At 66.1% G+C, this 92,872-nt stretch carries 85 protein-coding genes, 1 tRNA gene and 1 riboswitch (1 of these 87 running past the window's edge); of the genes, 52 read left to right on the forward strand and 34 right to left on the reverse strand.

The annotated features are described in order from the left end of the window. Positions 1-279, forward strand: partial view of a (deoxy)nucleoside triphosphate pyrophosphohydrolase gene (locus IE243_RS13125; protein ID WP_191319922.1) — the 3' portion only. It extends 123 nt beyond the left edge of the window; the window shows 279 of its 402 coding nt (coding positions 124-402); its start codon lies beyond the left edge, outside the window; its stop codon occupies positions 277-279. A 93-nt stretch (positions 280-372) separates the two neighbouring features. On the opposite strand, the gene IE243_RS13130 is transcribed toward IE243_RS13125, so the two are convergent. Next, a complete protein-coding gene (locus IE243_RS13130) occupies positions 373-840 on the reverse strand; it encodes an acyl-CoA thioesterase (RefSeq protein ID WP_191319848.1) in 468 nt (155 codons plus the stop codon). Between the two features lie 245 nt (positions 841-1,085). Here IE243_RS13130 and IE243_RS13135 point away from each other — a divergent pair. From IE243_RS13135 to IE243_RS13190, 12 genes are all read left to right on the forward strand, one after another. Next, positions 1,086-1,172: transfer RNA gene (locus IE243_RS13135), tRNA-Leu, on the forward strand. Positions 1,173-1,807: 635 nt separating this feature from the next. After that, a complete protein-coding gene (locus IE243_RS13140; protein WP_191319849.1) occupies positions 1,808-3,565 on the forward strand; it encodes an ABC transporter ATP-binding protein in 1,758 nt (585 codons plus the stop codon). A gap of 286 nt (positions 3,566-3,851) precedes the next feature. Next, entirely contained in the window at positions 3,852-4,817 is a 966-nt protein-coding gene (locus IE243_RS13145; protein ID WP_191319850.1) for a DUF808 domain-containing protein, read from the forward strand. A gap of 260 nt (positions 4,818-5,077) precedes the next feature. After that, positions 5,078-5,947, forward strand: a complete 870-nt coding sequence (locus IE243_RS13150; RefSeq protein WP_191319851.1) for a hypothetical protein — start codon at positions 5,078-5,080, stop codon at positions 5,945-5,947. Between the two features lie 181 nt (positions 5,948-6,128). After that, positions 6,129-6,956 (forward strand): polyphosphate kinase 2 family protein, encoded by an 828-nt coding sequence (locus IE243_RS13155; RefSeq protein ID WP_191319852.1) that lies wholly within the window; start codon positions 6,129-6,131, stop codon positions 6,954-6,956. An 834-nt stretch (positions 6,957-7,790) separates the two neighbouring features. After that, positions 7,791-8,882 carry an ABC transporter ATP-binding protein gene (locus IE243_RS13160; RefSeq protein WP_191319923.1) on the forward strand — a complete coding sequence of 364 codons (1,092 nt, stop codon included), beginning with the start codon at positions 7,791-7,793 and terminating at the stop codon, positions 8,880-8,882. A 29-nt stretch (positions 8,883-8,911) separates the two neighbouring features. After that, positions 8,912-9,937: an ABC transporter ATP-binding protein gene (locus IE243_RS13165; protein WP_191319924.1), complete on the forward strand. Its 1,026-nt coding sequence runs from the start codon at positions 8,912-8,914 to the stop codon at positions 9,935-9,937. An 86-nt stretch (positions 9,938-10,023) separates the two neighbouring features. Continuing rightward, positions 10,024-11,580, forward strand: coding sequence for an ABC transporter substrate-binding protein (locus IE243_RS13170; protein ID WP_244643147.1), 1,557 nt, complete (start codon positions 10,024-10,026; stop codon positions 11,578-11,580). 105 nt (positions 11,581-11,685) lie between these two features. Further along, entirely contained in the window at positions 11,686-12,615 is a 930-nt protein-coding gene (locus tag IE243_RS13175) for an ABC transporter permease (protein ID WP_373301679.1), read from the forward strand. Continuing rightward, entirely contained in the window at positions 12,615-13,493 is an 879-nt protein-coding gene (locus tag IE243_RS13180) for an ABC transporter permease (protein ID WP_191319854.1), read from the forward strand. Before IE243_RS13175 ends, IE243_RS13180 begins: the two co-directional genes overlap by 1 nt. Positions 13,494-13,592: 99 nt before the next feature. Beyond that, complete coding sequence (locus IE243_RS13185; protein ID WP_191319855.1) at positions 13,593-15,317, forward strand: class I adenylate-forming enzyme family protein; 1,725 nt, start codon at positions 13,593-13,595, stop codon at positions 15,315-15,317. 95 nt (positions 15,318-15,412) lie between these two features. Next, positions 15,413-17,146, forward strand: a complete 1,734-nt coding sequence (locus tag IE243_RS13190; RefSeq protein ID WP_191319856.1) for an AMP-binding protein — start codon at positions 15,413-15,415, stop codon at positions 17,144-17,146. Positions 17,147-17,166: 20 nt separating this feature from the next. Here IE243_RS13190 and IE243_RS13195 read toward each other — a convergent pair whose 3' ends face one another. Then, positions 17,167-17,934: an enoyl-CoA hydratase/isomerase family protein gene (locus IE243_RS13195; protein WP_191319857.1), complete on the reverse strand. Its 768-nt coding sequence runs from the start codon at positions 17,932-17,934 to the stop codon at positions 17,167-17,169. A gap of 281 nt (positions 17,935-18,215) precedes the next feature. Here IE243_RS13195 and IE243_RS13200 point away from each other — a divergent pair, with 281 nt between their 5' ends. The 12 genes from IE243_RS13200 (at position 18,216) to IE243_RS13255 (ending at position 30,681) form a co-directional block, all read left to right on the forward strand. Beyond that, positions 18,216-18,830, forward strand: a complete 615-nt coding sequence (locus IE243_RS13200) for a ribonuclease D (protein WP_191319858.1) — start codon at positions 18,216-18,218, stop codon at positions 18,828-18,830. Positions 18,831-19,288: 458 nt separating this feature from the next. Further along, complete coding sequence (lptC, locus tag IE243_RS13205; protein ID WP_191319859.1) at positions 19,289-20,041, forward strand: LPS export ABC transporter periplasmic protein LptC; 753 nt, start codon at positions 19,289-19,291, stop codon at positions 20,039-20,041. Next, the gene (lptA, locus tag IE243_RS13210) at positions 20,038-20,766 is read left to right on the forward strand and encodes a lipopolysaccharide transport periplasmic protein LptA (RefSeq protein WP_191319860.1); all 729 of its coding nucleotides are present in this window, start codon (positions 20,038-20,040) and stop codon (positions 20,764-20,766) included. The genes lptC and lptA overlap by 4 nt, the downstream gene beginning before the upstream one ends. A 64-nt stretch (positions 20,767-20,830) precedes the next feature. After that, on the forward strand, positions 20,831-21,643 hold the full coding sequence (gene lptB, locus IE243_RS13215; RefSeq protein ID WP_191319861.1) for an LPS export ABC transporter ATP-binding protein: 813 nt from the start codon (positions 20,831-20,833) through the stop codon (positions 21,641-21,643). A gap of 308 nt (positions 21,644-21,951) precedes the next feature. Next, positions 21,952-23,487, forward strand: a complete 1,536-nt coding sequence (gene rpoN / locus IE243_RS13220) for an RNA polymerase factor sigma-54 (RefSeq protein ID WP_191319862.1) — start codon at positions 21,952-21,954, stop codon at positions 23,485-23,487. 159 nt (positions 23,488-23,646) lie between these two features. After that, positions 23,647-24,255: a ribosome hibernation-promoting factor, HPF/YfiA family gene (hpf, locus tag IE243_RS13225; protein WP_191319863.1), complete on the forward strand. Its 609-nt coding sequence runs from the start codon at positions 23,647-23,649 to the stop codon at positions 24,253-24,255. Between the two features lie 157 nt (positions 24,256-24,412). Then, positions 24,413-24,895, forward strand: a complete 483-nt coding sequence (gene ptsN, locus IE243_RS13230; protein WP_191319864.1) for a PTS IIA-like nitrogen regulatory protein PtsN — start codon at positions 24,413-24,415, stop codon at positions 24,893-24,895. A gap of 378 nt (positions 24,896-25,273) precedes the next feature. Further along, positions 25,274-26,905 carry a fumarate hydratase gene (locus tag IE243_RS13235; protein ID WP_191319865.1) on the forward strand — a complete coding sequence of 544 codons (1,632 nt, stop codon included), beginning with the start codon at positions 25,274-25,276 and terminating at the stop codon, positions 26,903-26,905. Between the two features lie 3 nt (positions 26,906-26,908). Further along, a complete protein-coding gene (locus tag IE243_RS13240; RefSeq protein ID WP_191319866.1) occupies positions 26,909-27,244 on the forward strand; it encodes a hypothetical protein in 336 nt (111 codons plus the stop codon). Between the two features lie 254 nt (positions 27,245-27,498). Then, positions 27,499-28,851 (forward strand): 3-phosphoshikimate 1-carboxyvinyltransferase, encoded by a 1,353-nt coding sequence (aroA, locus tag IE243_RS13245; protein WP_191319867.1) that lies wholly within the window; start codon positions 27,499-27,501, stop codon positions 28,849-28,851. 1 nt (position 28,852) lies between these two features. Then, positions 28,853-29,527 (forward strand): (d)CMP kinase, encoded by a 675-nt coding sequence (cmk, locus tag IE243_RS13250; RefSeq protein ID WP_191319868.1) that lies wholly within the window; start codon positions 28,853-28,855, stop codon positions 29,525-29,527. A gap of 518 nt (positions 29,528-30,045) precedes the next feature. Beyond that, the gene (locus IE243_RS13255; protein WP_191319869.1) at positions 30,046-30,681 is read left to right on the forward strand and encodes a DUF2939 domain-containing protein; all 636 of its coding nucleotides are present in this window, start codon (positions 30,046-30,048) and stop codon (positions 30,679-30,681) included. 67 nt (positions 30,682-30,748) lie between these two features. On the opposite strand, the gene hrpB is transcribed toward IE243_RS13255, so the two are convergent. Continuing rightward, a complete protein-coding gene (hrpB, locus tag IE243_RS13260; protein WP_191319926.1) occupies positions 30,749-33,295 on the reverse strand; it encodes an ATP-dependent helicase HrpB in 2,547 nt (848 codons plus the stop codon). A 288-nt stretch (positions 33,296-33,583) separates the two neighbouring features. Here hrpB and IE243_RS13265 point away from each other — a divergent pair, with 288 nt between their 5' ends. Further along, the gene (locus tag IE243_RS13265; RefSeq protein ID WP_191319870.1) at positions 33,584-33,922 is read left to right on the forward strand and encodes a con-10 family general stress protein; all 339 of its coding nucleotides are present in this window, start codon (positions 33,584-33,586) and stop codon (positions 33,920-33,922) included. A gap of 146 nt (positions 33,923-34,068) precedes the next feature. Here the strand turns inward: IE243_RS13265 and IE243_RS13270 are convergent, their stop codons facing one another. The 4 genes from IE243_RS13270 to IE243_RS13285 form a co-directional block, all read right to left on the reverse strand. After that, positions 34,069-34,941 (reverse strand): phosphodiester glycosidase family protein, encoded by an 873-nt coding sequence (locus IE243_RS13270; RefSeq protein WP_244643150.1) that lies wholly within the window; start codon positions 34,939-34,941, stop codon positions 34,069-34,071. A 131-nt stretch (positions 34,942-35,072) separates the two neighbouring features. After that, complete coding sequence (locus IE243_RS13275; protein ID WP_191319871.1) at positions 35,073-35,888, reverse strand: hypothetical protein; 816 nt, start codon at positions 35,886-35,888, stop codon at positions 35,073-35,075. Between the two features lie 241 nt (positions 35,889-36,129). Beyond that, positions 36,130-39,189, reverse strand: a complete 3,060-nt coding sequence (gene polA / locus IE243_RS13280) for a DNA polymerase I (protein WP_191319872.1) — start codon at positions 39,187-39,189, stop codon at positions 36,130-36,132. 161 nt (positions 39,190-39,350) lie between these two features. Beyond that, complete coding sequence (locus tag IE243_RS13285; RefSeq protein ID WP_191319873.1) at positions 39,351-39,947, reverse strand: TetR/AcrR family transcriptional regulator; 597 nt, start codon at positions 39,945-39,947, stop codon at positions 39,351-39,353. Positions 39,948-40,098: 151 nt separating this feature from the next. Here IE243_RS13285 and IE243_RS13290 point away from each other — a divergent pair, with 151 nt between their 5' ends. Together IE243_RS13290 and IE243_RS13295 are read left to right on the forward strand one after the other, a co-directional pair. Continuing rightward, positions 40,099-40,506, forward strand: coding sequence for a PaaI family thioesterase (locus tag IE243_RS13290; RefSeq protein WP_191319874.1), 408 nt, complete (start codon positions 40,099-40,101; stop codon positions 40,504-40,506). A 25-nt stretch (positions 40,507-40,531) separates the two neighbouring features. Continuing rightward, complete coding sequence (locus tag IE243_RS13295) at positions 40,532-40,966, forward strand: PaaI family thioesterase (protein WP_210319856.1); 435 nt, start codon at positions 40,532-40,534, stop codon at positions 40,964-40,966. Between the two features lie 31 nt (positions 40,967-40,997). Here the strand turns inward: IE243_RS13295 and IE243_RS13300 are convergent, their stop codons facing one another. Then, positions 40,998-41,294, reverse strand: a complete 297-nt coding sequence (locus IE243_RS13300) for a hypothetical protein (RefSeq protein ID WP_191319875.1) — start codon at positions 41,292-41,294, stop codon at positions 40,998-41,000. Positions 41,295-41,479: 185 nt separating this feature from the next. Here IE243_RS13300 and IE243_RS13305 point away from each other — a divergent pair, with 185 nt between their 5' ends. Next, positions 41,480-41,854, forward strand: coding sequence for a hypothetical protein (locus IE243_RS13305; protein WP_191319876.1), 375 nt, complete (start codon positions 41,480-41,482; stop codon positions 41,852-41,854). A gap of 317 nt (positions 41,855-42,171) precedes the next feature. Then, positions 42,172-43,185, forward strand: a complete 1,014-nt coding sequence (gene curA / locus IE243_RS13310; protein ID WP_191319877.1) for an NADPH-dependent curcumin/dihydrocurcumin reductase — start codon at positions 42,172-42,174, stop codon at positions 43,183-43,185. 108 nt (positions 43,186-43,293) lie between these two features. On the opposite strand, the gene IE243_RS13315 is transcribed toward curA, so the two are convergent. Together IE243_RS13315 and IE243_RS13320 are read right to left on the reverse strand one after the other, a co-directional pair. Beyond that, positions 43,294-43,950, reverse strand: a complete 657-nt coding sequence (locus tag IE243_RS13315; protein ID WP_191319878.1) for a MarC family NAAT transporter — start codon at positions 43,948-43,950, stop codon at positions 43,294-43,296. Between the two features lie 178 nt (positions 43,951-44,128). Next, positions 44,129-45,493, reverse strand: coding sequence for an AmpG family muropeptide MFS transporter (locus tag IE243_RS13320; protein WP_244643151.1), 1,365 nt, complete (start codon positions 45,491-45,493; stop codon positions 44,129-44,131). Between the two features lie 296 nt (positions 45,494-45,789). On the opposite strand from IE243_RS13320, the gene IE243_RS13325 reads away from it, so the two are divergent. Together IE243_RS13325 and IE243_RS13330 are read left to right on the forward strand one after the other, a co-directional pair. Then, positions 45,790-46,932, forward strand: a complete 1,143-nt coding sequence (locus IE243_RS13325) for a TIGR03862 family flavoprotein (RefSeq protein WP_308432046.1) — start codon at positions 45,790-45,792, stop codon at positions 46,930-46,932. A 261-nt stretch (positions 46,933-47,193) separates the two neighbouring features. After that, positions 47,194-47,396: riboswitch (FMN riboswitch) on the forward strand. Between the two features lie 106 nt (positions 47,397-47,502). Further along, positions 47,503-48,021 carry a 6,7-dimethyl-8-ribityllumazine synthase gene (locus tag IE243_RS13330; RefSeq protein WP_191319879.1) on the forward strand — a complete coding sequence of 173 codons (519 nt, stop codon included), beginning with the start codon at positions 47,503-47,505 and terminating at the stop codon, positions 48,019-48,021. Positions 48,022-48,292: 271 nt separating this feature from the next. On the opposite strand, the gene IE243_RS13335 is transcribed toward IE243_RS13330, so the two are convergent. The 4 genes from IE243_RS13335 to IE243_RS13350 form a co-directional block, all read right to left on the reverse strand. Further along, positions 48,293-50,641, reverse strand: a complete 2,349-nt coding sequence (locus IE243_RS13335; RefSeq protein ID WP_191319880.1) for an acyl-CoA dehydrogenase family protein — start codon at positions 50,639-50,641, stop codon at positions 48,293-48,295. A gap of 162 nt (positions 50,642-50,803) precedes the next feature. After that, entirely contained in the window at positions 50,804-52,243 is a 1,440-nt protein-coding gene (locus tag IE243_RS13340) for a 4-hydroxyphenylacetate 3-hydroxylase N-terminal domain-containing protein (protein ID WP_191319881.1), read from the reverse strand. Between the two features lie 69 nt (positions 52,244-52,312). Next, positions 52,313-53,971 carry an acyl-CoA synthetase gene (locus IE243_RS13345; protein WP_191319882.1) on the reverse strand — a complete coding sequence of 553 codons (1,659 nt, stop codon included), beginning with the start codon at positions 53,969-53,971 and terminating at the stop codon, positions 52,313-52,315. Positions 53,972-54,076: 105 nt separating this feature from the next. After that, entirely contained in the window at positions 54,077-54,697 is a 621-nt protein-coding gene (locus tag IE243_RS13350; RefSeq protein WP_191319883.1) for an NADPH-dependent FMN reductase, read from the reverse strand. Between the two features lie 274 nt (positions 54,698-54,971). On the opposite strand from IE243_RS13350, the gene IE243_RS13355 reads away from it, so the two are divergent. Next, entirely contained in the window at positions 54,972-55,619 is a 648-nt protein-coding gene (locus IE243_RS13355; RefSeq protein WP_191319884.1) for a TetR/AcrR family transcriptional regulator, read from the forward strand. Between the two features lie 233 nt (positions 55,620-55,852). Here the strand turns inward: IE243_RS13355 and IE243_RS13360 are convergent, their stop codons facing one another. The 6 genes from IE243_RS13360 to IE243_RS13385 form a co-directional block, all read right to left on the reverse strand. Further along, entirely contained in the window at positions 55,853-57,076 is a 1,224-nt protein-coding gene (locus tag IE243_RS13360; protein ID WP_191319885.1) for an ABC transporter substrate-binding protein, read from the reverse strand. Between the two features lie 122 nt (positions 57,077-57,198). Continuing rightward, positions 57,199-58,428, reverse strand: coding sequence for an ABC transporter substrate-binding protein (locus IE243_RS13365; RefSeq protein ID WP_191319886.1), 1,230 nt, complete (start codon positions 58,426-58,428; stop codon positions 57,199-57,201). A 244-nt stretch (positions 58,429-58,672) separates the two neighbouring features. After that, the gene (locus IE243_RS13370; protein ID WP_191319930.1) at positions 58,673-59,173 is read right to left on the reverse strand and encodes a MarR family winged helix-turn-helix transcriptional regulator; all 501 of its coding nucleotides are present in this window, start codon (positions 59,171-59,173) and stop codon (positions 58,673-58,675) included. A gap of 2 nt (positions 59,174-59,175) precedes the next feature. Next, entirely contained in the window at positions 59,176-59,733 is a 558-nt protein-coding gene (locus IE243_RS13375) for a hypothetical protein (RefSeq protein WP_191319887.1), read from the reverse strand. Between the two features lie 134 nt (positions 59,734-59,867). Further along, complete coding sequence (locus tag IE243_RS13380; RefSeq protein WP_191319888.1) at positions 59,868-61,220, reverse strand: ATP-binding protein; 1,353 nt, start codon at positions 61,218-61,220, stop codon at positions 59,868-59,870. After that, complete coding sequence (locus IE243_RS13385) at positions 61,217-61,942, reverse strand: response regulator (protein WP_191319889.1); 726 nt, start codon at positions 61,940-61,942, stop codon at positions 61,217-61,219. Before IE243_RS13385 ends, IE243_RS13380 begins: the two co-directional genes overlap by 4 nt. 155 nt (positions 61,943-62,097) lie before the next feature. On the opposite strand from IE243_RS13385, the gene IE243_RS13390 reads away from it, so the two are divergent. Then, complete coding sequence (locus IE243_RS13390; protein WP_191319890.1) at positions 62,098-62,538, forward strand: acyl-CoA thioesterase; 441 nt, start codon at positions 62,098-62,100, stop codon at positions 62,536-62,538. 180 nt (positions 62,539-62,718) lie between these two features. Here IE243_RS13390 and IE243_RS13395 read toward each other — a convergent pair whose 3' ends face one another. Next, positions 62,719-63,504 (reverse strand): crotonase/enoyl-CoA hydratase family protein, encoded by a 786-nt coding sequence (locus IE243_RS13395; RefSeq protein ID WP_191319891.1) that lies wholly within the window; start codon positions 63,502-63,504, stop codon positions 62,719-62,721. A 105-nt stretch (positions 63,505-63,609) separates the two neighbouring features. On the opposite strand from IE243_RS13395, the gene IE243_RS13400 reads away from it, so the two are divergent. From IE243_RS13400 to IE243_RS13415, 4 genes are all read left to right on the forward strand, one after another. Further along, on the forward strand, positions 63,610-64,761 hold the full coding sequence (locus tag IE243_RS13400; RefSeq protein WP_191319892.1) for an AraC family transcriptional regulator: 1,152 nt from the start codon (positions 63,610-63,612) through the stop codon (positions 64,759-64,761). Between the two features lie 365 nt (positions 64,762-65,126). Further along, positions 65,127-66,962 carry a dihydroxy-acid dehydratase gene (gene ilvD, locus IE243_RS13405; RefSeq protein ID WP_191319893.1) on the forward strand — a complete coding sequence of 612 codons (1,836 nt, stop codon included), beginning with the start codon at positions 65,127-65,129 and terminating at the stop codon, positions 66,960-66,962. 283 nt (positions 66,963-67,245) lie between these two features. After that, a complete protein-coding gene (locus IE243_RS13410) occupies positions 67,246-67,641 on the forward strand; it encodes a DoxX family protein (RefSeq protein ID WP_191319894.1) in 396 nt (131 codons plus the stop codon). Positions 67,642-68,146: 505 nt separating this feature from the next. After that, positions 68,147-68,584: a hypothetical protein gene (locus IE243_RS13415; RefSeq protein WP_191319895.1), complete on the forward strand. Its 438-nt coding sequence runs from the start codon at positions 68,147-68,149 to the stop codon at positions 68,582-68,584. A 547-nt stretch (positions 68,585-69,131) separates the two neighbouring features. Here IE243_RS13415 and IE243_RS13420 read toward each other — a convergent pair. Next, a complete protein-coding gene (locus IE243_RS13420; RefSeq protein ID WP_191319896.1) occupies positions 69,132-69,296 on the reverse strand; it encodes a DUF3309 domain-containing protein in 165 nt (54 codons plus the stop codon). Between the two features lie 112 nt (positions 69,297-69,408). Between IE243_RS13420 and IE243_RS13425 the strand changes: the two genes are divergently transcribed. The 3 genes from IE243_RS13425 (at position 69,409) to IE243_RS13435 (ending at position 71,175) form a co-directional block, all read left to right on the forward strand. After that, complete coding sequence (locus tag IE243_RS13425) at positions 69,409-69,924, forward strand: DUF6790 family protein (RefSeq protein ID WP_191319897.1); 516 nt, start codon at positions 69,409-69,411, stop codon at positions 69,922-69,924. Positions 69,925-70,675: 751 nt separating this feature from the next. Next, complete coding sequence (locus IE243_RS13430; protein ID WP_191319898.1) at positions 70,676-70,885, forward strand: cold-shock protein; 210 nt, start codon at positions 70,676-70,678, stop codon at positions 70,883-70,885. Positions 70,886-70,947: 62 nt separating this feature from the next. Continuing rightward, positions 70,948-71,175 (forward strand): cold-shock protein, encoded by a 228-nt coding sequence (locus tag IE243_RS13435; protein ID WP_191319899.1) that lies wholly within the window; start codon positions 70,948-70,950, stop codon positions 71,173-71,175. 555 nt (positions 71,176-71,730) lie between these two features. On the opposite strand, the gene IE243_RS23940 is transcribed toward IE243_RS13435, so the two are convergent. The 6 genes from IE243_RS23940 to IE243_RS13465 form a co-directional block, all read right to left on the reverse strand. Continuing rightward, positions 71,731-71,994 (reverse strand): con-10 family general stress protein, encoded by a 264-nt coding sequence (locus IE243_RS23940; RefSeq protein ID WP_191319900.1) that lies wholly within the window; start codon positions 71,992-71,994, stop codon positions 71,731-71,733. Positions 71,995-72,444: 450 nt separating this feature from the next. Further along, positions 72,445-73,242 carry an SDR family NAD(P)-dependent oxidoreductase gene (locus IE243_RS13445; protein WP_191319901.1) on the reverse strand — a complete coding sequence of 266 codons (798 nt, stop codon included), beginning with the start codon at positions 73,240-73,242 and terminating at the stop codon, positions 72,445-72,447. A 253-nt stretch (positions 73,243-73,495) separates the two neighbouring features. Beyond that, the gene (locus IE243_RS13450) at positions 73,496-73,804 is read right to left on the reverse strand and encodes a hypothetical protein (protein ID WP_191319902.1); all 309 of its coding nucleotides are present in this window, start codon (positions 73,802-73,804) and stop codon (positions 73,496-73,498) included. A 300-nt stretch (positions 73,805-74,104) separates the two neighbouring features. Next, the gene (locus IE243_RS13455; RefSeq protein ID WP_191319903.1) at positions 74,105-75,394 is read right to left on the reverse strand and encodes a flavin-dependent oxidoreductase; all 1,290 of its coding nucleotides are present in this window, start codon (positions 75,392-75,394) and stop codon (positions 74,105-74,107) included. A gap of 136 nt (positions 75,395-75,530) precedes the next feature. Further along, positions 75,531-75,959: a GNAT family acetyltransferase gene (locus IE243_RS13460; protein ID WP_191319904.1), complete on the reverse strand. Its 429-nt coding sequence runs from the start codon at positions 75,957-75,959 to the stop codon at positions 75,531-75,533. Positions 75,960-76,010: 51 nt separating this feature from the next. Continuing rightward, positions 76,011-77,387, reverse strand: coding sequence for a metal-dependent hydrolase family protein (locus IE243_RS13465; RefSeq protein ID WP_191319905.1), 1,377 nt, complete (start codon positions 77,385-77,387; stop codon positions 76,011-76,013). A 315-nt stretch (positions 77,388-77,702) separates the two neighbouring features. Between IE243_RS13465 and IE243_RS13470 the strand changes: the two genes are divergently transcribed. The 3 genes from IE243_RS13470 (at position 77,703) to IE243_RS13480 (ending at position 80,748) form a co-directional block, all read left to right on the forward strand. Next, positions 77,703-78,722 (forward strand): TerC family protein, encoded by a 1,020-nt coding sequence (locus tag IE243_RS13470; protein WP_191319906.1) that lies wholly within the window; start codon positions 77,703-77,705, stop codon positions 78,720-78,722. A 532-nt stretch (positions 78,723-79,254) separates the two neighbouring features. Further along, entirely contained in the window at positions 79,255-80,190 is a 936-nt protein-coding gene (locus tag IE243_RS13475) for a mechanosensitive ion channel family protein (RefSeq protein WP_244643152.1), read from the forward strand. Between the two features lie 243 nt (positions 80,191-80,433). Further along, the gene (locus tag IE243_RS13480; RefSeq protein WP_191319908.1) at positions 80,434-80,748 is read left to right on the forward strand and encodes an XRE family transcriptional regulator; all 315 of its coding nucleotides are present in this window, start codon (positions 80,434-80,436) and stop codon (positions 80,746-80,748) included. 88 nt (positions 80,749-80,836) lie between these two features. On the opposite strand, the gene IE243_RS13485 is transcribed toward IE243_RS13480, so the two are convergent. Further along, entirely contained in the window at positions 80,837-81,382 is a 546-nt protein-coding gene (locus tag IE243_RS13485) for a DUF488 domain-containing protein (RefSeq protein WP_191319909.1), read from the reverse strand. 271 nt (positions 81,383-81,653) lie between these two features. Continuing rightward, the gene (gene pdxR, locus IE243_RS13490; protein WP_191319910.1) at positions 81,654-83,153 is read right to left on the reverse strand and encodes a MocR-like pyridoxine biosynthesis transcription factor PdxR; all 1,500 of its coding nucleotides are present in this window, start codon (positions 83,151-83,153) and stop codon (positions 81,654-81,656) included. A 111-nt stretch (positions 83,154-83,264) separates the two neighbouring features. Here pdxR and IE243_RS13495 point away from each other — a divergent pair, with 111 nt between their 5' ends. Together IE243_RS13495 and IE243_RS13500 are read left to right on the forward strand one after the other, a co-directional pair. Next, entirely contained in the window at positions 83,265-84,497 is a 1,233-nt protein-coding gene (locus tag IE243_RS13495; RefSeq protein ID WP_191319911.1) for a benzoate/H(+) symporter BenE family transporter, read from the forward strand. 264 nt (positions 84,498-84,761) lie between these two features. After that, complete coding sequence (locus IE243_RS13500; protein WP_191319912.1) at positions 84,762-84,932, forward strand: hypothetical protein; 171 nt, start codon at positions 84,762-84,764, stop codon at positions 84,930-84,932. A 263-nt stretch (positions 84,933-85,195) separates the two neighbouring features. Here the strand turns inward: IE243_RS13500 and IE243_RS13505 are convergent, their stop codons facing one another. Continuing rightward, entirely contained in the window at positions 85,196-86,170 is a 975-nt protein-coding gene (locus tag IE243_RS13505; protein ID WP_191319913.1) for a hypothetical protein, read from the reverse strand. Positions 86,171-86,352: 182 nt separating this feature from the next. Between IE243_RS13505 and IE243_RS13510 the strand changes: the two genes are divergently transcribed. After that, positions 86,353-86,628, forward strand: a complete 276-nt coding sequence (locus IE243_RS13510) for a hypothetical protein (RefSeq protein ID WP_191319914.1) — start codon at positions 86,353-86,355, stop codon at positions 86,626-86,628. A gap of 160 nt (positions 86,629-86,788) precedes the next feature. Next, complete coding sequence (locus IE243_RS13515) at positions 86,789-87,577, forward strand: ion transporter (protein WP_210319858.1); 789 nt, start codon at positions 86,789-86,791, stop codon at positions 87,575-87,577. Between the two features lie 768 nt (positions 87,578-88,345). Here IE243_RS13515 and IE243_RS23855 read toward each other — a convergent pair. After that, a complete protein-coding gene (locus IE243_RS23855) occupies positions 88,346-88,792 on the reverse strand; it encodes a hypothetical protein (RefSeq protein ID WP_308432047.1) in 447 nt (148 codons plus the stop codon). 86 nt (positions 88,793-88,878) lie between these two features. On the opposite strand from IE243_RS23855, the gene IE243_RS23860 reads away from it, so the two are divergent. The 3 genes from IE243_RS23860 (at position 88,879) to IE243_RS13530 (ending at position 91,355) form a co-directional block, all read left to right on the forward strand. Beyond that, complete coding sequence (locus IE243_RS23860; RefSeq protein ID WP_308432048.1) at positions 88,879-90,000, forward strand: OmpA family protein; 1,122 nt, start codon at positions 88,879-88,881, stop codon at positions 89,998-90,000. A gap of 226 nt (positions 90,001-90,226) precedes the next feature. Further along, positions 90,227-91,015 (forward strand): C40 family peptidase, encoded by a 789-nt coding sequence (locus IE243_RS13525; RefSeq protein WP_191319916.1) that lies wholly within the window; start codon positions 90,227-90,229, stop codon positions 91,013-91,015. Between the two features lie 88 nt (positions 91,016-91,103). Continuing rightward, positions 91,104-91,355, forward strand: a complete 252-nt coding sequence (locus IE243_RS13530; protein WP_191319917.1) for a hypothetical protein — start codon at positions 91,104-91,106, stop codon at positions 91,353-91,355. A gap of 297 nt (positions 91,356-91,652) precedes the next feature. Here IE243_RS13530 and IE243_RS23785 read toward each other — a convergent pair whose 3' ends face one another. Both IE243_RS23785 and IE243_RS13535 read right to left on the reverse strand, forming a co-directional pair. Then, positions 91,653-91,778 (reverse strand): hypothetical protein, encoded by a 126-nt coding sequence (locus IE243_RS23785; protein ID WP_280514597.1) that lies wholly within the window; start codon positions 91,776-91,778, stop codon positions 91,653-91,655. 217 nt (positions 91,779-91,995) lie between these two features. Continuing rightward, positions 91,996-92,403, reverse strand: a complete 408-nt coding sequence (locus IE243_RS13535; protein WP_244643153.1) for a DUF2000 family protein — start codon at positions 92,401-92,403, stop codon at positions 91,996-91,998. 197 nt (positions 92,404-92,600) lie between these two features. On the opposite strand from IE243_RS13535, the gene IE243_RS13540 reads away from it, so the two are divergent. Continuing rightward, a complete protein-coding gene (locus tag IE243_RS13540; RefSeq protein ID WP_191319933.1) occupies positions 92,601-92,846 on the forward strand; it encodes a hypothetical protein in 246 nt (81 codons plus the stop codon). Positions 92,847-92,872: the final 26 nt, after the last annotated feature.

A 92,872-nucleotide genomic window follows, 5' to 3' on the forward strand; every position in this document is an offset into this window, starting at 1 on the left:
CCGGGCGAGCGTCCGGAAGCGGCGCTGATCCGGGAGTTGCATGAGGAATTGGGCATTGAGGTGAAGGAAGCCTGCCTTGCGCCGCTGACCTTCGCCAGCCACGCCTATGACGACTTCCACCTGCTGATGCCCCTGTACGTCTGCCGCCGCTGGGACGGCTTCGCGTCCTCACGCGAGGGACAGGAGCTGAAATGGGTCGCCCCGAACCGGTTGCGGGACTATCCGATGCCGCCAGCCGATGAACCGCTGATTCCACATCTCATTGCGCTTCAGGTCTGAGGCGACGGCCGGGTTTGCGATAATTGAAAGCAGCCATGTCCGAAGCGCGCCGGTCCGGGACCGGCGCGCTTTTTTTGCTCCGTCCGCCTGGCGTCAGCCGGCCGGCGCCGCCAGCAGCGTCGCGAACCTGGCGCGCTCGGCCTCTAGCAATGGCGTCGGCCGCCGCGTCGCCCGATCGACATAAACATGCACGCAGACGCCAAGCGCCGAAGCCTGAACCTCGCCCTGGCGAAAGATCCCGACCTCGAAGGTCACCGATGACTTGCCCAGGGCGGCGATGCGCAGCCCCGCTTCCAGCCGGTCAGGAAACGCCACGCTGTCGAAGAACACACAGCGCGTTTCCACCACCAGCCCGATCAGCCCATCGGCGCCATGCAGATCGACAATGCCATTGCCGATCAACCAGTCATTGATGGCCGTGTCGACGTAGTGACCGTAAACCGAATTGTTGACGTGGCCATAGACGTCGTTGTCGAGCCAGCGGGTCTGGATCGGCGTGAAATGCGGGAAGGCGGCGCGCTGGGGCGGCGCCGGCCGCCTGGCGGCAGGCTGTTCGGCCATGGAAGCCCTTTCCGGAGCAAAGTCGGACGACGCGGGCAGGCAGCCATCGACAACAGCCGCCCGCCCCGCGTCGCCATCGTCGCACAACCGGGAGAAATGCACAGGACAGACCGAAAAATGCCCGCCGCCTGTGGATAGCCCCGCCATTCAGCGGGAAGCGATATTTGCCCATTGACACCCGCCCGGGCCGGGCCTAAACGAACGCTCACCGGACGACGAGAGCGCCAGACGCTCTCGGAAGTCGGGCCCAGGTGGCGGAATTGGTAGACGCGCTGGCTTCAGGTGCCAGTGGACGCAAGTTCGTGAAGGTTCGAGTCCTTTCCTGGGCACCAACTGGCTGCAACAATCAGTCAGAAGAATTCGAAACGGTGGTTTCCGAATTCATTAAACACCCCCGAAAATACGAAGCAATATTACGGTAGCCCCGAAGGGCTGCGGTAATCTTTGCTTTGTCGTTTGCAGCCAATGTCGCCCCGGCGCGCGCATCAAGGGCGGCGGACCCCGGCTTTGACTCCGGCTCTTCCAGAACGGCCTGTGGCCCCCCTGCCCCCGTACCTGCGGACATTCGCGCTCCTGAAGCCAGGCCGGCCCTGGCTGGGCGCAGCCGCAGCTTTCGCGCGAGGCGCGCCAATCCCGTCACATCCGCAATTTCGCCAGCGCCGCTGTCGCCACGCCCATCGCCCATCGCCCATCGCCCGGCGAGTTGCCTGGAGGACTTCGGGCGCCAGAACGTCACCCGCCTGCACCACCAGCAGCAATCAATAGGGCGCGTAAAATAACAGGCATTATTTGTATTGTTATAATTTAAAACTGCACAAATTCATCTAACCGCCGCCTTCGCCATGGCGGTTGCAGCCGCGCGCTGGAATTGCATCCATCGACTATTATGCGCCATGACGCTATGACCAGTCCGCGCAGCGCTGCAAGTTCTCCGGTGGGCGCGTCGCTTACGCCAGGTTTGCCGTTCATGACTGATTTGCTGAAGCGGTTCGCTTCCTACTATCGCCCTCACAGGGGCCTGTTCGCCCTCGATTTCGGCAGCGCCATCCTTGCCGGCCTGCTTGAGCTTGGCTTCCCCATCGCCGTGATGCTGTTTGTCGACCGGCTGCTGCCCACCAACCAGCTTGGCCTCATCACCTTTGCGGCGCTCGGCCTGCTGGCGATTTACGCCGTCAGCGCGGGCCTGCAGGTGGTGGTGACCTATTGGGGCCACATGCTGGGCGTCAGGATCGAAACGGAAATGCGCCGGCGGGCGTTCGATCACCTGCAAAAGCTGTCGTTCGGCTATTTCGACAACGTCAAGACAGGCCATCTGGTGGCGCGGCTGACCAAGGACCTGGAAGAGATCGGCGAGGTCGCCCACCACGGCCCCGAGGACCTGTTCCTCGCGGTGATGACGCTGATCGGCGCCTTCGTGCTGATGCTCGGCGTGCACGCGCCGCTGGCGATCATTACGGCGGTGATCGTGCCGCTGACAGCGTTCATCACCATGCGCTATGGCGCGCGCATGACCTCCACCTGGCGCGCCATCTACGGGCGCGTCGCCGATTTCAACGCCCGCATCGAGGAGAATGTCGGCGGCATCCGCGTGGTGCAGGCCTTCGCCAACGAGGATCACGAACGGGCCCTGTTCGCCCGCAACAATAGCGCCTATCTCGCCACCAAGCTCGACGCCTATCGGGTGATGGCGGTGTCCCAGTCCCTGTCCTACCTTTCCATGCGTTTCGTCCAGGTGGTGGTGATGCTGGCCGGCGCCTGGTTCGTGGTGCGCGGCGAACTCACCGCTGGCGGCTTCGTCGGCTTCCTGCTGCTGGTCAACGTGTTCTTTCGGCCGCTCGACAAGATCAGCATGGTCATCGAGATGTACCCCAAGGGCATCGCCGGCTTTCAGCGCTATCTGAAGCTGCTCGACACCCGCCCGGAAATCACCGACAGGCCTGGCGCCGCAGTGGCCGGCCGCCTGCGCGGCGGCATCGCCTATCACAACGTGCGCTTTGGCTACGCTGGCGGAGCGCCAATTCTGCGGGACGTCGATTTTGCCTGCCGCGCCGGCGAAACCGTCGCCTTTGTCGGCCCTTCCGGCGCGGGCAAGACGACCATCTGCTCGCTGTTGCCGCGGTTTTATGAAACGGACGCCGGCGTCATTACCATCGACGGCGTCGATATCCGCGACATGACCCTGCGTTCGCTGCGCGAGAACATCGGCATCGTCAGCCAGGACGTGTTCCTGTTCGCTGGAACCTTGCGTGAGAACATCGCCTATGGCCGGCTGGAGGCGAGCGAGGACGAAATTCTGGCGGCGGCCGGACATGCCCGTCTCGAGAGCCTGATCGCCGATTTGCCGGCAGGTCTCGACACGGTCGTCGGCGAGCGCGGCGTCAAGCTCTCTGGCGGCCAGAAACAGCGCGTCGCCATCGCCCGGGTGTTCCTGAAGAACCCGCCGATCCTGATTCTCGACGAGGCCACCAGCGCCCTCGACACCGAGACGGAACGGGCAATCCAGCAATCGCTGGCGGACCTGTCGCGAGGGCGCACGACGCTGGTCATCGCCCACCGCCTCGCCACCATCGCCGACGCCAGTCGCGTGCTGGTGGTGGAGGACGGCCAGATCGTCGAACAGGGCGATCACGCCGCCCTGCTCAACCGCGCTGGCGGCCGCTATCGCCGTCTGCACGCCGCCCAGACAGGCGGCGGGGCGCTGTCCGGCGGCCTGAACGCGATGTAGGGTTGTCAGCCTGGGACGAGGGGCGGACGACAGGAAACCGCGCGGGCCCGCCAGCAAGGCTGGCTGTAGCGGCCGGCGGTTTCGCGTTGAAACGGCTCGCGCGGACCTCCGGCCAGACAGGCTCGCTTCGCCCGCCGCGCGCGCCTCGCGGCCGAACCTGGTCCGGCGCCTTGTCGCGCCGCGACCTGGTCACCAGATCGCGTCCGGCGCACGGCTATCTGGCGGGCCGCCCAGCGCCTACACTGGCGCATCGCCCTGCCCCGAAGCATCCCATGAGTATTCCTGAATGAGCGGCCTGCTCGCCCTGCTTGACGACGTCGCCGCCCTGACGCGGCTGACGGCGGCCTCCCTCGACGACATCGCCGCCAATGCGGCGAAAGCCGGCTCCAAAACCCTGGGCGTCGTGATCGACGACGCCGCGGTGACGCCGGCCTATGTCAACGGCGTCCACGCCAGTCGCGAGTTGCCGATGATCGGTCGCATCGCCCTCGGCAGCCTGCGCAACAAGGTAGCGCTGGCGCCGGCGCTGCTGTTTCTCAACTGGTTTTATCCGCCGGCCATCACGGCCCTGCTGCTGGTGGGCGGCGCCTATCTGTGCTTCGAGGGGGCGGAGAAGATCTGGCATGTCCTGGCGCCTGGCGCGGATCACGCGGTGAGCGACGACATGTCCCCCGGTAATCCCGCCTCGCTGGAGCAGGCGCGCGTCCAGGGCGCGATCAAAACTGATTTCATCCTGTCGGCGGAAATCATGACCGTGGCCCTGTCGGTCATCACCACGCCTTCGCCCTGGCTTCAGGCCGCCGCCCTTCTCGCCGTCGGCGTCATGGTGACAGCCGGCGTCTATGGCGCCGTGGCGATCATCGTCAAACTGGACGACGCCGGGCTGTTCATGGCCCGCGCCGGGCGCTTCGCCCCAACCCGCGCCCTTGGCCGCCTGATGGTCAGGAGCTTGCCCGCCGTGCTGGGAACGCTTTCAGTCATCGGCACGGCGGCGATGCTGTGGGTGGGCGGCAGCATCGTGCTGCATAGCCTGCACGCTTTCGGCCTGCACGCCCCGGCTGACATTATCGCCCGCATGTCCGCTGCGGCGGGGGGCATGGCGCCGGGCGCAGCCGGCGCCGCCACAACATGGATCACGGGCGCGGCGCTCGACGGCGTCGCGGGCCTGGCGCTCGGTCTGGCGATAATTCCACTGACCAACCACCTGGTCAGCCCCATGCTGCGGCTGGTGACGGGCAAAAGGTCCAACTGACGCAGCCATACGCCATGAACATGGGCCTGACGACGCCGTGCCGACGCTCCAAATCGACAACCGCGGATATGGGAGGCGTATTCCCGCGCCGCCCGGATCGCCCCGCGTCGCATTTTCGCGCCTGAGCGGATATTGTCCGGGCCAGCACAACGCCCCGACAGGATCACCACTTGCAAACTGCCCGATTTCTTTGGCTGGTCCTCTTTGCAGCGGCGTTTGCTGGCGCTGCGCCTGCCATCAGCGCAGCGGAAACGTCGCGGATGGATGCCGCTGACCGGCAACCCACTGGCCACGCCCCGGCGGAGCCGGCAGCCGGGGCGAAGGCGGACAAAGACAGCGACCCGTCGGACGATGACGATGATGATGACGACAGGGCGCCCGGTGCAGCTCCGGATTCCTGGCCAACAACCTATCTGGATCTGGAAACCGGCTGGTCGTCGACGCCTGGCAATACGGTTGGCCTCGGCCGGAACAACCTGCGTTTCCTCACCGGCGAGAAATCGCGCGGCTTTTACATGTCCGCGCCGCTCACCATCGAACTCAGCGACCGTCTGACCGTTTACGCCGGGCTGGATGGCTCCGGTTCGCAATCGCTGGGCGAAAAATGGAGCAAGTTCACCCCGGCGTCGTGGAGCGTCGGCGGCTCGGCCGAGATCATCGAACAGTCGGGCTTCATGCCTGGCGTCACCCTGTCCGCCTCGGTGTCGCGCCCGTTTGAACCCATTGCGCTGAGTGTGTTCAACACCACCTGGACTGGCGGCGTCGACCTCGACTATGCCTTCGACGCCGACCAGACGCGCGGGATCACGGCGGGCGTCAGCTACAGCCGCACGCAGGTTTCCTCCAGCTTCGTCCGGGTGGGGCCGCAACTTGGCGGCTATATCGGCGCCTATTGGAGTCCGTCGAACCTGTTCAATGTTTCAGCACAGGTTGGCGTGCAATATTTCGGCGGCGCGGAGGCTGCGTCGCTGCTGCATCTGAAACCGGTGACAACGCCCTACGCCCTGGTGGAGCTGGAGCACGTCGACGATGACGACAACCGGGTTTTCGCCATGAGCGTCGGCTTCGGCTGGTCGCCAAAACCGGTCGTACAGTTCACGATCTCGACGCCGCTTTACCTCGTTCGCTGATCCGGCGCCGGATGGCCGACGCGGGCCATGGCCAACAGGATCGCGGGGGCCGCCAGGATCGCTGCCCCCCAAGAACGGGAATGTGCAGCATCGGGTCCGGATTGAGCCCTGCATGGTTGAGTCTTGCAAGCCGCCGCGTATCGTTTGACGGCCGGAAACAGCGCGATGAGAAGGAGACCCCATGAGCGTCAGGAACCCCCACGGGCGGCGTCACGATTCCGGGGCGGGCGCGCAGACGCTGGCCGATCTCGACATGACCGTGACGCTCGGCGACAAACAATACGCCGCGCAGCTCAAGGAACTGCAGTTGCGGTTCGAGCGGATCCAGCAGGCCTATCTGTACCACGGACACAAGGGCCTGGTGGCTTTTGAGGGCTGGGACGCGGCTGGCAAGGGCGGCGCGATCCGGCGCATTTCCGCTGTGATGGACCCGCGCGGGTTCAAGGTCTGGCCCATAGCGGCCCCCGAGCCGCAGGACCAGAAACGCCACTACATGGCGCGTTTCTGGGACCGGGCCCCGGCCCGGGGCGAAATCTGCATTTTCGACCGGTCCTGGTATGGCCGCGTGCTGGTGGAGCGGGTCGAAGGTTTCGCCAGCGCCGCTGAATGGCGGCGCGCCTATGCTGAAATCAATGCCTTTGAGCAATTGATGGTCGATGACGGCGCCCGCATCGCCAAGGTCTTTCTGTATATCACGCCCGACGAGCAGTTGCAGCGCTTCCGCGACCGGCTTGAAAACCCGTTAAAACGCTGGAAGCTGAGTTATGAGGACTTCCGCAATCGCGAGAAGTGGGGCGAATACGAAAGCGCGGTGAATGACATGCTGGCGCACACCGATACCGGCGCTGCGCCATGGAAGGTTATTCCAGCCAATTGCAAGCGCTATGCCCGCATCGCCGCCATGACCGAGATCGCGGACCGTCTCGAGGCTGGCGTTGACCTCGCCCCGCGACCGCTCGATCCCGAAATCCGCCGCCGGTTCCGCAGCATGGAAAAGAGCCAGGACTGAGCTGAAACCGTATCCGCGCGGCGGCATGCCGACGTCCGCCGCGACAAAAGCCGGAAAACCGCCGCGCCGCCGCCCCGGCCGCGCCAGGTTTCCACAGCCGATGCGTCAGGTCGCCCCTACGGCATGGCCGTCCCGCCCAACAGACTGAAACAGAATATATTTCTCCATGCCGCGCCGCCGCCGCGCCGGCCTTGGCGCGCTGGCGGAGCCGGGCGCGACCTTTTCCGTCCTGGAACCGGAAACGCCGCGCTTGCGCAAGCGTTTACTCAGACTGCGCCTGTCTGGAAGCGGCTGCGCAGCCCACAACGGGAGAAGGCGCGCGACCCCGGCGAGCATTGACAGGCTTACATATGTGATCTCAGATAAAATATAAACAGGACGTCCGGCCTCCGGCTGCGTCCAGAATAACCCCTGACTGGCGGGCGGCTACACGGCCGCCACTGGTTCGGGACGGCGCTCCGGGGGGGGAACGCCACTGCAGCCCGCATGCTGCGTCAGAGCATTTCCGCGCAAGGCGAAGCCGCCTTGTCGGGGAAGTGCGCCAGGGGTCCGGGCGACGCGCAGACGTTGTCCTGATCTTTTCTGAAGCGCGCGGCGTGGCGGCTGGCGAGCAGGTCGAACGGCCTGCGCGTCTGGAGCGGTTTCCTATGGGCGAGCAGACGCTGTGACCTCAAAAGAAATCACTCAAAACCAATAAGCCAGATCAGGATTCCGCTTCGAGGCGAGCGGCGGTTCGTTCTGACAAAAACCGACGGGAGGGCCGTCATGACCGATATTCCGGCGAAGCTGTCGTTCGCTCCAGGCAACGCGGACCATCTGACGGGCCGTGGCTCCATGGCGACCGGCCACGCGTCCGCAAGCCGGCCAGTCACCGGCGCAACGCCCCTGCTGGAGGTGCGCGATCTGTCGACCGCGTTCCTCACCAGCAACGGCGAACTGCCGATTACCCGTCAGATCAGCTTCAGCATCAATGCCGGCGAGCGCGTCGGCCTCGTTGGCGAAAGTGGTTGCGGCAAATCGGTCACCGGCCTGTCGCTGATGCGGCTGTTGCCGCCACATACGGCGCGGATTACTGGCCAGGCGCACCTCGCCGGCCAGGACCTGATGGCCCTGTCCGCCCGCCAGATGCGGGCGGTGCGCGGCCGCGACGTCGCCATGATCTTCCAGGAGCCGATGAGCGCGCTCGATCCGGTGTTCACCGTGGGCGAACAGATCGCCGAGGCGTATCGCGTGCATTTTCCGGTCAGCAGGGCTGAGGCGCGCCAGCGGGCCATCGCGGCGCTGGTGGAGGTCGGCATTCCGGCGCCTGAGCAGCGCTATGACGAATATCCTCACCAATTGTCCGGGGGCATGCGCCAGCGGGTGATGATCGCCATGGCGCTGATCTGCGAGCCAAAGCTGATCATCGCCGACGAGCCAACCACAGCGCTGGACGTCACCATTCAGGCGCAGATCACCGACCTGCTGCGCTCCCTGAGCGAACGCACCGGCGCCGCCCTCATCTTCATCACCCACGATCTGGGCGTCGTCGCCGAGACCTGCACGCGCATGATCACCATGTACGCCGGCGAGATCGTCGAGGACGCGCCGGTGGACGACGTGCTGACGCGGCCGCGTCATCCCTACACCTCCGGCCTGCTGCGGTCGCTGCCCGGCCTTAGCGCCCGGCGCGGGGTGCTGCCGTCAATCCCCGGGCGGGTGCCGTCGCCGGGCCGCATGCCGGACGGCTGCCGGTTTCGCGAGCGCTGCGGCCACGCCATGGCCGGGTGCGAACGCGAGCAGACGCTGCTGCCAATGGCCGCCGACCACGTGGCCCGGTGCTGGCGCGCCCGCGACCTGCGCCTGCCGGGATCGGTGAACGACATGGCCGCGGATAGTCCCGTCGCCCACAATCTGGCCGTTGCTGCGGGAGAAATCCGTCCATGAGTTCCGTCACGAGCAGCCCACCCGCGCGCATGTCCCAACAGGCCGGGCAGCAGACCCAGGCTGCCGGGCGACAACCGCCAGTGCTGCGGGTGGAGGACCTGCGCATCCGCTTTCCGGTCAACAATGGCCTGGATACCGTCAAGGCCGTCGATGGCGTGGATTTCGAGGTGCGCCAGGGTGAAACCTTCGGCGTCATTGGCGAGTCTGGCTCAGGCAAGACCACCATCGGCCGCGCGCTGGTCTGCCTGCTGCAACCCACCTCCGGCCGCATCCTTCACGACGGCGTCGACCCGGCCACCCTGAGCCGGTCCGCCTTCCGCAAGCGCCGCCGCGACTACCAGATCATTTTCCAGGACCCCAACGCGGCGTTGAACCCGCGCATGACCATCCTCGACAGCGTCATGGAGCCGTTGTGGGCGGCTGGCGAGGGCGACGACGCATCGCGCCGGCGCGCGGCCACGGAGGCGCTGGTCCGCGTTGGCCTGCCGCCAGAAGCGGGCGAGCGTTATCCGCACCAGCTTTCCGGCGGCCAGAAGCAGCGCGTCAACATCGCCCGGGTGCTCACCCTGCGCCCCCGCATGATCGTCTGCGACGAGGTTGTCGCGGCGCTGGACGTGTCGATCCGCGGCGACGTGCTGAACCTGTTCGCTGACCTGCAGCGCGAGTTCGGTCTCACCTATGTGTTCATCACCCACGACATTTCCGTGGTGTCGCACATCTCCGACCGCATCGCCGTCACCTATCTCGGCCGGTTCATGGAACTGGGACCGGCCGACGCGGTGACGGAAAAGCCATTGCATCCCTACACCCAGGCGCTGCTGTCGGCCGAGCCCGTGCCGCTGCCGTCCAACATGCGGGTCAACCGGCGGATCATGCTGGAGGGCGAAATTCCAAGCCCGGTGTCGCCGCCCTCGGGCTGCCGGTTCCGCACGCGCTGCCCATCGGCGCAGGCGCGTTGCGCTTCGGAAGAGCCGGCCTGGCGCGAATTGCGGCCGGACCACTGGGTCGCCTGCCATTTCGCCACACCGGAGGGACCGCCGCCGCCCAACGGCTGAACCACCGGTCGCATTTACAGATTCAGCCAGACAACAAAAAGGCGCAGCCCGAAAAGGGGCCTCACGCCGCAGCAGGGGAAACGTCCATGAGCCAAGACCTTATCCGCGCGCCGCTTGCCAGCATGCTGGACCGCCGTTCGTTTCTTGCCCTGGTCGGCGCCGCCGGCGCGGCGACGCTGGCCGGCGGCTCCGCCATGGCCGCCGAGCCAAAGCGCGGCGGCGTGCTGCGGCTCGCCGCGAGCATCAACCCGTCGTCGCTCGATCCGACGACCGGCGGCTCAGGTTTCGACCACTGCTACCTGTGGACGATGTACGACACGCTGGTGGAGTGGGACTACGACACGCTGAAGCCCAAGCCCGGGCTGGCGAAATGGTCCTTCCCCGATCCGAAAACCATGGTGCTTGACTTGCAACCCAACGTGAAATTCCACGATGGCGCGCCGCTCGACGCCGAGGCCGTGAAGTTCAATCTCGACCGCAGCCGTCAGGACCAGCGCTCCAACGTCAAGGCTGACCTGACCAGCGTCGCCGAGGTTGTGGTCACCGGCCCGCTTCAGGTGACGCTGAAGCTGAAGAATCCCGACACGGCCCTGCCCGCCATCCTGTCCGACCGTTGCGGCATGATCATCTCGCCGACCGCGGTCAAAACCCACGGCGCGGCCAGCGATCGCAACCCTGTCGGCGCCGGTCCGTGGAAATTTGTCAGTTGGGCCGACAACCAGAAGGTCGTCGTCGCCCGCAACGACAATTACTGGCGCAAGGATCGCGGCTTCGTCGACGGCATCGAGTTCAACGTTATACCGGAGCAGGCCACCGGTCTGCGCTCGGTCGTCGCCGGTCAGAACGACATGACCTTCTCCCTGCCGGCGCGGCTGAAGCCCGTCATCGCCAAAGCCAAGGAATTGCAGAGCATCTCGGCGCCGACGCTGTACTGCATCCAGTTCTACTTCAATACGAAGCGCAAGCCGCTCGACAACCTGAAGGTGCGCCAGGCGATCAACTTCGCCCTCGATCGCGACGCATTCGTGCGCGCCACCATGGCGGGCCTTGGCGAAGCCGCGACGATGACCTTGCCGAAATCACACTGGGCCTGGTCCGAGGCGGCGTCGAAGCTTTATCCGCACAGCGTCGAGAAGGCGAAGAAACTGCTGGAGGAAGCTGGCTTCCCCCAGGGCATCGAGCTGACCGTCGGCGCCTACACCGACCAGGATTCGGTGCGGCGCGCCGAGGTGTTGCAGGAGCAGCTTGGCAAGGCTGGCATTCGCCTGAAGTTCACCCGCGGCACCGTGGCCGAGATCAGCGCCAATTTCTTCAACCAGGGCTACGACATGCTGCTGTCCGCCTGGACCGGGCGGCCTGACCCGAGCATGACCTACGCCCTCGGCTTCGACAAAGGCGCCTATTACAACGCCGGTCGCGAAGCCACCGAGGAACTGAGCGACCTCATCCGCCGCAGCCGTGAGAGCGAGAACCTGAAAGAGCGCGCGGCGGTGTTCGACAAGATCCAGCAGATCACCATGGGCCAGGCCCTGTCGGCGCCGGTCGCCTTCCAGTACGAGCTCTCGGCGATGACGCCAAAGGTCAAGGGCTATCGTCCCAACCTGCTTGGCAAGCCGAAATTCGAGTTCGTCAGCCTGGAGTGAGGCGTCCGTAATTGCGCCCGTTTCCGGCCGCCCGCTTGAGGCGCGGCGGCCGGAGCCTCGCCACCCACACCACGGTATGAGATGCTCGCTCCAGCCAAACGCCGGATGATCCGGAGGCGCCTGCTGCAGGCGATTCCCGTCATCATTCTCGCCACCTTCATCGTCTTCGGCCTGCTCAAGCTGGTGCCTGGCGACATCGCCGTGACCCTGGCCGGGGACAACGCCACCGACGCCCGCATCGCCGAGATCCGCACGATGTATGGCCTCGACCAGCCGTTCCTCGTCCAGTACGGCGGCTGGCTGATGAAAGCGGTGCAGGGCGACCTGTCGAAATCCCTGCTCTCTGGCGAGGCGGTGCTCACGTCCATCGCCCGCTGTCTGCCCAACACCATGCTCATCGTCGTTCTGGCGCTGATGCTCGCCATGGCGATCGGCATTCCCCTGGGCATTCTGGCCGCCAGCCGTCCCGGCGGCTGGGTCGACGGCTTCGTCATGTCGGTGGCCTCGCTCGGCGTCGCCATTCCCAATTTCTGGCTGGCGATGCTGCTGGTGGCCTGGCTGTCGCTGAGCATGGGCTGGCTGCCGGCGACCGGCTCGGTTCCCTTCACGGAAAACCCTTGGGAATCCTTGCGACACGCCATATTGCCCGCCGTCGCGCTGGCCTCGGGCGGCATCGCCGAGGTGGCGCGCCAGTTGCGTTCGTCCCTGGTGGAGGTGCTGTCGTCGCAGCAGGTGCGCACCCTGCACGCGAAGGGCGTTGGGCCGGCTTCCATTCTCTGGAAGCACGGCCTGAAGAATGTCAGCGTTAACCTGCTCACCGTCATCAGCCTGCTGGCCAACCGCATCCTTGCCGCCACCGTGGTGGTTGAGGCGGTGTTCGCCATCCCGGGCATGGGCAGCCTGATCGTCCACGCCGCCGTCCAGCGCGATTTTCCGGTCGTTCAGGGCGTGGTGTTCGTGATGGTGCTGATCGTGGTCAGCATCAATTTGCTGACCGACGTGCTCTACAGCGTGCTTGATCCGAGGATTTCATGATGGCTGACGTCACGATGTCCACGCCCCTCGCCCGCCCGCGACGCCTCGGCGGTTTCGCCCGCTGGCTCAGAACCGACCGGCGCGGCGCCATTTCGCTGTTCTTCCTGCTGGCGCTGGTCGCCGTCGCCATCGCCGCGCCGCTGCTGGCGCCGTATTCGCCGACAGAGCAGAACATCGACGCGGCGCTGGCGCCCATGTCGGCGCAGCACTGGCTCGGCGCCGATGACCTCGGCCGCGACACCCTCAGCCGCCTGCTCTATGGCGCCCGCGCCAGCCTCTACGCCAGCGTGCTGGCCGTGGTCATCGCCATCGCCATCGGCGTGCCGGTGGGGCTGATCGCCGGTTACGCCGGCGGCTGGACCGATGAGATCATCAGCCGCATCATCGACAGCCTGCTGTCGTTCCCGGCCATCGTGCTGGCCATCGCCGTCACCGGCGCCCTCGGCATCGGCCTCACCAACGGCATGATCTCGGTCGGCATCGTCTTCTCGCCCATGCTGGCGCGACTGGTCCGGGCCCGGACGCTGGTGGTGCGCAACGATCTCTATGTGGACGCCGCCCGCTGCTTCGGCCTGCCCACCTGGCAGATCCTGTGGCGGCACGTGCTGCCGAACACCATCCAGCCGGTCATCGTCCAGGTGACGCTGCTGCTGGCGGCGGCGCTGCTGGCCGAGGCCAGCCTCAGCTTCCTCGGCCTCGGCATCCAGCCGCCGGAACCGAGCTGGGGCGCCATGCTGGCCCGCGCCTACCAGAACATGGAGATCTCGCCGGAGCAGATGTATCCGCCCGGCCTCATCATCATGTTCACCGCCCTCGCCTTCAACACCCTGGGCGAATCGCTGCGCACGGCGCTCGATCCAACCATGAAGCGCCTGTGAGCCCTCATTGAGCGGAACCCCGGTCAAACCCGCCCGGAGTTCTGCGCAATACTTTTGTTTTTGACGCGCAACGCGACAATAAAACCGCGTGAGGAAACGATGACGCCCGAGGAACTGTTCGCCGACATGCTGGCGCATGGCGACATGGTGCTGGAACGCCTGGATGACGTCGCCGCGCGAATGCCGGACAAGACGTTCATCCATTACGGCGAAGACAATGTGCGCCTGAGCTTCTCCGAATTCCGCAAGCAGTCGGACGCCATCGCCGCCGGCCTCGCCGCCATGGGACTGCCGCGCGGCCAGCCGGTCAGCGTCCTCACCCGCAATTCTCTGGTGGCGGCGCTGGCCATGTTCGGCATCTGGCGGGCTGGCGGCGTTTATGCGCCGGTGAACTTCAATTTCACCGGGCCGCTGCTCTCCTACCAGCTGCGCGACACCAACCCGTTCGCGCTCATCACCGACCCCAGCTTCGCGCCGGTGCTCGGCGGCGTTGTCGATGAAATCCCGCTGCAGCGGCTGATCGTCCACACCCCGGACGCCGGCGATCATGACGCCACGACCGAGCGCTTCGGCGCCGAATTCAGCCGCCTGGACATCAGCGATTTCGCCGCCTTGCTGAAATCGCCAGGACCGGCGCCGCAGCTGAGCTTCCGCCCGTTCGATCCAGCCAACATCGTCTACACCTCCGGCACCACCGGCCCGTCCAAGGGCGTGCTGCAGCCGTTCCGCTGGCTGAACAACTACCTGCACCTGATGCGGCGGATGACCACGACCGACGATGTGATCTATTGCGACCTGCCCATGTACCATGTGGGGGGCGCATTTTTCCTGCTGGCCCGCGCCGTCTGGCAGGGCAACACCGTCGGCCTGTGGGACAAGTTCAGCCCCAACAAATTCTGGGACCGCATCGCCGAATGCGGCGCCAGCACCTGCGTGCTGCTCGACGTGATGGTGCCCTGGCTGATGTCGGCGCCGCCGCGCGACAGCGACCGCGCCAACACCCTGAACAAGGTGCACATGCAGCCGCTGCCGCCCAATCACCACGAGGTGGCCCGGCGCTTCGGCTTCGACTTCGTCACCTCCGGCTTCGGCCAGACTGAATCCGGCCTCGGCTTCGCCGGTGTCATTGACCAGTTCGGCGATGCGGAAGGCACCCCGAAACATCTGTGGAAAGGCTATGCCAAGGCCGATCTGCTGGCCCGCTGCCGTGAGTCGGACCGTCCGGTCCTGAACGGCGCCGAGCCGGTTCCAAAGGGCTTCATGGGCGCGCCCAACCAGGTCTATGAAGTCGCCGTCCTCGATGAGGACGACAACCGCCTGCCGCCGGGCGAAGTCGGCCAGCTGGCCTTCCGCCCGCGATATCCCGGCCTGTTGCTGCTGGAATATTTCGGCAAGCCCGAAGCCACGGCCAAGGTGCTCCGCACCTGCTGGTTCCATACGGGCGACGCCTGCCGCGAACTGCCGGAGATGCCTGGCGTCTACAGTTTCGTCGACCGCATGGGCGGCTTTTTCCGCGTGCGCGGCGAGAATGTCTCGTCCTACGAAGTGGAGGCCCTGCTGGCCCGCCACGACAAGGTCCGCGCCGCCGCCGCGGTTCCGGTTCCGGCGCGCGAGGGTTCGGAAGAGGACATCGCCGTGTTCATCGAACTGGTCGAGGGCCACGCCATGGACGAGGCGGAGCTGCGCGACCACGCGCGGGCGATGATGCCGAAATACATGCAGCCGGCCCATGTGCGCTTCATCGACGCCCTGCCGCTGACGCCAACCAGCAAGATCGAGAAATACAAGCTGAAGCGTCAGATCATGGATGAGCTCGGCCTCTGAGGCCATTCCGGGAAACAGGGCGAACGTCTGCTTCCGGCGCCGGTCAGGCGCGTTCGCCCTGGCCCGGCAACCGGAAATGACCAGGAGATACGCCCATGACCCTGAACGTCGAAAACCAGACCTGTCCGGCGACCGATGAGGACGCCTACCTCGCCCATCTGCGCGACCTGTACGACAGGGCGTGGCCCGACAACACGCCGCGCACGCCGACATACGTGCACGGCGAAATCCCGCTCAGCGAATATCTGCGCACATGGGCGCGGCTGCAGCCGGATCATGACGCGCTGATCTTCTACGGTCGCCGTTACACCTGGCGCGAGCTGGACGATCTCAGCGACCGTTTCGCAGCGCTGCTGCAACGCCTCAACGTCAGGGCCGGCGACCGCGTCGCCGTGTTCATGCCCAACTGTCCCCAGTTCCATGTGGTGTTCTTCGGCATTCTCAAGCTTGGCGCCGTGCATGTGCCGGTCAGCCCGCTGTCGCGCGCCTTCGAGCTGGCCTATGAGCTCAACGACACCGCCGCCGAAGTCATCGTCGCGCTTGACGAACTTAGCGGCGTCATCGACGCGGTGCGCGGCGAAACCAGCCTGCGCGAGGTCATCGTCACCGGCTTTGCCGACGTCCTGCCCGACGATCCGGAAATTCCGGCGCCAGCCTCGCTGCGCACGGCGCGAACGCTGCCGCCGGGCGCGACCGATCTGATGCCGGCGCTTGCGGCGATCACCGACGCCGCGCCGTTGCCGCCCCCGGACATCGACGCCGTCGCGGCGCTGAACTACACCGGCGGCACCACCGGCATGCCCAAGGGCTGCGTCCACACCCAGCGCGACATGGTCTACACCGCCGCCGCCAATTACGGCGTGTCGCTGCGCATGTCGCCCGACAATGTCTCCCTGTCGTTCTTCCCGGAATTCTGGATCGCCGGCGAGAACGCCGGGCTGATCTTTCCCACCTTCGCCGGCTCGACCCTGGTGTTGCTGGCGCGCTGGGATCCGCTCGGCGTGCTGGCGGCCATCGACCGCTACAAGGTCAACACCATGGCCATGCCGGTGGATGGGGCCGTCGAGTTGATGGATCATCCGCGCTTCGACGACTTCGACCTGTCGTCGCTGGCCCAGGTGCGCGTCGTGTCCTTCGTCAAGAAGCTCAACGCCGAATATCGCGGCCGCTGGAAGGCGCTCACCGGCCTCACCCTGGTCGAGAGTTCGTGGGGCATGACCGAGACCCACACCTCCAACACCTTCACGGTCGGCTTCCAGACCAACGACTTCGATCTGAACAGCCGGCCAGTGTTCGTCGGTCTGCCGGTGCCCGGGGCCGAATTCAAGATCACCGATTTCGACACCGGCGAACTGGTTCCTCTCGACGGCGAAGGCGAAATCCGCGTGCGGACGCCGTCGCTGCTCAAGGCTTACTGGAACAAGCCGGAAGCAACGGCCGAGGCGCTCGGCGACGGCTGGTTGCGCACCGGCGACATCGGCTGCATCGACGCCGACGGCTTCCTGCATTTTCTGGGGCGCCGCAAGGAAATGCTGAAGGTGAAGGGCATGAGCGTGTTTCCGCCCGAAATCGAGGCGGTGCTCGGCCAGCACCCGGCTATCCTTGGCTCCGGCGTCATCGGCCGCGCCGATCCGGACAAGGGCCAGGTCCCTGTGGCCTTCATCCAGCTAAAACCGGAAGCGGCGGGCGAGGTCACGGCGGCCGATATCGAAACCTGGTGTCGCGAACGCATGGCCAGCTACAAGACGCCGGAAGTGCGCCTGGTCGAGGCCCTGCCGATGACCGCCACCGGCAAGGTGCGCAAGCAGGACCTCAACGCCGATTCATAGAGGGGCCGAACGGCCGGCCCTCACTTCTTGACGAAGCGGGCGATGGCCTCGCGGAACATTGGCGTCTGCATGCAATGGGCCATGGCTTCCAGCTCGGCGTCGAGCTGGGCCGCCGCCGGAGTCCGCGGCGACTGCTGCACCAGTTGCTTGGTCAGGCGGATGGCGTCCGGCGAATTACGGGCGAGACGCGCCGCCATGTCGGCGGTGGCGGCCTCAAGCTGGTCGGCGGGCACGATCTGGTTGACCAGGCCAAGCTCCAGCGCCTGCTGCGCCGTCAGGCTCTCGGTGGCGAGGAACAGCTCCAGCGCCTTGCGGGGCCCAACGCGCTCAACGATGCCGACGGAGCCGCCGCCATCTGGCGTCACCCCCAGCTTGTTGTAGGCGGTGGTGAAGCGGGCGGTGTCCGCGGCGATGCAGATGTCGCCGAGCGCCGCGATCGAGAAACCGGCGCCGGCGGCTGCGCCGTGGACGCTGGTCAGCAGGATGCGCGGTCCGTCGCGCAGCGCCATCAGGAAGACGTGCAGGGCCTCCAGCAGTTCGCGCACCATCGGCTCGATATTGTCGATGTGAGAAACGAAGCAGCGGATGTCGCCGCCGGCGCAGAACGCCGGGCCATTGCCACGCAACACGACGACGCGAATATCGGGGTTTTCCGTGATCTGCGGCGCCAGCGTCGCCAGATGCTTCGCCTCATCAAGGCCGATGGAATTGTACCCCTGCGGCCGGTTGAAGGTGACGGTGGCGATGGCGCCCTGAATATCGAGCAGCGCTGACGGTTCGGCAGTCACGGCGGCTTCCTCTCCTGAACAATGTTTCCTGGATCGCTTTGTCAGCAGGCATGGCGCTTTTCGCCAGCTCAGGCAAGCGTCGGCCCCAAAGTCATCGCGGGCCCCACGGACAACCGGATCACGGCCTCCGCCATTTCACGCGGGTGTCAATTTGCGCGGTGACTGGGCGGGGAACGCGAAGTATGAGACCATTTCAGGCAAGCCTCGCCTACGCCAACACACCATGATGGAGCGTTCCGCGCCCGCCCCGGACGAAGGCGCTCCAGGGAGCATTGCAGCCCATGACCAACCGGGTCCACCGCGGCGACCTGCCCGCTGACGTCGATTTTGGCTCTTCCGTCGCCATCGACACCGAAACGCTTGGCCTCAACCCGCTGCGCGACCGGTTGTGCGTGGTCCAGCTCTCGGACGGCAAGGGCGACGCCCATGTGGTGCAGATCCTGCGCGACGGCCCGCCGGCGGAAAATCTCATCCGCCTGCTCGCCAACCCGGATGTGCTGAAAATCTTCCACTTCGCCAGATTCGATCTGGCCGTGCTGGAGCGTTATCTGGGCGTGATGACCACGCCGGTCTATTGCACCAAGATCGCCTCGAAGCTGACGCGGACCTATACCGACCGCCACGGACTGAAGGACCTGACGCGCGAACTGCTCGGCGTCGATCTCTCCAAGCAGCAGCAGTCGTCAGACTGGGCGGCGGAAACCCTGAGCGACGCCCAGGTCGCCTACGCCGCCTCCGACGTGCTGCACCTGCACGCCCTCAAGGCGAAACTCGACGCCATGCTGGCCCGCGAAAACCGCACGGAGCTGGCCAGGGCCTGCTTTGAATTTCTGCCGACCCGGGCGCGCCTCGATCTGGCTGGCTGGCCCGAGACCGACATTTTCGCCCACACGTAAAACAACGCGCCGGTCGCGCGTCCGGCAGCGGAGATCGCGCGCCCGGCGGCGGACATATAACGACGCCAGGAAGCGGTTGAAATCCTGCGTATGAAGTGGACCGCCAGTCGACGCGGCGGACGCCAGCCGGGTCCGCCGCCTTCGCTCCGGCGCATTTGCTCCATCTTGGGGACCCATTGTCGCCGAAAGCCTGCGGCAGGGTGCGGCTCCCCAGAATCCGGAAACCATTTCGGCTTATGGATTGATGCAAGCGACCTGAAGCAGGCCAGAATCCCGAGCGACAGGAGCTGAAGCGGGACGACCTGACCTGAACTGGCGATGCGGCTCGCATTTGCGACGCCTCCCGCCCATATGACGGAATTGGCGCGGCGCGCGTCCAGGACCATTCAGGTCCGCATGCGTCAGGCCGGAGATACGGGCGCGCGCCGCCAGCCGGCGCGGGCGTGGGAAAATTGAAGATGAGCAATACGATGAGGGCGGGCTCCCCCGCCATGGGGCATGGTCTGCTGGATGGCGAGCGTCTCGACGCCTACCGCGACGCCCTGCGTCATTCCCGCCTGGTCCGCGCCCTGCGTCTGATCATTCCGGCGGCCGCGACGGCGGCTGTCATCGCCCTCATCGCCTGGAGCCTGTTCCGGCCGCTGGGCAATATCGCTGGAATGGAAATGGGGCCGGTGGCGCTCACCGGCACCAAGGTGACCATGGAGAAACCGAAGCTGACCGGCTTCCGCAAGGACGGCAAGCCCTACGAGGTCACCTCCCTCGCCGCCTCCCAGGACGTGCGCAAACCAGGCATCGTCGAACTGGAGCAGATCAACGCCCGCCTCGGCGCCATCGGCGACAACGCCACGCACATGGTCTCCGCGCACGGCGTCTACGACATGAAATCAGAAAAGCTGGAGCTGTCCGGCGGCATCGACGTGCGCACCGACAATGGCGACAAGGCCCGGTTGCAGGCCGCCCACATCAACCTGAAGGGCGGTGAGCTTGAAACGAAGCAGCCGGTGAAGATCACCACCGCCAATGGCGGCTCCGTTAACGCAAATTCCATGCGCGTCACCGACAGTGGCAAGGTAATCGTGTTCGAAGGCCGCGTGCAGACTGTGCTATATCCGCAGCAGGACGGCCAGAAGGGCGCGTCCGCTACAACCGCCGGCCAGGCCGCCGCCACGGGCGCCGCCGGGAAACCGGATACAGGTGATCTGCAATGATGCGCCGCTTTGCTCCTGACAGTTGTCCGCCAGCCGGGGCTCCCGCCGCGAGCCGTCGCGGTCTGCCGCCGGACATGGTCTGGCGCGGCGCCCTGGCGGCGTGCATCGGAATGGCCGCCGCCCTGCTGGCGATCGGTCCGGCTGGAGCGCAGCCGAAAAAGCCGCAGGCCGCCGCTGCCCCCGCGCAGAACCAGGGTTTCGCCGGCTTTGGCGGCGCCAACAGCAAGGAGCCGATCAAGATCGACTCCGACCGGCTTGACGTGTTTGACAAGGAAAAGAAGGCGATCTTCGCCGGCAATGTCGTGGCGGTGCAGGGCGAAACCACCATGCGCTGCAAAACCCTGACAGTATTTTATGAGCAGGGCGTCGGCGCCCAGGGCGGCGCCAAACCGGCGCCGGCAGCTCAGGCCGGCGGCGACAATAATGGCGTGCGCCGTCTGGAATGCACCGGTCCGATGACCGTCATCTCAAAGGACCAGATCGCCACCGCCGACAACGCCACTTATGACAAGGGCGAACAGAAGGTTTATCTGATCGGCAACGCCAAGCTGAGCCAGGGCGAGAACGTCACCACCGGCGACCGGCTGATTTATGACCTGAGCACCAGCCGCGCTTCTGTCGAGCGCAAGCCCGGACAGCGCGTCCGCGCCCTGCTGGTGCCTGGCAACGATGACAAGCAGCAGCCTGGCAAACCGGCCAAACCTCAGCCCGGCAAGCAGCACTGACATATTTTGGGCGAAGCGGACGCCTGACGATGACGCCCGCTTTGTGAACCACAGGTTTGACAGGATGTATGACAGCACGGACGCCCCGACCGTTGGGTCCGGCGAACAGCACTGGACACACGCCGATCACGCTGCCCGCCTGGCGTCGGCCCCTGGCGGCGTGCTGTCCGTCGACGGCCTGCAGAAGAGTTACGGCGGCCGCACCGTCGTGAAAGGCGCCAGCCTGTATGTGCGCAATGGCGAAGCGGTCGGCCTGCTCGGCCCCAACGGCGCCGGCAAGACCACCATTTTCTACATGATCACCGGCCTGGTGCGGGCGGATCAGGGCGTCATCGGCCTCGACGGCTACGACATCACCCGCCTGCCCATGTACCGTCGCGCCCGGCTCGGCATTGGCTATCTGCCTCAGGAAGCCTCGATTTTCCGCGGCCTGTCGGTTGAAGACAATATCCGCGCCGTGCTTGAAGTCACCCAGCCGGACAAGAAGCTGCGCGAGCGCGAACTGGACCAGCTGCTGGACGAGTTCCAGATCGCCCGCCTGCGCAAGGCGCCGTCGATCGCCCTGTCCGGCGGCGAGCGTCGCCGCTGCGAGATCGCCCGCGCCCTCGCCGGCCGGCCGTCGTTCATGCTGCTCGACGAGCCCTTCGCAGGCATCGACCCGATCGCCGTCGGCGACATTCAGGAACTGGTCAGCCAGCTGACCCGTCGCGGCATCGGCGTGCTGATCACCGACCATAACGTGCGCGAAACCCTCGGCATGGTCGACCGCGCCTACATCATTCACTCCGGCCAGGTGCTGATGGAAGGCCGCGCGGAAGACGTCATCGCCAATCCGGACGTGCGCCGGCTGTATCTGGGCGAGGACTTCCGCCTCTGACGCCAAGGCCGGCGCGCCCGGCCATTGGGTTTGGCTCCTGAGCGGCGCAGGGCGGGTCCCGCAGAACATACGCCGCGCTGACAGGGGCTTTCCAGGTCGCCGACGCGCCGGCATCTGCGCGATCTGACATGAGCGCATTCCCGCGAAGCGAACGCCTCCTGCACCAGCCCGCGCGCGACCGGCGGGCGCCGCAAGTCGGCGCATCGACAGGCGCGTCGCGCTGATGTAAGCAAGAATCGCGCCAACTTCCCGGCGCCGGACCGGCGATCCTGCCGGCCAGTCCGGGCAGCGACCACGCGGTAGGCCGGATGTCGTTCTCGCACAGGCTTGAAATCCGCCAGGCCCAGAGCCTGGTGATGACGCCGCAACTCCTGCAGGCGATCAGGCTGCTGCAAATGTCCAGCCTCGAACTCTCGGCCTGGATCAGCGACGAACTGGAGCGCAACCCCTTTCTTGAGGCGGAAAGTCCGGACAGCCCGGCGCGTCAGGCCGAAGACAGCCGCCGCGCCGGCATCGACAACGCCCCGGTGGAAGGCAACGACGCGGCCGGAGCGCAGACGGGCGAGCGTCCCTGGGATTCCACCGAGCTGGAAACCAGCCGCGCCGCCCTGGAAAGCAGCCTCGACGCCAGCCTCGACAATACGTTCGATCCTGACGGGCCATCCCTGCCCTCCGCCGGCTCCGGCGCCCTGCCCGCCAGCCATGACCGGGCTGACGACATGGACCCGCTGGCCCGGCTCGCCGCCGCCCCTGACCTGCGTGAGCACCTGCGCGGCCAGCTCGGCGCGGCGCGCGCCGACGCGCAGGTGCGTCTGATCGCCGCCGTGCTCATCGACGCCATCACCGACGCCGGCTATCTCGACGCCGACATGGCGGCCGATCTCGATGGCCTCGCCAGCCGCCTTGGCGTCGCCCGTCCGCAGGTCGACGCGGCGCTGGCGCTGGTCCAGAGCCTCGATCCGCCTGGCGTCGGCGCCCGCGACCTCGCCGAATGCCTCGCCATTCAATTACGCGAAAAGGACCGTTTCGATCCGGCCATGGCCGCCCTGGTGGCGCGGCTTGATCTGGCGGCGAAGCGTGATTTCGCCGCCCTCCGCCGTATTTGCGGCGTCGACGAAGCCGATCTCGCTGACATGCTGCAGGAATTGCGGGCCCTGGAGCCCCGACCCGGCCGGCCATTCGAAACCACCCCGATGACGCCGCTCGTCGCCGACGCGCTGGTGCGGCGGGGCGCTGGGGGCGACTGGATCGTCGAACTGAACAGCGACGCCCTGCCGCGCGTGCTGGTCAACCGCGCCTATTACGCCCGCGTGGCGCGCGCCGCCCGGGGCGAGGCGGAAAAGGCCTTCGTCAGCGAATCCTGGCAAAACGCCAGCTGGCTGAACCGCAGCCTCGACCAGCGCGCCCGCACCATCCTCGCCGTCGCCACGGAAATCGTTCGCCAGCAGCAGGGCTTCTTCGCCCACGGCGTCGCCCATCTGCGGCCGATGACGCTGAAATCCGTCGCCGACGCCATCGGCATGCATGAATCGACCGTGTCGCGCGTCACCGCCAACAAATCGCTCGGCTGCGAGCGCGGCGTCTTCGAGATGAAATACTTTTTCTCGGCCGCCATCGCCGCCGCCGGGGCCGGCGAAGCGCACGCCGCCGAGGCCGTGCGTCATCGCCTCCGGCAACTGATCGACGCCGAGAAAGCCGACGCTATCCTTTCGGATGACGCCCTTGTCGGCATGCTGCGCGCCGATGGCGTCGACATTGCCCGCCGCACCGTCGCCAAATACCGCGAATCCCTGCGCATTCCCTCGTCTGTCGAGCGACGCCGGCGCAAGGGCGGCGCCGGCTGAAGCCGCCGGAAAAAAGACGCCGCCGGACCTCCGTCCCCATTTGTATCCGTTGACTTGGCCGGGCCGCGTTCCTACGATTCAGATACCGGAGAGACCATCGCAACTCGCCGCTTCAGCGGCGCAGGGCGGCCGTGTCGCCCTGCCGCACGGGAGGTTGATATGACGCTACGCGTATCTGGCAAGAACATGGACATCGGCAGCGCGCTTCGCGGGCAGATTGAGGTCCGCGTCAACGCAGCGGTGGAAAAATACTTTGGCGGCAATGCCTCCGGACACGTGACCCTGACCCGCGATGGCGGCGGTTACCGTACGGATTGCGGCCTGCATCTGGATTCAGGAATCACGCTGGAAGCCTCCGGCAACGCCCACGATCCCGTGGTCAGTTTCGACCAGGCGGCGGACAGGATGGAAAAGCGGCTGCGCCGCTATAACGCGCGCCTGAAATCGCGCCAGGCCGCCAACGACGCCTGGGCCAGCCCGGTGCTGAACGGCGGGGCCGGGCCCGATGACGGCGACTATGTGTCGGCGACCGTGTTCGCAGAGCCAGGCGATGAGGCGGACCACGAAGATTTTCACCCCGTTGTGGTCGCGGAAATGACCAGGACCCTGCCGTTGCTGCCGGTCAGTTCGGCGGTCTCCCAGCTCGACATCACGGGCGCCCCCATTCTTCTTTTCCGCCATGCTGGCACTTCCAGACTGAACATCGTATATCGGCGCAATGACGGGACGATCGGCTGGATCGATCCTCCCGCGTCTGAAAGGGCGTGAATGCCGGCGCGGCGCGGACCACCAGGTCAGCGCCGCGACTGATTCATTGCCCAGGAAGCAGGGTGGACGGAAGGGTCCGTCGCCCGGCGCTTCGCTTTTTGATGGATGTCGCCGGACGGCTGCGCCGCAGTTCGCCCGTCGCCGCATGCGAGACAACATGCCCCTGACAGATCTTCTGACACCCGAGGCTGTGATCCCGGCCCTCAAGTGCAACAGCAAGAAACAGGCGCTTCAGGAACTGGCGGCGCACGCAGCCACCCTGATTCCCGATCTGACCGAACGGGAAATCTATGACACGCTCGTGCAGCGTGAACGCCTTGGCTCCACGGGCATTGGCGATGGCATCGCCATTCCCCATGGCAAACCCGAGAAACTGAACCGCGTGGTCGGCCTGTTCGCGCGCGCCGAGCGCCCATTTGACTTCGACGCGCTCGACGGCCAGCCAGTCGACCTGATGTTTTTGCTGCTTGCTCCAGAGAACGCCGGCGCTGACCATCTGAAGGCGCTCGCCCGGGTCGCGCGCGTGCTGCGTGAGCCGGCCATGCTGGAGCGCATCCGCGCCACCCGCGATCCCGACGCGCTCTATGCCCTGCTGACCGAGGCCAACGCCGCGCAGCCCGCCAAAGCCGCCCTGGCCTGACCAGGGCAGCGCCCGGCGCGGAGCCGGAGCGCCGTTTGCGCGCCCCAGACGGCGTGTCCGCGCCAGCAGTCTGGAAATATACTAATTCGCTTTATCAAACGCCGCGCAGCGCTTATGCATGCAGCAGAGGCCCTGGAGCCGGCTCAGCCCGGATGGAATTTGGCCCGGATGGAATTTGGCGTCGCCCTTGCCCATCCGGATGACAAAACCGTCTCTTGCATGATCCTTGCATGAGCTGAATCGCGCTCGGGGCCATTTGTTGGCAACCAGGCGTCACGTCCGGCAGCGACACGGTTTCGCACAAGAGACGGGCGCGCAAACAAAGGGATGGGCGTTGTCGCCGTCCGGCCCCGGACGCAGGCGCCCTGGCGTTGATTCATGTCTGATGCCTCCGGCCTCGCCGCCACCTCGACCCTGTTTCCCCTCGGCCCCGATACGACGCCTTACCGCAAGGTCACGGACGCTGGCGTCAGCGTCGAGAAGATCGGCGACCGCGAGTTCCTGAACGTCGCGTCGGAAGCGATCAGCGCTCTGGCCGAAGCCGCTTTCATGGACATCAATCACCTGCTGCGCCCGGGCCACCTGCAGCAGCTCGCCAAAATCCTCCAGGATCCGGAGGCCACTGGCAATGACCGCTTTGTCGCCTATGACCTGCTGAAGAACGCCAATATCGCCGCCGGCGGCGTGTTGCCCATGTGCCAGGACACCGGCACCGCCATCGTCATGGGCAAGAAGGGCCGCATGGTCTGGACCGACGGTGAGGACGAGGAAGCCATCGGCAAGGGCATCAAGGACGCCTATCTGAAGCGCAATCTGCGGTATTCCCAGCTGGCGCCGCTGTCGATGTTCGAGGAGAAGAACACCGGCTCCAACCTGCCGGCGCAGATCGACATCTATGCGGAAGGCGAGGACGCCTACAAATTCCTGTTCGTCGCCAAAGGCGGCGGCTCGGCCAACAAGACCTTCCTGTTCCAGGGCACCCCGGCGCTGCTCACCCACGACCGCATGATCGCCTTCCTGAAGGAAAAGATCCTGACGCTCGGCACCGCCGCGTGCCCGCCCTACCACCTCGCCATCGTCATCGGCGGCATGAGCGCCGAGCAGAACCTGAAGACGGTCAAGCTCGCCTCCACCCGTTACCTTGACGACCTTCCCACCTCCGGCTCGGCGGACGGCCACGCCTTCCGCGACGTCGCCATGGAGGAGGAAATCCACAAGCTGACCCAGAGCCTCGGCGTCGGGGCCCAGTTCGGCGGCAAATATTTCTGCCACGACGTGCGTGTCATCCGCCTGCCGCGCCACGGCGCCTCGCTGCCGATCGGCCTCGGCGTCTCCTGCTCGGCCGACCGCCAGGCCAAGGGCAAGATCACCCGCGACGGCGTGTTCCTCGAGCAGCTTGAAACCAACCCCGCCCGCTTCATGCCGGAGGTGGACGAGGCGACGCTGGGCGGCGACGTGGTCAAGATCGACCTCAACCAGCCGATGAGCGAGATTCTCGCCACCCTGAGCCGGTATCCGATCCGCACGCGCCTGTCGCTCAGCGGCCCGGTGATCGTCGCCCGCGATCTGGCCCACGCCAAGATCCGCGAACGCCTGGAGCGCGGTGATCCGATGCCGGAATATCTGCGCGATCATCCGGTGTATTACGCTGGCCCGGCCAAGACGCCGGCCGGTTACGCCTCCGGTTCGTTCGGGCCGACCACCGCCGGCCGCATGGACGCCTATGTCGACCAGTTCCAGGCCGCTGGCGGCTCCATGGTGATGCTGGCCAAGGGCAACCGCTCCTCCCAGGTGCGTGAGGCCTGCCAGAAGCACGGCGGCTTCTACCTCGGCTCCATTGGCGGCCCCGCCGCCCGCCTCGCCCAGGACTGCATCCGCAAGGTCGAGGTCGTGGAATATCCCGAGTTGGGGATGGAAGCGATCTGGCGTATTGAGGTGGAGGATTTCCCGGCCTTCATCGTCATCGACGACAAGGGCAATGACTTCTTCCGTGAACTGAACCTGAGCTGAGGCATGAACCGCGCATACCCCGCCCTGGCCATCGCCGTCGCATTCGTCTGCCTGTCTCACGCCGCGTCCGCCGCGCCCGTGAGCCAGACCTGCCAGCGCGACGCCCTGGTCATGCTGTCGGAAGTGCGCGAAGCCCGCGCTGAACTTGCCGAGGCGGCCACCGCCTCGGACAAGGAGCGCTGCGCCGCCTGGCGCAAACAGGCGGCGACGCTGCGCAAGGCCAGCGCTTTTTACAAGCGCTGCCAGACCGGAGCGGAGCGCGACCGCAACGTCGCAAACGCCAACGCTGGCGTCGCCCAGTACGACGGCGCTGCCAGAAGCCAGTGCGGCGACAAATAAAACCGCTCCGGCGCAGCTGCCTTCTGCATTCAACATGTGCATGCAAAAGTGCGCCGGACCAGAAAGTCCAGGCGACAATCCGGTTTGACCGCGACGGACTTTCCCCAATCAACGCCGGCAACAGCCCGCTCCCACTTTCCGGCGACTTGCTTTACAAGCCCGGAAGCATTTTCCAGCGAAGCGGACATTGCTTCGTGATGCGCCGGCGCCCGTATCGCCGGCATCGGTCCGTCGCCTGAAAGCAGGAAATCCCCGTGAGCGCTCATTCAACGCCGGTTCCCTCCGCCTCCCGTCCGTCCGGCCCGCTGCGCGGCGCCGTGCGTGTGCCTGGCGACAAGTCCATGTCGCACCGGGCGCTGATCTTCGGCCTGCTGAGCGTGGGCGAAACCCGCGTTACCGGCCTGCTGGAAGGCGACGACGTGCTGGCGACCGCCGCTGTGGCCCGCGCCCTCGGCGCGGACGTCGTCCGCACTGGCCAGGGCGCCTGGACGGTGCGCGGCGTCGGCGTCGGCGGCCTGGTTTCCCCAACCGAAACCCTGGATTTCGGCAACGCTGGCACGGGCTCGCGCCTGATGATGGGCGTGGTCGCCGGCCATCCGGTCACCGCCACCTTCGACGGCGACGCCTCCTTGCGCAAACGGCCGATGCGCCGGATCATCGATCCGCTGCTGAAGATGGGCGCCCGCGTCGTCTCCGAAGCTGAGGGAGGACGCTGCCCGCTGACGCTGGAAGGCGCCCGCGAGACAGTGCCGGTGGTCTATGAAACGCCGGTGGCCTCGGCCCAGATCAAGTCGGCGGTGCTGCTCGCCGGCCTCAATGCGCCAGGCAAGACCACGGTGATCGAGCGCGAAGCCTCGCGCGACCACACCGAACGCATGCTGCGCCACTTCGGCGCCACGGTCGAGGTGGAGCCTTACGGCGAACACGGTCGCAAGATCACCCTGACCGGCCAGCCGGAACTCACCGGCTCAGACATCGCCATTCCGGCCGACCCGTCTTCTGCCGCCTTCCCGCTGGTGGCGGCGCTGATTGTTCCCGGCTCGGAGATCACGCTGGAAGGCGTGATGATGAACCCGCTGCGCACCGGCCTGTTCACCACCCTGCGCGATATGGGCGCCGATATTGACGTGGTCAGCCAGACGAGCGAGGGCGGCGAAGACGTCGCCACCCTGCGCGTGCGCGCCGGCGCCCTGAAGGGCGTCGACGTGCCGGCGGAGCGGGCGCCGTCGATGATCGACGAGTATCCGGTGCTCGCCGTGGCGGCGGCCTTCGCTGAGGGCGAAACCCGCATGCGCGGCCTCTCCGAATTGCGCGTCAAGGAATCCGACCGTCTCGCCGCCATCGCCGACGGCCTGACGGCGGCGGGCGTCGCCAACCGCATCGAGGGCGACGATCTGATCGTCACTGGGGGAGCCGGCCGGGTGCGCGGCGGCGGCGTGGCCGCCACCCACCTCGACCATCGCATCGCCATGTCGTTCCTCGTGCTGGGCCTCGCCGCGCGCGAAGGCATGAACATCGACGACGCGGCCATGATCGCCACCAGCTTCCCCGCGTTCACGCCGCTGATGCGGTCGCTCGGCGCCGACATCGCCATGGACGGGGGCTGAAATGGGCGCGCCAACCAGCCGCGTCATCGCCCCGGCGGTTGCCCCGGTGATCGCCATTGACGGCCCGGCCGCATCCGGCAAGGGCACGCTGGCGCGCCGCCTCGCCGCCCATTACGGCCTGCCGTGGATGGACACCGGCCTGCTGTATCGCGCCGTGGCCATGGGCGTGCTCACCCGGGGGGCGGCGCTTGATGACGAGCCCGTGGCGGTGGCCGTCGCCCGCGCCTTGCCGGCGGATTTCGCCGATGATCCGGCGCTGCGCACCGGCGAGGCCGGCGCCGCCGCCTCGCGGGTCGCCGCCTTGCCCGGCGTGCGCGCTGCCCTGCTGGACGTGCAGCGCGCTTTCGCCGCCGCTCCTGGCGGCGCGGTGCTGGACGGACGCGATATCGGCACGGTGATCTGTCCGGAGGCTCCCGCCAAGCTGTTCGTCACCGCCTCGGCCGAAGCGCGAGCGGACCGGCGCTATCGTGAACTGGCGGCGCGTGATCCAGCCGCATCCTACGACCAGATCCTGGCCGATATCCGCAAACGCGACGCCGACGACGCCGCCCGCGCCGTGGCGCCGCTGGTTCCAGCCGAGGATGCGATCCTGCTCGACACCACGCACCTTGGCGTGGAGGAAGCCTTCGCGGCCGCACGCGCCATTGTCGAACAGCGGCTTGGCCGGGCGGCATAGGGCGTCAATCTGGCGTCGATCGGGAGCGTTCCCGGTGAACAACCCGGTTCACCGGCGGCGCCGCGACCTCTGGCCTGATACATTTCCGTCGCCAAATCCGGGACAATTTTTGAAGGCGCTCCAGAGAGCTGACGCATGTCGGGCAAGAAATACCCCTGGCGCAAGGGCGCGCCGCATGGCTGATCGGCCTGGCGCAGGTCCTAATAGGACCTGCTTTGCGTCGCCGGGGCATCCGCACCCGGTGAACAGGCTGCCGGGTGTTGGCGTGAGATGCGGGCGGGTGTTCCCGCGATGTGGTTCAGATCTGCCCCCTTGGCGCCCAGCCCTCGCCAGGTCGTCCCTTTTCCGCAACGGGTTGACCCCTCGTCCCACCCTGGTTCACCCTACGTCATGTAATCCCGTCAACATTTCCATCCGCCGGCTGACAAAGCGTTTCGCCTGTCTGCCATGACGGTTAAATATGGTCCTGTGAACGATTCGCCTGGGCCCTTCCCATAACCAGACTGGAGTCTGCGCCGATGCCAGCGCTATTGCGCTCGTACCTCTTCTGGATTGCAGTCGCTGTCATCCTCGTTCTGGCTTACATGGCGACGCCATTCATCGCGGCTGCCCATCTTGCCGAAGCCGTGCGCAATCGCGATGCGCCCGCCATTCTGGCCCGGGTCGACAAGGGCGCCCTTGGCCGCTCCCTGACGCGCCAGGTGCTACGCGCCTATCTGACGATTCACGGCAAGGAACAGGCGGCGAGCCCGTTCGCCCAGCAGATCGCCGCCGGCCTCGCCGCCAACGCGCTGTACCCGGTGCTGCACCAGATGACGACCCCGGACGCCCTGTCCGAATTGCTGGAGCGCGGTTGGCCCGAAGAGGGCGGCAAGCCGAAGCCTGTGGCGCGTCTTGGCATTGACGGCATTGGCGGCGCCCTCAGCAAGATCAACGACGCCTCATTCACAGGCCTCACCCACTTCCGCATGAATGTGGACGTCGACGGCGACCCCAAACGCCGCCTGGGCTGGCGCTTCCGCATCAGCGGCTTCCACTGGAAGCTTTACGCCATCGATCTGTCGCCGGAGATCCTTCACGATATCGTCGCCAGGCTCCCTGTCGCCGAACGCATGAAAATCGAGGACAAGAGCGGCGAGCGGCGCGTCTTCTGACGCGCGACGGCTCATTCCCCAAACCTCACGCCTCCAGCCTCAGCCCCTTGCCCGTTTGCCCCTTGCCTCATGCGCCCGGCGGACGGCCGGCGCGCCGGGTTGGGGGGGCGGTCGCGGGATCTTCCGGCCAGAAGTGTTTGGGATAGCGCCCGCGCATGTCGGCGCGCACGTCGGCCCATGAGCCGCGCCAGAAGCCTGGCAGGTCACGGGTGATCTGGATCGGCCGTTGCGCCGGCGACAGCAGATGCAGCGCCAGCGGCGCGCCCGCCAGGGTCGGGTGCGTTCCAAGGCCAAACAGTTCCTGCACCTTCACCGCCAGCGTCGGGCCATTTTCGTCGCTGTAGTCGATCGGAACGCTGGTCCCCGCCGGCGTCCCGAAATGCGTCGGCGCGCCACTGTCCAGTTCGCGCTGCAAATCCCATGGCAACAACGCGCGCAGGGCGTTGCTCACGTCATCGGCGTCAAGTTCCCCAAGGCTGCTGCGCCCGGCGAGAAACGGCTCCAGCCAGGCCCCGTCCAGCAGGGCGGCGTCCGCCAGATCCGGCCAGCGCTCATCGCTGTCGCCAGCGGCGCGGCGCATGAACAACACCCGGTCGCGCCACTGCCGCAACGCCTTCGACCATGGCAGGGCGTCGAGCCCCACTGTCGCCAGCCCCCGCGCCAGCACGCCGGCGCAATCATCCGCCGGCCCCGGCGCGGCGGTGGTTTCCGCCAGCACCAGGGCGCCGAGCCGGCGTTGCACCCGCACCCGCACCGACGCGGTCTCGCGGTCAAACGTCACCAGACGCCGCTCTTCGATGCGGCCGCCGCCCAGCCGCAACACCTCGTCCGGCTCCAGCGCCGCCGCCAGCATAACGCGGGCGGACGCCGCCGCGCCCATGGCGTCGGCGACGCACAGCCAGCCGGCGCGGGCCAGGGCGCCGCCGCCCTCCAGTCGCACGCCGCGGCCGTTCACCATGTGGAATTGCCCGTCCCGCCCCCGCGACCGGGCAATGCGGTCAGGCCAGGCCAGCGCCAGCAGTACGCCGGCGGAGGGCTCCGTTCCCTCGGGCAGATTGAGCAATGCCTCCAGAGCTGCGCGGGCGGCCGGATCGCGCAGAGCCCGCTCAGCCAGCTTCACCCAGCCATCAGCCATGCGACGCAACGCCTGGGCGCGCGGCGCGCGATCGCGGCCGAAACGCTCCAGCCGCTCAGCCAGATCGATGCTGTCGCCGCCGGCGCCGCGTTCCCCGATCAGCGCGGCGATAACGGCGGCCATGCGGCCATGGCCTGTCGCCGTCGCCGCCAGCACCATGCGCGCGAGCCGTGGCGACAGCGGCAGTTCAGCCAGCGCCCTGCCCAACGGCGTGGCGCGGCCATCAGCGTCGAGCGCGCTCATGTCCCTGAGGAACGCCGACGCCTCGTTCAGCGCCGGGCGCGGCGGCGGATCGGAGAACGCCAGGGCCGCCGGATCGGCGACGCCCCACATGGCGCAGTCGAGCAGCAGGGGCGCCAGATCGGCGTTGAGAATCTCTGGTTTGGCGAACGGCTCCAGCGCCGCGTCCGCCGCCTCGGCCCACAGGCGGTAGCATACGCCTGGCGCCGTGCGGCCGGCGCGGCCGCGGCGCTGGTCAGCCTCGGCCCGGGAAGCGCGCACGGTTTCCAGCCGGGTCATGCCCACCGCCGGCTCGTAACGCGGAACCCGCGACAGGCCGCTGTCGATGACGACGCGCACCCCCTCAATGGTGATCGAGGTTTCGGCGACGGACGTGGCCAGCACCACCTTGCGGCGACCTTCCGGCGCCGGCGCCACGGCCCTGTCCTGCGCCGCTGGCGGCAACGCGCCATAGAGCGGCGCGACGTCAACCAGTTCTCCGTCGGCATCCCTGGCCAGTCGCTCCGTCAGCAGCCGCTGGGCGCGCATGATCTCCCCTTGCCCCGGCAGGAACGCCAGGATGGAGCCGGGATGGGCGCGCAACGCCCGCATCACCGCGTCAGCCATATCCTGCTCCAGCGGCGCGTCGCCGCGCCGGCCGAGCCAGTGTGTCTCCACCGGATAGCTTCGGCCCGGGCTCTCCAGCACCGGCGCCGGCGCGCCGGCGCCGCCGAGCAGACGCGCGGCCTTGCCGCCGTCGAGCGTCGCCGACATGACCACCAGACGCAGATCGTCGCGCAAGCCCCCCTGCACGTCGAGCGCCAGCGCCAGGCCGAAATCCGCATCGAGCGAACGCTCGTGAAACTCGTCGAACAGCACGCAGCCGACGCCGGCCAGTTCCGGGTCGTCCAGCACCATGCGCGCGAACACGCCCTCGGTGACCACTTCGATGCGGGTGCGCGGCCCGACGCGCGATTCCAGCCGCACCCGCAAACCAACGGTCTCGCCCACCTGTTCGCCCAGGGTGGCGGCCATGCGCGCCGCGGCGGCGCGGGCCGCAAGGCGGCGCGGCTCCAGCACGATGAGCTTGCGGCCCCGCAGCCACGGCGCGTCGTACAGCGCCAGCGGCAGCCGCGTGGTCTTGCCGGCGCCGGGCGGCGCGATCACCACGGCGGACGGGCCAGCGGCCAGCGCATTCCGCAGCGGCGCGACGATCCCTTCAACGGGCAGGACGGTGGACACAGGCGACAAGTTCAGCATCCTGAATGGGTTAGCGGCCACTTGGCCTGCAATTTCTCAAATATCCATAAAAACGGCGTTGTTTTTGGAACAATCGTAGCCGGCGATTGTTTTCCATCCACGGAATGGCGTCGACGCCCTCTCCACAGGTCAGTCAAGCTGATCTGACGATCAGTTGACTGGCGGAGCCCGGGCGCGCGAGGCGCCGCCAGACGCAACAACCAGAAAAACATCCTTACAAGCAAATTGAATGCTGCGGTTCGCCAGTGCGGGCAAGGACTGCTCATGGCTGCAGCCGGGGAAAAAATGATGACAGAAAACACCGGAAAATCCCGCCGGGGTTTCGCCTCCATGGATCGCGAACGGCAACGGGAAATCGCCAGCAAGGGCGGGCGCAGCGTGCCCGAGGAGAAGCGCAGCTTCTCACGGGATCGCAGTCTTGCGGCCGCAGCGGGGCGCAAGGGCGGCCAGAACGTCAGCCCCGAGGACCGCAGCTTTTCCCAGAACCGGGAGCTGGCGTCCCATGCCGGACGCAAAGGCGGGCAGTCCTCCCAACCCATGCGCAACGCCAGCAGAAGCGCCGCGCCAGATGAATCCGTGAAAAGCGCCGTCATCCTTGGGCAGGCGAACCTGTCGCCAGAGGCATAATCCGGAAATCTGGAGACGAATCGCCCCATGTCCTGCGGACATGGGTCTTTTCGTTGCACATCCCCAGAACTGGCGCCACCCGCCCGGGCGGCGGTCTCCCTCAGCGGATATGACGGGGCGTCTGGCTGTTACACGGCGGCCGGGCTTTAGCGGGCGGCTGATTTCGGCCGCGCCGCGGCGCCTGGACGTGCGGCCGCTGGCTCCGCCCCCGCCGGGCGCGGCGCAACGCCGATAATCGGGCCCACCGGATACAGCCAGTCGCGGCGTCCCACTTCAGGCGCATAGATGCTGGATATGGAACCGTCGAGATACAGGGCGTCCGGCGTTTTCAGGGCGTCGCGAAACAGGCGTCCAAACGAGCCGAAACTCACGGGCTGGTCCGAGATGGCGAACACCACCGTCTTGCCGCCCCTTACGCCGACGCCGTTGCGAATTTTCAGCGACTGCCCCTCATCGGCGAAACGTGGGTGCAACTTGCCGTCGATCACCAGCATCGGGCCGGACTGGGTGGCGTAGAGCGCCTGCGGCTTCTGGCGCAGATAACGCTCGGTGGTCATGACGCCGGCGCCGGTCCCGGTCACGTAAAACACGCCGTTCGGCTTCATGTGAAAGTTGCCGGAGCCGCGCCTGGTGTTGGCGCCGCGCACCTGCTTGCCGCCTTCGACGAACAGGCCGACCGGCCCGCGATCATCGCCATACATGCCGCCGTTGATCGCCATCACCAGCTCCTTGCCGGCCGGGCTGTCGACAAGACGGCTCAGGCGGCCATAGGGCTGCCCGTCAACGCCTCGCAGATACATCCGCACCTGATGGTCGCGCAGGGGAACCTCGCAGACCACATGGCCAACGCCCTCAAAAACCAGCTTGCGGCACAAACCATCGGCATGGGCCGCGCCTGTGACGGCCAGAACGCCGGTCGCCGCGGCGACAGCCATCAGGCCAGCGCGAATGAAGCCATCGGGAAAAAGCGGCCGGAAAGCCGTTCGCATCCGGCGAAAAACACTGATCTCGCGAAACATGGAATATCCGTCGCGGGGAAGGTGGAACACAGGGCGGGAGAACCGGGCGCGGGCCGCCGCGCGTGCATCCGGCCCCCCGCTCCCCGCCGCTTGTGTCGCAACTTGTCGGCAGCATGATGGCGCGATCGACGTCAGGTCTTCATCTGGTCCAGCATGCGGCACAAATCGGCGCGAATGGTGCGGCGCGCCAGGGCCTGCATCGGCCGGGTCGTCGCCGGATCGGCGAAGCGCGCCGCCATGGATCGACCTGGCGTGACCGTCACGCCGGCGTCGCCGCCACGCGACTCCACCTGTGAGGCCGGATCCTGAAGGGCGCGGGCAATGTGCTCCGCCCCGCCAAGACAGATAAAATCGTCATCCCGGCGCAGGGGCGCCGTCGCCTGCTCCAGCGCCAGCGCTTCATCAATCATGCGGTCACGGCGGCCTTCCGGCATCGCCGCCGCCCAGGAAAAGGCTTCCGCCGCCAGATCGAACAATTGCTCGCTGCGCGCCGAAGGGGCCGAGGCGTCCGCGCAACGCGGCCCGTCAATCGTCAGGACAGCCATGGTGTAGATGGCGACGAGGGACGCCTGCTCGCGCAATCGCGTCCGGTCGCGCGGCGCGCTTCTGGCCGCCGAGCGCATCAACTCGCGGCTGTAAACGAAGCCAAGATAGGCGCTGCCGCCGTCACGCAGGCGCCGGTCCTGCCAACTCCGCGCCAGCCGCCCCCGACCCGCATCATGCTCGCGCTCCAGGGCGTCGCCCAGCGCCGCATACTGCTTGTGATCGAGCAGGTCATCGAAACGGTCGACGAGCTTCTGGTTAACCGGCGAGGGCGTAGCGACGCGTGGAACCGTCTGGGCCGTCGCCGCGCCAACGCAACCCGCCATCACGGCGATCGCCAGAGTCGCCCCGATCGCCAGCTTTCTTCCTCGTTCACCCGCCAACGTCATCGCGCGCCAGCTCATCCGCGCCTCTCCTGGGCCCACGAATCCTGGGCCCACGAAGCGCCTTCCGGCGCGCGTGAAAGCCAACCTGCAAATCGCATATACGCGGGATACGCGGACAAATTCCAGCGTCGCCATGATCGCATTGCACCCTGGCCCCCCAAAGCCGGCGGCGCACGCCGCCCCTTCACGTCCCCTGGCGGCGGCCAGGGTATGAAACGCTGAACATGCGGCGCGCTGAATGGTTCCCGCGACAACGGCTTCAGTGCGCCTCTTCCCAGTTGTCGGCGGCGCGCGCGTCCACATGCAACGGCACCGCCAGGGACAGCAGCGGCAACGGCGCCTGCTCCATCACCTGGCGCGCCACGGCGATGGTGCGCTCAGCCTCCGCCTCCGGGACCTCGAAGATCAATTCATCGTGCACCTGCAACAGCATGCGGCCAGTCAGGCCCGCGTCAAGCAACGCGGCGTCCATGCGCGTCATGGCGCGGCGGATAATGTCGGCGGCGCTGCCCTGGATCGGCGCATTGATCGCCTGGCGCTCCACCGCCGCCCGCTGCGACGGGTTGGACGAGGTAATGTCCGGATAGTGGCAGATGCGGCCAAACAGCGTGGTGACGTAACCATTCTCCCGGCAGAATTTTTTGGTCGCGTCCATATAATCGCGGATGCCGGGGAAGCGCTCGAAATAGCGCTTGATATAGGCGCCGGCCTCCTCGCGCGGAATGCCAAGCTGCGCCGCGAGGCCAAAGGCCGAAATGCCGTAGATGATGCCGAAATTGATCGCCTTGGCGCGACGGCGCACCATCGGATCCATGCCCTCGACCGGCGCGCCGAACATTTCCGACGCCGTCATGGCGTGGATGTCGACGCCCTCGGCGAAAGCCCGCCGCAACTGCGGGATGTCGGCGATATGGGCGAGAATGCGCAGTTCGATCTGGGAATAGTCGGCCGAGATCAGCTTGCGGCCCGGCTCGGCGACGAAAGCCTGGCGGATTTTCCGGCCCTCCTCGGTGCGCACCGGGATGTTTTGCAAATTGGGCTCGGATGACGACAGCCGGCCGGTCGTGGTCGCCGCCAGGGAATATGAGGTGTGCACCCGGCCAGTCTGCTGGTTGACGTATCCCGGCAGCGCGTCGGCGTAGGTGGATTTCAGCTTGGCGAGCTGGCGCCATTCCAGGATGCGGCGGGGCAGTTCGTGGCCGTCGTCGGCCAGTTCCTCAAGAAACCGGGCGCCGGTGGCCCATTGCCCGGTCGGCGTTTTGCGGGCGCCGGGCAGTTGCATGCGGCCGAAGAGGATGTCGCCGAGCTGTTTGGGCGAGCCGATGTTGAACTTCTCGCCGGCGAGTTCGTAGACCTCGTCCTCAAGCCGCGCCAGCGACTGGGCGAACTCGCCGGAGAGACGCGACAGCATCTGCCGGTCGATGGCGACGCCACGCCCCTCCATGGCCGCAAGCACGGCGACCAGCGGACGCTCCAGGCTTTCGTAGACCTGGGTTCTGCTTTCGGCGACGAGGCGCGGCTTCAGCACCCGCCACAGACGCAGGGTGACGTCGGCGTCTTCGGCGGCGTATTCGGTCGCGCGGTCGATGGGCACGAGATCGAAGGTCACCGCATTGCGACCGGAGCCGGCGACATCCTTGAAAGCGATGCAGGCATGGCCGAGCAGGCTCTGGGACAGCGCGTCCATGCCGTGACCGCCAGGTCCGACACGGCCCGCGTCAAGCACATAGGACATCAGCATCGTGTCGTCATAGCCGCTGACGCGGACGCCGTAGCGGGCGAACACCAGCATGTCGAACTTGAAGTTTTGCCCGACCTTGAGGACGTTCGGGTCCTCCAGCAGCGGTTTCAGCAAAGCGATCGCTTCGGCGTGCGGAATCTGGTCCGGCAGCAGGCCTTCGCTGAACAGGTCGGCGCCGCCGCGATGCTGCAGCGGGATGTAGCAGGCCTTGCCCGGCGCGGTCGCCATGGAGACGCCGACCAGGTCAACGGCCATGGCGTCGAGACCATTGGTCTCGGTGTCGACGGCGACGACGCCGGCCTCACGGGCGGCGGCGACCCAGCGCTGCAACCCGGCGATATCCGTCACGGTTTCATAACCGGAGCGGTCGACGGGCGTACCCGCGCCCTCCATCCGGCGCGCGGCGGCAAGCGCCGCAGGCATGGAAACACCGGGGGTCGCCGGCTCCATCGCGGGCGACGGCGCCGCCACGGCGGCGGCGCTTTTGTCCGATGCGCCTTCGCCCGCCCCAGCCGCGGAGCGCTCCGCGCCGGCTGGCGCCGGCAGTTGCGGCGCGCCCATCGGCGAGTAAGTCCCGGCCACAAGCTCCGGGGCTGGCTCGATCGCCGCCGCATCCACGTCGAACAGTTCCGAGGCGCGCTTCACCAGCTGGGTGAACTCCATCGCCTTCAGAAAGGCGACCAGCCGCTTCGGATCAAAATCAACGATGCGGTGATCGCCCAGCGGCGTCGGCACCGGCGTGTGCGTGTCCAGCATCACCAGCTTCAGCGACAGCCGCGCCACATCAGCGTTGTCGAGCAGCGACTGGCGGCGCTTCGGCTGTTTGATGCCTGGCGCCGCCGCCAGCAGCGCTTCCAGGCTGCCGTACTCATTGATGAGCTGCGACGCCGTCTTGACCCCGATGCCAGGCACGCCTGGCACATTGTCGGAGGCGTCGCCCACCAGCGCCTGGACGTCCGGCACCAGTTCCGGCGGCACGCCGAACTTCTCGATGACGCCCTCGCGATCGAGCCGCCGCTCCGGCCGGTACCCCGGCTTGCCGCGCACGCCCGATTCGAAATCGTAGAAGGTGACGCCGTCGCCAACGAGCTGCATCAGGTCCTTGTCGGCGGAGACGATCAGCGTCTGGGCGCCGGCCTCGGAGGCCTGGCGGGCGTAGGTGGCGATGATGTCGTCGGCTTCCCAGCGCGGCATCTCCACCGGCGTCATGCCGAAGGCCCGCACCGCCTCCCGCATCAACGGAAACTGCGGAATCAGCTCGGCCGGCGGATCGGGCCTGTGCGCCTTGTACGCGGGATAAAGCTCGCGCCGGAACGAATCCTCCGACTGGTCGAACACAATGGCCATCACCGTTGGCTTCACGCCCAGCGCGCCGTCGCGCACAAACTGCAGCAGCTTGGCGCAGAACAGCCGCACCGCCCCCGTCGGCAAACCGTCGGACGGGCGGGCATTGTAGCGCCGGTCCTGATTCATCGACTGGAAATAGGCGCGGAACACAAAGGACGAGCCATCGACCAGCAGAACCTGGTCGTCCGGCGTCAGGACGGGGGCCGACCCCTCGGGAGCGGAAGCGTTCATGGCGCCAGTGATAGCAATTTAATCGCCGGGCAGCCATGCCTGAAGCCGGCCGATTTTTCTCCAGACGCGACGCAGCCTGACGGCGATAAGGCACACATATCAATGTGGTAGCGGCAGATTGCGGGTCGCGCCCACCGAACCCGGCCCCAGGTCGTCCCCTGCTAACCGCCCTGGCCGCCGCTGGCGCGGGCCGCGTCCAGCAGCGCCGCGATCTCCGCCGCCGCATCGGTGAGCGGCCGGCGGCTGCGGAAGACATGCGACTGGACGATCGCGCCCTCCAGCGCCGCGATCGCCAGCATGGCCAGACGCCGGCTGCGCCCGGAATCAATGCCGCCAGCGACCATGACCTCCTCGAGAACCACGCTCCAGCCATGGAACGCGTCAGCGCCCGCCTCACGAATGCCGGGGTTGTCGGCCGCCGTTTCCAGCAAGGTAGCGGCGATGGGCGAGCCATCGTGGAAATCCGATTCCTCGATCCACGCGGCGACCATGCCAAAATAGGTCGTCAGCAGCCGGGCGGGGTCAGGGTCGCGGGCGGCCAGATCACGCAGGGTCGCGGCGACGCGTGATCCAGCGCGCCTGACAGCCTCGGCGCCAATGCCGATCTTGCCGTCTGGAAAATAATGATAGAGCGAGCCCTTCGGCGCGCCGCTATGGGCAAGGATCTGGTTGAGGCCAGTGCCAGCATAGCCCTGCTTGCGAAAGAGCGTGACGGCGCTGTCCAGAAGCGCTTCCCGATGTTTGCGAGGCCCAGCCATGCATCCTCTATAGGCCAGCCCGCTCCCTACGGAAATGGGCCCGGGGCGCCGGTTTGCGCCTGGTCACACCGGTTTCGGCAGCCTCCAGTTTCCGGTGGCGCAGCATCATTAATTATATAGACTGGTCTATATATATTATGAGGAAACCACCGTGCATTCCAGCAAACCGCCAGAGGGCTTCTTTCCCCACTTTCGCGATAGCGGCCTTACGGCTCCCTGGAAACCGCTTTTCAGCCGTCTTGACGGCGACGCCGTGATCATCGGCCTGCGCGCGGGGTCGGCTCACGCCAATTCGCGGGGTCTGGTTCACGGTGGGCTGATCATGGCGCTCGCCGACAACGCCATGGGGCTGAGCTGCGGCCGCGCCAGCGGCGCCTCCGGCCTCGTAACCGTGGCGCTCACCACGGAATTTCTCGGCGTCGCCCGCCTCGGGCAGTGGCTCGAGATCCGGCCGCGCGTTCTGAAAGCGGGCCGCTCGCTGTGCTTCGCCGCCGCCGACATCGTCGCCGACGGCGTTGCCTGCGCCCATGCCAGCGCCACCTTCAAAACCGCCGCCTGAGCAGCGGCCCTGGGGAGCACTCGCCATGACAGCCAATCGCCTCTCTCCGGCGGACGACGCCCTGCTCCGCCGCCTGCAGGCGATCAACGCCAGCGCCGCTTTCAACCGTTGGGCGGGTTTTGAAGTCAGCAGCGCGGCGGAAGGCTACGCTGAGCTGACGTTGCGCTGGCGTGAAGACTTCGGACAGTACGCCGGCTTTCTCCACGCCGGCATGATCGGGGCGCTCATCGACACCGCGTGCGGCTACGCCGCCGCCACATTATGCGGGCCGGTGCTGGCGTCACATTTCAATGTCAGTTGCTTGGCCCCGGCGGTCGGCGAGCGGTTTCTGGCCATTGGCAGGGTGACCCGCGCTGGCCGCAAGCAGGCGTTCACGCGGGCGGAGCTGTTCGCCCTGAGCGGCGACGTTCGCAAATGCGTGGCGACGGGAGAGGCGCTTCTGGTTCCTGTCGCCAGTTGAACCGGCCAGGGCAGGCGCCCGGTTCCGCCGCTCAGGCCCGCCGCTCGCCCTTGCGCTGGCGCGTCGCCACGAACACCACCAGCGCGGCGCCGACGCCGTACAACCCCCATTTGAATGGCAGGACATCCGCCGTCTCGGAGCGGATCGGCCGCACGGTCACCGTACCCGGGCGCGACTGAACGCCAGTCTGGCCGTCGGCCCGGGCGGCGGCGATCTGCTGCGGCGACACCACCCACTCGGCGCCACGATGCTTGTCCCAGGCCATGAAGCCGCCGCCGACCACGACGCCAGCAACAAGCGCCAGAATGATGCGCGGAACAAAATTCATGCCTCTGCTCTCCTGAATATGACGCAAGGGAAGCTATCTACGCCGCGTTTCCGTGTGCTGTCACGCCTTTGGGAGTCAGCCGCGTCTCACTTGAAATCCAGGGTTGCAGGATGCAAATCCATTGACAGGCGGGAACACCGCCCTGCTGCGCCGCCATGGGGCGCAGACCATTCGGGAGCCTGACGATGACCACGCTGTTCCGGAATCCGCGCCTGAAACATCAGTCCGCAACGGAGACGACCGTCATGGCGGCGTCGGGCGGCCTGTCCGGCGCCGCGCCGGGGCTCCGACTGGCGCGCCGCTGGGGCGGCGCCACGCTCGCCGCCTGCTCCGCCCTGGCCGCCGCCGCATTCGCGTTTGAGGCGGCCGAAGCGGCGTCACGCCATGGGGCGAGCCGAAGCAGCGCGCCACAAGCCCGGCAAACGGCGCCGCGCGGAGAGGTCTTCCTCAACGGCCGCTGGGTCAGTTCGTCATGGTGCGACGCCACGGTGCCGGGCCCCGACGGCGGGCCGGGCGGCCCCGGGCGCAGCCTTTGCGACGCCAGCACGCCGCGTCGCTGAACCGCCAGCTTCAGACAGACGTCGCCTGACCACCCCCTGTTTTCGGGCCGGACTGCCGGTCGCGCGACGCTGACGCGCGCTCCTGGCGGCGCCAGAACAGGGACAGGACTTGACGAGGACCTGGCTCTAACCTCGCCAGAATCTGACGAAGACTGGCGTCGCGCCCTGTGTCTTGCGCGCCGGCGCCCCGCATGGAACTGTGCGGCCATGCTGCGGGCAAGGCCGCCGGAGACATGCGCCAGGTCGTTCCCCATGACCGTCATGTCCGGGCCCCGTGACGCCCCAGGCAAATCAAACGGTAAACAGGGAGAGAAACGATGCCAGTCAATCGCCAGGTCACCATGGCCGCGCGCCCGGTCGGCGAGCCCAAACTGACCGATTTCGGAATCGTCGATACGGAAGCGCCCTCGCCTGGCCCAGGTCAGGTTCTGGTGAAAACCCTGTGGCTGTCGCTGGACCCCTACATGCGCGGCCGCATGAGTGAGGCCAAATCCTACGCCCGCTCCCTGCAGCCGGGAGACGTTATCGTCGGCGGCACCGTGGGTCAGGTGGAAGCCTCCAGCAATAACGCCTTCAAGCCCGGCGACGTGGTCCTCGGCTACGCCGGCTGGCAGGGTTATTACGTCACCGACGGCTCGGACCTGCGCAAGATCGACCCCGCCGCGGCGCCGATCCAGAGCCACCTCGGCGCGCTCGGCATGCCGGGCATGACCGCCTACACGGGCCTGCTCAACATCGGCCAGCCGAAGGCCGGCGAAACCGTCGTCGTCGCCGCCGCGACCGGCGCCGTCGGCGCGCTGGTGGGGCAGATCGCCAAAATCAAGGGCGCCCGCGCGGTCGGCATCGCTGGCGGCCCGGAGAAATGCAAATTTCTGATTGATGAGCTTGGCTTCGACGCCGCCGTTGATCACCGCGACCCGGATATGAAAGCGAAGCTGAAGGCCGCCTGCCCGGACGGCGTCGACGTCTATTTCGAGAATGTCGGCGGCGCGGTGTGGGACGCGGTGTTCCCCCTGTTCAACGACTTCGCCCGCATTCCCCTGTGCGGCCTCATCGCGCATTACAATGACACCGCCGCGCCCGAGGGGCCGGATCGCCTGCCCGGCCTGATGCGCCAGGCGCTGACGAAACGGCTCACCATCCGCGGCTTTATCGTCTCTGACTTCGCCACTGACGGCCCGGCGTTCCAGCGCGACATGAGCCAGTGGCTCCGCGATGGCAAGATCCGTTACCGGGAAGACATTGTCGAAGGCCTCGACAAGGCCCCCGAGGCGTTTATCGGCCTGCTTCGCGGCAAGAACTTCGGCAAGTTGCTGGTCAAGGTGGCCTGAGCCTCCTCAGGGGCGCCCATGAATGAAACGCCCCGGCGGGGTTGACGCAGTTTCCGGCGAGCACACGCTGTGAGCGCCGGAAAATGTCCCCGCCGGGGCTATTTGCCATCACGCCATGGAGTGCACGAATTCCCGCACGCCCGAGGCGATGAACTGCACGGCGATGCAGGCCAGCAGGAAGCCCATGATCTTGGTGACCGCCTGAATGCCATGCTCGCCAAGAAAGCGGGCCAGCCAGTCGGCGCCAGCCAGCACGATCCATGCGATGACGCCAGTGATGACGATGCCGGCCAGGACCACGGCGTAGCCCAGAATCTGGTGATCGGCCGGGATTTGCGAACCGTAGCCCATCACGATGGCGATGCAGCCTGGCCCCGCGAGGCCCGGCATGGCGATCGGCGAAAATGAAATGTCCACCTCGGCCCGCTTGATGGCGTCCGGCCCGCCCTTCACCGTATCCGCCTCCCCGTCGCCGGAGAACAGCATGCGGAACGCCAGCACGAGCACGATGAGGCCGCCGGCGATGCGGATGCCCGCAAGCGAGATGCCGAACAGCGCGATGATGCCGTTGCCGAGCAGGAAAAACGCCACGAGAATGGCGATGGCGTACAGCGCTGATTTGCGCGCCTGCTGTTGCCTGAACTGCGCCGACCCCTGACGGGTCAGGCTCAAAAACAGCGGCGCCATGCTGACGGGGTTCATGATCGGCAGCAGCCCGATCACCACCAGCAACACGTGCTTGGCGGCCGTTACGACGAGATCCATGGCTCTCCCATCCTGGCGGAGCGCTGTCGGCGCCGCCGGTCCTGACAACAAACACTTTGGGGCGTCGCGCCCGCCTGCCCGAAGGCATCACGCGACGGCCCGCAGGGCAAAACCGAAAGAGCGGGAACGGGACCGCGTCGCCTGTCCGTTCCTTTGCGCCGCCCTTGTTTCCGGCGATTCAGCCCGCGCCCTCCCGCGCAACGACGTCCGGCTCCGGCAACTGGCGCGCAAGCGCTTCCGCCCGACGCTCCATGCGCCACACGGCGAGCGACAGGATCGCCACGGGCACGCCCACCAACGCCGTGCAAATGAAGAACCACGGATAACCGAACCTGTCCGCCAGCAGTCCGGAGGCGCCGCCGACAAATTTTCCCGGCAAGGCGTAAAGCGAACTGAGCAACGCATATTGCGTGGCCGCCATGGCCGGCGAGGTTAACCCGGACATGTAGGCGATCAGCACCGAGCCGGCGAAGCCGCTGGCGAAATTGTCGAGACTGATCGACAGGGTGAGCAGCGACAGGTCATGCCCGCGCACGGCCAGCCACGCGAACATCAGGTTGGAGGCCGCCGCCGCCACGCCGCCGAAGACGAGGCAGGGCATGACGCTGAAACGGGCCGCCGCCACGCCGCCGGCAAAGGCGCCGGCGATGCCGACCCAGACGCCGAACACCTTCGACACGCTGGCGATCTCGGATTTGGAGAACCCCATGTCGATATAAAGCGGGTTGGCCATCACCCCGGCGACGAAATCCGGCAACCGGTACAGCGCGATCAGCGCCAGGATCAGCGCCAGGGCGGGCCCCTTGCGCCGCGCCAGATCGCTGAACGGCTCCACGATCGCCTCGCCGATCGTCGCGCGCCAGCTGCGTGGCCGTGATGGGGCCGTGTCCTCCGCCAGCCGCGGCGCCGCCAGCACGCCAGCCATGCCGACCAGCATCAACACCGCCATGGCGAGATAGGCGCTGCGCCAGTTGACGAAATCCGCGATATACAACGCCCCTGCTCCGGAGCAGAGCAGCGCGAGCCGGTATCCCAGCTGGTAGATGGCCGCCAGCATGGCCTGCCCGTCCTGCGGCGCGGCGTTGATGCGCCAGCCGTCCACGGCGACATCCTGGGTGGCGCTGGCGAAGGCCACCAGCAGGGCGAAGCCGATCAGTCCCGGCAGAAAGACCGCCGGGTCTGACATGGCGACGCCGACCAGACCGGCCGCCACGCCGCATTGCGCCAGCATCATCCAGGCGCGCCGCCGCCCCAGCCAGCGGGCGAGCAGGGGCGGATCAAGCCGGTCCACCGCCGGGGCCCAGACAAATTTGAAGGAATAGGCCAGCGCCACCCAACTCAGCAGGCCAATTTCCGTGCGCGACACGCCGGCCTCGCGTAGCCACGCGGACAACGTGCCAAACACGAGCAGGAAAGGCAGCCCCGAACTGAAGCCGAACACCAGCATCAGGGCATGGCGCCGGTCCGTCAGGGAGCTCAAAATGGCGGCGTAACGTTCGCGAATCGCAGGCATGCCGGAGTATGGCGCCACAGGGGGGCTCATGACGATGCGGCCTCGACCAGACAGTTCTGGACATCGCGCCCCAGCAATGCTGGCTTGCACAATACGCCGGCTTCCATAAGGAAAGACGCGGCCAGCTCGCCTGCCCGCCGAAATCGGGCCCCGGTGGTCCGCGCCTGACGTTCCCGCGGCGCCGAACGAAAGCTTTGCGATGAATTCCCCCGTCTCCCCGTCTCCCGCCCCCCGCGTCGCCGCCGTCATCGGCGCCGGCCCTGCGGGCCTGATGGCGGCGGAGCGCCCTGGCCGGCGCCGGTCTCGCCGTCACCGTTTACGAGCGCATGCCCAGCCCGGCGCGCAAATTGCTGCTGGCGGGCCGGGGCGGCCTGAACCTCACCCATTCGGAGCCGCGCGACGCCTTCCTGCGCCGCTACGGCGACGCGGCCCCATGGCTGAGCGGGATGATCGACGCCTTCCCGCCCGACGCCCTGCGCGCCTTCGCGGCGGATCTCGGCGAACCGACGTTCACTGGCTCCAGCGGCCGGGTGTTTCCGGAGAGCTTCAAGGCCTCGCCGCTGCTGCGCGCCTGGCTGCGCCGCCTCGATCAGGCCGGCGTCGCCTTGCACACCCGCTGCACATGGCGCGGCTGGAGCGCCGACGGCGCCCTGGCGTTCGATGGCCCGGACGGCGCGTTTTCGATCACGCCGGACGTCGTCGTTCTGGCGACCGGCGGCGCCAGCTGGCCGCGCCTTGGCGCCGATGGCGGCTGGACCGGGCCGCTGGCGGACGCAGGTGTCGCCGTGACGCCGCTGGCGCCTTCAAACAGCGGCGCGCTGATCGGATGGTCGGCCTATCTTCAGGACAAATTCGCCGGCCAGCCTTTGAAGCGCATCGCCCTGACCTGTGACGGCGTGACGGCGCGCGGCGAGGCGGTCATCACCCGCGGCGGCATGGAGGGCGGCGTGGTCTATGCGCTCTCCGGCGCCATCCGCGCCGCCCTGGCCCGCGACGGCGAGGCCTGCCTGACCCTGAACCTGCGTCCGGATCTCGACCAGAAGGAGCTGGCGGCGCGGCTTGCCGGGCCGCGCGGCCGCAAATCCGGCGCCACCTGGCTGCGCAAGGCGGCGGGCCTGGCCCCGGTGGCGGTGGCGTTGCTGCGTGAGATTGATCTGGCGGAGGGCGTCGACAGCCTGGCCGGCGACGCCGCCGCGCTCGCCCGCCGCATTCGCGCCTTGCCGCTCAGCGTCTCCGGCGTGGCCCCGCTGGAGCGGGCCATCTCCACCAGTGGCGGCGTGGCGCTGCCGGAAGTCGACGCCCACCTGATGCTGGTGAAAAAACCCGGCGTGTTCGTTGCCGGCGAAATGCTCGACTGGGACGCGCCCACCGGCGGCTACCTCCTCCAGGCCTGTTTTGCCCTTGGCGCGGCGGCGGCGGAAGGCGCGAAAAGCTATCTGCAGGCCCAAGACAGTCGCCAGGGCAGGTAATATTCAGGCGGCGCGGCCGCGCCGCCATTTGATAGCGGGCGTCCGGATCTGGCGGCAGACCCGTCAGGAACATTGTTTCGCCCCGGCCGCCTGGCGCGGCAAAATCTTGCAAATATTGCAACCGCGCCGCCCGCAAACAACAACGTCTCCCTGTCCGGCAAACGGTTTCGCCCATATCGCCGGCGCCGGTCTTCCACACCCACGCATTGCCAGACGCGCCGGACACGGCTAACAATTGCCCCGCCCGCCTCGTGTGGTGGGCGATGATCTCAGGGCGGGGTGCAATTCCCCACCGGCGGTAAGCGGTTTGCCTGGGCGGTTCCTCCGGAAACGCCTGTGCGCCCGCAAGCCCGCGAGCGCCCTGCACGGGTCGCCGGTTTGCGCCGCGCGACGCCGCGCAGGGGTCAGCAGACCCGGTGTAACTCCGGGGCCGACGGTTACAGTCCGGATGGAAGAGATCGGTTGCAGGGGCGACCAGCCCGGCGAAAACAGATTTTCGCCCAAGGCCAGCGCCCGTCGTGCGTCCGTATGCCCTGATTCATGCCATGGCAAACAACAAGGACGCCAATCATGAATCAACACGTGTCTTCGGCCAATGTTTCCGGCGCCGCCAGCGCCCGCCGCCCCACCCGCATCGCCTTCATCCAGGCCTCCTGGCACCGCGAAATCGTCGACCAGAGCCGCGACGCCTTCCGCGAGGCGATTGCCGAAAGCGGTCGTGAGGTCGCTGTCGATTTCTATGAGCTGCCCGGCGCTTATGAAATTCCGCTGCTGGCCAAAAAGCTGGCAGAACAGGGCGGCCATGACGCCATCGTCGCCGCCGGCCTGGTGGTCAATGGCGGCATCTACCGGCATGAATTCGTCGCCGACGCCGTCATTTCGGGCCTGATGCGCGTGCAGCTCGACACCGGCGTTCCGGTGCTCTCGGCGGTGCTGACGCCGCTCAACTTCCATGAGCATGCCGAGCACACCACCTATTTCTACAATCATTTCAAGGTCAAAGGCCGGGAAGCAGCAGCCGCCGCCCTCGCGGTCACCGCCGCGACCTATGGCGTTCCGGTCTCGACCGCCAGCGCCAACGCCGGTTGATCGCCACTCCCAAACGAAACAACGCCGTCCAGCGCAAAAACGGGCGGCTCCGGAAATCCGGGGCCGCCCGTCATGTTTGCACGTGTTCACCCGGGCTGGCGCGCCGCCAGGTCAACGAAGGCGCGCAACGCGCCGGCGGACGAATGCCCCGGGAGGAAATGCCAGGGGGAAAGCGCCGGCTGTGAAGAGGCCCGCCGGAAAAAACGCCGCCTTCGCGGGCGCGCCCTGTGACGCGCCCCGGCGACGTCTGGCCTTCAGGTCGGGGAGCCTGTTACCCCGCCTTCGCCCCGGCGTCCGCCCAAGCGCAGACATGGTAGTGGCCGTCGCCATACGCCGTGTCGAACACCTTCAGCCGGCGGAAGTAATGGCCGATGACGCATTCCTCGGTCATGCCCATGCCGCCGTGCAACTGGATGCCCTGGGCGCCGACATGAAATCCGGCGCGGCCAATGCGGGCCTTGCTGGCTGAAACCAGCGCCCGCCGCTCGTCCGCATCAGCCAGATCCAGCGCGCCGAGACCGCGCGCCAGGCTGGCGCGGGCCAGTTCCAGCTCGACGAACATATCGGCGAGCCGGTGCTGCAACGCCTGGAAATCGGCCAGGGCGGCGCCGAACTGACGGCGCGTGCGGATGTAATCGCGCGTGGTCCACAGCGCCTGCTCCATGGCGCCCACCGCATCGGCGCAAGCCGCCATGATGGCCCGCGCCGTCATGGCGTCGAGGGCGGCGAACGCCTGGCCCTCCGCGCCGATCAGGGCGTCGGCGCCCAGCCGCGCGCCGTCCAGCACCACGTCGCCGACCTGCTGGTTGTCGATGGTGCGGAACGGTTTGACGGCGACGCCCGCCGCCGTCGCCGGCACGCGGAACAGGCTGATCCCGTCCGCATCGCCGTCGCCGCCGCTGGTGCGCGCGCTGACCAGAAACACGTCCGCCGCCGTCGCCCCGGCGACCACGCACTTCAGACCGTCCAGCACCCAGCCGTCGCCGTCCCGGCGGGCGCGCGTTGTCACCCATTGGGTTTTGCCGCGCGCCTCTGGTTCATCGTGAGCGACAGCGAAAACCGTTTCGCCCGAAACCAGCGCCGCCAGATCCGCGCTGGCGCCGCAGGCCGCCAGCAGGGCGCCTGGCGCGACGACGCAACCGATGAACGGTTCGGCGACGAGCCCCCGGCCAAGTTCCCCGGCGATGACGGCGATATCGCCGGCGCCGCCGCCATAGCCGCCAGCGGCTTCCGGCAGGCCGAGGCCGGTCCAGCCCATCTCCGCGAAACTAGCCAGCACGGCGCGGATATTGTCGCGCGTCGCCGGGCGCTTGCGCAGATTGCCGAAAGCGTCATGCTTGCGGGCAAAGCCGGCGGCGCTGTCCGCCAGCATGCGCTGGTCATCTGTCAGTTCGCGATGGTTCGCGGTTTCCCCGCGCAGCAGCAGCCGCGCCAGAATGTTGCGCTGCACCTCGCTGGAGCCGCCATAGATGGTGGCGGCGCGCATGAACAGGAAATCCGCGACCATGTCGACCGCGTGCGGCTGACCGGGCAGATAGGCGCCGTCGCGATCCTTCGGCTCCGGATAGAAGGCGGCGCCATAAGGCCCCAGCACCTCCACCATCATGCGCAGGATTTCCTGCTGCAGGCGGGTGCCTTCCAGCTTCAGCACCGATGGCAGGCCGGCGTCGTCGCTGCCGGAGCCGAGCGCGAGCATCACCGCCTCCTCCAGCGCCAGCATGTCGATTTCGAGCTGGCCGAGGCGGTGGCGCAGGTCGGCGCTTTCGATCAGCGGCCGGCCCCAGCGCTTTTCCACCTTCGCCATGTCGCGGATCAGCGCCAGATTGCGCTTGTTGCGCGGCACATTGGCGGTGGCCACGCGCTCATTGCCGAGCAGCCATTTGGCGTAGTCCCAGCCCCGGTTCTCCTCGCCCACCAGCTGGTCGGCAGGGACGATGACATTGTCGAAGAACACCTCGCACAGGCTCTCGCCGCCATCGATCGACTGGATCGGCCGCACGGTGACGCCGGGTGATTTCAGATCGACCAGCAGGAAGGAGATGCCCTTCTGGGGTTTGGCGTCAGGATCGGTGCGCACAAGGCAGAATATCCAGTCGGAAAAGTGCGAGTGGGAATTCCAGATTTTCTGGCCATTGACCACGTAATGGTCGCCCTCGCGCACGGCGCGGGTGCGCAGGGAGGCGAGATCCGATCCGGCCCCTGGTTCGGAAAAGCCCTGGGACCAATAGACCTTGCCCTCGCGGATGTCCGGCAGGAAGCGCGCCTTCTGCTCCGGCGTGCCGAAACGGGCAATGACCGGGCCGACCAGACCAACGCCCTGAATATTGTTGGTGGGCGCGCCAGCCGCCACCAGCTCGGCGTCGAAGATGTAGCGCTGCATGGGGCTCCAGCCGGTTCCGCCCTCCTCGACCGGCCAGCCGGGAACCGACCAGCCGTTACGATGCAGGATGGCGGAGATATCCAGCATGTCGTCCCGGGTGGGATGCACCGCCGTGCGGTTCCGGCGCGTCAACGCGTCCGGCAGATTATCGCGCAGCCAGGCGCGCACGTGGGCGCGGAAGGCGTCGTTGTCCAGCTGTGCGTCCGCATGCGCCGGAATGGCGGGGGAAATCGCGTTCATGCCCTGCTCCTGCTCCCGTCAGGCGCGCCGCTCGTTATATCCCGTTGGCCGGGCGCGGCGTCTGCTTGCGCCGTATGGCAATCCCATCATGACAAGGGATATGGCCGGCGTCATGGTCCACGACGCCGGCCACCCCTGCATGCGCCTCATGGCAGGCGCGCGTTACTCCGCCGCCTTCCTCGCCTCGCCGGGCCGGCGCGTCGCGCCGGCCGCCGCCAGGGCGCGCTGGCGGGCCTGCTCCATCGGATACAGGCGATTCATCATCAGCCGCTGGGCCGGCAGGCCGCCGCCGGCCTGCAGGGCGACCACGAACTGCCAGCCGCCGTAGGCGTCGGCGGTCAGGTCGCGGATCATGTTGTAGACGCGCATGCGCGTCTCCACGTCCACGGTCTTCTTGGTCGCCAGATACTTCAGGATGTACTTGCCGGATTCCGGATTGCGCAGGTCGGACTCCAGCGGCAGCGTCAGCACCAGACCGCCCGAGAGGTCGTGCAGATACTTCACCGTCTGGTGGAAGTTGGCGGCGTAATAGTATTTGGCGGCGTTGATGCCGAGGGTGTTGGGGTGAACCATGCCGGACGGCGTGGTCTCATAATGCCGCAGCGAATAATCCAGCGACATGCGCAGCATTTCGGCATAGGTGATCAGCTCGGCGATCGAGTTCTGGGCGATCGGATCGTTTTCCTTGCCCTGCATCTCGGTGACGAGCTGGGCGAGACCGACAAACAGTTCCGACATGCGCACCGCCTCGATGACGCCGCCGGTGCGCTCCCACAGGCCCAGCGACTGGGCGAGCTTGCTGGCCAGTTGCACCTCGCCGGCGAGGAAGACGCGCTCCCACGGCACGAACACGTCGTCGAAAATCACCATGCCTTCCGGCATCGAATGGTGCGACGAGGCCGGATAGTCGAAGGCGTTCAGTTCGGCTGGAGCGAACGAGCGGTTGATGATCTTGACGCCGGGCGTGTTGACCGGGATCGAGAACGACACCGCGTAGTCGGTCTCGTCCTGGCGCATGCCCTTGGTCGGCATCACCACCAGTTCGTGGATGCACGAGGCGGCGGTGATGTGCAGCTTGGCGCCGCGCACGACAATGCCATCCTTGCGGCGCTCAACGATGCGGACATACATATCCGGGTCGTCCTGCTCATGGGCCCGGCGCTTGCGATCGCCCTTGGGGTCGGTGATCACCTCGGCCCCGCGCAGGTCGTTGTCGCGACAATATTTGTAAATGCGCTCGATGTTGTCGGCGTACATCGGATTGACGGCGCGAATATCATCGACGCACTGCAGCAGCGCCATGAACACGCCGGACACCGCCGTGCCGATGGAGGTGTGCATCAGCATCTCGACGCGGGTCTGCAGATCCTCCGCCGTGCGCGGCACCTGGAAGATGCGGTGCGCTTCCGACCCGTCCTCGGTCTTGTAGCGGCGCAGATGGCCGAGATCCGGATCGTCATATTCATAGTCGTGGGCGATCAGCGCCAGCGGCACGCGGAAACGGTCGCTCTTCGTGATGTCCGGAATATTCTGGCCATCCCAGAAGGTGATGCGGCCATCGCGCAGGGATTCATAATACTGTTCAGGGGTTTTCAGGGCCATTTCCAGTCTCCGTGGGCGTTTCCAGGTAGGCGTTTCGAGTTCTCGCGCGGCGTCTGCTCCAGGCGCCGGTCAGTCTCGCGTCTGCAATTGCTTGCGCAGCAGGGGTTTGTTGATTTTGTTGGCTCCGCTCAGCGGCAGCGGTTCGCTGCGCAGATCGACCGAGCGCGGGCATTTGTAACGGGCGATGCGGGCGCGGCAGTGGGCGATCACCGTTTCCTCCGTCAGGTCCACGCCGGGCGCCATGGCGATGACGGCGTGCACCTGCTCGCCCCAGCGTTCGTGCGGCATGCCGATCACCGCGCATTGCGACACGCCCGGAATGGCGTAGATCACGTCCTCCACCTCCGACGAATAAACGTTCTCGCCGCCGGTGATGATCATGTCCTTCAGGCGGTCGACAAGATAGACGAAGCCCTCTTCGTCCATGTAGCCAAGGTCGCCGGTGTGCAGCCAGCCGTTGCGCACCGTCCGCGCCGTCAACTCCGGCTCGCGCCAGTAGCCCTTCATGATGGTCGGCCCGCGCACGACGATTTCGCCCATGTCGCCCGGCGGCAACGGCGCGCCCTCAGGATCGAACACAGCGACGTCGAGGCCGGTCAGCGCCCGGCCACAGGATTTCACCCGCCCTTCGTGGCGATGCGTCGAGACATAGCGCGACGGCAGGGCGGTGCAGGAGGCCGTCGCCTCGGTCATGCCGTAGCAATGGATGAAGCGGGCCGACGGCATCAGCGCCAGCGCCTCGTTCAGCAGCGCCTCCGGCATGGGCGAGGCGCCGTAAAGCAGGGTGGCGAGGCTGGTCAGATCGTGACGGCGGCTGGCCGGGTCGTCCAGCAACATGCGCAACATGGTCGGCACCAGCGAGGTGACGGTCACGCCATGGGCGCCGATGGCCTCCGCCACCGCGGCGGGCTCGAACTTCGGCAGCAGCACGACGCGCCCGCCGGCGACCATGGCCGGAATACAGATGCCGGCGGCGCCGACATGGAACAGCGGCCCGGAGATCAGCGCCGTCGATTCCTCGTCGAGACGGATCGCCGCCGCATAGGTCACGGCGCTGAACAGGATATTGGCGTGGGTGTGCATCACCCCCTTGGGCGCGCCGGTGCTGCCGCTGGTGTAGAACAGCGCCGCCACGTCGTCGCCGCCGCGGCCGCGATCTTCCGCCGGCTCCGCCGCCGCCAGCAGCGCCTCGTATGAGAGCATGCCAGGCGGCGTTGGCCCGTCGCCGGCATGGATGACGCGGCGCACGCCGGTCGCCGCGGCCAGTTCAGCGCCGGCGCCGGCCCAGGCGTCGTCCACCAGCAGGATGTCGGCCCCGGCGTGCGTGACAATGGCGGTCAGTTCCGGCAGGGCGAGGCGGAAATTCAGCGGCGTGAACACGCCGCCGCCCCAGGGGACGCCGAAATAGAACTCGAGATAGCGGTGGCTGTTGTTCGCCAGCATGCAGACCCGGTCGCCGTCCTGCATGCCGAGCGCGCGCAGGGCGCCGGCCAGACGCGTCGCCCGGTCGGCGAAGGCGCGCCAGGTCAGGCGGACGTCGCCGTCGACCACGGCGATCTCGCGGCCGCGCAGACGCACGCAGCGCTGCAACGCCTGCGACAGCCTGAGCCCCGCCGCCACCCCGCCGTGGGGCGCGGCCGGCGCCAGCCATGCGGACAGATCCGCCTGCGCGACTCCGGCGGCGTCCGCCTGCTGCGCGTCGATGGTCGCCGTCGCTTCCAGCCTCATGCCTCTCCCCCGTTCATGAGCTTCCTCCGGTCGCCCCATCCCTGAGGGGCGCAAGGCCGGCGGACGGTTGACCGTCCTTGTCCGGCGTCAGAAACCAGGTCGCGCTCAGCCGCAGGCAACCCGCAGCGTCGCGGTGGCGGCCAGATCGCGCGCGCCGGCGCGATGGCTGGCGCGCATGTGGGCGAATTCCACCACCTGCTCGCCGATCATGCGAAACTGCCGGTCGGCGGCCGGGTCAACGCACTGTCCTTCGGCGTCGAACACCGGCGTCACGGCGCTGAAGGCGGCGGCCATGGGCGTCGGCCAGCCACGCAGGGCGTGGACAATGCTGCGCATGGCGGAAAGCGTCGTGCCCATGGCCTGGGCGCCGTAGGCGCTGACGATGCAGCCAACGGCCCGCCCGTCGAGATAAGGCGCCGCGTCGTCGCGCAAATCCTCGATGTAATCGAGCGCGTTCTTGAGCAGGCCGGAGATGGAGCCATGATAACCGGGCGAGGCGAGAATGACGCCGTCGGCGCGCCGCAGCGCCTCGATGTATCGGGAGACGGCTTCGGTGCGGCTGTCATCCCCGGCGCCATACATCGGCAGATTGAGATCAGCGCCGGTGAAGATCGCCGTTTCGGCTCCGGCGGCGCGCGCATGGCGCAGCGCGGCGCGCAGGGCCAGCTCCGACGATGAATTCTGGCGGGTCGTTCCGCCAACGCCGACAATCAGTGGACCGCTCATCTGTTTCCTCCGTTTGCCGGGGGAGCAGAACCATCGTTCTGCTCGCGTTCCGTTGCCCGCTCCCGACCGGAAGCGCCAACCGCCCCGCCGGATATGCCTGGCGTGGACGGCGGCGCACGGCTGACGCGGGTCAGGTTGCGGCGGGCGTTCTCCCTGCCCAGAACCTGATGTACTTCAGAATAAGATAAGTTATGTTATTGTCAATTGCGCCGCGTCGCCATCCCCGCGCATGGATGTTATGAGGCAGACGCAGAACAGAAAGGACGCCTGACTGATGACCGACGCCTCGCCGCCGAAAGCCAGACCATCCCGGTCCCGGGCTGCCGACGAACGGGATGCGCGCGAAGCCGGCGGGCGCGGACGCGCCGACAAACGCCTGACCCGTGAGGACTGGATCAGCGCCGGCCAGGACATTCTGCGCGAAGGCGGCATTTCGTCCGTGAAGCTGGCGCCCCTCACCCGCAAGCTCGGCGTTTCGACCGGCAGTTTCTATCACCATTTCGGCGACTTCGAGGAGTATCTGGGAGAACTGGCCGCCAGCTACAGCATGGGCCGGGTGCGCGGCGTGCTCGACCGGACTTCCTTTGACGATCCCGACCCGGAAACGCGGGTGCGCGAACTTGCGCGGCGCAGCGTCGTCGAGGGCACCTTCGATCTCGACCACGCCATGCGCATCTGGGCCACCATGGACCCACGCGCCGCCGCCACCGTGCGCGAGGCCGAAGCGCAGGTGCTAGCCTTCCTCACCGACGCCTTCCGCGATCTGGGCTTCGACGCGTCGCAGGCCGAACTGCGCTCCCGCATGCTGATGGCGGTGAACATCGCCCACCTGCAATTGTTTGACAGCGGCGGCCGTCGCCGCTTTTTCAAGGAAGCCTTTGACCTGCTGGCCTCCCGGACTGACGCCGCCGGCAAAGGCTGACGCCTCAGGCACGGCCACCGCCTCACTTCATGGATGGCCGAAGCTGTTCCGGCCATCCATGAAGTTGCGCCCCAACCCATGCCTCATGACTACCCCCAGAACGCGGATGCCCGCGACAGGCGCGGGCATGACGCGGCAAGGATGGCCAGCGCGCAAAAACGTGGGTGCCGCAACCAATACCTACAGCCACGACGCACGAAAGACGCCAGCCAGCGTGGAGGTCCGGCCAGACCCTATTCCACCGCGTCCCAACTGGCGCCGTTGAACCGTTGCAGGCGCATGTGGGTGACCACGGCGTAATCGTCCGGCGTGGTGTTGATCAGGCTGCCGGGCAACAGCACCGGAATGCGCACATTCTTCATGTTGGCGACCTGCTTCAGGATGTTCTCTCGGCTCAGATCGTCGCCAGCCTGGCGCAGCACCTGCTCCAGGGTCTGGGCATAGGCGTAACCGACGATATTCAGCGTATCCGAGGGATCGGCGCCGGGCAGATATTTGTCGAACCAGGCCCGCCATTCCTTCACCGCCGCATCGTCCTTCCACGCCGGATCGGTGGCCTCCTTGATGAAGCCGGCGGTCATCACCCCCGTCGAGGCTTCAATGCCGGCCGGCTTGAAGGTCGAGCCGATATAGGCCGAGCCGAGCGTCAGATAGATCTGCGGCTTCCAGCCCATTTCATGGATCTTGCGGATGGCCTGGGCCGCCTGGCGCGAATAGGCGAACAGGAACACCGCGTCGACGCCCGCCTCTTTCAGATTGATGATCTGCGAGTCGATGGTTGGATCGGTCGCCTGGAAACTCTGTGCGGTGGCGATCTGCCCGGCCCTGTCGCCAAGCCCGGAGCGCAGCCCGGCCAGCAACTCCTTGCCGAAATCATCATTCTGGTAGAGCACGCCGATTTTGGCCTGCGGCGTGCGCCTGGCCGTCTGCTGACCAAAGAAGATTCCCTCGCGATACAGGGCTGGCTGCCAGGCCGTGGTCCAGGGGAAGTGCTTCGGATCGTTGAACGCCTGTGAGCCGCCGGCGACGAACAGTTGCGGAACCTTCTTGCCATTGAGCCAGGCGCGGATCGCCAGATTGTTGGCGGTGCCCAGCGTACCGAAAATCAGGGCGACGTCGTCGCTCTCCACCAGCTTGCGCACGCCCTCCAGCGCCTTCGGCGCGCTGTAGCCGTCATCCAGCGACAGGAAGCGGATCTTGCGGCCGTTGATGCCGCCACGGTCGTTCAGATAACGGAAATAGGCCGCTTCGGCCTTGCCAAGCTGACCATAAGCGGAGGCCGGCCCGCTATAGGGCATGGTCTGCCCAATGCGGATTTCGTCAGCGGTGACGCCCGGCCCCGTGTAACGGTCGGCCGCATAGGCGCAAGGCGCCGTCACAGCCGCGACCATGAGGCCAGCGGCAAGGCGCGCGGGGGCGAGCCGGCGCAAGGTTGTTTGCACGATGTTCTGGAGCATGGCGCTCTCTCCCAGCTGGCGGGACTGAACTTTGATGGGGTTGCCTGCGACGTGGCCCGCACGGCGTGTCAGGGCCGGCGGACCCCAAGCGCCGCCGCCGGCCATTTTCAGATGACCGTCGCTCAACCCGCCTGTTTGCAGGCGCCTTCGGACAGGGGACGGAACGCCTGCTCCGGCGGCACGACGCCGGCGATGGTCACGTAGTCCCACGGGCCCTTCGACTCCGCCGGCTTGCGCACATGGCACAGATACATGCGGTTCATCAGCCGGCCGTTCGGAGCGATGCGCGCCGGACCGAACAGGGGGTCGGCGACCGGCAATTCCTTCATCTTCGCCACCACGGCGGCGCCGTTCTTGCGGGCGACCTCTGGCCCCACGGCCGCGGCGGCCCGCAGGTAATGCAGCGACGCCGAATAGGCCCCGGCGATGTTCTGGGCTGGCCGCAGATCCTTGACGAACGGCAGCAGGCGCTGGGTGAAGGCGCGGGTGGCGTCGTCGCGGTCCCAATAAAAACCGTTGGCGTAATAGATGCCCTGCGCATCCTTCAGGCCCATGGAGTGCACCTGCGGCGCGTCCATCAGCATGGCGGTGAGAATGGCCCCGTTGCCGGTGATGTTGAACTCATTGGCCTGCTTGATGCAGTTGACCAGATCGTCGCCGGCGTTGGCGAAGCAGATGACCTTGGCGCCGCTCTGCTGCGCCTGCAGCAGATAGCTGGAGAAATCGCCGGAGCCGGGGAACGGATGGCGCACCACGCCGAGCACCTTGCCGCCGCGCTTCTCGATGATCTGCGAGGCGTCGCGCACCACCGAGGCGCCCATGGCGTAGTCGGCGGCGATGAAGAACCAGGTGTCGAGCTTCTTGTCCATGATGGCGTTGGCCACGGTGCTGGCCATGCCATAACTGTCATAGGTCCAGTGCACATGGTTGGGACCACAGAACTTGCCGGTGAGATCCTCGGTGGCCGTGCCGGTGAACAGGCCGACGCGATTGCGGTCGCGGGCCAGTTCGGTGATGCCCAGCGCCAGGGCCGACATGGGAATGTCGGCGATGGCGTGCACGTCGCCGGCGTCGAACCAGTTGCGGGCGACGGCGAGGCCGATGTCCGGCTTGAGCTGGAAATCCGCCTGCACCACCTCCACCGGAATATCCGGCTTCTCCTTGTGAAAATCCTCCACGGCGAGGCGCACGGCGGTGACGGCGCTGACGCCGGACAGATTGGAATACGGGCCGTTCATGTCGGCGAGCACGCCGATGCGCAACGGCTTGTCGCCGGCGGCGCGAACGATGGCGGGCGCCGCCAGCGACATGGCGGCGCCCATGGTGAAGGTGCGGCGCGAAATGCCAGTCATGTTTCCCCCTCCCTGCAAATGCAGCAGGCGTTTCCATTCCCTGATCGTCGCCCGTTTTCGGGTCAACAATAACATAACTTATCTTATTTCGATTTTTCTAACAGGCCTTTCACCGGGGCTGCAAGCGGAATCCGGCCGGCCGGCAAAAATCGTCTGATCAAAAATCACCAGACCAGCCCCCCGGCAGAAAACCGGCGGATCAAATTCTCTGGTCAGAAATTGATGGGGAGACGATCCACCCCGGCTACGCCCTGCGGCGGCTGGCGCCATGCGCCGGCCCGGCGCAGGCGGCCGCAGCGATGCGGGCGTCGATTTTCTCCAGCGCCCGCGTCAGGCTTTCCAGGGCGTCCTCGTCCATATCGGCCAGCATCTCGTCTTCAACCGAAGCAAGGATGGTTTCGATCCGTCGCAGGGCGGCGCGGCCGGCCGGGGTCAGATACAGCAGATTGGCGCGACGGTCGGCCCGATCCTGCTGGCGCTCCACGAGGCCCCTCGCCACAAGGATGTCGAGCAACCGCACCAGCGTCGAGCCGCCGACGCCCACGGCGGCCGCCAGTTCCTTCTGCGAAACGCCATCGCCACAGCGGGCGATCTGCGCCAGCGGCCCCAGGGTGGCGTCGGTCAGGTCAAGCCCGGCCAGACTGGCGTCAATGGCGGCGCGCCAGCGCCGGGCAAGCCCGACAAACATCGCGCCAAAGCGGCTGCGGGCGGGAAGCCGCGCGTCAACGGGCGTCGCGTCAGTCATGGTCACAGGGAACGCGTCAACAGCGCCCAGGTGGCGTCGAGGGCCACCACAGCGCCGCCAATCACCCGCGTTCCCAATGACGGATGCTCCAGCTTCGTCTCCGCGATCACCACGCTGTCCGGCGCCGGCTGTCGCGCCGCCGGCCGTTGCGGCGGCAACGGAGCCATCGCCTGCATGCGGGAACGGGAAGCCGACGCCATCGCCACCCGCGCTGCCCGCCGGCTGGTCGTGGCGGCGACGGGCGCGGCCCCCGCACCGGCGACCATGGCGCGCGTCGGGACCAGTTGCGGCCCGTCCACCGCCAGCGACAGTGGAATGGCGGCGAACTGGTCGCGCCCCGTCGGCGCCAGCGCGGCCCGCTGGATGAAATTGGCGTCGGCGACGCTGGATTCCACCAGTCGGTCAATGACCTTGCCGCTGGCCGCCAGACGTGGCGGCTCCACCGGATGCTGGCCGGTTTTCGAGGGCCCGGACAACGACGCCAGGGCGATGCTCATCACCGACACCGCGCCATTGATGACGGCGCGGCGATAGAGCTTTGTCAGAATGGGCGTTGGCATGGACATGGCGTTCCCGCAGTTTCGGCAGGAACAATGGTCACGAGCCTGGACCAAAAGCCGGCGCCAGTGTTGCTGAATGTTTCCGCGCCATGGAAAATTGTATCTGCGGCAACCTGATGCGACGACACGCGCCCTCAGGCGGCGGGTCCGCCCGCCGGCAGGGTGATCCGCGCCAGCAGCCCCCTCGGCTGATAATCATGCAGGGTGAGTTCGCCGCCATGGGCGGCGGCGATCGACTGGGCGATCGACAGACCAAGCCCAAAGCCTTCAGCGTCGCTCTGGCGCCGCGCCGCGTCGCCGCGCGTGAACGGTTTCAGCAGCCGTTGCCGGTCCGCCGCCGCAATGCCGGGACCATCGTCGACCACTTCGATCGCAAGGGCGGACGCGTCCCCAGGCAGGCGCATCTGGCGCAGGCGAATAACGACAATCGCGCCATGGCGGACGGCGTTTTCCACCAGGTTGACCACCGCCCGCTCCAGTTGCCTGGCGTGACCCTGCGCCACTGCCTGGCGCGGCCCCTCATAACTCACGTCCCGGCCCATATCGCCAAACGTATCGGCGATGGTTTGCAACAGGCTGGGCAGATCGACCGGCGACGCCGGCTCCTTCTGGTCGCCGTCGCGCAGGAAAAACAGCGCGCCCTGCACCATCGCGTCCATCTGCGACAGGTCGCGGGTGAACTGCGCCTTCAGCCCCGGCTCCTCGATGAATTCAGCCCGCAGGCGCATGCGGGTGATGGGCGTGCGCAAATCGTGGCTGACGGCGGCCAGCATCTGCGTGCGGTCAGCAAACATGGAATGGATGCGATCGCGCATGCGGTTGAGCGCCCGCACCGCGGCGCGGATTTCCGCCGGCCCCTCCTCGCGCAAGGGCGCCGGATCGCGATCGACCGAAAACTCCTCCGCCACCGTGGCGAAACGCGCCAGCGGCGCGGTGACGCCGCGCGAGGCCCAGATGGTCAGCACGCCGATATTGACGGTGACCAGCGCCAGCGTCGCCACGATGAAAATCGGGAAAGGCCGCGGCGGCGGCGCGCCAAGCAGCCCCTCGGCCAGCGCGACCTGGAGAACCTGCCCGCCCGGCAAGGCGATCATCAATGCGTCCGGAGCGCCTTCCGAGCCCCTGATGGCGCTGGCTGGGGCCCAGACATGGAAATCCGGGCCCAGCCTCCGGCCGAGCCCCCGCACGACCGGGTGCGCCTGTTCCACATCGGCTGACGGCGGCTGCCCCTGGGCGAAGCTGAAGCGGAAAGCGGGATCGGCGGCGTTGGCCACGTCAAGGATCTGTCGCCGCAACCCGGAGGGCGCCGCGGCGACCAGTTTCGCCACCGCCGCCGCCGGAGCCAGTTCCGGCGGACCATGCAGCGGGCGCGGCGCCAGCAGGAACAGGGAGCCAGCCACCAGCAGTTGCAGCAGCGCCACGGCGCCAATGACCAGCATGGCGATCTGGCTGGCGATGCGGGAGGGCAGCCGGAGACGCAGGGTCATCTGCGTTCGACGGCGGGCGTGAACAGGTAGCCGCTGGAGCGGATGGTCCTGATGATGTCGGGGTCGCGCGGATCGCGCTCGATCTTCTGCCGCAGCCGGCTGATCAGCACGTCGACGCTGCGTTCGAAGGGCGCCGCCGCGCGTCCCTGGGTCAGATCGAGCAGGGCATCGCGGGACAGCACCCGCCCGGCGTGCTCGCACAGCGCCCGCAGCAGTTCGAATTCGGCGCCGGTCACGGCGATGCGCACGCCCTCCGGATTGCTCAGTTTGCGCGCCGCCGCATCAAGCGTCCAGCCCAGGAAGGTGAAGGCGCGGACTTCTTCGGCCGCCGCATGGGGGTTGTCGCGGCGGCGCAGCACGGCGCGGATGCGCGCCAGCAGCTCGCGCGGATTGAACGGCTTGGCGAGGTAGTCGTCGGCCCCCATTTCAAGACCGATGATCCGGTCCACGTCCTCGTTGCGCGCCGTCAGCATGATGATCGGCACGGCCGACGACTGACGCAGCCTGCGGCAGATGGCGAGGCCGTCCTCGCCGGGCAGGTTCAGGTCGAGCACGATCAGATCGATCCGGCCGGCGCGCAACAGGCGGTCCATCTGCCGGCCGTCGGCCGCGGCGGCGCACCGCATGTCGTTCTGCGCCAGATAACGGGCGACGAGCGCGCTGATCTCGCGATCGTCCTCGACAATCAGGATATGGGGCAGGACATGAGGGGAAACGTGCATCAGGCGACCCAGGCAACCGGTTGCCGCCGACTATACCCGCCAATGTGGCCGCAAACAGCCGCAACTGACGCGGCGGGGGGTTCACGACGGCGGCTCCGGGAGGTTATCAGGCCATACAACCCAGATAGCAATCAATCGAGTGAGTTGTTTCGCCCATGAAACCGCCTGTCTGGCGCCAGAACAGCGCCGCTTATCCGCATGTTTTCATCTTGCAGACCCGCTATCGCGACGAAGATCGCCTTGGCCACGTGAACAACATCGCCGTCGCCGCCTATTATGATGAAGCCCGCTCGCGCTTCACGGGCGACGTGGTGCGCGCCGCCACGGCGGAACGGGTGCGGATTGTCACCGCCGACAGCCGCGTCACCTATCTGGCTGAAGTGTTTCATGGCGCGGACGTGGAGATCCGCAGCGGCGTCCTGCGCATTGGCTCGGCCTCCTGGGACATTGGCCAGGCCATGTTCCAGAAGGGCAAATGCGTCGGCCTGTGCCAGACAACCCTGGTCCAGGCCACCGCCGCCGGCGCGCAGCCGCTGGCCGACGCCATCCGCGCCGCCCTGACGCGGATGCTGGTGACCGAGCCGGCGGACGCCTGAGTGCAAGCCCCCTGGATGCAAGGCTCCTGGGCGCCAGCCCCCATCCGGGCCGGACCTCATAAATGGAGTCCCCTGCAGGATGGCCGGAACACGTCCGGCCAAGAGGGGCGCGCGCCAGCCGTGAAATGCCCCTGCAACGCCCCCCCGCGCTCGCGGGGCATTTCAGCAAGAAGCGGACCGTCAGTCCTTCGGTTCGAGGCGGCTGCTTTTTTTGCTGAGGAAGGCGTCGAGGCCGGCGGCGACCTCCGGGCCGCTCTGGACAATGCCGGCCATCAGGCTTTCGGCGAACAGGCCGTCGGTGGTCGACATGTCGTTGATGCGGCCGATGGCCGTGACCATGGCGTAGTTGGACAGGGGCGCGTGCTTCGCGGCGGCTTCAGCGATGGCGATGGCCCTGTCCAGGCCAGCGCCGGGCGCGACGATTTCGTGGCACAGGCCAAGGTCGAGCCCGCGCGCCGCGTCATAGGTGCGGGCGGCCAGCATCATGTCGACCATCCGGCCAGGGCCGATGATGCGCCCCACCCGCACCGTGGCGCCGCCGCCGGTGAAGATGGCGCGCTGCCCCTCCGGCAAGGCGAAGAAGGTCGACGGCTCGGCGACCCGCGTGTGGCATGCGGCGGCGAGCTCCAGACCGCCGCCCACCACCGCGCCGCGCAGCGCCGCGATAACCGGCAACCCGCCATACTGGATCTGGTCGAAGGCCCAGTGCCACTTCTGGCACATGCGCATGAACTGGGCCGGCGTGCGGCGCAGGCGGGCGTGCTCGTCCAGGTCGAGACCGGCGCAGAAATGATCGCCCTCGGAATTGAGCACCACGACGCGCGCCTCCGCCGGCGGATCGGCAAAGAAGCGGCCGATCTCCATGACGGTGTCCTCGTCGATGGCGTTGCGCCGTTCGGGCCGCGCCAAGGTCAGAATCGCCACGGCGTCCCGCATCTCCAGTTTCAGTGAGCGGAAGGTTGTCATGTAGGCATCCCGTCTGGCTGGCGCCGGGCAGGCGGCGCGTTATTGCATCTGTGGCCACCTTGCGGCTGAATGGACAACAAGAAAATAACGGGAACAGCCAAAAACATGATGAATATGGCCAACCCATCCGATGATCCGGTCTCGCTGTCCCACGAACTGGTCAAGGACTGGTTCGCGGCGCTGGAGCGGATCGCCGGCGGCGAACAGCTGGAGCGTTTTCTGGAGGCGGCGGGCGTGGCGCCGGCCATGCTGGCGCGCCCCGGCGCGCGGATCGCCGGCGAGCAGGTCATCGCCTTTTATCAGATCGCCGCGATCGCGACGGGCGACGAGATGATGGGGCTGTGGTCGCGTCCGGTCCGCTCCGGTTCGCTCAAGCTGATCTGTCGCTCGGTCATCGGCGCGCCATCCATGGCGACGGCGCTCAACCGGCTGGCCCAGGTGTGGAACCTGCTGCTTGACGACTACCAGTTGATTTTCTCCGAAGCCGGCGGTCAGGGCGTGATGACCCTGGCGCCGCGCGCCGCGGATGCGCCGCTGAACCGCTTCGGCCAGGCGCTGATGCTGAAGCTCGCGCACGGCGTCGCCTCCTGGCTCGCCGGCCATGAGGTTCCTCTCGCCGGGCTACGGCTCGCCTTTCCCCGCCCCAGCTTCGCCGCCGATTACGCGGTGATGTTTCCGCTGCAGCCGACCTTTGGCGGCGGGCCGAGCGCGATCGCCTTCACGGCGCAGACACTGGCGCGGCCGATCATGCGCAAGGAGGGCGAAGTCCAGGCATTTCTGGAACGGGCGCCGCGCGACTGGCTGTTCACCACCTCCATGGCCCACGTGCTGGCGCTGCGCGTGCGGCATTTCCTTTATTCAGGGCCGAGCGGCTTTCAGGCTGGCCTGGCGGAAACGGCGGAGCATCTGGCCATGTCGCACCGCAGTCTCGCCCGGCGGCTGGCGGCGGAAGGCGTCTCGTTCCAGCAGATCAAGGACCGGCTGCGGCGCGACGCCGCCCTGCGCCGGCTGACCCGCGACCACGAGAAAATCGACGCGCTTGCCCTGGAGCTGGGCTTCGCGGCGGCGCCGGTGTTTCACCGCTGCTTCCGGAACTGGACTGGCATGACCCCGGCGCAATACCGCCGCATGGCCCAGGCGTCGCGCGGAGCGCGCGCAGAGGAAGAAGCGGCGTCGCGCGGCGCGCGCCTGGCGGAAGGCGAACCCTCGCGCAGAGCGCACGCGGCGGGCGGGCCGGCGACCATCCCGCCCCGGTGAAGCAGGCTGCGCGCCCCCAAATGGTGAAGCGCCTTAATTTATCTTGTCGAAACGCCTATATTGGAAGACGACGTCATCAGGCCATCGCGACGGCGGGGTGGGAAACTCTTGTAGCTCCTCGCCAGCAACCGTTCGCCCATGCTTCCCTCGCATGCCGGCCTCTCACGACGATTTGGCGCGACCACCCCCATGGAACTGCGCATTGGCGGCGTGCTAGTCTGGAATGATGTCAAAGCGACCGGCGGCGGGTCACGCGGCGGCTTGATGTGGGCGACAGCCTGGCGTCAGGCGGTTCAAAGGGTTTACTCAGCCGCGATGACCGTGCTCTGGTTCAGAGCGACATGGAAGTGAAAGACAAGCGCCCAATGCCAGCCTATCGTTCGAGAACAACCACACATGGCCGCAACATGGCCGGGGCCCGCGGCCTCTGGCGCGCCACCGGCGTGAAGGACGGCGACTTCGGCAAACCGATCATCGCCGTGGTCAACTCCTTCACCCAGTTCGTGCCCGGTCACGTGCACCTGAAGGACCTTGGCCAGCTCGTGGCGCGCGAGATCGAGGCGGCGGGCGGCATCGCCAAGGAATTCAACACCATCGCCGTGGACGACGGCATCGCCATGGGCCACGACGGCATGCTCTATTCGCTGCCGTCGCGCGAGATCATCGCCGACAGCGTCGAGTACATGGTCAACGCCCATTGCGCCGACGCGATGGTCTGCATTTCCAATTGCGACAAGATCACCCCTGGCATGCTCAACGCCGCGATGCGGCTGAACATCCCGGCCGTGTTCGTCTCCGGCGGCCCGATGGAAGCCGGCAAGGTGGTGCTGCACGGCAAGAAGCAGGCGCTTGATCTGGTCGACGCCATGGTCGCCGCCGCCGACGAGAACGTCTCCGATGAAGACGTCAAGGTCATCGAGCGCTCGGCCTGCCCGACCTGCGGCTCCTGTTCCGGCATGTTCACCGCCAATTCGATGAATTGCCTGACAGAGGCGCTCGGCCTGTCGCTACCGGGCAACGGTTCGGTGCTCGCCACCCACGCTGACCGCAAGCGCCTGTTCATCGAAGCCGGGCACCTGATCGTTGATCTCGCCCGCCGTTATTACGAGCAGGACGACGCCTCGGTGCTGCCGCGCAACATCGCCAACAAGCGGGCGTTCGAGAACGCCATGACGCTCGACATCGCCATGGGCGGCTCCACCAACACGGTGTTGCACATCCTGGCGGCGGCGCATGAGGGTAACGTCGACTTCACCATGGATGACATCGACGCCCTGTCGCGCAAGGCGCCGTGCCTGTCCAAGGTCGCGCCGGCCAAGCAGGACGTGCACATGGAAGACGTCCACCGCGCCGGCGGCATCATGGCCATTCTCGGCCAGCTTGAAGCCGGCGGCCTGATCCATCGCGACACGCCCACCGTGCATACGGCGACCCTGGGCGAGGCCATCGACCGCTGGGCGATCGACCGCACCGACAGCGAAAGCGTCCGCGAATTCTTCCGCGCGGCGCCCGGCGGCGTCCCGACCCAGACGGCCTTCAGCCAAGCCTCACGCTGGGAGGAGCTGGATCTCGATCGCGAGAACGGCGTCATCCGTTCGGTGGAGCACCCGTTCTCGAAGGATGGCGGCCTCGCCGTCCTCAAGGGCAACATCGCGCTGGACGGCTGCATCGTCAAAACCGCCGGCGTGGACGAGTCGATCCTGAAGTTCTCCGGCCCGGCAGTGGTTTACGAGAGCCAGGACGACGCGGTGAAGGCCATCCTCGCCAAGCAGGTCAAGGCCGGCGACGTGGTGGTGATCCGCTACGAAGGCCCGAAGGGCGGTCCGGGCATGCAGGAGATGCTGTATCCAACCAGCTATCTGAAGTCCCGTGGCCTCGGCAAAGCCTGCGCGCTGATCACCGACGGACGTTTTTCGGGCGGCACCTCGGGCCTGTCCATCGGCCACGCCTCGCCAGAGGCGGCCCAGGGCGGCGCCATCGGTCTGGTGCACAATGGCGACATCATCGAGATCGATATCCCGAACCGGACCATCCATCTCGCCGTGTCAGAGGCTGAGCTGGCCACACGCCGCGCCGAGCAGGACCGGCTTGGCTGGAAGCCCGCCGCCCCCCGGCCGCGCAATGTCACCACGGCGCTGAAAGCTTACGCCGCCTTCGCGTCGTCAGCCGACAGGGGCGCCGTGCGCGTCCTGCCAGAATAATACGCGTCGCCGCGGCTTCCATCCGAAGTCGCGGCGGCCCCAATTCCCGGCGCGGGCTGCCTCGCCCCGTCCAGGCAGGCCGACGCCTCGCCGCCAGAACGCAAATAGAGCAGCCCGTTTTTCTGGAACCATTCCAGCAATTCCGGCCAACCGCGCAGCGACAATACTGCCCCCGGTTAACATTATTGCGTGACCGGCGCCAGCAGCGACTGGCCGGCCATATACAGACGCGCGATCGCAGACCTATACTTGCAGAACCAACATCTCCTGCGAGGAAACGGTCATGGAGTTCGCGTCCAGGTTTTCACCCTTCCTGCTTTCCATTTTGCGCATCATGTCGGGCCTGCTGGTGCTGCAGCACGGAACCAGCAAGATCCTGGGCTTTCCCACGGGCCCGATGAACAGCACCTCCATCACCAGTCTGAGCGGCGTTGGCGGACTGTTCGAACTGGTCTGCGGCGCACTGCTGATCATCGGCTTTCAGTCGCGCATCTCGGCCTTTCTCCTCAGCGGCATGACCGCGGTCGCCTATTTTGTCGTGCATGCGCCCAAAGGCTTCTTTCCACTGCTGAATGGCGGCGAACTCGCCGCGCTTTACTGCTTTACGTTCCTGTATCTTGCCGCCGCTGGCCCCGGCCCGCTGTCGATCGACGCGTTGACCGGACGCAAGGCCGGATAGACCAAGCCGGCTTCGCGGCGATGCTGCGTCTGGCCCCCCGCCAGGGGGCCCGGACTTGCCTGGAGCGCCCAGGGCAATAGCGACGTCATGCGCGAAGGGCGCCAGAATTGGGCCCGGCTCCAGCGTCCGGCCCGGTGGCGACGCCCAAGCCTGGGCTGTCTGGAGTATTTCCAAAGAAATCAGCCGGATCGACGGCTCGGAAAATCCGCCAGACCAGTATGCCAGGCCACTTGTGCACACAGGTTCGCATGATTGTGCGTGAGACAGAGCTTAAAAAGCAGGCGCCGTGAAAAACCGCGCGGTTCCTGCTTGCAGTTCGTGAATATTTTCCTTCATTCTGGCGCCGCGCATGGGGGAAATCGCATTCTGTGAAGGAACCCGGGGTGACAGGAGCAACGCCAGCCATCTGGCCGCACTCCGGACCCAGGCGCAGGATCCGGCGCTCCCGGGCCCACAACCCACCGCGCGCCATGGAATGGAACGCGGATATATTATGGAGTTTTCCATGACCATCGCCCATGACGCCAGCAGGCTTTCGCTGCGCGCGCCCCGCGTCGGCTTCGCAGTGGCTGGCGCGCTGCTCGCCGCCGTTGCGGTCGCCGGCTGCCAGACGACGAAATCAACAACCGACATGCTGTCCGCTTCCGGCTTCAGCATCAAGGTGGCGAGCACGCCGCAGCAACAGGCCGCCCTCGCCAGCCTGCCGGCCGGAACCTTCACCATGCGCCATGTGAAGGGCAAGCCTGTCTTTATTTTTGCTGATCCGAAGGGCTGCAACTGCATCTATGTCGGCAGCGAAGCCAGCTACCAGCAGTTCAAGGCCCTGTCCGTGCAGCGTTCGATCGCCAATCAGGAACTGATGGCGGCGCAACTGAACCAGCAGGCCGCCTGGGATTATCAGACCTGGGGCGGCTGGGGCGGTCCTGGCTGGTGGTGGTGGTAAGCACCCGCCAGCCCGGCCGGGGCCTGGGGGCACGGAGCTTCGCATCCACAAGGTCACCGGAAGTATGAGTGGGTTGCCTGTCACGGCATGACAGCCAGGCGGGCAATCCACCCGGCGGTGACTTGCCAGATCTGTGAGCCGCTGCGCCGCTCCACAGATCTGGATCGCGATCCAACAAACACCTCTCCCGCAATCGCCGTGCATTCAGCGGCATGGGGCGATTTCGGGATGGGGCGGCTCCTTGCCCGCCCGGGAAACAGTCGGGACCAGTTGCAGCAGCTTTTGCCCCAAAGCGACATCCGCTCATGCGGGGCGGGGTTTTCGTCCTGTTTCTCCCGGCTGGGTCCATTTTCCTCACGCGAGGCGATATCCGCTTCGCTGTAAAATGCTCCTGAACGCATTTGACATTGGCATCCACGTTCATTTCGGCATCCACGTTCACTTCACGCGGCTGGCAAATGTCAAGTTCACGGGCTCCACAGGAAAACCAACGCGTTGCTGATCCTGTTTTTCGCTTCCGACATTCGCTCCTGCCGACGCCGGACGATCAGACAATCGGCCCGATGCCGCCGGTGAGCAGCAGGATGATCAGCAAAATCAGGAGGATGCCGCCAAGGCCGAGCCCCTGGTTGCGGTAGCGTCCGCCGCCATAGAACATCCCGCCGCCGCCAAAGAGCAGGATGAGAATGATGAGGATCAATAAAAGGGACATTTCCAAACCTCGCGCCCGACCTGATCTTCAATCAACGTGAATTTGCGACAGGTTGTTCCCGGGGCTGCGTGCGCCGCCCTGCTTTCACCGCACCAACACAAGGCTGCCAGACATGCGCGACATCATCGTTTTTCTGCTGTCGAACTTCACGCTGACGCTGCTGGTCGTGGGGCTGGCGGCTTCGGTGATCTCGCTGCTTCTGGCGGCCAGGCCGCTGACGAAGGCGCATATTTACGAGGCGCTGCTGTTTTATTTCATCTTCTTCTCAATCGGCGTCAGCAACCTCTACAACTTCATCATGCACACCGCATTTTCAGAGATGACCGCGCGTTTTATCGGTTGGGCGGACAGTCCGTTCCAGCTTGAGGTGGGTTTCGCCAGCCTCGGCTTCTCCCTGGTTGGCTTTCTGGCCTGCTGGCGCAGCTTTGACATGCGTCTCGCCGCCATCCTTGGCCCGGCATTCTTTCTCTGGGGCGCGGCCAGCGTGCATGTTTACCAGATGATCGCGGCGCACAATTTCGCGCCAGGCAACGCTGGCGTGGTCTTCTGGACGGATATTTTCACGCCGGCGATTGGCTTTGGGTTGCTCTGGCTCCAGCGTCGCAGCCATGTCGGGGTCCGTTCATAGCCATGCGGTTACGACATTGCCCGCCAACCCATCCCTCCCTACGATGAAACAAAATCATATGGGAGGATTACGATGTCGCGAAACGATCTGGTGCATATCGGGATCATGCTGTCAGCGCTTTTTGGCTCCGGCCTGGTCGCAGCGCTTCTCGTCGGCAGGATGATGGCCGGATAACAGTTCGTTTTCGACACGCTTCCCCGGAAAACAACGTGATCGCCAATGATCACGTTACGATTCCAGTCCTGGCGAACGCCTCCAATGTCACGGGGGCGCCGGGATGAGGGCTCGACCGCGCTTGGCCCTGATGGCGTCCGGGGCAGGTTGAAGCTGCATCGGAACAAACTTGCGACGGTCTGGCGTCCACAGGCCCGCCGTCAGGCAAGCTGTTATGGAGGCCAGGTCGTTTGCATGTCTTCCCATCGGCAAAGTGTACGCGCCTGCGCGAAGACATATCCCTGGCGCTCATCAACGAATGGCCGGACAGTATTATGCGGATACAGAGCAAATATTCGTGTGGAGCTGCATCTGGACCTCGCGCGGCGTTGACCGGCATGGTCCCTGCGTCAGAGCGGACCCAAATCCGCGTCCTTGCAAAAAACACAATCGGCGGGTAACTTCATTGCATCGAACTTGCTGATGAACTTTCCTGCTGCGCGCACGCGCATTTGTGACTTCCTCTCTCAATTTCGTGTTCATGGCGCCTGACATTGTCAGGCGTTATTTTTCCATGTCGTTTCGAAAGGAAGTCGTCATGAATACCGGTGTCGTCAAATTCTTTAACACCACCAAGGGCTTTGGATTCATTCAGCCCGACGATGGCAAGGCTGACGTGTTTGTGCACATCTCCGCCGTTGAGCGTTCCGGCATGCAGACCCTTCACGAGGGCCAGAAGGTGTCTTTCGACATCGTGATGGACCAGCGCAAGGGCAAGTCGGCGGCCGAAAACCTCAAGGCCATCTGACATCAGATTGCAACAACGGGAAGGCCGGATTGCCGGCCCTCCCTCTTCCAGCAGGAGTACTTTTGTTTACAGGCGCCATTACGTTCTACAATCCGTTTAAAAATTGTGGTTATATTCAGCCGGACGATGGCTCGACGTGGATCTTCATCAGTTCCGACGACATTGAGCGATCCGGCATTTCTCCGGTTTTTCCTGGAAAAAGGGTCAAGTTTACCCTCAATAGTCCAGAGTTTTCATCTCCTGCCGGGCGGCAGGCCCTGAAGAGCACGGGAAAACCAGGCAACTGCTGATTCATGGTGCGGACGCAAGCTGTCCATGGACCTCGCCAATCAGTGCGCCAGAGACCTCAGCCGCCAGCCCTCCGCAATGCGGGACCGCATCTGCTGCGCCAGATGGCCACGGGCAGGCTTTTGCTGCTACAGACTCTCTGCGCGCGCTCCAGCCGCAACCTCGCCAGACAGTTACAAAAAACAGGACCTGTTTCGGCGGTGCGTCGCCGCTTGTCGCAGGCCCGACCGGCCGCCCCCGCCACGCCATCAGCCCCGGCGATGCAACAGCAGCGATATTCAGGAACAGGCCATGGCGAGCGCCCAACGGGCGATAGCTCCATGATTGCATGACTGGCGGGTGAACAGAGCTGCGCCCGTCCCGGCCGCATCCACATTTTGCGGCCGCGACGCGCCGGCATGTCGCCCCCCGAAACCGCCAGCCCGGCTTTTCCGCCCCGCGACGGCCAGTCTCGCCGGCGTCCGCGGTTGCCGGCGGTGGCTGTCGCCTGGCAGGCGCCATTTGGCGGGGCGCAGAATTCCTCGCCGGCTCTCCGCAGCCGGTATCCCGAACAGCCTCTATGTCAGCAGTCTGTCCCGCTTCGCCTTACCTGGAGCGACTTTGCTGGCGTCGCCGCCGGCCGCGCCGTCTCTGGCGGGTCCGGTCTTGCCGTTGACATGTGAACCACCCTTGCGCCCGGCCTCCGCAGCCAGGTCCAGGTTGATCGCGAAGGCGCGTTTCTCCTTAGGCACACTGCGCCCGCCCATGCTGGCTATTGCCCGAACCCGAGCCGGGTCCATTGAAGCAAATCCGCGTCGGGACTTTGGCGTTACGTCATTCATGGCGTGGCTCTCCCTTCTTCCGCCAGATACCGTGGCGGCTTCGGCAGACCCAGATTCACGGATACGTGAAGTACCTGTCAATCGTGCGCGGAGCAGCCCGGGCGCCCGAACCTACGTCTTCCGGATAGGGCCATGCGGCGCGACGCACGGCCGTCCGGATGCACGAAATCCCATAATCCCAGAGGAATATTGTCGCCATGCCGCGAAATATTGCGTCAGAGGGCTTCCTTTCCCTCGCCCGACCTGGCGGCGTCGCCAGCCCCAAATGGGCTCCCCTGGACGAGAGCCCCCCATATTCATGGCGCCTCCAAATGAGTATGGCGCTCGCCAAATTGCTGATGCTTTACGCAACGCAGCGCCAGGCGACCTGATGGAGCCGGAAGGCGGCGCCTCTGGCAGGGGCCCGGCCGGCTCCATCGGCCATGGAGACGGGGCGTCCGGTGGCAATGGTCAGGCGATCGTTGCGCCGGCAGTCATGTTGACCACTGTCGCCGTCATCGCGCCGGCATGGTCCGATGCGAGAAACGCCACCATCGCCGCGACCTGGGCGAGCGTTGGCAGCCGGTTCAGCATGGTGCTTCGCGCGGCGGCGCCCACCCATTGCTCCACGGTCAATCCCGCCGCCTGCGCCTTTGCAGCGAACACCTCGCGGGTGTGGGAGCCCGCCTGAACCGCGTCGACGATCGCGTGAGAGCGCACGCAGACGACGCGGATATTCCGCGGGCCAAGTTCACTTGCCAGCGCTTTGACGAAGGCTTCCACGCCGGCGCACCCGACGATGTGACCGAGATGGCCTGGCGTCGCCATCGTTGCGGCAGGCGCGACCACCGAAATGATAGCCCCCGGGCGCTCGCCGCCCATGTGCGGCGCGACAGCCCTGGAAATGTTGAACTGGGCCGCAAGGAGCGGGTCAAAGCCCTGCATGAACTCCGCCAGCGAAAGTTCGGCGATTCCCTTGCCCTGATCATGCATGAAACCGGTGGCGTTGATCGCCACGTCAATTGGCCCGGCCTGTTGGGCAAGGCTGGCCATCCGCTCGCTCGTGGCCGGCCCATCACACACGTCAACGCTGAACGTATCGGCGACGCCTCCCGCCGCGCGGATTTCGCTGGCAACCCGGTCGAGCCTGTCCTGGTTGCGCGCGCCGAGATAAACACGCGCGCCCTCGCGCGCCAGCGCATGCGCAACCGCCCGGCCAACGGCCCCGGTTCCGCCGAAGATCACCGCGACCTTGCCTTCAACCAGCATGGGGCATTCCTGGGTTCACAGGCGGACGCGGGAAGCAGTTGATCCCGCCGCGCCCCGCTCCGCGACTATGTCCGCGTTTCGTGGATTCCGGAAAACCTGGTTTGCCATCCTCCGTCAAAACAATGTGATGGGTCAGCAGTCCGGTTGACGGGGCAAAGCGCCGGGAGGCGCGAAAAGCCCGTCGCCTCGCTGCGCCGCCCTGGTTGGCGGCGGCCTGTCTGGAGATGTAAACGTCAGCCCCGCCTCACGCACCTCACAGCCTGATCAGATCATCAGCGACATTGAGCGCGAACACGGCCGCCTGGGCAAGAGCGGCAATCGAAGCCGCCGCAGCAGCAGCCATGTTGTACTTCGTAGCCAGGATCAGCCCATTGCGGTGCCGGTCCAGGTTTTTCGCCATCTCGTGCGCCCACCTGGCGACCTCGCCTTTCTGAATCGCATCGCTCTCCTCCGACGGCGCGATCGCCGGCACCTTCACGGCGGCAGAGCGCATCCAGAGGAAGCCGGCCGCAAGCGACGCAACGACAGACGCAATATGCAGCACGACATGCACGTAGGTCATTCAACAGATCTCCAGGCCATACAGGTTTCCAGCGGTTTCAGAACGCATGCGGACCCGGATTTCAAGACCCCCGCCGTGGCTTCCCGCGCATTTGCTGAAGGGAACTGTCGCCAGGACCTGACGAGGCGGACTGGGGCCCCGGCATTCGAAACGGGCTGGACCGGTCGGGGCGACCTGACAAAGGCGCTGATCAGGTCAGGAGAAATTTACGGCGAAACGAACTGCATGGAGCCCGCCCCCGGAGCAAGGGTCGTGGCCGGAGCCGGCGGGAAACAGGAGGCCAGTCGCCGCGCTGGCGCGTCATCCAGGTTTCCCGACCCTTCCGCCTGCTGGCACCGTTCGCGGCGCGCTGTTGAGCCTGTCCCTGGCGAAGCCCGCGGCCTGCTGGTAGGCCAGCATGAACGCGGCGCGCTCCGCCGCCGGAACGACCGCGTTGATATCATCGAACTGGCCGCCGCAACGTTCCTCCACCAGCCCGAGCAGCCCGAAGGGGCCAGCGCCGCGATTGCGCATCGCGACCGCGCTCACCGGCTTGCACAACGCGTCGTCATAGGCCCGCAGCGCTGCTGGCGTCACGCCATGGGCCAGCATGGACTGGCCAATGATGCGGGCGTCGACAATCGCCTGCGAGGCGCCGTTTGAACCGGTCGGATACATCGGATGGGCCGCGTCGCCCATCAGCGCCACCGGCCCGTCGACCCATGTTGCGACCGGATCGCGGTCGATCATGGGGTTCTCATAGGCCAGTTGGGACGTCGCCAGCAGTTCGGGCAGGTTCAGCCAGTCGTAGACGAAACCGTCGAACTCATGCGCGAACTCTGACAGGTCAACCGGGCGGAACCAGCCAGACCGGGTCCAGTCATGGTCGCTGTCAAAAGTCTTCTCCGCGATCCAGTTGACCGTGACCTGGCCCTGCTCATCCGGATGCGAGATCGGATACAGCACGACGCGATGGCGGCTTGTGCCCAGGCCGACGAAGGAAGAGCCCGTGCGGATCGGCAAGGCGCGCGCCGTGCCCCGCCACATGATGGTCCCGCCCCAGCGAATCGGCGGTTGATCCGGATGCATCTGCGCCCGAACCTGGGAGTGAATGCCGTCAGCGCCGATCAGCAGCTTTCCCGTGCAGGCGCGGGCTCTGCCATCCGCCTCCTCTACCAGAGCTGTCGCCGCGCCGTCGTCGCGCCGGCGATAGCCGCTCACCCTGCATCCAGTTTTGACGGCGTCGGGGCCCAGACGTTCAACCACCTTCCGGTAGAGCATCATGTGGAACGCGCCGCGATGGACAGCGTACTGGTGCCAGCGATAGCCAGCGAACCTGCCGCGCGGTTCGGAATAAATTTCCCTGCCGTTGAGCCCAACCAGCGCCCACTCGCGCGCCGGAACGCCGATGGCGTCGAGGTCGTCTTCCCCGATTCCCAGATCTTCCAGCTCCCGCACCGCGTTGGGCTGCAGGTTCACGCCCACGCCCAGCGGCCGGAGTTCGCGCGCGCTTTCGAGCACGGTGCAGGGCACGCCGATCTGGTGCAGGGTCAGGGCCAGGGTGAGGCCGCCGATGCCGCCGCCCGCGATCAGGACATGATCTTGCAACATCGGATGGCAATCCCGCATCACGGCGTCAGTGGGAGCATTTCCGGGAGAACGCCTGTCTCCCGGCGGCGCCGGCCCCAGCGGCCACCGCCGCAGGAAAAGTACAATACGCGCCGGCGCATCGCGAGAGCCGGAATGACTATTTGTCCAGCCACTTTGCCATCACGATGCGCGGCGTGCTCTCAAACCCGAGGCGCTCATAAAACCCGACCACCCCGGAATTGGTCTCCCGGACCATCAGCTGGACCTTGGGGACGCCCCGGGCCCGCAGCCATGCTTCGGCGGCGCTGACCATGGCCCGGCCAATACCGGCGCAACGACAGGCAGGCGTCGCGGAGACATAATAGAGCCAGCCGCGATGGCCATCGTGTCCAACCATGACGGCGCCAACAAGATCGCCAGCCCCGTCCTCGCCAATCAGGACATCGGATGCCGGCCCGTTCATGGCGAACTGGAAGTCGGCGTTCGGATCATTGTAGCTGGCCACAAGACCTGAGGCCCGCCACAGCGCCACCACGGCGTCCTCGTCTGCAGCGCCAGCGCTGCGAACGGCGAGCGGTGTCGACATATCTCATCTCCCCGGGATGGCCACGTCGCCGGCTGTTATCGGGAGGCCGGATCAGGGCCGTCCCAGGCTGTTCTTGTAAACCTTCCCGTCCTTCATGATGACAAGAAAGTTGCGCTCCGGGTCCGCCACGAGATTGATGTTCGCGATGGGATCGCCGTCCACGAGGATCAGGTCAGCCAGCGCCCCCTCATCCACCACGCCCAGCCTGCCCTTGTAGGGGGAGCGCTTGCCGGAAAGCGTCAGCAATTCCGCGTTCGTACTTGTTGCCTGACGCAGGATTTCAGCCGGGCCATACCACTTGGACAACGAGGCGAGCATGCGCCCCTGCATGCGCGCCATGGCGGCCGAAAACAGCACGTCGGTGCCAAAGGCTACCTTCAGATTGTATTTCTTCGCCATGCCGTAAAGCCGGTCAGTGCCCGCCATTACCTCCTGAGCCTTTTGCGCCTGCTCGGAACCAGGCGGGAACATGCCGCCAAAGAACTCCTCGACGATTGGCTGGGCGGATAGCCATACGCCCTTGTCGGCCATGTATTTCGCCGTGGCGTCATCCATCAGCTGGCCGTGTTCGATCACCTTCACGCCTGCGTCTATGGCGCGGCGAATGGCCGGCGACGTATAGGCGTGCACCATCACATAGGTCCCCCAATTGGCGGCGGCGTCGACGGCGGCCCTGAGCTCCTCGGGCGTGAAGGTGGATACGTCAATCGGGCTGTGCGGCGACGCCACGCCGCCGCCGCCCGTGAGCTTGATCTGGCTGGCGCCCTGCATCAGTTGCTCGCGCACGCGCTCACGGACCTGATCGGGGCTATTCGCCACCATCGTGGCGCCCAGCTGCTCCATACGCGACAGTGGCTTTGAACCATCGCGCGGCAATTCTGAAAGCGGCCGGAAATCACCATGACCGCTGGTGATGGTGATGAGCGCGCCCGACGGCCAGATGCGCGGTCCCGGCACGACGGCCGCATCAACGGCCTGCTTCAACCCGAAACTTGGTCCGCCCACGTCGCGCACGGTGGTGAAGCCGCGCATGAGCGTCGCGGTCGCCTCGGCGCCAGCCTGCAGGACGTTGAACCCGTAATCGCCCATCATCATCTGCTCGGGCGTCGGGCGGACGAACATCGCGTGCCAGTGAGCGTCGATCAGCCCCGGCATCAATGTCCGCCCCCCACCCTCCACCACGGCGGCGTCTGGAGCCGCGTTCACCGCGCCGCCGATCGCCGCGATCACATTGCCGCGCACCAGCACGGATGTCGGCGCCGAAAGATGGTCGCTCTTGCCGTCAAAAACGCGGACGTTACGGAACAGCGTTTCTCCCGGCGCGGCGGGAGGGACGACAGCCTGTCCGGACGAAGGCGGGGCAACCGAATGCGCCGCGACTGGCTGCGTCGCTGCAAGTACGAACAAAATTCCTGCACACCGTCGCATGCGCTGTTTCCTCCGGTCGCCTCAAAGCCCGACAGCCTGACCCCGCGCGGAGCATAAGCCGGCCACTGGCCTCAGCCAAATCTGCCTCCAGGAGCGCGAAGCCGTGTCGGCCGCGCGCCGGACAAGCGCCGGTTTGCGCCCACGGGGCGACGGCGCCATATATACAGGCTGCGGACCGGGCCCCTCTGGCGGATGCTGAACAAGCACCGTGATGTCGGACCGCATCGGAGCGATCCGATGCGCTGCCGGGCCGGCGCCCCAACGCCAGAAGCAGCCGCGATCGTTCCGGTCATCGATGATCAGGAGGAGCGACGCGTGGATTTTCTTTTCGTGGAATGGCTCAGCACGCCAGCCTGGTTCTGGCTGGCGTTTCTGGCCCTCGTCATTGCGCTCACGGCTTTCGATCTCGGGGTTCTTCACAAGGAGGACCGTGAAATCGGCATTGCCGAGAGCCTGAAACTGTCCATCTTTTACATCAGCGTGGCGCTGCTTTTCGGCGTCTGGGTCTGGGCGGTGCGCGGTCCCGGGCCGGCCATGCAGTATTTCACCGGTTTTTTCATCGAGAAGGCCCTCTCGATTGACAACGTCTTTGTCATCAGCCTGATCTTCACCTATTTCGCCATCCCGGCAAAGTATCAGTACCGCGCACTGCTGTGGGGCATTCTGGCCGTGATCGTCCTGCGCGGGCTGATGATTGCCGGCGGCGCGGCCCTGGTCGCCCAGGCCTATTGGGTGCTTTACCTCTTCGCGGCGTTCCTGCTGTTCACCGGCGTGAAGATGTTCTTTGCTGGCGATGCGCCCCCGGACCTCTCGAAGAGCGTGGCGGTGCGGTTCATCACCAACCACATGCCCGTCGCCAGGGAGCTGCACGGACAGCGCTTCTTCGTGCGCGCGCCGGACCGGACGGGCAAACTGGTGATCACGGCGACGCCGCTGTTCCTGGCGCTCGTCGTGATCAATCTCGCTGACCTGGTGTTCGCCGTGGACAGCGTGCCGGCCATTTTCACCATCACCACGGATACGTTCATCATCTACACCTCGAACATCATGGCCATTCTCGGCCTGCGGGCGCTCTACTTTGCGCTCGCGGCGATGGTGCACCGTTTCCACTATCTGAAGTACGCGCTTGCGGCGGTGCTGATATTCATCGGCGCCAAGATCTTCATTGCCGACTTCTGGCTCGGAGGCGACAAGTTTCCGCCCGTGGTCAGCCTCGGCGTCACCTTTGCCCTGATCACGGCCGGCGTCATGTATTCCATCTGGAAAACGCGCGGAGAACGCGGCGGCCAAAAGCCCGCCGATCACGCAGCCAAACCGTCAGGCCATGATCCCTGACCACCATCCCCGACCACCATCCCCGACCGTCTGGCCTGCGCGGATGGCGACGTAGCTGGCGAGCTTCCGCCGACCTCCGGATTGCAGGTCCGCTCAAGCGCCCGCCAGCCCGCGTCGATGAAGGGTGTCGTAAACTTGCCGGAGCCTGATTGGTCCCCGGCGGGGTCCCGGCTGTGTGTTCGTGCATTGTCGCCGCCTGCGCCATGGCCGCCGCAGGCGGATGCGCCGTCATCCCTTGCCATCGCCGGCGACATCCCGGGCTTCGCGAGACGCATGAACAGCCGGACAACGCCAGCCGCCATCGCGTCGGCGGGCAAAACGCCCCTGATCAGGTCACGCGCATCGCATCGTCTGTGTTGCACCGGATCACGTCTCCGTCGGCTTTCAGCGCAGCCCGGCCCTTAAAATGTAATCTTCGTCAATATTTTCAATAAATCATAAATAAATTCAAACTAAAAACATAATTTTATTTTATATATATCCACAAATACCCCAATTTTAGCGAAAGGATTTTGACATTCCCAGAAAATTGTTGTGGCCGATTTCTGCTGTCGCACTGAGCGTTTCGTTAAACCTGCTCGTCAATTCCGACGCCGTTGTGAGCCATATCCATGACCACAAGCCGTTGCACGTGGCTGTGGGCGGCGCCGCCTATTTCTCTTGCGCGTGGCTGGCTGCGCGGCTGGCCGGCGTTGCGCTTGAGCGCACAAGGCCAAGGCGAAGGCCTGTCCCCAAGCTGCTGCTTGAGATCGTGACAGCCGCATTTTTTGTTTTCGCCAGCCTTGCGACCATCCTGCTGGCGGTCGGTCAGAACTGGAGCACCGCCATCGCGGGCTCGGGCATCCTGGTGGCAATCCTCGGCTTCGCGTTGCGCGGGTCATTGGCGGATGTATTTTCCGGCATCGCGCTTGGTCTTGAGGCGCCGTATCGCATTGGCGACTGGATCTCGATCAATAACGACACCCGGGGCAAGGTGACGGAAATCGGCTGGCGGACAACACGGCTGTTCACCAGGGACGATACGTACGTGATCCTGCCCAACAGCGCCATTGCCCGCCAGAAGCTCACCAATTACAGCGCCCCCCGCCGCAAGTACCGGGGGCATGTCCATGTGAAGCTGGGCTACGATATCCCTGTCGCCGAGGCGAAGCAGATACTGGCGAAAGCAGCGGCCGAGCCAGCCACGATCGTGGCGTCGCCGGCGCCTGACGTCCGCGTCTCGTCGTATGATGAAGGCGGCGTCCAGTACCGGGTCCGCTTCTGGGTTCCAAGCTTCGTCGATGACATCGACTGCCGGGACGACGTTTATACAGCGATCGACGCCGCGCTGCGCCGTCGCGCGGGAAAGCTGCCGTTCGTGACGGGCCGGGCCGCCCCCAGCGCGCCATTGGGCGTTCAATGCTGCGGCCAGGGCGCGATCAATGTCGCGCACGGTTGGACCGGCCAGCCCAGGGCGCTCGCCAGTTAGAGCGCTTTCCGACCAGACGGAATCGTCTGGTCGATCAGAATTCGCTCAAAACAAGGGAAACTGGAGCAATTCCCGATCCATGTGGATCGGGAATTGCTCTAGCGTATTTTCGATGAAACCCGACTCACCGAAAGTATGCATCTCTTCAATTTGAAGATTTTCCTTCACGGTAACTGGACTCCACTTTTCGCGAAAAAGCTTTGATGAGAAGAATATTTTGACCGTCCGGATTAGAGGGCAAGCATGATCAATGAGACGATTACGGGCGCCCAGTGCGCCGCCGCGCGCGCCCTGACGCAGACTGGCATTGCAACGCTGGCCCGGCGCAGCGGGATGGATGAAGGCCGGATCAGAACATTCGAAGCTGGTTCAACGCCCCCGGATGCGCCTGGCTTGCTGGCGCTGCAGAAGGCGCTGGAGGATCTTGGCGCCCATTTTATCCCCGAAGACGAAATGGGCGTTGGCGTGCGGTTGCGATTTACCCAAAGTGTTTCACGCAAGATCTCAACCTGGGAGAATGAAGGCGGCGCGGCCGGCGAAGATGATATCCCGGGCTGAGCGGCCAGGCGGACGGCCAGCACTGGTGCGGGAGTGACGTTTGTTTTGATAGAACCTGCAAAATACGGCAGATAAAGACATCCCACCGTCAGGACAAACCCGTGGCCGCCGGATACAGGATCGTCCCGTCCGGCTGGACAACCGCCCCTGGCGTGAGCTTCGCCGGTTCCAGGCGGGTTTCACTCATGATGTGAAAAACCGCCTCCCCCTCAGCCAGAAGGTAATCCGCGACGATACGACGATGGCAGCGCCACCAGACGGCTTCCGAGCACATGATGGCGCAGCGCTGCCTGCGCCCCTCGCCGAGCAGGCGCCTGAAGCCATCGCGAAACCGTTCGGACAGCGCATAATCGGCGTAGTTGTGGAAGCTGGCGTTGCTCCAGTAGCCGTTCACGGCGGGAGAGGCGCCAGCCGCTTTGCCGCGCAACCCGCCAAGAGCTGCGAGGTGCTCATAGGAAACTCCAGCCGCCCCCAAATCCTCACGCAATCTGTCGGCGTCGAACTGCGGGTTTGACTCGGACCGCGGGATTTTCCGGATATCAACAATGTGTTGAACCCGGGGCCCGCGCAACATGGCGATGAACGTCTCCACACTCCGGCTGGAATGCCCGATGGTGAAGAACGGCAAGCTCATGATGGTCATCCCTGACAACCGTGGGGGCATGTTGGGTCCGGGCGACAATCTGGTCAATCTTTCCACGTTGAGTTCCTCCTGTGGCCCGGCCCAGCATTGACGCGTCCACTGCCGCTCGGCATGACAAAGGGGAAACCCGCCGCGCGTTGACGTGCGTCGCCATCCTCCAGGCATCGGGCCTCGCGCCACGGGCAGCCTCAAGCGCGCCAGGCATGTCTGGCGCTCCCCTTCCACTTCATTTGGGGAGCCGGAATCCACCGTCCCGCAGGTTTTATCTGGTTTGCAGCCTGGCCACCGCCCGAAACGCGCGCGCCAGTTTCCGGACCGCGACCTCGATCTCGGCTGGCGTGCAGGCGGCGAACCCCATCAGGAAGCCTGCTTTCGGATTGTCGAGAGCATGAAGCGCGGAGAGGCCCAGAAGCTCGACGCCGGCGCGCCGCGCGGCGTCGATGGCGACGCGCTCCGACAGATCGCCGGTCAGCAGGCAGGGCATTTGCAGGCCGCCGACGGGAATGCGCGGCTCGACGAAATCCGTCAGGTGCTTGCTGACAAGATTCGCCAGCACATCGCGCCGTTCGGCATAGACGCCGCGCATCGCGCGAACATAAGCGCCGAAATGCCCGCCTTCCATGAACCGGGCGAGCGTCAGTTGCGGCAATGGCGCGGAATGTCCGTCGAGCAAAGTGCGCGCCACCGTCATCGGCTTCACGAGTTGGGGCGGCAACACGACATAGCCGATCCGCAAGCCCGGAAAGAGCGATTTGGTGAAGGTGCCGATGTAGATGGTGCGGTCGTGGGCGTCGAGGCCCTGGACGCACGCGGTCGGCTTGCCGGCATAATGAAACTCGCTGTCGTAATCGTCCTCGATGATCCACGCCTGATGACGGGCCGCCCATTCGATCAATGCCAGACGGCGATCCAGCGCCAGCGTCGCCCCGGTCGGGAACTGATGCGAGGGCGTCAGGAACACGGCTTTCACCTTGCGCGTCTCCGCCATGATCTGATCGACGGCGACGCCCTGCCGGTCCACGCGAACGGGCAGGCATTCCAGCCCCGCCGCGTCGAACGCCTTGCGCGCGCCGTAATAGGCGGGGTCTTCGATGAAGATGCGGTCGCCGGGATCCAGCAGCAGGTTGGCGCAAAGCGACATGGCCTGTTGCGAACTGGTGAGGACCAGCACCCGGTCAGCCGTGGCGCGCCCCCCGCGCTCCAGGTTCACATAATCGGCGATGGCGCGCCGTAGCGGTGCGGTTCCCTGCGGGTCGCCGTGCGCCAGCGCCTGGGCGCCAACCTCCTTCAACACCTGGCGCTCCAGCCGCTCCCAGAGCTGAAGCGGAAAAGTGCGGGTTTCCGGCGCGCCGGGCGCGAACGGACGCGGGACCAGCATCTCGCGCACCCCGCCGCCGCTGAACATCGCGGCCCCGCGTTTGCTGAGGTTCGGGGCCTGATTGCGCGCGAACGCGTCACGCCGGGATAGCCCGCGCCCTGGCGTGAACGCCGTCATATCCGCCACAAAGCTGCCGCTGCCGACCCGGCGGTCAATGAAGCCCTCAGCGTGAAGCTGGGCGTAGGCGGCCTCGACCGTATCGCGCGAGACCCCCAGCGATCTGGCGAGCGCGCGCGAGGCAGGAAGCGGCTTTCCCGGCCCCAGCGCGCCGTCGACGATGAGGCGCCGGATCGCCCGTTGAATCCGCGCATGAAGCGGCATCGCGGCGTGGGCTGGATGGGCGATCCATGCCTTCACGGATTCGAGTTGGGAATGCCTGAACAAATGGTCCGGACCTCTGAAGCAGAATGGATGGGCATATCCGGCCATTGAACAGCTATTTGTCAATGCAGCCTGTCGGCCACGCGCCCCGACTTCCGGAGACCATTGCAGATCATGTCGTCCCGCGCCTCACCCTCATCCCTTCGCCTGAGTGACCTCACCCATCCTGTCGTGGCGGGGCTTATTTCCGTCATCGTCAACTATGGCGGCACCTTCATCCTGGTGTTTCAGGCCGCCAGGGTCGCCGGGCTCGGCCCCGAACTCACAGCCTCATGGGTCTGGTCGGTTTCCATCGGCGTCGGACTGTCGGGGCTGTTGCTGAGCTGGCGCTATCGCGAGCCGATCATCACCGCCTGGTCAACGCCGGCAGCGGCGTTCCTCGTCACGGCACTGGCGACGACGCCCCATGCGGAAGCAATCGGCGCCTACATCATTTCGGCGGCTGCCTTCGTCGCGCTCGGGCTTTCGGGCTATTTCGAGAAGGTCATCCGGCTGATCCCGCCCGGCGTCGCCTCCGGCCTTCTGGCCGGCATCCTGCTGCAATTCGGCATCGGCGCCTTCGGCGGCGCGAGCGTTGATCCGCTGCTCGTCGGGCTGCTGATCATCGCCTATGTCGTGCTGAAGCGTTTCTCCGCCCGCTATGCCGTGGTCGGCATCCTGGTTCTCGGGCTGACGTTCCTGCTGGCGCAGGGCCGGGTCGATCTGTCGGAGCTGAAGCTGGCGTTCGCCGCGCCCGTCTTCACCATGCCGGCGTTCTCGCTGAACGCGCTTCTGTCCGTTGCGCTGCCGTTGTTTCTCATCACGCTGACCGGCCAGTACATGCCGGGAATGCTGGTGCTGCGGAACGATGGCTTCAGGACCAGCGCCAATCCGATCGTCACCGTGACGGGTCTCGGCTCGCTCGTCATGGCGCCGTTCGGCTCACACGCTTTCAACATCGCGGCGATCACGGCGGCAATCGCCACCGGCAGGGAAGCGCACGAAGACCCGGCCAAACGCTGGATCTCCGGCATCGCGGCCGGCTGCTGTTATGTGCTCGTCGGCGTATTCGGCGTGACGCTCGCCGCCGTCTTCATGGCGCTTCCGGCAACCTTCATCACCACGCTCGCCGGTCTGGCGCTGCTTGGCGCCATCGGCGGCAGCCTTGCCGGAGCGATGGCCGATCCGGCGTCACGTGAAGCCGCGCTCATCACCTTCCTGGCGTCGGCGGCGAACATCAAGCTGCTTGGCGTCGGCGGCGCCTTCTGGGGACTGGCGATCGGCCTCGTCGCCTGGCTCGTCCTCAACGGCCAGTTGCCGCGCCGCGAGCCGGCCGGCCCCACCATGGCCGGAAAGACCGCGAAGTGACGACCCAGGCGACCACAATGACCACATCCGTCATCCTCTCCGGTCCCTGCGAACCCACGGACGAAATCGCGCCGGCCGCCCAACGGCGGGGCGGGTCATCCAAAGTGCTACATTGACGCAAGCATGGTCGTGGACGCCAAATTCCACTGCTCGAAGGCGGTGTACTGCAGTTGCCCGGCGATGCAGGCAATCGAACCCGGGAGCGTAACTGAACCTATTCCCCAGTGGCCGCTAAAGACGGCCCAGACATACGGGAGTTATCGAATGCGCGCCATCAAGCTTCTGGCTATCTCCGCCTTGCTCGCCACTCCGTTGGCCACGGTTGCTCATGCCGAGCAGAAACCAAAAGCCGCGCCCACCGCGCAGCAGGCCCCCGACGCAAAGAAACAGGGCGAGAAAGCCGGCGCTGCGGCCAAGGACGCCGCCAAGAAGTAAGCTCCCTGAGCAAGGGGGAACGCGCATCGCACAAGTCGTTCAGCCCCTCTCCCATTCCGTCGGTTCCCGCTGCTCCTGTCGGCGGCGGGGACGACAGCCGTTCCAACCGACAGTCCCTGCAACGGACGGCCCCTGCAACGGACAGTCTGAGGGCGAACAGGAAGCCCCTCGCCAGCCGCTTTAACGGAGAGCGTCGAGGCGCCGCCCCGATCATGCCGGGCTTCCCGGACGCAGCTGGCTGGGCCCCGGCCTCGACCGTCAGGTCAGATCTCCCAGACGATACGGCTCCGCCCCGTTGTGGCTGCCGCAACGTCAGCTTCCTTCTTGATCTGGGCGAACACCAGAGACGCAACGGTCTCCTGCAATTCGATAAATTTGGGCAGGATTTCGATGGCCCGGCCGCCTGGCGCGTGGAAGGCGAACAGTCCGCGCTCCCGGCCGCCTTCGAACATGCGTCGTATATGGGCCCGTGAAACCGTGAAGCTGGTCGCAAGGCGCTCATAGGGGTAATTCATGATCGTGGACGCGTTGTTCTGCTCCACAAAGGCGAGCCACAGCTTGAACATCACCTGGCGACCCGCGACCTGATCCATGAAGTAACCAGCTTCCGGCACAGCGCGGGCGGCGCGGATGCCCCCCAGGTAGTGGTTGATCGCTTCAACCGCGACCCGGCCCTTAAAATCAGGGTCGGTCCGCAGCAAGCTCAAATAGTCCACGCCGTTGGATAGCAATTGCACGGGCTCCAGGGTCATCCTGGCATAGACCTGGCTGAGCAGCGCGCCTTTTTCGGTCGGTTCAAGCCGCTTGATCCGACGGTCCTCCGGAACCTCCACCTCGCGCCAGTGACCCATCCGCTTCTTCAGGCCGACAAGCGCGGCGACACGGTTGGGACTGGTCAGGCCTGCACGGGCGGCGAAGGTCTGGGCGCGGGTCAGGGTGGCGCCCGAGCGCGGATCCGTCGGGTCCCGCGACAGGTGCATGGCGGACATTGCAATGCCGATAAACAGCAGCGCTTCTTCGCTGGTCAGGCGAACACGGTCGGCCGCATTCTCAAGCTGGCTTGTCATAGTCGTTGCATAGACACGCAATGCGTCATGGAAGGCGGGATGCGCCCGCAATGCCGCAGCGTCCTGCACCAGCCATTCCGGTAGCCCCTGTATCCTGCTTCCATCGAAAACGATGGCGGATGGATCAGAAATCTGCTCGCCCGCTTGCGCCAGGCCGGTTTCGCCGGACATCTTCCCCCCAACACTTCACCAGCTTCCGGACGCCAGCACTTTCGCCCGCCACGACCGCAAGGCGGCCCTCCCTGTCGCCGCCATGGCTCCGGGGCGCATGGCTGTCGGATCTCCCCGTCGACCAGCGCTGTCCGATATGCCCGGGTCAAGGCGACGTCAGCAAGATACCGCTGGGGAAGCCCATGATCCTCGTCGTTTCCGACGATGTGAAGCAGATCAAATATCGTTCCGACGGCAGTCATGCCACGGGATGCCAACGCATCCACCGCCTGCAAAGCCCTGCGCCGCCCGGACCTGTGCAGAATGTTCTGGTCAGCGGGCCATGTGCGCCATGCAAAGCCGTGTTTGCCAGGAAGGACGAAAGCGCCTTCCTGCGATCGACGGGCCGGATGAAAGCCAATCGCTCCATTCGCGGATCGGTCCCTGGAGCCGGTGCGCTGGCGGCGGTCCGGCGCTGATGTTCATCCTCGCTTTTTTTCGGTCCAGTTCACAGCTTTTCGCGTAGACATGTTCCCTGGCGTCGCCTCCTCGTGCAGGCTCACGCCCGCGCCAGGGACGCCGGCTGATGTCGGTTCATAACGCGCATCAAAAAACACGAATAAAAGCCGGTGGATCGCTGTGACCTGGAAAAAATACATTGAAACCGCACTTAACGGGCGCAATGCCGGCCTCGGTCATTATATTGAGCTGTTCCTGAGCGCCGTCATCATATATTCGACCATCGGCATGGGGTTGGTGACGTTGCCAAACCTGCCGCATTGGATACGCGAATTTCTCATCGCCACCGACATCATCATTGTCGCGATATTTACAATCGAATATATTCTCAGGATAGCGGCAAGCCAGAACAAGCTGTCTTACATTTTCAGCTTTTACGGCATCGTTGATTTCCTCTCCATTGCGCCTTTCTATCTCGCGCTGATTTTCATGGGCTTTGGCTTCGACCTGCGCGCGCTGAGAGCGCTCCGCCTCATGAGGCTGGCGCGCCTGCTCAAGCTGACGCGGTACACCGCAGCGATGGATCGTCTGGCGGACGCATGGCGGGCTGTAAAGCAGGAGATCATCGCATTCTCGATCACCGCGATCATTGTCCTGTATATCTGCGCCTTGATCATTTATCAGTTCGAACACGACGCGCAGCCAAAGGTGTTTACCTCGGTATTGGACGCCATGTGGTGGGCTGCGGTGACGCTCACCACCGTCGGTTACGGCGACATCTATCCAATCACTCCGGTCGGCCGGCTGTTCACCGTGGTCATGTTGTTCGTCGCGCTCGGCATCATCGCCATACCAACCGGCCTGGTCACGTCGGCCATGATGGCGATCCGGAACAAGGAACATGAAGCTGGCAGGCCGGAGCGGGCCAGCACGACGACAGCCGAACCTGGCGAACGCAAGCCCGGCTGAACCAGCGAGGGCGGCCAGGAATTGAACCACGACGTGGTTCCGGCTCAGGCGCAGCCTGATGACAGGCTGGTCGCCTCATGGAGATGGGCCGGGCTGTCATTCGCGGCCCCGGCGAACCCACAATGCGACATGGGCCCCTGCACAGGCATGCTCTTTGGCCTGGCGGGAAAATGACGCCGGCCTGGCTGACCCTGGATGTCAACAAAACGCCTCGCGCTGGCTATCCGACGCAGTTGACCGCCTGGGATCGGCGCGAGCCAGGGCAAAGGGCGATTGCCGCTGCGCGAGCCATGCCGAAACCTGGGTGAAGGCGGAAGCTGGCCTCCAAATCATGGCGCGGGGGAACCGTCGCCAGATTCTTGCCGTTTTAGCTTCATCTGAGGTTCAGGTCGCAAAGGGCCTGATACCCCGCACGTTGAAACAGAACGACGGGAAAATAGATGCGCACGAAACGCTGGTTGCTGGTTGGGACCGTCCTGCCGGCCCTCGTCCTTTCGCAAGCCGGGCTGGCCTACGCCGAAGCCGGATACCGGACTGCCCAGGCTCCCGCCGCCGGAGACGATGATTCACGCGGGCCACGGCGCTCACAGCATCCGCCGGGCGCGGAGCCCCGCCAGCGTGGCCCCGAACGGCCCGCCGAGCCGAGGGTTCCGGGTCCGCCGCAGATGCAGCCTGCTCCCGGGGCGCCCAGGGCGCGGCCTCCGGCCATACCCGCTCCGCAACCGCGCGCCGAACCGCCGGCTGCGCGCCCGCAGCCGGAACGCCCCATTATGCCGCGTGAGGCGCCTCGCGCCGCGCCGCCCCCTGGTGAGGCTCCCGCTGCACGGCCGACGCCACCACGTCCGCCGGCCGAACCCGCGGCGCCGCCGCGCACTGCGCCCCAGCCTGGCCCGCGCCCACAACCGGCGCAATCGCCTGCTCCCTCCCACCCGGGCGCCGGGGCGCCGCCATCCACCGGGCCGCGCGAAGCCCCCCCAGCTCCGCCGTCAGTTGCACCGCCCCAGCCTCGCCCACCGAGGACGCCGCCTGCTGCGACGCCAGGCGTCCCTGTCCGGCCTGACGCCGGCGCGCCTCCTTCAGCCGTTCCGCGCGGCGGCCCCGCCGTCCCTCCCCCAGCGGCGGCGGCGCCCCAGCCCCGCCCACCGGGCGCACCGCCTGCTGCGGCGCCAGGCGTCCCCGCCCGGCCTGGCCCCGGCGCGCCTCCAGCCGTTCCACGCGGCGGTCCCGCCGTCCCTCCTTCCGCGCTGCCCTCGCAACAGCGTCCGCCGGCTGCGACGCCGCAGCCAGGCGCTCCGGCTCCGGTGCAGCCTGGCGCCACGCCGCCTGCAGGCGCTGCGCCAGCCCAGCCAAACCGGCCCGTTCCCGGCATGCCCTCCGGCGGAGCGCCGGGCGCCGCGCCGCAACCCGGCGCCGCACCGGCGCCTCTGCCCCAGCAGCGTGATGGCCGCCGCGGCGGCGTCTCGCCAGGCGTGGCCGGCGCCATCGGCCTTGGAGCCGGCGTCATCGGCGGCATCATGGCGACGCAAGGAGCGGAGCGTTTCGACGATATCCGCAGTCGCCGCGAGGAGCGGCGCGAAGGCGACTACACCATCATCCGCGAGCCTGGCCGCACCATCATCCGCGACGATGACGGGCGCGCCATCATTCGCCGCGACGAGGACCAGCGTTTTCGCGATCTCGGCTGGCAGGGACGCTCCGAGCGCCGCGGCGACGAGAACCGCACGGTCTTCGAGCGCCCGGACGGCTCCCGGATCGTCACCGTCACGGATGAGCAGGGCCGATTGATCCGTCGCACCCGCATTGATCGCGACAACCGCGAGGTGATCATCATCGACAACACGCTGCGGGGCCGCCCGGGGCGCTTTGCCGACGACGTCGTCGTATTGCCGCCGCCGCCTCTGCCGATGCCGCGCGAGCGCTACATCGTCGACGCCGACCAGGCCGACGGGAACCTGATCTACGAGACGATCACCGCCCCGCCGATCGCCGCGATCCCGCGTCGCTACACGCTGGACGAGGTGCGTTACTCGCCGGACCTGCGCGCGCGCATGCGTAGCGTCGATATTGACACGATCAATTTCGACACCGGTTCCTGGCAGGTGACGCAGGATCAGGCGCAACGCCTCGCCGTGATCGCGGAATCGATCAGGCGCGCCCTGCAGCGCTCGCCGAACGAGGTCTTCCTCATCGAGGGCCACACCGACGCTGTTGGCGCCGATGTCGACAATCTCTCGCTTTCCGATCGCCGCGCGCAGTCGGTCGCAGAGATCCTGACCCGCGACTTCCAGATCCCGCCGGAGAACCTGACGACCCAAGGCTACGGTGAGCAATATCTGAAGGTCAGCACACAGGCTGCCTCGCGTGAAAACCGGCGCGTCACGCTCCGGCGGATCACGCCGCTGCTCAGCGGCCAGAACCAGTGACAACCGGGCGGGGCTGCTTGCAAGGCGGCCCCGCTCTTCCGCAGGCCAACAGCCGTTCCTGACGGCCTGCGCCTCCTGCTGGAGCCCGACAGCCAGCCCAGCCCGTCGCCCTGAAAACCCCATGCAGCGCCGGCGACCTCGCTCATGGGCAGATGCGGGCGCTGCTTGACCCTTGCCGCAACGAGGCGGAAGGTAAGTCTGGATCGTTCTGATGGATTGAATGCGGATGTTCCTGCTTCACCAGGTCCTCCAGGCTTTCAGCAGCATGCTCGTCTGGCTGGTTACGCAACCATCGGGCGCCTACGAACCCTTCACGCCCCCTGATCCGGAGCTGTTCCGGCAAGTGCTGCAGCCGGCGGATATTGTTCTGATCGAGGGCAATCAGAAGGTTTCAACGGTCATCAAATACCTGACGCAGTCGACATGGTCTCACGCGACGCTCTACGTCGGTGAGATGCCCGGGCTCGCACCCGCGGCTTCTACAGGGCCCATGCTCATCGAGATGGACCTGGCGCAGGGGTGCATCGCCGCCCCGTTATCCAAATATGAGAGCTTCACGAAGCGCATCTGCCGGCCCATCGGGCTCAGCGCCGCCGACAGGCAGGCTGTCGTTCGCTTCATGACCGATCACCTGGGGCTGCAATATGATACGAGAAACGTGATTGATCTCATACGCTTCCTGCATCCGCTGCCATTTGTTCCGGTCCGTTGGCGCCGCCGCATGATCGCGCTGGGCAGCGGCCTGCCCACACGTGCGATCTGTTCGTCGCTCATCGCCGAAGCATTCCAGTCGGTCCACTATCCCATTCTGCCGCAAATTGATCACCTGCCATGCCACGACCGGGCGGCCAGCAAGCACGCCCGGAACGAAATCCTGCACATTCGTCACCACAGTCTCTATGTCCCGCGCGACTTTGATGTTTCGCCATATTTTCAGATCATCAAGCCCACGATTGAAGGCGGCTTTGACTACCGGCAGCTACACTGGGACACCCACCCGCAGAGCATGGAGTGAGTGCGGGCATTTCGGGCGACAACGTGCTATAATGGTAACTTGGCTGAACCTGGAAGATCAGGCTTGTCTGTCAGAAAGGAGCGCCGCGATGGAAACCGCGCTCAGAATCAGAAATATCCTGTTCAGGGCCTTCATCATCAATCTTCTGGTCATTATTTTTGCATGGCTCATTACGCTCAGCGGCGTGACAACAACCGCCATGACGGCGTTTTTTGGCTTCAGCGTCGATCAAACGCGCGTCTACATGGCCAAGATCATCGGGTTCTGGAAGGTGCTGAACGTTGTCCTTTTCCTGATCCCGGCCATAGCCATTCATTGGGAGTATCGCGCGAGAAACTGACCGCCCCTCCGCAACAGGACGCGCCCGGCCTGACGCCGGCAGGCGCTGCCCACACGCTGGTCATGGCCAGCGCTCCGGTTCAGCAGCCCGTCTCACGACGCCCCCCGATGACGCGACGCCCGCAATCCCAGGGGAAATCCGGATCAGGACAATCCTTCACGGGCGCCGCCAGAGCGCACCCTGGCCAGGCCCGGGCTACGGGCGTTACAGCACGCGCCATGTGGCGGCAGCGGCGATGGCGTCCGGCAGCAGAACGCCGCCGGTTTATCTTGCGTCGCGGGAAGCGGAAACGGGGCGTCAAAGCGCGTCAGCGGCTTCCAGAAGGGCGCTCTTCGCCGCCTCTCTGGCGGTCGCCTGCATGGCCCTCTCAGACTGATCCCCCGCCGTCGATATGGGCGCCTGAACCCGGACGCTGAATGTCATGGCGCCTTCCTCCCTGGTGAGGTGGACAGACACTGTCGCATTGACCAAGTCTACCTGCAGATCGCTTATCCTGTAAGGCATGGGCTCCCCCACTGGTTACACCCGGTTACGGGTCAACCGGAATAGACCAGCAGCGGAGCTGCGCCGCAATGACTTCCTGACGCCCGGATATGGGGCCTGCGCGGAGCCGGGCCGCTGGCGTCACCGCGCCGGCGGTTCAGGGGTGTAACCTCGCGCCTTTTGTCGCCTTGTCGACAGCCTTTTTGGGGCCGCGAATTGCAATGCCGACCAGGTCCGGGCAATCGGCTGGTTCAGCCAGAAACGCCTCACGGTTTGCCCCGTCATGGCCAGTGGAGAACATGGCGCGCACATAGGCTGCGCAGCTCAGGTCATGCTCCCGGGCCAGCCGGTGCGCCCGCGCCAGGTCCCTGGGCTCGGCAGAAAAGATCATCATTGGCTGGCCGAGCAGCCGCGCAAACTCCCGGCCATTTGCATCCAGGTAAGGCTGCCCCATGGCGTCCGGCGCGGCGCCGGCAATCCCGGTCGCGAGGAATGCCGTCACGTTCAGCTTCCGCCATGTCGGCAGGTCTGCAAGGACAAGGATGGCGACCTTGGTATCGAACAAGTTGCGTGTCCTCCGGGTCAATGAATGGCGCGTCAAAGCAATGGTCGTGGAACGCCGGATGCCTGTCCAGCGGGCTATTCGCGCCCTGGCCGCCTGCGCAGGCGAAAGCCCGACCTCATTGACAGTTGAGGAATGACTGAACCAATCTGGGTGATAATCGAAACCAAAACAAGACATAACACCGGGAGGAATTTTCCATGAAGTCTCGGAAGATGTTCGCTGCGATATCTGCTGGCCTTGCGACATTCATTGCGACTGGCGCCCTTACGACAACGATGGCCCTCGCTGAAAAAAAGTACAGCAAGGGGGCCAGCGACACCGAAATCGTCATCGGAAATTTTGTCCCCTACAGCGGCCCCGCATCCATGTACGGCGTATATGGCAAAGTTCCTGCAGCTTATTTCAGGATGCTTAGAGCGGTTTTCGAACGTCTAGAATCATAAGAGGTTCCCCCTTCGCGAGATTTCTG

It is taken from the genome of Camelimonas fluminis (assembly GCF_014656355.1).
Lineage (GTDB): Bacteria > Pseudomonadota > Alphaproteobacteria > Rhizobiales > Beijerinckiaceae > Camelimonas > Camelimonas fluminis.

Coding starts and splice junctions, on each gene's coding strand:
- IE243_RS13130 (WP_191319848.1), bottom strand. CDS start 840: ATGGCCGAACAGCCTGCCGCCAGGCGGCCGGCGCCGCCCCAGCGCGCC.
- IE243_RS13140 (WP_191319849.1), top strand. CDS start 1,808: ATGACTGATTTGCTGAAGCGGTTCGCTTCCTACTATCGCCCTCACAGG.
- IE243_RS13145 (WP_191319850.1), top strand. CDS start 3,852: ATGAGCGGCCTGCTCGCCCTGCTTGACGACGTCGCCGCCCTGACGCGG.
- IE243_RS13150 (WP_191319851.1), top strand. CDS start 5,078: ATGGATGCCGCTGACCGGCAACCCACTGGCCACGCCCCGGCGGAGCCG.
- IE243_RS13155 (WP_191319852.1), top strand. CDS start 6,129: ATGAGCGTCAGGAACCCCCACGGGCGGCGTCACGATTCCGGGGCGGGC.
- IE243_RS13160 (WP_191319923.1), top strand. CDS start 7,791: ATGGCGACCGGCCACGCGTCCGCAAGCCGGCCAGTCACCGGCGCAACG.
- IE243_RS13165 (WP_191319924.1), top strand. CDS start 8,912: ATGTCCCAACAGGCCGGGCAGCAGACCCAGGCTGCCGGGCGACAACCG.
- IE243_RS13170 (WP_244643147.1), top strand. CDS start 10,024: ATGAGCCAAGACCTTATCCGCGCGCCGCTTGCCAGCATGCTGGACCGC.
- IE243_RS13175 (WP_373301679.1), top strand. CDS start 11,686: ATGATCCGGAGGCGCCTGCTGCAGGCGATTCCCGTCATCATTCTCGCC.
- IE243_RS13180 (WP_191319854.1), top strand. CDS start 12,615: ATGGCTGACGTCACGATGTCCACGCCCCTCGCCCGCCCGCGACGCCTC.
- IE243_RS13185 (WP_191319855.1), top strand. CDS start 13,593: ATGACGCCCGAGGAACTGTTCGCCGACATGCTGGCGCATGGCGACATG.
- IE243_RS13190 (WP_191319856.1), top strand. CDS start 15,413: ATGACCCTGAACGTCGAAAACCAGACCTGTCCGGCGACCGATGAGGAC.
- IE243_RS13200 (WP_191319858.1), top strand. CDS start 18,216: ATGACCAACCGGGTCCACCGCGGCGACCTGCCCGCTGACGTCGATTTT.
- lptC (WP_191319859.1), top strand. CDS start 19,289: ATGAGCAATACGATGAGGGCGGGCTCCCCCGCCATGGGGCATGGTCTG.
- lptA (WP_191319860.1), top strand. CDS start 20,038: ATGATGCGCCGCTTTGCTCCTGACAGTTGTCCGCCAGCCGGGGCTCCC.
- lptB (WP_191319861.1), top strand. CDS start 20,831: ATGTATGACAGCACGGACGCCCCGACCGTTGGGTCCGGCGAACAGCAC.
- rpoN (WP_191319862.1), top strand. CDS start 21,952: ATGTCGTTCTCGCACAGGCTTGAAATCCGCCAGGCCCAGAGCCTGGTG.
- hpf (WP_191319863.1), top strand. CDS start 23,647: ATGACGCTACGCGTATCTGGCAAGAACATGGACATCGGCAGCGCGCTT.
- ptsN (WP_191319864.1), top strand. CDS start 24,413: ATGCCCCTGACAGATCTTCTGACACCCGAGGCTGTGATCCCGGCCCTC.
- IE243_RS13235 (WP_191319865.1), top strand. CDS start 25,274: ATGTCTGATGCCTCCGGCCTCGCCGCCACCTCGACCCTGTTTCCCCTC.
- IE243_RS13240 (WP_191319866.1), top strand. CDS start 26,909: ATGAACCGCGCATACCCCGCCCTGGCCATCGCCGTCGCATTCGTCTGC.
- cmk (WP_191319868.1), top strand. CDS start 28,853: ATGGGCGCGCCAACCAGCCGCGTCATCGCCCCGGCGGTTGCCCCGGTG.
- IE243_RS13255 (WP_191319869.1), top strand. CDS start 30,046: ATGCCAGCGCTATTGCGCTCGTACCTCTTCTGGATTGCAGTCGCTGTC.
- hrpB (WP_191319926.1), bottom strand. CDS start 33,295: ATGCTGAACTTGTCGCCTGTGTCCACCGTCCTGCCCGTTGAAGGGATC.
- IE243_RS13265 (WP_191319870.1), top strand. CDS start 33,584: ATGACAGAAAACACCGGAAAATCCCGCCGGGGTTTCGCCTCCATGGAT.
- IE243_RS13270 (WP_244643150.1), bottom strand. CDS start 34,941: ATGTTTCGCGAGATCAGTGTTTTTCGCCGGATGCGAACGGCTTTCCGG.
- IE243_RS13275 (WP_191319871.1), bottom strand. CDS start 35,888: ATGAGCTGGCGCGCGATGACGTTGGCGGGTGAACGAGGAAGAAAGCTG.
- polA (WP_191319872.1), bottom strand. CDS start 39,189: ATGAACGCTTCCGCTCCCGAGGGGTCGGCCCCCGTCCTGACGCCGGAC.
- IE243_RS13285 (WP_191319873.1), bottom strand. CDS start 39,947: ATGGCTGGGCCTCGCAAACATCGGGAAGCGCTTCTGGACAGCGCCGTC.
- IE243_RS13295 (WP_210319856.1), top strand. CDS start 40,532: ATGACAGCCAATCGCCTCTCTCCGGCGGACGACGCCCTGCTCCGCCGC.
- IE243_RS13300 (WP_191319875.1), bottom strand. CDS start 41,294: ATGAATTTTGTTCCGCGCATCATTCTGGCGCTTGTTGCTGGCGTCGTG.
- IE243_RS13305 (WP_191319876.1), top strand. CDS start 41,480: ATGACCACGCTGTTCCGGAATCCGCGCCTGAAACATCAGTCCGCAACG.
- curA (WP_191319877.1), top strand. CDS start 42,172: ATGCCAGTCAATCGCCAGGTCACCATGGCCGCGCGCCCGGTCGGCGAG.
- IE243_RS13315 (WP_191319878.1), bottom strand. CDS start 43,950: ATGGATCTCGTCGTAACGGCCGCCAAGCACGTGTTGCTGGTGGTGATC.
- IE243_RS13320 (WP_244643151.1), bottom strand. CDS start 45,493: ATGAGCCCCCCTGTGGCGCCATACTCCGGCATGCCTGCGATTCGCGAA.
- IE243_RS13325 (WP_308432046.1), top strand. CDS start 45,790: ATGCCCAGCCCGGCGCGCAAATTGCTGCTGGCGGGCCGGGGCGGCCTG.
- IE243_RS13330 (WP_191319879.1), top strand. CDS start 47,503: ATGAATCAACACGTGTCTTCGGCCAATGTTTCCGGCGCCGCCAGCGCC.
- IE243_RS13335 (WP_191319880.1), bottom strand. CDS start 50,641: ATGAACGCGATTTCCCCCGCCATTCCGGCGCATGCGGACGCACAGCTG.
- IE243_RS13340 (WP_191319881.1), bottom strand. CDS start 52,243: ATGGCCCTGAAAACCCCTGAACAGTATTATGAATCCCTGCGCGATGGC.
- IE243_RS13345 (WP_191319882.1), bottom strand. CDS start 53,971: ATGAGGCTGGAAGCGACGGCGACCATCGACGCGCAGCAGGCGGACGCC.
- IE243_RS13350 (WP_191319883.1), bottom strand. CDS start 54,697: ATGAGCGGTCCACTGATTGTCGGCGTTGGCGGAACGACCCGCCAGAAT.
- IE243_RS13355 (WP_191319884.1), top strand. CDS start 54,972: ATGACCGACGCCTCGCCGCCGAAAGCCAGACCATCCCGGTCCCGGGCT.
- IE243_RS13360 (WP_191319885.1), bottom strand. CDS start 57,076: ATGCTCCAGAACATCGTGCAAACAACCTTGCGCCGGCTCGCCCCCGCG.
- IE243_RS13365 (WP_191319886.1), bottom strand. CDS start 58,428: ATGACTGGCATTTCGCGCCGCACCTTCACCATGGGCGCCGCCATGTCG.
- IE243_RS13370 (WP_191319930.1), bottom strand. CDS start 59,173: ATGACTGACGCGACGCCCGTTGACGCGCGGCTTCCCGCCCGCAGCCGC.
- IE243_RS13375 (WP_191319887.1), bottom strand. CDS start 59,733: ATGCCAACGCCCATTCTGACAAAGCTCTATCGCCGCGCCGTCATCAAT.
- IE243_RS13380 (WP_191319888.1), bottom strand. CDS start 61,220: ATGACCCTGCGTCTCCGGCTGCCCTCCCGCATCGCCAGCCAGATCGCC.
- IE243_RS13385 (WP_191319889.1), bottom strand. CDS start 61,942: ATGCACGTTTCCCCTCATGTCCTGCCCCATATCCTGATTGTCGAGGAC.
- IE243_RS13390 (WP_191319890.1), top strand. CDS start 62,098: ATGAAACCGCCTGTCTGGCGCCAGAACAGCGCCGCTTATCCGCATGTT.
- IE243_RS13395 (WP_191319891.1), bottom strand. CDS start 63,504: ATGACAACCTTCCGCTCACTGAAACTGGAGATGCGGGACGCCGTGGCG.
- IE243_RS13400 (WP_191319892.1), top strand. CDS start 63,610: ATGATGAATATGGCCAACCCATCCGATGATCCGGTCTCGCTGTCCCAC.
- ilvD (WP_191319893.1), top strand. CDS start 65,127: ATGCCAGCCTATCGTTCGAGAACAACCACACATGGCCGCAACATGGCC.
- IE243_RS13410 (WP_191319894.1), top strand. CDS start 67,246: ATGGAGTTCGCGTCCAGGTTTTCACCCTTCCTGCTTTCCATTTTGCGC.
- IE243_RS13415 (WP_191319895.1), top strand. CDS start 68,147: ATGACCATCGCCCATGACGCCAGCAGGCTTTCGCTGCGCGCGCCCCGC.
- IE243_RS13420 (WP_191319896.1), bottom strand. CDS start 69,296: ATGTCCCTTTTATTGATCCTCATCATTCTCATCCTGCTCTTTGGCGGC.
- IE243_RS13425 (WP_191319897.1), top strand. CDS start 69,409: ATGCGCGACATCATCGTTTTTCTGCTGTCGAACTTCACGCTGACGCTG.
- IE243_RS13430 (WP_191319898.1), top strand. CDS start 70,676: ATGAATACCGGTGTCGTCAAATTCTTTAACACCACCAAGGGCTTTGGA.
- IE243_RS23940 (WP_191319900.1), bottom strand. CDS start 71,994: ATGAATGACGTAACGCCAAAGTCCCGACGCGGATTTGCTTCAATGGAC.
- IE243_RS13445 (WP_191319901.1), bottom strand. CDS start 73,242: ATGCTGGTTGAAGGCAAGGTCGCGGTGATCTTCGGCGGAACCGGGGCC.
- IE243_RS13450 (WP_191319902.1), bottom strand. CDS start 73,804: ATGACCTACGTGCATGTCGTGCTGCATATTGCGTCTGTCGTTGCGTCG.
- IE243_RS13455 (WP_191319903.1), bottom strand. CDS start 75,394: ATGTTGCAAGATCATGTCCTGATCGCGGGCGGCGGCATCGGCGGCCTC.
- IE243_RS13460 (WP_191319904.1), bottom strand. CDS start 75,959: ATGTCGACACCGCTCGCCGTTCGCAGCGCTGGCGCTGCAGACGAGGAC.
- IE243_RS13465 (WP_191319905.1), bottom strand. CDS start 77,387: ATGCGACGGTGTGCAGGAATTTTGTTCGTACTTGCAGCGACGCAGCCA.
- IE243_RS13480 (WP_191319908.1), top strand. CDS start 80,434: ATGATCAATGAGACGATTACGGGCGCCCAGTGCGCCGCCGCGCGCGCC.
- IE243_RS13485 (WP_191319909.1), bottom strand. CDS start 81,382: ATGAGCTTGCCGTTCTTCACCATCGGGCATTCCAGCCGGAGTGTGGAG.
- IE243_RS13495 (WP_191319911.1), top strand. CDS start 83,265: ATGTCGTCCCGCGCCTCACCCTCATCCCTTCGCCTGAGTGACCTCACC.
- IE243_RS13500 (WP_191319912.1), top strand. CDS start 84,762: ATGCGCGCCATCAAGCTTCTGGCTATCTCCGCCTTGCTCGCCACTCCG.
- IE243_RS13505 (WP_191319913.1), bottom strand. CDS start 86,170: ATGTCCGGCGAAACCGGCCTGGCGCAAGCGGGCGAGCAGATTTCTGAT.
- IE243_RS13510 (WP_191319914.1), top strand. CDS start 86,353: ATGATCCTCGTCGTTTCCGACGATGTGAAGCAGATCAAATATCGTTCC.
- IE243_RS13525 (WP_191319916.1), top strand. CDS start 90,227: ATGTTCCTGCTTCACCAGGTCCTCCAGGCTTTCAGCAGCATGCTCGTC.
- IE243_RS13530 (WP_191319917.1), top strand. CDS start 91,104: ATGGAAACCGCGCTCAGAATCAGAAATATCCTGTTCAGGGCCTTCATC.
- IE243_RS23785 (WP_280514597.1), bottom strand. CDS start 91,778: ATGACATTCAGCGTCCGGGTTCAGGCGCCCATATCGACGGCGGGGGAT.
- IE243_RS13540 (WP_191319933.1), top strand. CDS start 92,601: ATGAAGTCTCGGAAGATGTTCGCTGCGATATCTGCTGGCCTTGCGACA.